Below are 95,666 nucleotides of genomic sequence, written 5' to 3'. Positions count from 1 at the left end.
GAAGGCCGCCTTGGGTGCGTTGAACGCAACCAAGGCCACATTGGGGCGCTCGGGGACCGGGCTGCTGTCACTGAACTTCGGACGCGCGACACTAGCGGACCGCGCGGGGCCCGCGCCGCCATCGCGTTGAACGAACACCGGCCCGCTGCGAGCGCGCAGAACTAACACCAGCCCGCCGCGAGCGCGCAGAACGAACACCAGCCCGCGGGGGCGCCCCCCCCCGTCTTCCACATTACCGGCGACCACCGACAGTTTCGGACCGCCGACCTACGAACACACCGCCGCGTCCACAACCGCGAGCAGGTGGCCGCTTGTCTCCGCCGGGGTCGGGTTCTCGTTCAGCACCACCGCCGCCCGGCGGCCGTCCGGGCCTACCCCGGCGAAGTTCGTGAAGCCGGGGATTCCTCCTTCGTGGCCCCACACCACTCCGCACGACAACGGGACGCTGCCCAGTCCGAGGCCGTAGCCGGCGCCCGGGATGCCGAGGTCGGCCGGCACCGTCCGGCGCATCTCCGCCAGCTCCGCCGGGCGCAGCAGCCGGCCGCTCAGGAGGGCGCCGTAGAAGCGGTCGAGGTCGGCCGGGGTCGAGACCAAGCCGCCCGCCGCGCCCGCGATCGTTGCGTCGAGGTCGCTGAAGTCCACCAGCTTGCCGCCGACCGGAATGTAGCCGACCGCGTGGGGTGCGGGCAGCCGCTCGTCGCCGCGGCGGGGGAGGTACGTGTCGCGCAGGCCGAGCGGGCCGGTGATCCGGCGGGCGATCTCGTCCGCCAGCGCGTGCCCGGTGACCTGCTCCACGAGCATCCCCGCCACGATGTAGTTCGTGTTCGAGTACGACCAGCTCGTGCCGGGCGGGAACAGCGCCGGGTGCTTCAGCGCCATCGCCACCAGCTCGGCCGGCTCGGCGCCGCGGTGCCGCAACGCCTCCGGGTCCGTCAGTTCGAGGTCGTCCGTGTAGCTGTAGAGCCCGCTCGTGTGCTGCAGCACCTGCCGGACGGTGATCCGCCGGTCGGGCAGGAGCCCCGGCAGGTAGCGCGAAACCGGCGCGTCCAGCCGCACCCGGCCCTCCGCGACCAGCTGCAGCACGACCGTCGCCACGAACGTCTTGGTGACGCTGCCCGCGCGGAACGAACCGTTGCGCGGGAACGGCTTCCCGGTGGCGACGTCGCCCGTGCCGCTGCGGGTGACCTGCGTCCGCCGGCCGTCCTGGACGACCGCCACCGCCCCCGGTACGCCGTCCTGGGCGGTCAGCACGTCCAGGCTCGCCTGGAGCGGGCTCGTGCCGGTGGCCGCCAGTGCCGGTGCCGCCGTGGTGGCGGCGAGCAGCACGACGAGCGTGCCGGCGGTGATGGCCCGCAATGACTTCCGCATGAGAAAACCCCCTGGTGTCTCGGTTTTCCCCACGCTAGGGGGACCGGACACCAGGGGGTATCGGGGAGGCCACCGGAAAAACCCGGGGGCCTGCCCCACCACTCAGCGCAGCTTCAGGGCGCGCTTCAGGGTGCCGAACAGGTCGGTCTGGTTGGTCAGGCCGACGATGTTGGCCGCCTGCGGGCCGAGGCCCGCGATGCGCACCTGCGTGCCCGTGTGCGACTGCGAGCCGCCCGCTTCCGCGGTGCCGTAGGCCAGCGTCATGTTCGCGCCCTCGTTGGTGATCAGGGTCGCGGTCAGGCCCGGCGTGGCGGTGGGCTCGACGATCTGGCTGCTGTGGCCGTGGTCGGCGGTCACCAGCACCAGGGTGTCGGGGTGGCTGCGGGCGAACGCCGTGCCCGCCGCGATCGCCGCGTCGAAGTCGATCGTCTCGCCGATCTGGCCGCACGGGTCGGCCGCGTGGTCCTGCTTGTCGATGCTCGCGCCTTCGACCTGCAGGAAGAAGCCCTTGTCGCTGCGGCGGTCGTCCAGCAGTTCCAGCGCCTTGCGGGTCTGGTCGGCCAGCTTCGGCTGGGTGGCGGGCACCTTCGCGTTCGGCGTGCAGCGGGACGGCGGGGTGCCGCCGTGCACGGCCGCCGGGCCGGTCCAGTTCACCGGCATGTTGCCGTCGGCGAACAGGCCGAGGACCGGCTTGCCCTTCTTCGCCGCGGCCAGGTCCGCCGCGGTGTTGACGACGTTGTAGCCGGCCGCCTTGGCCTGGTCCAGCACGGTCTTGCCCTGGAACTTGCCCGCCGTCACCTGCTGGTTGAAGTACTTCGCGCCGCCGCCCAGCAGGACGTCGGGGCGGGTCTGCACCAGCTGCTCGGCGATCGAGCCGAGGCCGCCGTTCTCCTTGGCGTTCTTCGCGCACTTGGCGGTCGTCTCGACCGGGCCCTTGCAGTCGCGGTTGACGACGTGCGCGCCGAGCACGGCCGGGGTCGCGTCCTGCACCTCGGCGGTGGTGACGTCGCCGGTGCGCAGGCCGTTGCGCTTGGCGATCTCCAGGATCGTCGGGACGTCGTTGCCGTAGGCGTCGACGGAGATGGCGCCGTTGTAGGTCTTGGTGCCGGTGGCCCAGCCGGTGCCGGACGCGGCCGAGTCGGTCACGTAGTTCGGCTTGCCCGGGTTGTTCTGCTCGACCGCGTAGGTCGTGTAGTCACCGGTCAGCGGCAGCTCGTCCATGGCGAGCCGGCCCGCGGCGCCGCGCTCGTAGTTGCGGGCGGAGGTGATCTCCGACTGGCCCATGCCGTCGCCGAGGAACAGGATGACGTTGCGGGCGTGGCCGCCCTGGATCGCGGCACGGACGTCGGCGGTGCGGTCACCGGTGCCGGCCGACGAGCGCGCGTCGGCGTTGTCGGAGCCGTTGGTGGCCAGGGCGACCGGGGCGGCGGCGATCAGCGCGGCGCCGAGCGCGCCCGCGACCAGCCACCGGCGGCGGCCGGCGAACAGCGAAGCCATGTTTCTCCTCGTTCGGGAACTTCGGGGAATTCGGGAGGTACGGCCCGGATATCGGACACGGGCTATTAGTCCTCCCGCATGTGTGCCGCGAAGGGACTGAAGGTGACCGGAGAGTGGCCGCTGGCCGAACTCATGACTTCGGGTGGGTGACCGGGAGCACGTCGGTTATTGACCGGCGAGGTGCCCCGGCTTGACGACCCCGGCTTCGTACGCGATCACCACGGCCTGGCTGCGGTTGCCGGCGCCGAGCTTGGCGAAGATGTTCCCCACGTGGGTCTTGACCGTCTCCAGGCTGATCACCAGCGCCGCCGCGATGTCCTGATTGGACAATCCGGTGGCGATGAGCCGGAGCACCTCGGCTTCGCGGCGGGTGAGCGTCTTCGCCGCCCGCGCGTGCTTCCCGCCCGCGGGCCGGTCGCGCACCAGCCGCCGGATCGCCTCCGGGAACAGCAGCGACTCGCCGGCGGCGACCGTCCGCACGGCGTGCGCGATGTCCTCCTTGCGCGCCCGCTTCAGCAGGAACCCGCTGGCCCCGGCCAGCAGCGCCTCGTGCACGTAGTCGTCGTTGTCGAACGTCGTGACGACCAGGATCTTCGGGGGTTCGGCGAGTGCCGCGAGCACCTGCCGGGTCGCCTCGATGCCGTCCGTGCCGGGCATCCGGACGTCCATCAGCACGACGTCCGGCCGGGTCCGCCGCACCGCGGCCAGGACCTCGCCGCCGTCGGCCGCCTCGCCGACCACCGGCAGGCCCTGCTGCTCCAGCAGGGCCCGCAGCCCGGTGCGGACCAGCGGCTCGTCGTCGGCGAGCAGCACCGACGGCGTCACGCGCCCACCCGCAGCGGGATGGACGCGGTCAGCCGCCACCGCGGCCCGTCCGGACCGGCGTCGAGCTCGCCGCGCAGGGCCTCGACGCGCTCGGCGAGCCCGGCCAGCCCGCGGCGCCCGGTCCGCGGCCCCTCGCCGGGCAGCGCGTTCACGACCGCGATGCCGAGGCGGTCCGGGCCGACCTCGACCCGGACGTCGACCGCGCCGGGGCCGGCGTGGCGCAGCGCGTTGGTCAGGCCCTCCTGGACGATCCGGTAGCCCTCGCGGGACACCGTGGCCGGCAGCGCCGCGACCGGCCCGGTGACGGCCAGCCGGACGTCGAGCCCGGCTTCGCGGGCACGCACGGTGAGGACGTCCACCTCGGTCAGCGTGCGCGTCGGCTCCTTCGCCGCCGGCTCCTCGCGAAGCAGGCCCAGGACGTGGTCGAGGTCTTCGAGCGCGCTGCGGGAGGCTTCTTCGATCGTGCCGAGTGCCCGCCGGACCTGGGCCGGGTCCGCCTCCACCAGATCGGCCACGGCCGCCGCCTGGATGGTCGACGTCGTCAGCGTGTGCCCGATCGAGTCGTGCAGCTCGCGGGCCAGCCGGTTGCGCTGGGCGAGCACGGCCGAGCGGCGTTCGGCCAGCGCCGCGCGCTCGGCCGCGGACGGGCCCAGCAGGGCCGTGGCGCCGGCCCGGAACACCGGGGTCGCCGCCGCCGCGAGCAGCAGCGCGAGCGCCAGCATGCCGAGCGCGACCGGCACGGTCCACGCGCCCGCGACGGCGGTCGCACCGAAGAACGAGAAGCGCGCCCCGTCGCCGAGCAGCCATAGCACCGGGGTCAGCATGCCGAGCGCCAGGACGCCGCCGATCGCGAGCAGCAGCCCGCTCAGCCCGGCGTGCAGCACCAGCCAGGCGGCCGAGCGCAGCCGGTCCGGCCACGCGGGCCGCGCCCGGCCGGGCGACGGCAGGTCGGTGCCGAGCACCGCGTTGGCGACGGCGACGCCGAAGCGCCGCATGGGACCGCCCAGCCCGGCCATCGCCAGCACCGTGGCGACCACCATCAGCGCCAGGGCGAACAGCAGCCGGGGCGTCCCGGGGAACACCGCGGCGACGAGGGCGAACGGCATCGCGGGCAGCGTCAGCGCCAGCCCGAGCAGGGCGTAGGGCACGCTGCGATAGCCGCCGGGGCGGACCAGGGAACGCAGGAAACCGGACATGACGGCGAGGTTATGGCCACGGCGGGCCGCGGGGCTTCCCCCTGGGGAGCCAGATCGCGCGGCGAGACCCGTCACAACCGGTTAGCAGGCGTTAGCGCCCTCCTCCTACACTCGGGACGTGGCAGACCGACCTTTGATCGCACCCAGCATCCTCGCGGCGGACTTCGCCCGGCTCGGCGAAGAGATCGCCGCCGTGGCCGGCACCGGGGAGAACCGCGCCGACTGGGTCCACGTCGACGTCATGGACGCGCACTTCGTGCCCAACCTGACCCTCGGCCTGCCCGTGGCCAAAGCCCTGATCGACAGCACCGACCTGCCGATCGACTGCCACCTGATGATCGACGACCCGGACCGCTGGGCGATCGGGTACGCCGAGGCCGGCGCCTACAACGTCACCGTGCACGCCGAGGCCGCGAAGGACCCGGTCGCGCTGGCGAAGAACCTGCGCGCCGCGGGCGCGAAGGCCGGCCTGTCGATCAAGCCGGGCACCGCGCTCGAGCCGTGGCTCGACGCGCTCGAGCACTACGACACGCTGCTGGTCATGTCGGTCGAGCCGGGCTTCGGCGGGCAGTCGTTCATCGCCGACGTCCTGGAGAAGGTCCGCACCGCGCGGCGGCTGGTCGACACCGGGCACCTGAAGCTGCTCGTCGAGATCGACGGTGGGATCAACGCCGACACCATCGAGCAGGCCGCCGAGGCCGGTGTCGACTGCTTCGTCGCCGGCTCCGCCGTCTACGGCGCCACCGACCCGGGCAAGGCGGTCGCCGCGCTGCGCGAACAGGCGGCCCGCGGCCGGGCCGGCTGAACTCCGCACCGGCACCGGAGAAGCCACCGGGCCGCGGCGGGTGTTGGATGGAAGGACCGGCGCACAGACCGGCTCACGAGGAGGCAGCGCACGTGTTCACCGGCATAGTCGAGGAGATCGGCGAAGTCACCGCGGTCGAGCAGCTGACCAACGCGGCCCGGCTGCGCGTCCGCGGCCCGCTGGTCACCAGCGACGCCGGGCACGGCGACTCGATCGCGGTCAGCGGGGTCTGCCTGACCGTCGTCGAGGTGGCGGGCGGTGAGTTCACCGTCGACGTCGTCAACGAGACGCTGCAGCGGTCGAGCCTGGCCAAGGTCGCGGTCGGTGACCGGGTCAACCTCGAACGCGCCACCCCGGCCGGCGGCCGGCTCGGCGGGCACATCATGCAGGGCCACGTCGACGGGACCGGGGTGTTCCTCGGCCGCGACGAGAACGGCGTGACGACGTTCGCGCTGCCGGCGCACCTGTCCCGGTACGTGGTCGAGAAGGGCTCGATCGCGGTCGACGGCGTCTCGCTGACGGTCGCGGCGATCACCGCCGACCAGTTCGCGGTGGCCCTGATCCCGACCACCCTCGAAGTGACCACCCTCGGCCGCCGGGAGGCCGGCGACCTGGTCAACCTCGAGGTCGACGTGGTCGCGAAGTACGTGGAAAAGCTGGCCGAGGCCCACATCCGCGACCAGGCGCACAATCGGGACGGCGGCACGGAGGAGCGGTCATGAGTGAGACGAGTGCACCCACGCCCGAAGCGGGCTGGACCCCGTGCGGCAGCGGAGCGGTCTTCGACGCCGACGCCATCGAGCGGGCGATCGCGGCCATCGCGGCGGGCCGCCCGGTCGTCGTGGTCGACGACGAAGACCGCGAGAACGAGGGCGACCTCATCTTCGCCGCCGAGAAGGCGACGCCGGAGCTGCTGGCCTTCATGGTCCGCTACACCTCGGGGTACGTCTGCGTGGCGCTGACCGAGGCCGAAGCGGACCGGCTGGACCTGCCCCCGATGTACCACACGAACCAGGACGCGCGCGGGACCGCGTACAGCGTCACGGTGGACGCGGCCGAGGGCATCAGCACCGGCATCTCCGCCGCCGACCGCGCGCACACGATCCGGCTGCTGGCCGACCCGGCGTCCACGGCGAAGGACTTCCGCCGCCCCGGCCACGTCGTGCCGCTGCGGGCCAAGGAAGGCGGCGTGCTGCGCCGGCCCGGGCACACCGAGGCGTCGGTCGATCTGGCCCGGATGGCCGGGCTCGCGCCCGCCGGCGTGCTCTGCGAGATCGTGTCCCAGAAGGACGAAGGCGACATGGCGCGCCGCGACGAGCTCGAGGTGTTCGCCGCCGACCACGACCTGCCGATCATCACCATCGCCGACCTGATCGCCTACCGCCGTCGCACCGAGAAGCAGGTCGAACGGGTCGCCGAAGCCCGGATCCCGCTGGCCGCGGGCACGTTCCGGGCGGTCGGCTACGACAGCCTCCTGGACGGCATCGAGCACGTCGCGTTCGTCTACGGCGAGATCGGCGACGGCCAGGACATCCTGGTCCGCGTCCACTCCGAGTGCCTGACCGGCGACGTCTTCGGCTCGCTGCGCTGCGACTGCGGCCCGCAGCTGGAGGCGGCCCTGGAAGCGGTGGCCGCCGAAGGCCGCGGCGTCGTGCTCTACATCCGCGGCCACGAGGGCCGCGGCATCGGCCTGCTGCACAAGCTGCAGGCCTACCAGCTGCAGGACGACGGCGCGGACACCGTCGACGCGAACCTCGCGCTCGGCGTCCCGGCCGACGCCCGCGACTACGGCACCGGCGCACAGATCCTGTGCGACCTCGGCGTCCGCACCATGCGGCTGCTGTCCAACAACCCGGCCAAGCGGATCGGGCTCGAGGGCTACGGCCTGCGCGTCACCGGGCGGGTGCCGCTGCCGATCTCGCCCAACCCGGAGAACCTGCGCTACCTGCGGACCAAGCGCGACCGGATGGGCCACGACCTGGCCCAGCTGGAGCACTACGACCAGGTCGGCGCGAGCCCCGAGCACGCCGATGGAGGAACACTGTGAGCGGCGAAGGCCGTCCGGACGATTCGCTGGACCTGACCGGCTGCAAGTCCCTGAAGCTCGGCATCGTGGCGACGCGGTGGAACGCGGACATCACCGACGTCCTGCTCGAGCGCGCGCTCGCCGCCGCTCGCGAAGCGGAGTTGGAGGAGGAGCCGACGGTGGTCCACGTCGCGGGCGCGATCGAGCTCCCGGTCGTGGTGCAGGCGCTGGCCCGCAACCACGACGCGGTGGTCGCGCTCGGCGTGGTCATCCGCGGCGGCACCCCGCACTTCGAGTACGTGTGCGACGCGGTGACGGCGGGCCTGACCCGGGTGGCGCTCGACGAGAGCACCCCGGTGGGCAACGGCGTCCTGACGTGCGACACGCACGAGCAGGCCGTCGACCGGTCGGGCCGTCCGGGCGCCAAGGAGGACAAGGGCTACGAGGCGACGGTGGCGGCCCTGGATTCCGCGCACGTGCTGCGGAGCCTGCGCCAGCCGTGGACCGAGCGGGGTTTCGTGTGACCGTGAAGACTCTCCTGGTGATCCGCCCGCGGCGCGCGATGATCATGTGCAGCGTGCTGGCGGTGGCGCTGCTGGCGGTGTTCGTGGTGGTGGCGGTCCTGCTGCGCAACGGCGACACGGGGGTCCGCTTCCAGCGCTCCGACCAGGCGGCGATGGTGGGCATCGGGATCCTGCTGTCGTGCGGCGTGATGCTGTTCGCGATCGCCAGGGTCCGGGCCGATGCCGAGGGCATCGAGGTCCGGAACGTGCTGGTCACCCGCCGCTTCGCGTGGAGCGACGTGCTGTCGGTGAGCTTCCCGGACGGGGCGTCGTGGGCCCGGCTGGAGCTGCCGGACGACGAGTACCACGCGGTGATGGCGGTCCAGGCCGTGGACCGGGACCGCGCGGTGGAAGCGGTGCGCGCGCTGCGCAAACTGCACCGCGCGGCGACCGGCGGCTGATCGCTTCACCACAGCCGACGCCCCGCCGCGGCGAGCGCAGGGCCCGGGCGCGCTCCTGTCAGTCCAGGACGCGCTGGACCCCGGGATCGAGGTCCGGCAGGAGCCCGCTCATCGCTTCGCCCGCCCCGGCGCGGCCGGTGGCTCACGCGAAATCGTGACGCGACCTCACCCGACCGGTTCGGCGGGGTGGGTCAGAGGTCCAGGTCGACCACGATCGGTGCGTGGTCCGAAGGGCCCTTCCCCTTGCGTGCGTTGCGGTCCACATAGGAATCCGTCACCGCGCCGGTGAACGCGGCGTTCCCGTACACCAGGTCGATCCGCATGCCCTTGTTGTTCGGGAAGTTCCCGGCCCGGTAGTCCCAGTACGTGAACGGGTGGTCGTACTTCAGCGGCCGCGGGAAGACGTCCGACAGGCCGAGGTCGCGCAGCCGGGCCAGGGCGTCGCGCTCCGGCTTCGTCACGTGGGTCGATTCCGCGAACAGCGCGATGTCCCAGACGTCCGCGTCCGTCGGGGCCACGTTGAAGTCGCCCAGCACCGCGAAGGGCCCCTCGGACACCTCCGAAGCCACCAGCGAATGCAGCGACGAAAGCCACTCCAGCTTGTACGCGTAGTGCGGGTTGTCCGGCTCGCGCCCGTTCGGCACGTACACCGACCACACCCGCACGCCCCCACACGTGGCACCGATCGCGCGGGCCTCCGACGCGCCGTCGAACTGCGGCTCGCCCGGCAGCCCGCGCACGACGTCCGACAAGCCCACCCGCGACACGATGCCGACGCCGTTCCAACGCCCGAGCCCGTACGCGGCCACTTCGTAGCCCAGCGCTTCGATCTCCGCCGCCGGGAACGCCTCCGTCGTGTTCTTCAGCTCCTGCAGGCACAGCACGTCCGGCGCCGTCTCCTCCAGGAAACCCAGCACGCGCGGCAGGCGGGGGACGATGGAGTTCACGTTCCAGGTGGCGATCCGCATGCCCGCGAGCATCCCACACACCACCGACAGAACCGGGGCGGCGCCGGAGCGCCGCCCCGGCGGAGATCAGACCCCGGCCGTCGTCCGGATCCAGGACCGGCTCGCCGCCACGCTGGCGTAGTTGTTCGTGCCGCGCGTGTTCGACCCGCTCTGGTTCTGCACCGTCGATGCCACGCCGACCTGGACGCCGTTCGCGACCTCGGGGCCACCCGAGTCGCCCTTCCACGCCGAGCCGTTGACGCCGACGCTCTGGATCGCGCGGCCGCCGTAGGCGTCCGTGGACCGGCCGGTCACCTGGACGTTCGCCGTCTTCAGCGCCGTCGCCGGCGGGCCGGTCGGGGTGGTGCGGCCCCAGCCGTAGATCTGGTTGGTGCTGCCGGTGGCCGGGTCCGCGCTGCCCAGCGAGATCGGCGCGGTGCTCGTCGCCGACGCCAGGTGCAGCAGCGCGATGTCACCGTTCGGTGACTGGTACTCGTTGTCGACGGCGATCTTCGTGCCCGAGAGCAGCGTGTTGCTGCCGACCCGGACGTACATGCCCGAGCCGTCCTGGTCGAGGCAGTGCACCGCGGTCAGCACCCAGCGGCTCGCGATGACCGTGCCCGAGCAGTTGAAGCCCTGGTAGTCGCGCCCGGGCGTGTTGACGTACACCTGGGCGCCCCAGGAGACGGTGGGCGCGGTGCTGCCGCCGACGATGTTCGGCTGGACGCCCGCGGTGGCGACCGCGCCGCCCGCGAGGGTGAGGGCGACGACGGCCGCGGAGACGGCGCCGAGGGAGCGGAGGAAGCTCACGACGGTGATCCTTTCGGTGGGGGACCGGATCGCCGTCGGAAAGTAACCACCGGGTCACAGGTGCGGACACCGACGAAGGTCGGAAGCGGACGAACACCCTACTTCCGGCGGGGCAACCGGTCGTGAGTGTTCAGGGCGGTTCTAACCCCCCAAAACACTCACGACCGGCCGCGGCAGACCCGGGGGCGTGCGAGAACTGTCGGTGTCGCCAAATAGGCTGGGGGAGTGGCTGACCCGACCACCTACCGTCCCTCGCCGGGGAGCATCCCGGATGCCCCTGGCGTGTACAAATTCCGTGACGCGACCAAGCGGGTCATCTACGTCGGCAAGGCGAAAAGCCTCCGGAGCCGGCTGAACTCCTACTTCGCCGACCTCTCCGGCCTGCACCCGCGCACCCGGCAGATGGTCACCACGGCCGCGAGCGTCGAATGGACCGTCGTCACCACCGAGGTCGAGGCGCTCCAGCTCGAGTACAACTGGATCAAGGAGTTCGATCCGCGGTTCAACGTCCGCTACCGCGACGACAAGAGCTACCCGATGCTCGCGGTGACGCTGAACGAGGAGTTCCCGCGCCTGCACGTCTACCGCGGCGCGCGCAAGAAGGGCGTCCGGTACTTCGGCCCGTACGCGCACGCGTGGGCCATCCGCGAGACGCTCGACCTGCTGCTGCGCGTCTTCCCGGCCCGCACCTGCTCGGCCGGGGTGTTCCGGCGCCACGGCCAGATCGGCCGGCCCTGCCTGCTCGGCTACATCGACAAGTGCTCCGCGCCGTGCGTGGGCCGCGTCTCCGCCGACGAGCACCGCGACATCGTCGAGGACTTCTGCGACTTCCTGGCGGGCAAGACCGACGTCATGATCAAGCGTCTCGAAGCGGAGATGGCCGCCGCGTCCCAGGAGCTCGAGTTCGAGCGCGCCGCCCGGCTGCGCGACGACCTCGGCGCGCTGCGCCGCGCCATGGAGAAGCAGGCCGTGGTGCTCGGCGACGGCACGGACGCCGACGTCGTGGCGTTCGCCCACGACGATCTCGAGGCCGCGGTCCAGGTCTTCCACGTGCGCGGCGGGCGCGTCCGCGGCCAGCGCGGCTGGGTGATCGACAAGGCCGAGGAGATGGACGTCCCGGCGCTGGTCGACCACTTCCTCACCCAGTTCTACGGCGACGAGGCCGAACTCGACGCCCGCGACGACGTCGACGCGGGGCCGGTGGTCCCGCGCGAGGTGCTGGTCCCGGAGCTGCCCGCGGACGCCGAGGCGGTCGCGGAGTGGCTCACCGGGCTGCGCGGCTCGCGGGTCCAGCTGCGGGTGCCCCAGCGCGGCGACAAGAAGGCGCTGGCCGAGACCGTGCAGCGCAACGCGGGGGAGGCGTTCACCCAGCACAAGCTGCGCCGCGCCGGCGACCTCACGGCCCGCTCGGCGGCGCTCACCGAGCTGCAGGAGTTCCTCGCCCTCGACACCGCGCCGCTGCGCATCGAGTGCATCGACATCAGCCACATCCAGGGCAGTGACGTCGTCGCGTCGCTCGTCGTGTTCGAGGACGGGCTCGCGCGCAAGTCCGAGTACCGGCGCTTCGCGCTGCGGGAGGCGGCCACGGAGGGTGACGTCGCCTCGATCGCCGAGGTCGTCCGGCGCCGGTTCTACCGCTACCTCAAGGAAACCGCCGAAGAGTCGAGCACCCCCGGCCTCGACCCGGAGACCGGGCGGCCGAAGAAGTTCGCGTACCCGCCGAACCTGCTGGTCGTCGACGGCGCGGGCCCGCAGGCCACCGCGGCCGCCGACGTGCTGGCCGAGCTCGGCATCACCGACATCGCCGTGATCGGGCTGGCCAAGCGGCTCGAAGAGGTCTGGCTGCCCGCCGACCCCGATCCGGTGATCCTGCCCCGGACGTCGGAGGGGCTGTACCTGCTGCAGCGGCTGCGTGACGAAGCCCACCGCTTCGCCATCGCCTACCACCGCGAGAAGCGGTCCAAGCGGCTCGTGACGTCCGAATTGGACAGTGTGCCCGGGCTGGGGCAGGCTCGCCGCACCGCGCTGATCAAGCACTTCGGCTCGGTGAAGAAGCTCAAGCAGGCCAGGATCGAAGAGATCGAGGCGGTGCCCGGCTTCGGCAGGCGCACCGCGGAAGCCGTGGTCGCCGCGCTGGCCGGGGAGTCCGGCGCCGGCCACGGCACAGAAGCAGGGAGTAGGGAAACACAGTGAGTGCGCAAGAGGAGATCCGCGGCTCCGGCATGGAGGTCGCGGTCGTGTCCGGGTTGTCGGGGGCGGGCCGCAGCACGGCGGCCAAGTGCCTGGAGGACCTGGGCTGGTTCGTCGTCGACAACCTGCCACCGGAGCTGATCGCCACCATGGTCGAGCTGGGCGCGCAGGCGCGCGGCGCGATCACCAAGGTGGCGGTGGTGATGGACGTGCGCTCGCGCGCGTTCACCGACGACCTGGCCTCGGTGATCAAGGACCTCGACGCCCGGGGCTACAAGCCGCGGGTGCTGTTCCTGGAGGCGACCGACGCGGTGCTGGTGCGGCGGTTCGAGGCCGTCCGCCGGGGCCACCCGATGCAGGGTGACGGCCGCCTCGCCGACGGCATCACGGCGGAGCGGACGCTGCTGGAGCCGCTGCGCGAAGAAGCCGACCTGGTGCTCGACACGTCGTCGCTGTCGGTGCACGACCTGCGCGCCAAGATCGAAGACGCGTTCGGCTCCGAGGCGAGCACCCAGACCCGGGTCACTGTGCTGTCCTTCGGCTACAAGTACGGCCTGCCGATGGACGCCGATCTGGTGATGGACGTCCGGTTCCTGCCGAACCCGTTCTGGATCCCGGAGCTGCGCGAACACACGGGCCTCGACGGCGAGGTCCGCAACTACGTCCTCTCGCAGGAGGGCGCCGAGGAGTTCCTCGACCGCTACCACCAGCTGCTGCGGCTGATCGGCGCCGGCTACAAGCGCGAGGGCAAGCGGTACCTGACGCTGGCCGTCGGCTGTACCGGCGGCAAGCACCGCAGCGTGGCGCTGTCCGTCGAACTCGCCGAGCGTCTGTCCAAAGAGGATGGTATGGCCGTGAAGGTGGTGCACCGCGACCTTGGTCGTGAATAACGTGCGCGCGGTCGCCCTCGGTGGTGGCCACGGACTGCACGCCACCCTGTCCGCGGTGCGGCGGGTGACCCCCGACGTCACCGCGGTCGTGACGGTGGCCGACGACGGCGGATCGTCCGGCCGGCTGCGGCGCGAACTCGGCCTGCTGCCGCCGGGCGACCTGCGGCAGGCGTTCGCCGCCTTCGCCGCCGAAGACGGCGGCACGCTGTGGGCCGAGGTCTTCCAGCACCGCTTCGGCGGTGACGGCGCACTGGCCGGGCACGCGGTGGGGAACCTGCTGCTGGCCGGGCTGTTCGAGGTGCTCGGCGATCCGGTCGCCGCGCTCGACGAGGCCTGCCGGCTGATGGGCGTCTCCGGCCGGGTGCTGCCGATGTCGCCGGAGCCGCTGGAAATCGAGGGGCAGGTCAGCGGCCTCGACAGCGAGGACCCGGCCGCGGTGCGCACCATCCGCGGCCAGGTCGCGGTGGCCTCGACGCCGGGGCAGGTGCAGCGCGTCAGCCTGCACACGCCGGGCCGGTCGGGGCGGCCGCCGCAGGCGTGCGCGGAGGCCGTCGAGGCCGTGCTCGCCGCCGACGTCGTGTTCCTCGGGCCGGGCTCGTGGTTCACGAGCGTTCTCCCGCACCTGCTCGTGCCGGGGCTGCACGACGCGCTCGTGCAGACGGCCGCGACGAAGGTGCTCGTGCTCAACCTTGTCCCCCAGCCGGGGGAAACCGCGGGATTCTCGCCGGAGCGTCACCTCGACGTACTCTTCGAACACGCCCCCGATCTGCGGGTCGACGCGGTGATCGCGGACCGCGATTCCGTCCCCGACCCGGCGAATCTCCGCCGCGCGGCGGAACGGCTGGGCGGCCGGGCGCACCTGGGGGCGGTGGCCGACCCCGGAGTGCCGGGACGGCATGATCCTGATGCGCTCGCGCGAACGATGCGGGAGGCTCTCGGTCTCGTCAGGGACGGGGAGCACGGGGGAGGAGCGAAAGGCAGGGAGGGGCAGTAATGGCGATGACCGCCGCGGTGAAGGACGAGCTGAGCCGGCTGGAGATCACGAAGATCGGGCCGCGCCGGGCGGAGGTCGCGTCGCTGCTTCGCTTCGCCGGCGGGCTGCACATCGTGGCCGGCCGGGTGGTCGTCGAGGCGGAGCTGGACACGGGCTCGGTCGCGCGACGGCTGCGCAAGGAGATCCACGAGCTGTACGGCCACCATTCGGACGTCCACGTCATCACCGCCAGCGGCGGGCTGCGCAAGGGCACCCGGTACGTCGTGCGCGTGGTGAAGGACGGCGAGGGCCTGGCCCGGCAGACCGGGCTGATCGACCAGCGCGGCCGCCCGGTGCGCGGGCTGCCCGCGGCCGTGGTGTCCGGGGGAGTGGCCGACGCGGAAGCGGCGTGGCGGGGCGCGTTCCTCGCCCACGGGTCGCTGACCGAACCGGGCCGCTCCTCGTCGCTCGAGGTGACCTGCCCGGGCCCGGAGGCGGCGCTCGCCCTGGTGGGCGCGGCGCGCCGGATGGGCATCCAGGCGAAGTCCCGCGAGGTCCGCGGAGCCGACCGCGTGGTGGTCCGTGACGGCGACGCGATCGGCGCGCTGCTGACGCGCCTGGGCGCGCACGCGAGCGTCCTGCAGTGGGAAGAGCGGCGGATGCGCCGCGAGGTCCGCGCGACGGCGAACCGCCTGGCCAACTTCGACGACGCGAACCTGCGGCGCTCGGCCCGCGCGGCGGTGGCGGCGGCGGCCAGGGTGGAGCGGGCGCTGGAGATCCTCGGGGAGACGGCCCCGGACCACCTGCTGGCGGCCGGCCGGCTCCGGCTGTCCAACCGCCAGGCGTCCCTGGAGGAGCTGGGCCAGCTGTCGGACCCGCAGATGACGAAGGACGCGGTGGCGGGCCGGATCCGGCGGCTGCTGGCGATGGCGGACAAGCGGGCCAAGGACCTCAACATCCCGGACACCGAGTCCGCGGTCACGCCGGAGATGCTCGAAGAGGAAGAAGCCTGAGAGCTCAGCTGTCGGGGCCGTGGTTCGGGCATTCGGCTTCGTGCTTCGCCTGCCAGGCGGCCTGCATCACCGCTTGCTGCCGCTCGAACTTGGCGTCGCGGCGCACCTGCCAGGGCGAGCGGGCCAGGCGGCGGGTGACCAGCAGCTGGTCGGGTGCGTAGTCGTTGCCGCTGTCGGCGACCTCGAGCCCGGCCGCGGTGAGGATCTTCCGCATCGCCTCGGCCATCGCCTCGCCGACGGCGACCGCCAGTGCCCCGAACGCCGCGGTCTCCGCCCGTTCCTGGAGCGGGTCCTCGGCCAAGGCCTCCTGGCTGGCGTCCCAGAAGAGGCTGTGCGCCTGCCAGTCGACCGTCACGCCGCGAAGCTCCGGCACATCGGCGTGCACGACGGCGCCGACCGAGCCGATCGGATCGTTGCCGGACAGCACCGGCAGCCCGGCCGCCATCAGCTCCTCCTGCACGGTGGTCGCGAGGACGTCCAGGCGGAACCGCCGGTCCTTGTCGTCGTCCGCAATTGTCATGAGCCCCCCTTGGCCGCGAGACGCATGACGATATCCCGCAGCCACGGTTCGGCGATCGCGGGTTCGCGCTCGAGCACCCGGACCAGCTTTGCGCGAACGGCCGGGGTGCGCCCGGCCTCGGCGATCCTCACCGCTTCGGCGAGCGCCCGGCGGGTCCGGTCGTCGCGGCCGGGCCGGCGGACTCGCCGGTCCGCCCACCGGTAGCGGCCGAACGACGGCGTCAGCTTGTGCTGGTGGTCGGCGAGGTAGCTGAACAGCGCGGACTCGACGGAGACGTTCCGGATGGGCACGTCTCGAGCCCAGTTCGCGTGCTGCTGCCACCGGTGAGTGTTCGGGCTGGTGTGCTTGCGCCGCGTCAGGCCGACGATCCGGACCCGGCGCAGGATCGCCGGCCAGTCCGCCCGTTCGTCGGCGGCCCAGTCCCGCAGGATGCCCAGCAGCTGCTCGAGCGTCCGGCCCGTCGACACGACGTCGGCGAAGACGAGGGGCCGGGAACCGCGGGCGAGCCCGGCCGGGGCCAGGCCGTGCGCGGCCAGGTTGGCCCGCAGCTGGGCCACTTCGGCCGGGTGGAGCCGGCCGCCGGGCCGGCTGTCCATCCACGTGGTGGACAGCGGCAGCAGGTGCAGCCGGCCCGGGTCGGGCAGGGTGCCGCCGAGGAGGTCGAAGACGGAGTCCGCGGACCGGCCGACGAAGTAGAGCTCGCCGTCCTCCGACCGCGCGAGCACTTTCGCGGCGCAGTCGATCAGGTCGTCGAGAAACCACAGGTCCGGCTCGGGAAGGCCGTCGAGCAGGGAACCGAGGTGATCGGGCCGCACCAGGTCCCAGCGGAACGGCCGGATCGCCTCGCGCACTCGTGGTTCCCCTCGGTTCATCGTGAGCCTAGGCGCGGTCACCTGCGGCCGTCAGCCGGTTTAACGCGGCGCGCCATCTCGTAACACCGCGGTAGCGCGGGGGAGCCGTGCCCGAAACGCGGGGCACCGAACCTCGGAGGCGAACGAGGGAAGGGGAAACGCATGCTGCAGGTTTCGCCGGAAATCGGCACCTGGATCACCCGGCGCAGCAGCAAGGCCGGGGACTGGACCACTGCGGAGCTCGTCGCGGCCAAACGCGGCACCACGGTGTCCGTGGTCATCCCGGCCCGGAACGAGGAAGCGACCGTCGGCGCGATCGTCACGGCGATCCGCGACGAGCTGCAGGGCGTGCTCGTCGACGAGATCCTCGTCGTCGACAGCCACTCCACCGACGCCACGGCCGAGGTCGCCGCGGCCGCGGGGGCGGACGTCGTCGCGCAGGACGCCGTCTTCCCCGGGCTGGACGGCCTGGCCGGCAAGGGCGAAGCCCTCTGGAAGGGCGTCGCGGCGACGAGCGGCGACCTGGTCGTCTTCGTCGACGGCGACCTGTACGACTTCACCACCGACTACGTCACCGGGCTGCTCGGCCCGCTGCTCACCGACCCGTCGGTCGCCTACGTCAAGGGCTTCTACCACCGCCCGCTCGGCACCGAGGCGGACGGCGGCGGCCGGGTCACCGAACTCGTCGCCCGCCCGCTGCTCAACATGTTCTGGCCGGAGCTGGCCGGGTTCGTCCAGCCCCTCGCCGGTGAATACGCGGGCCGTCGCGAAGTGCTGGAGAGCATCCCGTTCGTCGCGAACTACGGCGTCGAGGTCGGACACCTCATCGACCTGCTGGAACTGCGCGGCCTGGACGCCCTCGCCCAGGTCGACCTCGGCCACCGCGCCCACCGCCACCAGAGCACCCAGGCGCTGGGCCGGATGTCCGGCCAGATCATGCAGACGCTCTTCGACCGGCTGGAGCGCCACGGCCGGATGGTGACCGCGGCGCCGCCGGCCACGCTGCTCGCGCAGTTCCGGCGCGGGACGTCGCCCGGTGTCGAGCGCGAGATCGTGCTGACCGACCTGACCTCCCCGCAGCGCCCGCCGCTGAACAGCCTCGCGCTGCGGGACATCGCGTGATCACGCGGGCACGTGTTCGGGCTGCCAGCCGGGCGGCCCGAGCACGTAGCCCGCGCGCTCGCGCCACGTCCGGGCCGTGCGGAGGTCGCGCAGGATCGAGCCGTACTCGTGGAAGCCGACGCTGAGCAGGTTGTCCGTCTCGATGTTCTTCGTCAGCCCGTACGTCGGCCGCCGGCCCTCGGGGACGAAGCTGCCGAACATCCGGTCCCAGATGATCAAGATGCCGCCGTAGTTGGCGTCGAGGTATTCGGCGTCGCTGCCGTGGTGGACGCGGTGGTGGGACGGGGTGTTGAAGACGTACTCGAACCAGCGCGGCAGCTTGCCGATCTTCTCGGTGTGCACGAAGAACTGGTAGACGAGGTCGATCGACAGGCCGGTCAGGATCATCCACGGCGGGATGCCGGCCAGCGCCAGCACCGACCAGAACGGCAGCTGGAAGTACGGGGTCCACTTCTGGCGCAGCGCGGTCGAGAAGTTGTAGTGCTCGCTGGAGTGGTGCACCTGGTGCCCGGCCCAGAGCAGCCGCACGCGGTGGCTGGCCCGGTGGTAGGCGTAGAACACGAGTTCCTGGCCGAGCAGCATGAGCACCCACGTCCACCAGTCGCGCGGGTCGAACTTCACCGGCGCCAGCTCGAACAGCGCCGCGAACACGACCAGCATCACCAGCCGGAACAGGGCGTTGACGCCGACGGCGACCGTGCCCATCAGCATGCTCGTCCGGGTGTCGGCGAGGCTGTAGCCGATGACGCCGTCGTCGTGGCCGAGCACGTGCACCGCGACGATTTCGATCGTGACGAACAGCAGGAACACCGGAATCGCGAACAACACGGGGTCGCGCAGGTGCGCCAGGAACTCGGCCACGTCGCCTCCTCTGATCTGACCATACGGTAACTTACCCTCGGGTCACTTTACGCACGGTAGGCTCTGGCCTGTGACGGAGTCAAGGGCGGTCGGGACCAAGGGGATGCCCCGCGAAGAGCGCGAGGCCCAGCTCGTCGTGGCCGGCACCGAAGAGTTCGGCCGGGCGGGGTACGCGGGCGCGTCGATGGTCGAGATCGCGCGCCGGGTCGGGGTCACGAAACCGTTGCTGTACCAGTACTTCGGCTCGAAGGACGGGCTGTACCTGGCCTGCCTGCACCGCGCGGGCGGCCGCCTCACCGACGGTGTGGCGACCACCATGGCGGCCGGCGGCGAGCCCGACCAGATGCCGCTCAAGGTGCTCGCGGCGATCTTCACGACGTTCGACCACGACCGGTACGCGTGGCGCCTCCTGCGCGACGCGACGGTGCCGTCGACGGGCGACATCGCCGCGGCGGCCGCGGACTACCGCCGCCGGCTCGACGCGTTCGCCGTGCTCGGCGCCACGCAGCTGCTGACCTCCCGCGGCTTGGCCGACCCGGCGGACATCGAGGCCGTCGCCCAGGTGTGGACCGGCGTGGTCGACTCGCTGATCAGCTGGTGGATCGACCGGCCGGAGGAAGACGCCGACGCGATGACCGCCCGCTGCGCCCGGATCATGGGCGGCCTGTTCGGCTGGTGAGGTCCGGCCGGGGCCAGGGCGCTGGGCCGGGTCGGTTCGGCTATTGCTGTGCGGGCCGTGGCCGTGGTTGGTTGCCGGGTCTGGGGTGGGTCGGCCGGCCATTGCCGCGCGGACCGCAGCCGCCGCCGGGTCAGCCGCTCCCGCTCCCGCTCGGCTCGGGTATTGCCGCGCGGGCTGCGGCTGTGGTTGGTTGCCGGGCGTGGGGTGGGTCGGCCGTTCCCGCTCGGCTCGGGTATTGCCGCGCGGGCTGCGGCTGTGGTTGGTTGCCGGGCGTGGGGTGGGTCGGCCGTTCCCGCTCGGCTCGGCTATTGCCGCGCGGGCTGCGGCCGTGGTTGGTTGCCGGGCCTGGGGCGGGTCGGCCGCTCCCGCTCAGTCCGACCGATGCCGCGCGGACCGCAGCCGCCGCCGGGTCAGCCGCTCCCGCTCCCGCTCAGCTCGGCCAAGGCGGCGCGCACCTCCACCAAGAACCGCGGCCGGTCGTCGCCGTATGTGTGGTCCGCCGCCGACAGCGCCTGACCCAAGGCCTCCGAGGCGTCCTCGTGGGCCGCGGCGAAGATCGCCGGGAACGCCATGGCCCGCTGCAACGCGTTGTCGTGCCGTCCGTCCGGCGTGCGCACGAGCGTGTGCGGAACCTCCGGGTCCGACAGGAGGCGATCCCACGCCGCGGTCCAGTCGTCGAACGGCGCGGGCAGCGGAATCCCCTCGTCGAGGGCGCGCAGTCCGTCGGCGATCCAGCCGACGCCGTCGAGCCGGGCGCGCTCGAACGCGAAGTGGGCCACCCGCCGAGCGAGCGCGCGGCAGCGCTCCGGCCCCGCGGCGACCGCCGCCCCCACCAGGTCGCGGTCGAGCTTGGCGAACTCCCGCAACGAACCCGGCGGCAGCTCGAGGACCGGCGAGGCCGGGAGCACCCCACCCCACTCGCGAAGCAGCTGCTCGTGCCGGGCCTTCGTGCTCGCCTCTTCTTCGGCCCGGCACCGCGCCGCCCATCGGGCGGCAAGCTCCTCCTCGGTCGGCGGCGGGGGCAGATCTCGCACGAACCCGTGCGAGTAAGCCGCGATCGCGCTCGATTCGCGGACGACGACGTCCGGAGCCGCCGGCGCGGGCCAGAACTGCAGCAGGTAGCTGTCCAGCCGGGGCTCGCCGTCGAGGCGGGTGTCACGCTTGCTGCCCGCGTCCATCGCCGTGCCGCCGTAGCGGACGCGGTAGTCGCCGGGCGGCAGCTCGAGGTCCCACCAGGCCGAGCCACCCCAGGTGACCAGCACGGTCCGGCCCTCGGCGTGGAAGGAGGCCTCGACGACGTCTTCCGCGCCGCTGTCCGGTGGCTCGGACGAGTGCACCTCGGCGGTGAAGCCGACGTCGCCGGTGTGCAGCCCGGTGATGAGGAACAGGTGGCCGGGCAAGGCGGCGCCGCACAGCCCGTTGCGCTGCCCGGCGAAGCACGCCGCCAGGTCACCCTCGAACGGCTCCGCCTCGTCGTCGTGGACGTAGATCTGTCCATAGTGGACGTGAACGTCGCCGTGGACCACGGTTCGCATGCCGGCCAGCATGGCAGAGACCACCGACAGGTTTTCGGGGGTTCGGGTGGCGGAGCCCCCGACCTGGGGGCGAAGCCCCAGAAGATACCGACAGTTTCGGTTTGCCGCTTTTGCCCGCTTCTGTCGACACGGAGAGTGCTCTTCGCGAATTCGTTGCTCGAATGGCGTAGCGAAACCGCTCCGGTTCGCGATTAATCTGGGAAGCCGTCCCGTCGAGAGGTTGCCCCATGCCCGAACCAGCCGCATCCATCCCGGCCGATCCCCGGCTCGCCGCGCGGTTCACCGAGGACCTGCTCGACGGCTGCCGGGTCCTGGCCAAGGATTACGGCTACCGGCCCGCCCAGTTCGAACGCATGGTGCGCGAGCACGGCGGCGTCGAAGCGGCCCGGCTGCTGCTGCGCGGGGCCGGCACCGCGGGCGGGTTCACCGTGCTCTGGGAGAAGAACCAGCTCGGCCGCAGCTCCGAGGCGGTCATGCTCCGCGAGGAGTACGCCGAGCTGTTCACCCCCGACGAGCTCCTGCTGGCCCGCCGCCGGCTGGAGGAACACGGCTTCGACGTCGACGCCCACCTGCGCCGGATTTCCGAGCCGGGCTGAGCGGGCGCGGCAGGGGTGACCGGCGCCGCTCCGGTCACCCCTGCCGCGGCTTCTAGGCGGCGGCGCTGGACTTGCCGCGCAGCACCACGTTCGCCGTCGACGCGCCCTTGATCGCCGTTTCGATCTGGGCCATCGTCGAGGACGACGTCAGGCCGGGGACCGTGGCGGTGTTCAGGGCGTAGAGCGTGAACGTGTACGGGTGGCTCGAGCCGCCCGGGCAGGGGCCGAAGAACTTCTGCGCGTTCGCCCCGCTGCCCATCGCCTTCTGTTTCGCGCCGCCCTGGTCCGGCACGGTGTAGCCCGCGCCGAGGCCTTCGGGCAGCGACTTCGTGGCCGCCGGGACGTCCCAGATCGCCCAGTGCAGCTTGTTGCCGCTGTTGGCGACGTCGGCGAACACGACGGCGTAGCCCTTCGCGCCGTCGGCGGCACCCCACGCGAGCGGCGGCGACGGGTCCTGACCCGCCGTGCCGTCCCCGGCGCAGGTGTACTTGTCCGGGATGGTGGCGTTGTCGGCGAAGGCCGAGCTGGTCAGCTTGAAGCCGCCGGGCGTGCTGCCGCCCGGGAACTTCAGCCGCACGATCACGTTGTCCAGCACCGACGGCGTGCCGCCGTTCTTGTCGTTGTTCGTCGAGGTCAGCCAGAGCCCGCCGTCCGGGGTCTTGGTGACCGAGCGCAGCCGGCCCCAGCGGCCCGAGAACAACGTCGACACCGTGCCGACGCCGGTGCCCGCGGCGTTGATCTGCGTGGCGAACAGCTGCTCACCGGTGACGCCGGCGATGTAGATCCAGTCGTTGACGATCTCCACGCCGCTCGGCCCGGCCTGCGACGTCGACCAGGTCTTCTTCGGAGCGATGTAGCCGCTGCAGCTGCCCTGCGTGCCTTCGCAGCTGGGCCAGCCGAAGTTGCCGCCCTTCTGGATCAGGTTGAGCTCGTCCTGGCTGCTCTCGCCGAACTCCGCCGCCCACAGCTGGCCGCGGGAGTCCCAGGCCAGGCCCTGCGGGTTGCGGTGGCCGTAGCTCCAGACGTAGCGGGCGTTGCCGCCGGTGGCGTAGAACGGGTTGTCGCTCGGGGCCGAGCCGTCGGGGTTGAGCCGCAGGATCTTCCCGTTGAGCGAGCTCTTGTTCTGCGCGTTGTCGCTGTTCTTGGCGTCGCCGACGGTGGCGTACAGCTTGCCGTCCGGACCGAACTTGATCCGGCCGCCGTTGTGGTAGCGGTTCTTCGCGATCCCGGTCAGCACCGGCGTCGACGTCGACGACAGCGTGCTGCCGTCGTAGGTCATCTTCACGATCCGGTTGTCGCCGGACGCGGTGTGGTAGAGGTAGATCGCGTGGTCGGACGCCCAGTTCGGCGAGATCGCCAGGCCGAGGAGGCCGCCTTCGCCGTTGGTGCCCACCGCGCCCGGCACCTTGCCCAGGGTGGTCTTCTGGCCGGACGGCGTCACCAGCAGGACCTCGAAGCGGTCCCGCTCGGTCACCAGCGCGTTGCCGTTCGGGAGGAAGTCCACCGACCAGCCGAGGTCGACCTTCGCGATGTCCTTGTCGTACTCCGGGATGCCCCCGGCGCCGCCCGGAGCGCTGGTCTTCGCCGTGACGGCGTTGCTGGCGGCCGAGGTGTTGCCGTCGGGGTCACGGGCCTTGACGGTGAAGGTGTAGGACGTGCTCGGGTTCAGGTTCGTGATCGTCGTGCTCAGCGACGTCGTCGTCGCCACCTTGGTGGCGCCCTGGTAGACGTCGTAGCCCGAGATGGTGCCGCTGTTGTCCGTGGAAGCGTTCCACGCCAGGGAGACGCTGTTCGCGGTGACGCCGGTCGAGCGCAGGTTGCCCGGCACGCTGGGCGGGGTCGTGTCGTTGCTCGGCGGCGTGGTGAAGGTGACCACGTTGCTCTGCTGCGACGGGTTGCCGGCCGCGTCGTACGCGCCGACGGAGATGTCGTAGGCCGTGTTCGGGGTCAGGTTGTCCACGGTCGCGCTCGTGGTGTTCCCGTCGACGGTCTTGAGGATGTTGCCGCCGCGGTTGATCTCGTAGCGGACGACGCCGACGTTGTCCGTCGCGGCGGTCCAGGAGAAGGTCGCGGCCGTCGGCAGGATGTTGCTCGCCTTGAGGTTCGTCGGCGGCGTCGGCGGTTCGGGGTCGACCGGCGCGGTGAAGGTGTCGGTGAGCTTGTCGGCGTTCGGGCCGCCGGTGGCGGTGGTGGCGGTGGTCCGGACCTTGTTCACGCCCGCGGTGAGCTGCACGCTCGTGGTGACGGTCTTCCAGGTCGTCCACGCGCCGGTGGCGGGGAAGTCGACGGTGCCCTTGTCGCCGCCGTCGACGGTCAGCTTGACCGGCCGGTTGTCGGCGGTTCCGTTGGCGTAGCGGAAGGTCAGCGTGTGCGTGCCCGCCTGGGCCGCGTTCACGGAGTATTCGACGTAGCTGCCGGCGACGTTGTCGAAGTTGACGAACCCGGTGCCTGAGTAGCCGGCGTGGTTCGATTCGACCGCGCCCTGGACGATGGTGGCGTTCTCGGACTCGTACTCGGTGTCCGCGGCGAAAGCGTTTACCGGGGTGAGCGCGGTGAGGCCGAGCGCCGCGACCGCGGTACCGGCCAGTACCGCACGCCACGGTGGACGGGGTGCCACTGGGAGCCTCCTGCGTTGTCGGGGGACAGGGGGTGACCGGGGCGGAATGGTCGGCGGACCACCGGCGGCAATAGTTAGGAAAGTTTCCTATCTATGGGTCAGATCACACACCCTCCGAGCGGGCCCTGTCAATACTCGACACGATGGGTTACCCACCGTGCCAATGGTTTCCCGCTCAGCGGGGCGCCCAACCGCCGGCGGTCACCGGCGCTTGAAAGTCACCCGGCCGTCACCGGGGTTTCCGCCGCCCAGTCGCGGGGAACCAGGAACGACGCCAGCTCCGCCTCCGCGCTCCCCGGTTCGGGCGTGAACTCCGCCTCCCACCGCGCCAGCGGCGGCAGTGCCGAGAGGATCGCCTCGGCGTCGGCCTGCACCGCGGTCGCCGCGTCGTGGACCAGCGTGAACTCCACGTAGCGGCCGCGGCGGTAGAGCTGCCACTGCCGCTCGCGCTCGCCGTGCGGCAGGTCCTTGCGCCGTCGCACGATGGGGACGTACGCCGGGACGATCGCGGCGATGCCCGCCGCCGTGAACGCCGCCGAGCGCCGCCAGCCGTCCGGGCCCGGCAGGTGCAGGTGGTCGAAGAGGATGCCGCCGATGCCGCGGGCTTCGTCGCGGTGCGGGAGCCGGAAGCGGTCGTCGCACGCCCGCTTCGCCTGCGCGTGGAACGCCGGGTCGAGCGTGTCGCAGTGGTTCTTCAGGACGCGGTGGAAGTGCGTCGCGTCTGAAGCGAAGCCGTAACAGGGGAGCAAGTCGACGCTGCCGCCGAACCACCACGCGTCCGCGGTTTCGCGGTAGCGGAAGTGGGCCTGGAACGCCGGGACGTACGGGTTGCGCGGGTGGAGCACCACCGACAGCCCGGCCGCGAAGAACTCGTCCGAGAAGGCCGCGCTGACGACGGCCCGTTCGAAGACGTCACCGTTCTCCAGCCGCCGCGTGCGGCCCGAGCGGCCGAAGCGGCCACCGCCGTCGAGGCGTTCCAGCTCGGCCACCAGCTCCCGCTGGCCCGCGTTGACGATCGCCTGGACGGCGTCGCGTCTGTCCCCTGAAGGCATACCCCCCACCCCCGGAGGCAGATTACCAGCGAACCGGGGTCAGCCGGCGATGTCGGCCCGCGCGATCACCCTGGTGATCTTCGCCCGGACGAGGGATTCCTCCGGGACGGCGTTGCGCTTGCCGTAGGCCTCGGCCTGCTCGTCGCCCATGTACCGGCCGCCCAGCTTCGTCGCCCACTCGAGCATGTCGTCGTAGTCGTGGGTCAGCCGCGCCTCGGCGGTGAACTGGACGTAGGAGAACGGCGGCTTCTGGTCGTCGACGGCGAGCGAGATCCGCCCGTCGCGGGCGATGGCCTTGCCCTTGAGCGTCTCGGTGCCGGTGGTGAAGATCAACTCGTCACCGTCCGGGCCCTCGTTCAGCAGGAACCAGATCGGGGTGACGATCGGGGAGCCGTCCTTCCTGACCAGGCCCAACATGCCGGTCCGGGTGCCTTCGGACGCGAACTTCCACCACTCGTCACGGCTCATCTCACGCATAGGGGGGACGTTAATGCAAACACTGCGACGCGTCAGCGTCACCGTTGAGGGTGGTGGTGGGGGCATGGATGGAGTCACCCGCGCGTGCGCAGAGGGTGGCCGACTAGCCTGGCCTGCTGTGCGAGACGACGACAGGGCCGCGATGGGACTGGCCGACGAGGGGCTGACGCGCCGCCTCAAGGCGCTGGCCTGCACGGCGCCGCTGCACGACCTGGACGCGCGCAAGGCGAAGCTCGACTGGGCCGACGCCACGATCTACCAGATGGCCGAGATCGCGCTGCACACGATCGACCAGGTCACCATCGCGATGGACTTCGACACCGGCGCCGGCCACGACGAGGTCATCGACCGGCTGCTGCCGTTCATCGCCCAGCAGGCGCCGTCGCGGATGCCCGAGGAACACGTCCGGGTGGCCAAGTGGGTCCTGGACAACCTGATCAACGTCGGCACGACCGAGCGCGGCTTCCGGCGCGTCTACGGCTCCGTGGGGCCGGGCGGCTACCAGCGCCGCCAGTTCGACTTCAAGCTGCTCGTCGAGCTGGCCGCCCGCGACGGCGAGGTCTACCTGCGTGCCACCGACGAGGCCATCAACGTCCTGGTCGGCGCCCTCGACACCGACGTCGAATCGGCGCAGATCGCCGCCGAGGTCAAGCTGGAGAACCTGATTGCGCGGGGTCGTTTGGCCGACGCGAAGCTGGCCGCCGAGCAGGCCCGCTACCGGACCGTCCAGTACGGCGAAACCCTGCGCGCGAAGCTCGACGCGACCCGCCGCGACGTCCGCTCGGTCGACTGGGAACGCGAGGTCCCGGAGCTGCTCGACAGCGCGCTCAGCCACATCGAGGCCCGGTTCCGCGCCGAGAACGCCATCCTCAAGAACATCACCACGGCCCGCGACGAGACCGAAGACCTCGACCGCAAGCGCCGCGCCGCGGAGCTCGTCGACATCGTCGGCGACTGCATCCGGCGGCACACGCGCCTGCAGTCCCGGCTCGCCGACGCGGGCGCGGTCTTCCGCGCCGAGCAGGACCGCCAGCAGTTCTCCGGCCCGCCCCAGCGCGCGACCCTGGATCTCTTCGGCCAGCTCCTCGTGCCCACCCTGGGCCTGCCGCTGGCCGACGCCGTCGCGCCGGCCGAGCACTTCTTCCACGCCGTCGCGGGCATCTCCGCCCCGGTCGTGCCGTCCCTGTCGTCGCTCGTCTCGCTGCTGCTGCGGCCGGCCCCGGAACGCGACCAGCTGGTCGGGGAGATTCCCGAACCCGAGCTCATGCCCGCCGAGGTCACCGACAAGTTCGGCGACGACGTCTGGCGCGCCGCCGACGAACTCCTCGACCTGCCGGAGGTGCCGCGGCGGCTGTCGGGCCTGCTCGAAGAAGCCCGCCGCAGCCGCCAGCCCGGCCTCCCGGCCCTGGTCGCGCTGCGCGCGGTCCACGCCTACAGTCCCGGGGTCGGCGCCGCGCGGCGCCAGGGCGACCGGCAGGTGCTGGTGGCCGTCGACGACGGCACGCTCCTGGACGACCCGGACTTCGGCGGCGCCGACCTGCTGCTGTCCACCGCCGCCGTCGAGCGCGCCGACGAAGAAGAGAACGAGGAGGTCGCGTAATGGCGCTGTCCCACAGCAGCGTGGACGCCGAGGCCGCGGCCCGGCTGGTCGCCTTCGGCATGCGGCCGAAGCAGCTGCCCGCGCGTGACGTCGTCTACGGCGACCTCGTCCGCCGCTACGGCGAGGACAACGCGTTCAAGGCGCTCACCCACGCCGTCGCCGCCGGGCTCGGCCTGATGGTCCTCGAGGTCAACCAGCAGGCCGGCGCGGTCCTCGCGGCCACCGACGAATCCGTCTTCGAGATCAAGATGGACTCCTACGCCCGCCAGGCCAAGATCCGCGAGCGCCGCGAGACCGAGAAGGTGCTGCACGGCCTGATCCACCTGGCCACCGCGGCGCTCGGCTACCCGCGCCCGGACGACCTCGCGAACGACACCTACATCGGCCGCGTCAGCGTCGAGCAGGTCGACGCGATGGTCCGCGAAGCCGCCCGGATGCTCGACGAACGCGCGGCGGCGGCCGAGGCCAACAACGACCCGCTGGCCGACGCGCCCGAGCTCGAACAGGCCTGGCGCGCCTACACCCGGCGTCCCGCGGCCGCGGCCACCAAGGACGGCCGCCTCGCCGCCGACACCACCCGCGGCATGGTCTCCCGCGCCCTGCGGTTCCTCGCCGACCAGGGCTTCCTGGTCCCGGTGAGCGACGAGCAGGGCGGCACCTACCGGACCACGCCGCGCTACCAGATCCAGGTCCGCGAACTCGCCGCCGACGCCGCCTTCGACGACCTGCTCGCGCTCGACGTCGTGGCCGTCGCGACCGCCGGGGGCACGCTGCGCGCAGCGGCGTCCGACACGCTGTAGAGACACGCTGTAGAGGGGAATCGATGTACGAGCTTTCGCGGGTCCGCCTGCATTCGGTGGGCCCGGCGGGTGCCCGCTACCAGGACGTCGTGCTCGACTTCAGCGGCGTCGGCGCCAAGATCACCGCGCCCCAGCAGGACGCGCTGTTCAGCGCGGGCATCCACGCGACCGGCCCGGCCGAGCTGCGCCGCCCGTCCCCGGCGAGCGTGCTGTTCCTCGAGAACGGCGGCGGCAAGTCCGTGCTCATCAAGCTGATCTTCTCGGTGATGCTGCCCGGGCGACGCCAGGTCGTGGGCACGACCAGCACCAAGGTGCTGGAGAAGTTCGTCGCCGCCAAGGACGTCTCGCACGTCGTGCTGGAGTGGCTGCACGTCGAGAGCGGGCACCGGATCATCACCGGCAAGGTCTCCGAATGGCGCGGGCACGTCGTGTCCGCCGACTCCGAGAACCTCGTCGACTCCTGGTACTGCTTCCGCCCGACCGCGGCGCTGGGGCTCGATGCCCTGCCGATGACCCAGGACGGCCGGCTGCTGACGATGTCCGGCTTCCACGACAAGCTCACCGCGGCCCAGCTGGCCGAGCCCGAGCTGGAGCTGTCCTGGACCCGCCGTCACCACGAGTGGACCGGCCGGCTCGACTCCCTCGGCCTCGACACCGAGCTGTTCCGCTACCAGCGCGCGATGAACGCGGGCGAAGGCGAAGCGGCGGACGCGTTCGCCTTCGGCACCGACGACGCGTTCGTCGAGTTCCTGTTGAAGGCGGTGATCTCCGAGGACGAGCCGAAGGACCTCGCCGAGGTCGTTTCGACGTACGCGCACAACCTCGCGCAGCGCGGGGACCTGCTGTCGGAACGCGACTTCGTCGCCGGTGCGCTCGACCTGCTGGGGCCGCTGGCCGCCGAAGAGGGCGTCGCCGCGGAGTCGCGGAAGATCGCGGAGTCGGCCAAGGCCGACATGGCCGAGCTGGCCGGCCGCGTCGTCGCGCGCAACGAACTCGAGAACGCGCGGCTGTCCGGGCTCGAGGACCACGTCACCGAGGTCAAGTCCGCGGAGAAGCTCGCCGAGGGCGACCACCGGCGGCTCGCCGCGGCCGTCACGGAACTGCGCCGCCTGGTCGCGGTGCTGCGCCTGGACGAGGCCCAGGAGGCCCGCAAGCGCGTCGACGCCGAGCTGGCCGAGGCGAAAACCGAGGCCGAGGCCTGGCGGGAGACGGCGACGGTCCTCAACCAGCTGAACGCCGCGCGCAAGGCGAAGGACCTGCGCGAACTCGTCGGCAGCCGGGAGGAAAAGGCGCGGCCGGCCCTGAAGGCGCGCAACGACGCCGCTTCGGCGCTCGCCCGCGGGTTGCACGCGCTGGCGCAGGACGCCCAGCGCCAGGCCGACAAGGCCGAAGCGCACGCGGGCGCGTTGCGTGCCGAAGCCGAGAAGGCGCAGACCGAGCGCGACGAAGCCGCCAACCTCGCGGCCGCGCGCCGGGCCGAGGCGCGCGGGCTGGCCACGCGGATCACCGAGCTGCGCGAAGAAGTCCAGGCCGCCGTCCGCGCGGGGTTGCTGCCTTCGGGCGCCGACGTCGCCGAAGCTTCGCGGGCCGCGCGTGCGGCCGCCGAGCAGGCCGCTGCGGAGCTGACCCGCCGCGAACAGGAACTCGACCGCGTCGGCGCGGAGCTCCAGGCGGCGCAACGGGCCGTGAACGAGGCGCACCAGCTCGCGGGCACGACGCAGGACCGCCTGGAACGCGCCGCCGAGGACCTCGACCGCGCGCACCGCCGGACCGACGCCCTCGCCGCCGAAAGCCGGCTGGTCGAGCTGCTCGGCGCCGACGACGTCACCCTGGAGAGCGACCTCCCGGTGCTGCTGGAACGGCTGCGCGAGGCGAGCGCGGCCGTCGAGAAGGAGCAGACCGCGCTGCGGATGGAGGAGTCCGCCGACGAGCGGGCGCTGGCCGCGCTGGGGTCCGGCGGGCTGCTGCCGCCCCCCGAGGACGTCCAGGCCGCGCTGGACGCCCTGGAGGAGGCCGGGATCACCGCGTGGTCCGGCTGGCGCTATCTGTCCAAACTGGACGCTTCCCGGCGCGCCGAAGTGCTGGAAAGCCTGCCGCAGCTGGTGTCCGGGGTCCTGCTGAACGACGCCGCGCACGCCGAGCGCGCCCGTGAGGTGCTGACGACGCGGCGGCTGCTGCCGAGCGCGATCATCGCCGTCGGCACGACCGAGGCACTGCAGGCGCCGGCGCCCACCGCGCCCGGTGTCGAGTTCCTCGTGCCGCCGAACCCGGCGATGTACGACGAAGAAGCCGCCGACGCCGAGCGGGAAGCCGTGGCGCGGCGGCACACCGAGCGGCAACGGCGCCTCGAAGCGTTGTCCGCCAAGCTGGCCGCGGACGGCGCGTTGACGTGGAAGCTCACGACGTGGCGTGAGGACTACCCGGCCGGGGCCGTCGCCACCCTGGCCGAGCAGGCCCAGGCGGCCCGGACCGCGCGGGAGACCGCGCGGACCGCGCTGGCGCAGGCCGACGCGGAATTCGCGCGGCTGAGCGAAAAGGCGGTCTCGCTGCGCGAACGCGTCCCCGAGCTGCGGGCGGCCGCCGCCGAGGCGGAGGAGAAGGCGCGGCGGCTCGGCGAGCTGGGCGTCCGCAGCGCCCGGATCGCGGAGTGGACCGAAGAGGCCGAGCGCGCCACCGAGATCGCCGAGCGCGCCGACCTCCAGGCGTCCGACGCGGCGGGCAAGGCCGCGCGGCTGCGCGAGCAGGCGGGGGAGGAGCAGCGCACCGCCGACGGGCACCGCCGGACCGCGAGCACGGCGCGCGCCGAACTGGCCGAGGTGCCCGGGGCGGCCGACGCCGCGGACGGCCCGGCGCCGTCGGAGCCGGTGGACGCGCTGCGGCGGGCCTACCTGTCGGCGTCCGAGTCGTACGCGAAGGTCGAGGTCGGCAGCGACCTGCGCGGCGAGCTGGAGCAGGCGGAGTCCGCCGAAGCCGCCGCGGGCTCGGCGGTCGAGTCCATGGACGAAGCCGTCCGCGCCCGCGCGGCCGAGCTCCTGGAGACCCCCGACGGTTCCGACGCGTCGGCGCGGGCGGCCGCGCTGGCCCGCGCCCGCCGGGTCGTCGACGGCCTCGAAGACGAGCGCACGGAAGCGATCGGGCTCGTCTCGACGCGGCGCGCCGAGCTGGACGCGCTGCCGCTGCAGAACGGCGTCAACGGCGAGAAACCGCGGGACATCGAGCACGGCCTGGAGCTGATCGACGCGGCCGGGCTGGAGGCGTCGGCCGCCGCGCGCAAGTGGGAAGAGCTGCAGGAACGCCGGGCGGCGGCGGAAGCGACGCTGGACTCGGCGCGCACTTCGGCCTCGGGCTTCGCGCTGCTCGCCGAGTCGATGGGCCACCTGGTGACCGACACCGACGCTGCCGCCTACGACGGCGACGTCGACACCGCGCGCGCCCAGCACGCGCGGCTGAACGCCACCTTCAACCAGGCCCAGGACGCCGCCGACGCCGGCGACCGGCGGGTGCGCGCGGCCGCGGACCAGCTCGCGCAGTACGCGACGGAGAAGCGCTTCGAGAAGCTGAGCACCCCGGTGCGGCAGCAGGTCATCTCGGTCAAGCGCGACCAGCTCCCGGCGCATGCCGCCGAGTGGGCCGAAGCGCTGCGGCCGCGGCTGCGGTCGCTCACCGACGACCTCGCCCAGATCGACCGGCACCGCGGCGGCATCATCACCCGCCTGCAGGGCATGGTCGACGGCGCGCTGCGGACGCTGCGCTCGGCGCAGCGCGTTTCCCGGCTGCCGGACGGCCTCGGCGACTGGTCGGGGCAGGAGTTCCTCCGCATCCGCTTCACCGAGCTGGAGGACAACGCGCTCACCGAGAAGCTCGGCGAGGTCGTCGACGAGGCCGCCGTCGGCAAGACGGCCGACGGCCGGGACGTCAAGCGCGACGGGCTTTCCCTGGTGTTGCGCGGAGTCCGGGCCGCGGCGCCCAAGGGGTTCCGCGTCGACATGCTGAAGCCGGACTCGGTGCTGCGGACCGAACGCCAGCGCGTCTCGGAGATCCGCGACGTGTTTTCGGGCGGCCAGCAGCTGACCGCGGCGATCATCCTGTACTGCACCCTGGCGGCGCTGCGGGCCAACAACCGCGGCAAGGTCCGCAACCGGCACTCGGGCGTGCTGTTCCTGGACAACCCGATCGGCCGCGCGTCGGCCGGGTACCTGCTGGAGCTGCAGCGGGCGGTGGCCGAAGCGCTCGGCGTGCAGCTGATCTACACGACGGGCCTGTTCGACGCGGGCGCGCTGTCGGAGTTCCCGCTCATCGTGCGGCTGCGCAACGACGCCGACCTGCGGGCGGGCCGCAAGTACCTGTCGGTGGACTCGACGATCCGCAACTCCCTGGACGACCTGGGCGAGCCGGACGGCGTCGCACGGCTCTCGGCGACCCGGATGTTCACCCGGGCCGCCGAGGATCCCGCCGATTCCGCTGAGGACGAACAGACGGCCTGACGGGGAACAACTCCCGGCCTTCCGGGGTTCCCCCGCGCATGACGAAGCTGGGGCCGCTGGGGGCCACGCACAGCGCACTGGACACCGATGCCGCCGTGGCGACCGCGGCCGAACTCGAGGAGCTCGGCTACGCCACGCTGTGGCTGGCCGGCGGCCAGGGCGATAACCTGCCGCGCATCGCCGAGGTGGTCCGCGGGACGTCCCGGATCCAGGTGGCGAGCGGGATCCTGTCGGTGGACCGGGTGCCGTCCGCTTCGGTGGCTTCGGCGTACGCGGACCTGCCGGCCGGCCGGTTCGTCGTCGGGCTGGGCGGAGCGCACGGCCCGCGCCCCTTGGCGGCGCTGAACGACTACCTCGACGAGATCGAGGAGGCCGTCCCGCCGTCCGCGCGGATCCTGTCGGCGCTCGGGCCGCGAATGCTCGAACTGGCACGCGACCGCGCGTCGGGCGCCTACCCGTACTTGGTGACGACGGACTACATCGCTTCGGCGCGGGAAATCCTCGGGGCCGGCAAACAGCTCGCCGTGCTGCTCAACGTCGTCGCCGAGACCGACGCGGCCGCGGCGCGGGAGGCGATCCGCGGCAGCGGCTTGAGCTTCCTGACCGGGATGCCGGCCTACGCGGCCAACCTGCGCCGCATGGGCTTCACCGATCCGGACATCACGGACCTGTCGGACCGGCTCGTCGACGCCGTCGCGGTGTGGGGCGGCTTCGACACCGTGGTAGCGCGGCTGCGGGAGTACCTCGCCGCGGGCGCGGACCAGGTCGTCGTCCGGCTGGACGGCGTGCCGCGCGAGTGGTGGCCGGAGCTGGTGAAGGCACTGGCTTAGCCGCGGATCGCCCGCTGGTAGGCGGCGAGCGCGCCGGCGTCGTCGATGCTGCCGTGGTGGTGGACCTGCACCCAGCGACCGGCTTCGTAGGCGAAGAACCGCGTCGTGCGGATGCTCAAGGGGACGGTTTCGGTCACGCGGTACTCGCCGGTCTCGCGGCCGGCGAACACCGCGTGACCGGCACCGGAGTATTCGACGATGTCGCCGAAGGTGACGGTGACGCGGGCCGGGCCGTGGAAGACGCGCTCGTACAGCTCGGTGATCGCTTCGCCGCCGCGGAGGATGCCGCCGAGCGGGTTGTTCAGCTGGGCCAGCGGATCACTCGTCCAGACCCGGCGGAACGCGTCGAGATCGCGCTGGTTGAAGGCGTAGTAGAACGATTCGAGCGCGGCCAGCGCGCCCTCGCGGCCGGGCGTGGCTGCTTCGTCGAGCCGGTTGCGCGCGTCGGGGCCGAAGGTGGCGTCGAGGTGTCGCGGCACATTTGCTCCTAGAGTGTTCGACGGAGGTCCACCGGATGAGTGTACGACAATCATCGAACACTGCGCGGGCGCGCGGGCTCACGCACGCGCTCCCGGCGGCGGTTTCGCTGCAGGACGCCCTGGCCGCGGTCGCCGATCCGGTGCGCCGCAGCATCCTGCGCGAGCTGGCCGCCGTGCCGGAGTGGACGAAGGCGTGCGGCACGTTCGACCTGCCGGTGGCCAAGGCGACCCGCAGCCACCACTTCGCCGTGCTGCGCGCGGCGGGCCTGATCGAACAGCGCGACGAAGGCCCGCGACGGCTGAACCGCTTGCGGCGCCCCGAATTCGACGCGGCTTTCCCGGGCCTGCTCGACCTGGTGCTCAGTCACCCCGGCCCGTGAAGGCGAGGGTGGCGCCCAGGCCGATCATGACGAGGCCGCCGGTGCCGCCGACCAGCTCCAGGCGCTTCGGCGAGCGGGCGAACCACGCGCGGGCGGTGCCCGCGACCAGCGCCCACGCGCTGTCGGTGGCCAGCGCGATCGCCGGCAGGCACAGCCCGAGGACCAGCATCTGCCCCGGCACCGACCCCGCGCCGGGGTCGACGAACTGGGGCAGCAGGGCCGCCAGGAACACGATCGACTTCGGGTTCGCGAAACCGACGACGAAGCCGTCGCGCAGCACGGTCCCGACCCGGCCGGGTGCGGCACGCACCTTCGCGGCCATCGCGTCGGTCAGCCTCCGGCGGTGGCGCACGGCCTGGATCCCCAGGTACACCAGGTAGCACGCGCCGGCGACCTTGATCACGGTGAACACGGTCGCGGACGTCGTCACCAGCGCGCCGAGGCCGAACGCGACCGCGACCACCTGCGTGTACACGCCCACGGAGTTGCCCACGACGGTGAGCAGCGCGTCACGCCGCCCGACGGTGAGCGCGCGGCTGATCGTGAACAGCACGCTCGGCCCGGGGACCACGACCATGAGGAACGTCAGCGCGGCGAAGGCCGCGAAATGCGTGCCGGAGACCATTCCGCGAGGCTAGCGCCTGGTCGCCGGGCACGACCAGGAGTTTTTGTCGGTGCCGGGTGGTAGGAAAACCGGGTGCCTCCGAAGATCAGCACCCAGCAGCGCCGGGCCCGCCTCGCCGTCCGCCACCACCTCGCCGCGCCCGCGGCCTCGGTGGCGGACGCCGTCGCCGGGGTCGTCGCGCTGCACGCCACCGACCCGGCGACCGTCCACCTGTCCGCGTCCGCCCGCCTCGCGGCACCGGCGGTCGCCGAGGTCGAGCGGGCGCTCTACGAAGACCGGACGTTGCTGAGGCTGCTGGGCATGCGGCGCACGGTGTTCGTGACGGACCTGGACACGGCGGCGCTCGTGCAGGCGGGCTGCTCGGCGGACATCCTCGTGAAGCAGCGGAAACTCCTCGAGCAGCACCTCGGGCAGCAGGGGCACCCGGAGAACGTGCCGGAGCCGGCGAAGTGGCTGGCCGCCGTCGAGGCGTCGGTCGAGGCGGCCCTGCGCGCCCGCGGCTCGGCGACGGCGCAGCAGCTGAGCGAGGACGAACCCCGGCTGCGCCAGCAGCTGCTGATGGCGGCGGGCAAGCCGTACGAGGCGATCGGCAACGTGACGAGCCGGGTGCTGTTCCTGCTGGCGGCGGGTGGCCGGATCGTCCGCGGCCGGCCGCGCGGCAGCTGGCTCAGCACCCAGTACGTCTGGCACCCGCTGGACGAGTGGGTCCCGGGCGGGCTGCGGCCGTGGAGCGCGGACGAGGCCCGGGCGGAGCTGGCCCGGAGGTGGCTGCGCGCGTACGGCCCGGCCCCGGTGGCCGACCTGAGGTGGTGGACGGGCTGGACGGCGGGCCAGGCGAAGAAGGCGCTGGCGGCGGTGTCCCCGGTGGAGGTGGACCTCGGCGGCGTGCCCGGGGTGGTGCTGGCGGACGACGTGGCCCCGGTGCCGGAGCCGCCCCCGTGGGTGGCGTTCCTGCCGGCGCTGGACCCGACCCCGATGGGCTGGCAGGACCGCGACTGGTTCCTCGGTCCGCACCGCGCGGCCCTGTTCGACCGCAGCGGCAACGTCGGCCCGACGGTGTGGGCGTCCGGGCGGGTGGTCGGGGGCTGGGCCCAGCGAGCGTCGGGGGAGGTGGTGGTCAGGCTGCTGGAGGACGTGGGCGCGGAGACGCGCGCGACGGTGGAAGCGGAGGCGGCGAAGTGCGCGGAGTGGTTCGGCGAGGTTCGTGCGGTGCCGCGGTTCCGGACTCCGCTGGAACGGGAGCTGACGGGTTGAGGGCGCGGCCGCAGGTGGCCGCTGAACCTCCGGCCGGAGGTTCCCGCCGTCCTCGTGGCGGCGATCCCCGCGGCCGGAGGGCCCGCAGGGCGTCGCTGGATCGGTCGAGTCATCGACCTCACGTGCCGTCTCGCGGACCGCTGCCGCGCCCGGCGGGGGCCCACTTCGGGCTGAATCGGTCAAGCCGCGGTCGTCGGCTTGGCGCCGGCGTTCAGCCCGGCTGTCGCACACCCGGCGCGATCAGCCGGAACCGGTCCCGGCGCCCGGATTTCCCGCCGTTGGTGGTCTGCCGTGGTCCGCTCCGGAACACCCGCGGTGACGCCCTCGCTTCTTAATCGATTCTTGACCCGTTCGCCAAGTGGTGGAAGTCTCGTCAGGGCAGTCAGGGACGCGCATGCCCGCACGCTAGGGTGGCCGCGAGCCCGCAAGTCACGGCCGGGGGTCCCGGCCGATCCTCAGAGGAGTGGCAGCAGTGACCGTTCGCGTAGGTGTCAACGGCTTCGGCCGCATCGGCCGCAACTTCTTCCGCGCCGTGCAGGCCAGCGGCCACGACATCGAGGTCGTCGCCTTCAACGACCTCGGCGACGTCGCCACCATGGCCCACCTGCTGAAGTACGACTCCATCCTGGGCCGGTTCCCGGGTGAGGTCAGCGTCAGCGACGAGGGCATCGTCGTCGACGGCAAGACCATCAAGGCCCTCGCCGAGCGCGATCCGGCCAACCTGCCCTGGGGCGACCTGGGCGTGGACGTCGTGGTCGAGTCGACCGGCTTCTTCACCAACGCCGACGCCGCCAAGGCGCACATCGCCGGCGGTGCCAAGAAGGTCATCATCTCCGCGCCCGCCAAGGGCGAGGACCTGACCATCGTGCTGGGCGTCAACGACGACAAGTACGACGGCTCGCAGAACATCATCTCGAACGCCTCCTGCACCACCAACTGCCTCGGCCCGCTGGCCAAAGTCCTGCAGGACGCCTTCGGCATCGAGCAGGGCCTGATGACCACGATCCACGCGTACACGCAGGACCAGAACCTGCAGGACGCGCCGCACAAGGACATGCGCCGCGCCCGCGCCGCCGCGCTGAACATCGTGCCGACCTCGACCGGCGCCGCGAAGGCCATCGGCCTGGTCCTGCCGGAGCTGCAGGGCAAGCTGGACGGCTACGCGCTGCGCGTCCCGGTGCCGACAGGCTCGGCCACCGACCTCACGGTCACCCTGACCAAGGCCGCGACCCTCGAAGAGGTCAACGCCGCGTACAAGGCCGCCGCCGAGGGCGCGCTGTCGGGCTACCTGCGCTACAACGAGGACCCGATCGTCTCCTCGGACATCGTCACCGACCCGGCGTCCTGCATCTACGACGCGCCGCTGACCAAGGTCATCGGCAACCAGGTCAAGGTCGTCGGCTGGTACGACAACGAGTGGGGCTACTCCAACCGCCTCGCCGACCTGGTCAAGCTCGTCGGTTCGAAGCTGTCCTGAACCCGATGAGCGTCAAGAACCTCGAAGACCTGCTGGGCGAGGGCGTTCAGAGCCGGTACGTACTCGTGCGGTCCGACCTGAACGTCCCGCTCGACGGGGATCGCATCACCGACGACGGCCGGGTCCGCGCCGCGCTGCCGACGATCAAGAAGCTCGCCGACGCGGGCGCGAAGGTCGTCGTCACCGCGCACCTCGGCCGCCCGAAGGGCGAGCCGGACCCGAAGTACACCCTCGCGCCCGTCGCCAAGCGGCTCTCCGAGCTGCTCGGCGCCGAAGTCGCGCTGGCCGGTGACCTGGTCGGCGAGTCCGCGAAGGCGCTGACCGGCGGCCTGGCCGACGGTGGCGTCGTCCTGCTGGAGAACGTGCGCTTCGACGCGCGCGAGACCAGCAAGGACGCCGTGGATCGCTCCGAGCTGGCCGCCGAGCTGGCCGCCCTCGTGCCGGGCGGTGCGTTCGTCTCCGACGGCTTCGGCGTCGTCCACCGCAAGCAGGCCTCGGTCTACGAGATCGCGTCGGTGCTCCCGGCGTACGCGGGCGGCCTGGTGCTGGCCGAGCTGGACGTGCTGAAGAAGCTGACCGACGACGTGAAGCGGCCGTACGTGGTCGTGCTCGGCGGCGCGAAGGTGTCCGACAAGCTCGGCGTCATCGCGAACCTGCTGACCAAGGTCGACCGGCTGCTCATCGGCGGCGGCATGGCGTACACCTTCCTCAAGGCCCAGGGCCACGAGGTCGGCAACTCGCTGCTGCAGGCCGACCAGCTCGACCAGGTGAGGGGCTTCCTCGCCGAGGCCGAGAAGCGCGGCGTCGAACTGGTGCTGCCGGTGGACGTCCTCGCCGCGACGGGCTTCGCGGCCGACGCCGAGCACGAGGTCGTCGCCGCGACCGCGATCCCGGCCGACCGCGAAGGCCTCGACATCGGCCCGGAGACCCGTGAACTCTTCGCGGGCAAGCTGGCCGACGCCGCGACCGTGTTCTGGAACGGCCCGATGGGCGTGTTCGAGTTCGAGGCGTTCTCGGGCGGCACGCGTGCCGTGGCCGAGGCGCTCGTGAAGAGCGACGCGTTCACCGTGGTCGGCGGCGGCGACTCGGCGGCCGCGGTGCGGCAGCTGGGCCTGCCCGAAGACGGCTTCTCGCACATCTCCACCGGCGGCGGTGCCTCCCTGGAGTACCTCGAAGGCAAGGAACTGCCGGGCGTGACCGCTCTGGAGGAGAAGAACTAGTGGCACGCAAGCCGTTCATCGCCGGCAACTGGAAGATGAACCAGAACCACCTCGAGGCGATCGCGCTGGTGCAGAAGATCGCCTTCGCGCTGCCGGAGAAGTACTACGCGAAGGTCGACGTGGCGGTGCTGCCGCCGTTCACCGACATCCGCAGCGTGCAGACCCTGGTCGACGGCGACAAGCTGTCGCTCACCTACGGCGCGCAGGACATCGCGCCGCAGGACTCCGGGGCCTACACCGGTGACATTTCCGGCCTGATGCTGGCCAAGCTGGGCTGCAAGTTCGTCGCCGTCGGGCACTCGGAGCGGCGCGAATACCACGCCGAGTCCGACGAGCTGGTCAACAAGAAGGTCAAGGCCGCGCTCAAGCACGGCATCACGCCGATCCTCTGCATCGGGGAGAAGCTCGAGGTCCGCGAGGCCGGCGAACACATCCACCACACCACGACGCAGCTGATCGAGGGCCTGAAGGGCCTCAAGGCCGAGCAGGTCTCCGGCGTGGTGGTCGCGTACGAGCCGGTCTGGGCGATCGGCACCGGCAAGGTCGCGTCGTCCGCGGACGCCGAAGAGGTCTGCAAGGCCATCCGGGCGACCCTCCAGGAGAAGTACGGCGACGAGGTCGCTTCGTCCGTCCGGGTGCTCTACGGGGGATCGGTCAAGTCGGGCAACATCGGCGAACTGGTGGCCTGCGAGAACATCGACGGTGCCCTGGTCGGCGGAGCGAGCCTCGATGGTGAGGAGTTCACGAAACTCTGCGCACTCGCTGCGGGCGGGCCGCTGCCCTGATCGAGGCCACGACCGGGTAGCCTGTGTATCCGGTCCGTCACACAGCAGTGGACGAGTCCAGGGGTACGGTGGTGGTCGGAAACGACCATGCCGTACCCCTGCATTCTCCTAGAGCCCAGAGGATGACATGAAGCTGTTCCTGCAAATCCTGTTGATCGTCACCAGCGTCTTCCTGGTGGTCGCGGTGCTGCTGCACCGGGGCCGGGGCGGTGGCCTGTCGTCGCTGTTCGGCGGTGGGATGCAGTCGAGCCTGGCCGGGTCGAGCGTGGCCGAGAAGAACCTCGACCGGATCACCCTGGGGCTGGGCGCGGTTTGGCTGATCAGCATCGTGGGCCTGGGTCTGCTGCTCAAGGTGTGAGGCGTCCGGCGTTCCGTCGTCGGCCGCGACCGGGTCCGGATGGCGGTGCGCAGCGATTCGGCGTGCCTATTGGGGGGCGCGCCGCCGATTCCTAGGTGTGAGGATTCATGGTTGGCGGTAACGCGATTCGAGGCACCCGGGTGGGTGCCGGTCCTACGGGCGAATCGGAACGGGGTGAGTCGGCGCCGCGACGCCGTATTTCCTACTGGTGTGCCAACGGGCACGAAGCCCGACCATCGTTCGCGCTCGACGCGGAAATCCCCGACGAGTGGGACTGCCCCCGCTGCGGGCTCCCGGGCGGGCAGGACGAAAAGAACCCACCGGCCGCGCCGCGGACCGAGCCCTACAAGACGCACCTGGCCTACGTGAAGGAGCGGCGCAGCGACGCCGACGGCGAGGCCATCCTGGCGGAGGCGCTCGACCGCCTGCGCAAGCGCCGGGAAATCATCTAGCGTCTGCAGTCGATAGCCACCCCGAGGGAAAGGTGGACCCCTCGAGGTGGCTTTTCGCGCGCTCAACCAGCCATCCCCCCCGTGTCTCCCAAGCCATCACGTGTGATTGGCGGGTCATCACCCGTGTCTAGCGGGTCATCACGCGTGATTGGCGGGTCATCATCGTGATGGCTGCCCAATCACGCGAGTTGGCCGCCCAATCACGCGCGATGCCCCTCGGGACACGCGAGATGCCCCGCCGATCATGCCCACCCGCCTTCAGACGCGCCCCGGCGATGTCGAGAAACCGGACTTTTCGGGTACGCGCCCCACCGCATGTCGACTCCGGCGAGGGCATTCCGCGCGTTCCGGTGCTGAGCAGCCCCCGATTTCCACGCTACCGGCGGCCACCGACAGTTCGCGGGGCGGAACAGCCGCGAGCGGCGGATTCCGGACCGAAACAGCCCGGAATCCGCCGCTCGCGGCGTCGTGCGCTCCGGAAACGTCGGTATCCGCCGCTAAGCTGGATACCGGGGGCCGGGGGGCCGCAGGTCAGCGGTCCAGGGGATACCGGGCCCGGACGCGGAAGCCGCCGTCCTCCGTTCCCGATGTCTCGAAGCTTCCGCCCAGCAGGCGGGCTCGCTCGGCCAGGCCCGTCAGGCCGTGGCCGCCCGAGGGCAAGCCCTCCGTGGGGCGGCTTGCCCGCTCGTTGCGGACCTCGATCTTGAGCGCGCCGTGCTCACCCTGGATGCGGATGGTCGCCGTCGCGCCGGGGGCGTGCTTGTGGACGTTGGTCAAGCACTCCTGCACCGTCCGGTAGGCCGCCGCCGACACCTGGTTGGGCAGGGCCTCCGGGAGGTGCTCCACCGTCAGGTGCACCGGGACGTCGGACGTGCGGATCAGCCGGTCGAGCTCGTTGATGCCCGCCCGCGGGCCGTCGTCGTCCGAGCCGGCTCGCAGGACGCTGACCAGTGACCGCAGCTCCTCCAGCGTCCGCTTGGACAACGTGCGGATGACCTGCGCCGTCTCCAGCGCGCGGTCGTCGGTGGTCTGGGCCTGCAGCGCGCCGGCCTGCATGGCGATCAGGGTGATCTGGTGGGAGACGACGTCGTGCATCTCGCGGGCCAGCCGGGCGCGTTCCTCGGCGCGGACGGCGTCGGCGTGGAAGCGGCGCTCGCGGTCGCGGCTCGTGGCCAGCTCGGCGAGCTTGTTCGAAATCTCGGTGCGGGCGCCGATGAGCAGGCCGATCGCGATCGGCATGCCGGCGACGAGGACGCCGTAGATGCCGTCGAGGATGTGCTCGCGCCAGCTGAGCTCGGCGAAGTCCTCCAGCGGCCACTGCACGAACCGGCACATCCACACCAGCGCGGCGCCGACCCAGGTCTGCCAGTGCAGCTGACGGCGGGTGGCGAGCATGCCGAGGGTGATCATCGACGCGAGCTGCGCCCAGCCGGCCAGGAAGCCGGGGACCGCGACGAGCACGGCGAGGAACGGGAACTTCCGCCGGAACACCACCGCGAGGCAGGCGGCGCCGGACAGGTAGATCGAGTACGGCTGGGCCTTCTCCGGAATGACCAGCCAGACGTCGAGCACGGCCAGGATGACCGCGGCCGCCTCGATGGCGAACGTGACCACAGCGGGGCGTGGCACCGAGCCGAACAGGCTCAGTCCGCGTTTGCGCACCCGCTCGGCGGCCGATGGCCCCGAGCCGGCGATCGAGATGCCTGGAATCGAGAGTCCCTCTGTACTCATCGCTGGCGACCCCATTCGTCTTGTGGACTTGATGGTGAGAGGCGCTCAGGGCCCGATCGGGACGCGCAGGGGCAGACAAATGTGCGGATGCTAACGAGGTCACGTACGGAGACGGTTAGTTTCACCCGCGGTCGATGCTCCGGCGTCCGGATTCCGTAATCGGCTGGGCCGTCCGGGGGAGAACCGGCGACGGGTGCTACCCAGGGTGGAAGTTCTGTTTCCCACCGTGCGCCAAGACGACCACATCGTGGGATTCATGTTACCCAGGTGGGGTCGCCCGGCGGAAGTTCGCCGGCCGGAAACCTCCGGCAACCTGCCGACGAGCGAAGGCCCCCTGCCGAAGCAGGGGGCCTTCACCGAAACACTCAAGCCGGAACACGCGAGCCGACAGGCTCAAACCGACACGCTCAAGCCGTGGGCGGCTGGTACACCTTTGTCAGCTTGCCCGCCGCGGCCCGGTCCAGCAGCCACAACGTCCGCCGGTGCCCGCGAGCCCCGGCCACCGGCAGCTGGACTTCGCCGGCGCCCGCCAGCGCCAGCGCCACCGCGTCCGCCTTCGCCTCGCCGGCCGTCAGCAGCCACACGTCCTGCGCCCGCCGGATGGCCGGCAGCGTCAACGACACCCGGGTCGGCGGCGGCTTGGGGCAGTTGCGCACCGCCACCACCGAACGTTCGGTCTCGTACACCGCCGGGGACTCCGGGAACACCGAGGCGGTGTGCCCCTCCCCGCCGAGGCCCAGCAGCATGATGTCGAACGACGGCACGTCGCCGTGGTCCTCCGGGCCCGCCTGGGACGCCAGGACCTCCGCGTACGCCGCGGCCGCCGCGTCCACGTCGTCCCCGAACTCGCCGTCCGAGGGCGCGATGGCGTGGACCCGCTTCGGATCCAGCGGAACGTGGTCCAGCAGAGCCTCGCGGGCCTGCTTTTCGTTCCGCTCGTCCGAATCCGCCGGGACGAACCGCTCGTCACCCCAGTAGATGTCCAGGCGGGACCAGTCGATCGCGTCACGGGCCGACGAAGCCTGCAGCTCCGACAGCACCGCGATGCCGGTGCCCCCGCCCGTCAGCACCAGCGACGCCGACCCCTTGGCCGCCTGGACGTCCACCAGCCGGGTGACCAGGCGAGCCGCCGCGGCCGCCGCCAGGATGTCCTGGTTCGCGTAGACGACGACTTCCGTCTTGCTCATTTTTTGGCACCCGAAGCGGCACCCGAAGCAGCGGCCGAACCGGCGGCCGCGGCCGGGGACGTCACGTCCGCCTTGGCCGGCGCGCCCGTCTTGCCGTTCGTGCCCGACGTGATCTTGCCCAGGCCGTGCAGAGCCGCTTCGTAGACCTCGTCCGGGTCGAGCCGGCGGAGCTCCTCGATCAGGCAGTCCTGCGTGCTGCGCCGCTGCAGCGCGATCCGGCGGGTCGGCTGGCCCGGCTGGGTCAGCGTGCCCACGCGGCCGTCCGGGCGGTGCAGCTCCACCGGGCCCGACTTGCGGTCGAGCCGCACCGAGATGATCCCGGCCGCGCCGGAGCTCTTGACCCGCTTGACCGGCACCTTCAGGTACTCGGCCAGCCACGCGGCCAGCAGCTCGGTCGACGGCGAGTCGGCCTCGCCGGTCACCGTCGCCGCGGTGATCTTCTCGTACGGCGGCAGGTCCAGCGCGGAGACGAGCTGGGCGCGCCAGTGCGTCAGGCGCGTCCAGGCCAGGTCGGTGTCGCCCTCGGTGTACGCCTTAGCCCGCGTGGTCAGGGCCTTGACCGGGTTCTTCTCCGCGGCCGAGTCGGTGATCCGGCGCTGGGCCAGCTCGCCGAGCGGGTCCTTGTCCGGGTCCTTCGGACCGGCGCTGGGCCACCAGCACACGATCGGCGCGTCCGGCAGCAGCAGCGGCACCACCGCGCTCTGGCCCTGCCCGGCCAGCTGGCCGTACAGCCGCAGCACGATGACCTCGCTCGCGCCGGCGTCGCCGCCGACCCGGATCTGGCCGTCGATGCGCGGGGAGGCCGTGCGGGCGCCCTTGGCCACCACGATCACCCGCGACGGGTGCTCGCGGCTCGCGCCGTTGGCCGCCTCGATGGCCTCTTCGAGCTTGGAGTCGTCATCGGCCACGATCACCAGCGTCAGGACGCGCCCCAGCGCGACCTGACCGCCCTGTTCGCGGATCTCCACCAGCTTCTTGTTGAGTGCCGAAGTCGTGGTCGACGGCAGGTCGATGATCACGGGCGCCTCCATTTCCGGCCGGTGCGCGCCAGCATTTCGTCGGCGGACTGCGGACCCCACGTGCCCGGCGGGTACTGCTCGGGCGCGCCTTCCTTCGCCCAGTTCTCGAGGATCGGGTCGAGGATCTTCCAGGAGAGCTCGACCTCTTCGTTCACCGGGAACAGCGACGGCTCGCCCAGCAGGACGTCCAGGATCAGCCGCTCGTAGGCCTCGGGGGAGGACTCGGTGAACGCGTGGCCGTAGCCGAAGTCCATCGTGACGTCGCGGACCTCCATCGTGGTCCCCGGCACCTTCGAGCCGAACCGCAGCGTGATGCCCTCGTCCGGCTGGACCCGGATGACCAGGGCGTTCTGCCCCAGCTCCTCGGTCGACGTCGAATCGAACGGCAGGTGCGGCGCCCGCTTGAACACGACGGCGATCTCGGTGACGCGGCGGCCGAGCCGCTTGCCGGTGCGCAGGTAGAACGGCACCCCCGCCCAGCGGCGGCTCTGCACCTCGAGGGTCACCGCGGCGTAGGTCTCGGTCTTCGAGTCCTTCGCGAAGCCCTCTTCCTCCAGCAGGCCGGGCACCTTCGTGCCGCCCTGCCAGCCGCCCGCGTACTGGCCGCGCGCGGTGGTCTTGCTCAGCGGCCCGAGCGGCTTGGTGCCCGAGAGCACCTTGATCTTCTCCGCGCGCAGGGCCCGCGGGTCGAACGACAGCGGCTCCTCCATCGCGGTGAAGGCCAGCAGCTGCAGCAGGTGGTTCTGGATGACGTCCCGGGCGGCGCCGATGCCGTCGTAGTACCCCGCGCGCCCGCCGAGGCCGATGTCCTCGGCCATGGTGATTTGCACGTGGTCGACGTAGTTGGCGTTCCAGATCGGCTCGAACAGCTGGTTCGCGAAGCGCAGCGCCAGGATGTTCTGCACCGTCTCCTTGCCGAGGTAGTGGTCGATGCGGAACACCGACTCCTCGGGGAAGACGTCGTTGACGATCGCGTTGAGCTCTTCGGCGCTCTTCAGGTCGTGTCCGAAGGGCTTCTCGATGACGACGCGCCGCCAGGTGTTCTCGTCGGCGTTGGCCAGCCCGGACCGGGCCAGCTGCTTGGTCACCACCGGGAACGCGCCGGGCGGGATCGACAGGTAGAACGCGGTGTTGCCGCCGGTACCGCGTTCCTCGTCGAGGTCCTTGATCGTCTGCGCGAGCCGGTCGAAGGCGTCGTCGTCGTCGAAGGTGCCCTGGACGAACCGGATGCCTTCGGCGAGCCGGTTCCACACCGACTCCTTGAACGGCGTCCGCGCGTGCTCCTTGACCGAGTCGTGCACGAGCTCGCCGAAGTCCTGGTGCTCCCAGTCGCGGCGGGCGAACCCGACGAGCGAGAAGCCCGCGGGCAGGAGCCCGCGGTTGGCCAGGTCGTAGATGGCGGGCATCAGCTTCTTGCGGGCCAGGTCGCCGGTCACCCCGAAGATCACCAGGCTGGACGGCCCGGCGATCCGCGGGAGCCGCTTGTCCCGCGGATCGCGCAGCGGGTTGCTCCAGGTCATGCGGCCCCCTCCTGTACCGCGCGGACGACGGCCGCGAGGCCCGCGGCCCGGTCGGTCAGGTGCAGGCGCAGCACGGGGCGGCCGTGCTCGGCGAGCACCTGCCCGTCACCCAGGGCCTGGGCGTGCTGCAGCTGTCCCAGCGTGTACGGCCGGTCCGGCACGTCGAGGTCCTGCTCGACGGCGCCGGTCAGCTGCAGGAAGACGCCGTTCTGGTGCCCGCCCTTGTGGTACTGGCCGGTGGAGTGCAGGAACCGCGGGCCCCAGCCGAACGTCGTCTGCTTCCCGGTGCGCTTGGCGATCTCGCCGCGCAGCACCGCCGTCGAGGCGTCGTCGAGCCGGTCGAGGTAGGCCTGCACCGCGATGTAGCCCGTGTCCGGCGCCGAAGCGAAGAACGCGCGCAGCACGTCGGTGAGGCTGCCCTCGGTGGAAACCCCGTCGCTGCCGAAGATCTCGACCGGGCCGTCCACATTGGACGGCTCCTCGCCGCCCTTCAGCTTCTCCGGGTCGTCCAGCAGCGCGCGGGCCGCCTTCTTGGCCGTTTCCACGTCGGGCTGGTCGAACGGGTTGATCCCGAGCAGCCGGCCGGCGAGCGCCGTGGCGAACTCCCAGAGCAGGAACTGCGCGCCCAGCGAGCCGGTGACGGCGAGCTTCGCCGCACCCTGCGGGCTGCCGACCGCGGTGGGCGTGGCGTCGGACTTGGCGTCGGCGAAGCCGGGCGCCTCCGGGCCCTCGACCGCGACCGGCAGCAGGCCGGTGCCCTGCTTGCCGGTGGACTCGGCGATCAGCTGCTCGGCCCAGTCCGGGAAACCCTTGATGCCCGAACCGCTGTCGGCCAGGACGACCTTCTCGGCGCCCGCTTCGTGCGCGGCGGCCCACGCGGCGGCCAGCTTGACCGCCGGGTTGTCCGCCGAGTCCGCGGCCAGCTCGTCGGCCACCGAAGCGGCCTGGTCGAGCAGCCGGGCGACGTCCGCGCCGGCGAGCCCGGACGGGACGAGCCCGAACGCGGTCAGCGCCGAGTAGCGGCCGCCGACGTGCGGGTCGGCGAGGAACACCTTGCGGTATCCCTCCTTTTCGGACAGTTCCTGGAAGGGCGAGCCGGGGTCGGTGACGACCACGATCCGCCGCGCCGCGTCGATCCCCGCGTCAGCGAACGCTTTCGCGAAGATCCGCCGGTGGCTGTCGGTCTCGACGGTGCCGCCCGACTTCGACGACACCACGATCACCGTGCGCTCGAGATCGCCGGCGAGGGCGTCCGCGACCTGGCCCGGGTCGGTGGTGTCGAGGACGGTCAGCGCGACGCCGTCGGTCGCGGTGATCACCTCCGGCGCCAGCGACGAGCCGCCCATGCCGGCCAGCACGACGCGGTCGACGCCCTCGGACCGCAGTTCGGTGCGCAGCGCCTCGATCTCGCCGATCAGCGGCCGCGACGACTTGTGCAGCGTCGTCCACGACAGCCGGATCGACGCCTCGGGTTCGGCGTCCGGCCCCCACAGCGTGGCGTCCTTGGCCGCCAGCTTCGACGCGGCCTGGTCGGCGACCAGCCGCTCGGCCAGCGGCGCGGCGCGCTCCGCCAGTTCGGCGTCCACGATCTCGACGCCGGTCTTTTCGCCTGTCGTCATGTCGTGCTTCAGCCCTTCGCCTTTTCGAGCTGGCCGTTGACGGTCTCGAGCAGCTCCGTCCAGGACTTCTCGAACTTCTCGACGCCCTCGTTCTCCAGCACCAGGAACACGTCGGTGATGTCGATGCCGACGGCCTCGAGCTGGTCGAAGACCTCCTGCGCCTCGGCGGCGCGGCCGGTCACCTGGTCACCCTTGAGCTCGGAGGACTCCGCGACGGCGTCGAGGGTCTTCTCCGGCATGGTGTTGACGGTGTCCTTGACCACCAGGTCGTCGACGTAGAGCGTCGGGGAGTAGTCCGGGTTCTTCACGCCGGTCGAGGCCCACAGCGGGCGCTGCGCGTTCGCGCCGTCGGCCGCGAGGGCCTTCCAGCGGTCCGTCGACAAGCGCTCCTCGAAGGCCGCGTAGGCGAGCCGGGCGTTGGCGACGGCCGCCTTGCCGCGCAGGGCCTTGGCCTCGTCGGTGCCGATCGCGTCGAGCCGCTTGTCGATCTCGGTGTCCACGCGGGACACGAAGAACGACGCGACCGAGTGGATGCCGCGCAGGTCGTGACCGTTGGCCTTCGCCTGCTCGAGACCGGCGAAGAAGGCGTCGATGACCGCCTTGTACCGCTCGACGGAGAAGATCAGCGTGACGTTGACGCTGATGCCCTCGGCCAGGGTCTTGGTGATGGCGGGCAGGCCCTCTTCGGTGGCCGGGATCTTGATCAGCACGTTCGGCCGGTCGACGGTCTTCCACAGGTCCTTCGCCTCGGCCACCGTCTTGTCGGTGTCCTTGGCCAGGCGCGGGTCGACCTCGATGGAGACGCGGCCGTCGACGCCGTTGGTCGCGGTGTAGACGTCGCGGAACAGGTCGGCGGCGTTGCGCACGTCGGTCGTGGTCAGGTCGCGGATGGTCGCCTCGACGTCGGCGCCCTGGGCGGCGAGCTCTCGCGTCCGCTCGTCGTAGGCGTCGCCCTTCGACATCGCGTTCGCGAAGATCGTCGGGTTCGTCGTCACGCCGACGACGTGCTTGTCGCGGACGAGCGCGGCGAGGTTGCCGGTGTTCAGGCGTTCACGCGAAAGGTCGTCGAGCCAGATGGACACACCGGCCTCGGACAGTGCCGCGAGCTTGTCGTTGCTCATTACTGTCATCCCCTTCAGGAATTCTTGGTGTTCTGGATCGAGCGGCGGGCGGCCTCGACGACTGCTTCCGCGGTGAACCCGAACTCACGGAACAGTGTGGCGGCATCGGCGGAGGCGCCGAAGTGCTCGATCGAAACGTTCACCCCGGCGTCACCCGTGAAGCGGTGCCACGACTGGGCGATGCCCGCCTCGACGGACACGCGGGCCTTCACGGCGGCCGGGATGACGGATTCGCGGTAGGCCGCGTCCTGCGCGTCGAACCACTCGACGCACGGCATCGAGACGACACGCGCCTTCACGCCGTCGGCCTCGAGGGTCTTCTTCGCCTCGACGGCGAGCTGGACCTCGGAGCCGGTGCCGATCAGCACGACGTCCGGCGTTCCTTCGGAGTCAGCCAAGACGTACCCGCCCTTGGCCACGCCTTCGGCACTGGTGCCCTCGAGCACCGGCACGTTCTGGCGGGTCAGCGCCAGGCCGGACGGGTGGTGGATGTCCTCCAGCACGGCCTTCCACGCGTACGCGGTCTCGTTGGCGTCCGCCGGGCGGACGACGTTGAGGCCCGGGATCGCGCGCAGCGCGGAGAGCTGCTCGATCGGCTGGTGCGTCGGGCCGTCCTCGCCGAGGCCGATCGAGTCGTGCGTCCACACGTAGGTGACCGGCGCCTTCATCAGCGCGGCCAGCCGGACCGGCGGGCGCATGTAGTCGGAGAAGATGAGGAACGTCGCGCCGTACGGGCGGGTGCCGCCGTGCAGCGCGATCCCGTTGAGGATCGAGCCCATGGCGTGCTCGCGGACGCCGAAGTGCAGCGTCCGGCCGTACGGGTTGGCCTGCCACATGTCGGTGGCGGCCTTCTCGGGACCGAACGAGTCGGCGCCCTTCATCGTCGTGTTGTTGCTCTCGGCCAGGTCGGCCGAGCCGCCCCACAGCTCCGGCAGCGGTTCGGCCAGCGCGCTGAGGACCTCACCGGAGGCCTTGCGGGTGGCGATGCCCTTGGCGTCCGGCTCCCACTTCGGCAGGTGGTCGGCGAAGCCTTCGGGCAGCGTGCGGGTGGCCATCCGGTCGCCCAGCTTCTTGCGCTCCGGGTTGGCGGCGGCCCAGGCCTCGTACTTCTCCTGCCACTCGGCGTGGGCGGCCTTGCCGCGCTCGAGCGCCTGGCGGGTGTGCTTGAGCACGTCGTCGTCGACCTGGAAGGACTGCTCCGGGTCGAAGCCGAGGATCTTCTTGACCGCGGCGACCTCGTCGGCGCCCAGCGCGGCGCCGTGCGCCTTGCCGGTGCCCATCTTCTTCGGTGCCGGGTAGCCGATCACCGTGCGCACCGCGATGAACGACGGCCGCTGCGTCTCGGCCTTGGCGGCCTTGATCGCCTCCTCGATCGCGACGACGTCCTCGCCGCCCTCGACGACCTGGGTGTGCCACCCGTAGGCCTCGTAGCGCTTCACGGTGTCCTCGGACAGCGCGATGTTCGTGTCGTCCTCGATCGAGATCTTGTTGTCGTCGTAGAAGACGATCAGGTTGCCCAGCTCCTGGCGGCCCGCGATGGACGAGGCCTCGGAGGTGACGCCCTCTTCGATGTCGCCGTCGGAGGCGATCACGAAGATGTGGTGGTCGAAGATGCTCTCGCCGGGCGCCGCGTCCGGGTCCAGCAGGCCGCGCTCGCGGCGGGCCGCCATCGCCATGCCCACGCCGTTGGCCAGGCCCTGGCCGAGCGGGCCGGTGGTGGTCTCGACGCCGTCGGTGTGGCGGTACTCCGGGTGACCCGGGGTCTTGGAACCCCACTTGCGCAGCTGCTTGAGGTCCTCGAGCTCGAGGCCGTAGCCGGCGAGGAACAGCTGGATGTAGAGGGTGAGGCTCGAGTGGCCGGCCGAGAGGATGAACCGGTCGCGGCCCGGCCAGTGCTGGTCGTTCGGGTCGTGGCGCATGACCCGCTGGAACAGCGTGTAGGCCAGCGGCGCCAGGCTCATCGCGGTGCCGGGGTGGCCGCTGCCACAGTTCTCCACCGCGTCCGCGGCGAGCACCCGCACGGTGTCCACGGCGCGGGTGTCGGTGTCGGTCCAGTCGGCGGGCGTGTTGCGCCGGAGGAGTGGGTTGTTCTCGCTGGTAGTGGCGGTTTCGGACACTGAACTCCAACTCCCGGTCATGATGGTTGCGGCTGGTCTTCCTCGTTCCGGTTACCCGTACACGCGGCTGCTTATCTCAATCGATCCCGAAGGGACGATATTCCTGCTCGCGGCCATGCGCAGGGGCAATCGCGGCCCGTCGCGGCCAGCCTAGTGCTTGGGCCGGTCGAGGACCCGCGATCACCCACGGGATTCACCACGTCTAACATCGTTCGAGGGTTCAGACCGGCGTTCCACCACGGCCTTCCGGACGGACCCGCCCGAACCTGACGCAGGGAGTGAAATGTCGCCGGTGAACGCTGCGCACGGACGCAGTGAAGACACCAGCGCCGTGCACCCGACCGGTGATCGACCGCACGGTGACCGGCGAAGCATCCGCCGGGTCGTCGGTGCCTACGCCGCGCTGGCGAAGCCGCGGGTGATCGAGCTCCTGCTGGTGACCACCATCCCGGCGATGTTCCTCGCCGGCCGTCAGATCCCCTCGCCGTGGCTGGTCCTGGCCACGCTGGTCGGCGGGACGATGGCCGCGGGCAGCGCGAACGCGCTCAACTGCGTGATCGACGCGGACATCGACAAGGTGATGAACCGCACGAAACGCCGTCCGCTGGTCAAGGACTCGGTGCCCCGCCGCGGCGCGCTGATCTTCGGCTTGGTCATGGGCGTCGCCTCGGCGGTCGTGCTCTACCTCACGGTGAACCTGCTCTCGGCGACCCTGGCGATCGCGACGATCCTCTTCTACATCTTCGTCTACACGCTCGGCCTCAAGCGGCGCACGTCACAGAACGTGGTCTGGGGCGGCGCGGCGGGCTGCATGCCGGTGGTGATCGGCTGGGCCGCCGTCACCGGCACGGTCCAGTGGCCGGCGTTCGTGATGTTCGGCGTGATCTTCTTCTGGACCCCGCCGCACACGTGGGCGCTGGGCATGAAGTACCGCGACGACTACGAGCGCGCGGGCGTCCCGATGCTGCCGGTGGTCGCCACCGCCCAGCACGTCGCCCGCCAGATCGTCATCTACTCGTGGGTGATGGTGGCGTGGACGCTGCTGCTGCTCCCGGTGACGTCCTGGCTGTACGGCACGTTCGCGATCCTGGCGGGCGGCTGGTTCCTCTTCTACGCGCACAGCCTGCAGGCGGCGGTGCGGCGGGGTGAAGAGACGAAGCCGATGGCGCTGTTCCACCGGTCGAACACGTACCTGATGATCGTGTTCGTGGCCCTGGCCGTCGACTCGGCGATCGGCCTGCCGACCCTCGGCCTGCCGTTCTGAGCCCGGCGGCGTTCTTCGCGGACGTCGTCGAGACCGGCACCGTCCTCGGCGCCGATTCCACGTGGTCGCCCGAGCAGGTGGCAGAGCTGTTCGGCGGCCCCTACGGCGACAACCCTTCGAAGCGGTTCCTGTGGCGTGACCACGGCCTGGTCGAGTTCTTCTGGGAGCGGGCCGGCCGGCGCTGGGTGGGGACCCACTTCTCGGTGCAGGCGCACCGGCTCCGGCTCGGCGATCCCGAGACGGTCAACCGGGTGATCCGCGACCGCTACGGCCCCTTTCCCGGTGCGGTGACCTTCGACGAGGTCAGCGCGCTGCTGACGGCGCGCGGCGTGGCACTGGCGGAGGTGCCCTACCCGGCCGAGCCGGACGAGCTGCGCACCTTCCGGCAGCCGGATGCGGGGATCCTGGTTCACGTGGTCGCCGGGACGTCCTACGGGCACGCCGGCGACCTCTACCGCGTGGCCAGCTCGACCACCGGAATCCCGTGATGTCCCCGCTGCTCAGGAAGATGGGCCTCGCCGTGGTCGCGATCGCCGTCTTCGGGTTGCTGGCGCTGCTCGGCCGGGGGAAGGTCCCCGCGCTGGACGAGAGCCTGCTCACCGGCGGCTGCGCCATCCCGGCCCGGATCACCGCGGTCCCCGGCCCGGCCCCCGACGGCGGTGCCGTCCGCGTCGCCGAGCAGGGGCCCGGGGCCGCGGTGCTGGAGAACACCAGCGCGCTGGCCGCCTACCGGATTCCCGTGACCTCCGGCTCCCGGACCGTCGAAGTGCCGGTGCTCACACCGGGCCAGCGGATCGGCGTCGTCCTCGACCGGCCCGTGGTCGGCCCGGCGAGCTGGCTCGCGCCCGAGGCACTCGGCGGCCTCACCCCGGTGACCGCCACCGTCGTGCCGGGCGGGGTCCGCTACCGCTCGGAGAACTGCCGGGCGCTGACCAGCCGCGGAGCCGCCGCGCTGGTCCGCGACGCCGGCGGGCGGATCACCGGCGGCGAGCAGCTGCCCCCGGCGAGCGTCTCGTGCGCCCCCGGCGAGCGGGTCCTTCCCGGCGGCGCCGCGCACACCGAGGTCTACCCGTACTGCGCCCTCGGCGCGGAATGATCGCGCGGCGGCCGCCGTTACACTTCACTGGCTCTTTTTCCCTTGAGGCGAAAGCAGGATGCTCTTGTCCGTCTCCTCGGACGACTTCTCCGCCGAGCTCGCCCGCGAGCAGGCGTACGTCACCACCCTCTACTCGAAGCTCGACGCCGAGCGCCTCGAAGCCCAGCGCCGCCTCGACCAGACGCTGCGACAGACCGGCGGCACCCCGCAGGCACGCACCGAACGCGACGTCGCCACCACCCTCTACACCGACCGGCTCGCCCAGCTCGGCTCCGTCGAGCAGGGCCTCGCCTTCGGCCGGCTCGACTTCGTCCCCGAGAGCGCCGAGGAGACGACCTACGTCGGCCGCCTCGGGCTGTTCGACGAAGACGACGACTACCGGCCGCTGCTGGTCGACTGGCGCGCTCCGGTCGCGCGGCCGTTCTACCTCGCCACCGCCGCGTCACCCGAAGGGGTGCGGCGACGGCGGCACCTGCGGTCGCTGAGCCGCAAGGTCACCGGCTTCGACGACGAGATCCTCGACCTCACCGCCGCCGACCAGGGCCAGGACCTCGGGCTGGCCGGGGAAGCCGCGCTGCTGGCCGCGCTGGAGCAGCGGCGCACCGGCGAGATGAGCGACATCGTCGCGACCATCCAGGCCGAGCAGGACCGCATCATCCGCGCCCCGCTCGGCGGCGTCATGGTCGTGCAGGGCGGCCCGGGCACCGGCAAGACCGCCGTCGCGCTGCACCGCGCGGCCTACCTGCTCTACACGCACCGCCAGCAGCTCACCACCCGCGGCGTGCTCGTCGTCGGCCCGAACAGCACGTTCCTGCGCTACATCGGCCAGGTGCTGCCCTCGCTCGGCGAGACCGGCGTGCTGCTCGCCACCGTCGGCCAGCTCTACCCCGGCCTGACCGCCGACGGCGTCGAGCCGCGCGAAGCGACCGAGGTCAAGGGCCGGCTGGTGATGGCCGAGGTGCTGGCCAACGCCGTCCGCGACCGCCAGCGCGTGCCCGAGCCCGTCCTGGAGATCGAGTACGAGCACGACGTGCTGCGGCTGGACCGCAAGACCTGCACCGACGCCCGCACCCGGGCCCGCCGCTCGCGGCGCCCGCACAACCCGGCCCGGCGCCTGTTCGTCTCCGACGTCCTCGACGCGCTGACCCGCCAGGCCGCCCGCAAGCTGGGGGAGGACCTCCTCGACGGGCAGGACCTGGCCGACATCCGCGCCGAGCTGGCCGCGGACGAGCGGGTCGCCGCCGCCATCGACTCGCTGTGGCCGGTGCTGAGCCCGGAAGGGGTGCTCGACGACCTGTTCGCCGACCGCGAACGGCTCGGCAGCGCCGCTCGCAAGCTGCTGCCGGAGGCGGATCTCGCGCTCCTGGAGAGCGGCCGCGACGCCCGCTGGACGCCGGCCGACGTGCCGCTGCTCGACGAGCTCGCCGAGCTGATCGGCGTCGACGACACCGAGGCCCGCGTCGAGCGCAAGCGCCGTGAACGCGAGGATCGCGCGTACGCCGAGGGTGTGCTCGACATCCTGGAGCAGGACGAAGAGATCATCGACGAGGAGCTGCTGCGCGTCTCCGACGTCCTCGACGCCGAGCTGTTCGCCGAACGCCAGCAGGAGCGCAGCGAGCTGACCGCCGCGCAGCGGGCCGCGCAGGACCGGACCTGGACGTTCGGGCACGTGATCGTCGATGAGGCCCAGGAGCTGTCGGCGATGGACTGGCGGCTGCTGATGCGGCGCACGCCGAACCGGTCGATGACCCTGGTCGGGGACGTGGCCCAGACCGGTGCGGCGGGCGGGGCGCGGTCGTGGGGCGAGGTGCTCTCGCCGTACGTCGAGGACCGCTGGCGGCTGGAGCAGCTGACGGTGAACTACCGCACGCCCGCCGAGATCATGGCCGTCGCCGCGCGGATCCTCGCCGAGGTGGATCCCGCCCTCTCGGCGCCGTCTTCGGTGCGGGAGACCGGGCTCCCGCCGTGGTCGGTGCGGACCGGGGACCTGGCCGCGGAGCTGCCCGGGCTGGCCGCCCGCGAACTGTCCGAAGTGGATGGTGGCACGGTGGCGGTCCTGGTGCCCGCGGCCCGCTTCGACGCGGTGTCGGCGCTGCTCGCCGGCCACGACGAGCGGCTGAGCGTCCTGACGGTCGAGCGGTCGAAGGGCCTGGAGTTCGACTCGGTGGTGCTGGTCGCGCCGGACGAGGTCGTCGCGGGCTCGCCGAGGGGCCTCAACGACCTGTACGTGGCCCTGACGCGCGCGACCCGGCGGCTCGGGGTGGTCGCCACCGGTGACGACGTCCCGGCACTCTCCGTGCTTGGCTAGGGTGCCCGGCATGCAGAACATCGGGAAGATCGTGGTCGCCGCCGCGGCGGCGCTGTCGCTGGCCGCGTGCGGCCAGGCCCCCAAGACCCAGACGGCGGCGCCGCCCTCGTCGGCCGCGCCGTCGCCGAGCGCCGCGCCGGCCACCCAGAGCAAGGGCCGCGAGTGCACCGCGGACGACATCAAGACGACGGGGAAGTTCGGCGAGAAGCCCGAAATCACCATCCCGGACGACTGCGACCCGCCGAAGAAGCTGATCACCAAGGACCTGTCCGAGGGCACCGGCGAGGGCGCGAAGGCCGGCCAGCAGCTGCAGATGAACTACCACCTGGTGACCTGGTCGGACAAGCAGGTGCTCGACAGCTCGTTCGGCCAAAAGCCGTTCGACCTCGTCCTCGGCGCCGGCAAGGTCATCCCGGGCTGGGACCAGGGCCTGGTGGGCATCAAGCAGGGCGGCCGCCGGCTGCTGATCATCCCGCCGGACCTGGCCTACGGCGAAGGCGGCAACGGCATGAAGCCGAACGAGACGCTGGTGTTCGTCACCGACGCCGTCTCGGTCGCCGCCGCCTGACGTGCGTGAAGGCCGCCGCGGGGGTTCCCCGTGGCGGCCTTTCGGCGCGTCAGGGGATGAGCAGGAGCTTGCCGGTGGTGCGGCGGGCCTGCAGGTCCTCGTGGGCCTGGCGGGCGTCGGCCAGGGCGTACTTGCCGCCGATGCGGACGTTCAGCTGCCCCGCGAGGATGGCGTCGAACAGCTCCTTCGACCGCCAGTCGATCTCCTCGCGCGTGCGCGTGTAGTGCACGGACGTCGGGCGGGTCAGGTAGAGCGAGCCGCCGGAGTTGAGGCGCTGCGGGTCCAGGGGCGGCACCGGGCCGCTGGAGGCGCCGAACAGCGCGAGCAGGCCGCGGACCTTCAGGCTGGCCAGGCTGCCGTCGACGGTGTCCTTGCCGACGCCGTCGTAGACGACGTCGACGCCCTCGCCGCCGGTCAGCTCCCGGGTGAGCTTCGCGAAGTCGTCGCGGTCGTAGCGGATGACCTCGTCGGCGCCGGCTTCGCGGGCGAGCTTCGCCTTCTCTTCGGTCGACACCGTGCCGATGACGCGGGCGCCGCGCGCCTTGGCCAGCTGCACCAGGAGCAGGCCGACACCGCCGGCGGCCGCGTGGACGAGCACGTCGTGGCCCGGCTTGACCTCGAAGGTGGAGGCGACCAGGTAGTGCGCGGTCATGCCCTGCAGCATGGTCGCGGCCGCGGTCTCCAGCGAGACGCCTTCGGGGACCCGCACCGCGACCGACGCCGGGACGAGCTTGCGGGCCGCGTAGCTGCCGATCGACCCCTGCCAGGCGACGCGGTCGCCGGGCGCGAAGCCGGTGTCGGCGCCCGCCTCCACGACCGTGCCGGCACCCTCGAGGCCGAGCACGACCGGCAGCTCCATGGGGTAGATGCCCTGGCGCTGGTAGGTGTCGATGTAGTTGACCCCGGCCGCGGCGACGTCGACCAGGAGCTCGCCGGCCTGCGGGGCGCGGACGTCCACTTCGGCCGGTTCGAGCACTTCCGGGCCGCCGGTCTTCGTCACCTGCACTGCGGTGGGCATGGGTCCTCCTCGGATCGGGTTCTCCCGGTGCAACTATGGCCGAGGCCACGCTGTTCCGCGTTCCGGCGGGTTGTTGGTTATCGTTCGGAGCGTGGCTGATTCCGAAGAGACCGTCGTTTCGCCGACCAGCGCGCAGCTGGGCGCGGCCCGCAAGTTCGTGAAGGCGCACGGCAAGCCGTCCCGCGCGGTGGTGGAGAACATCGGCCGGGCGGGCGCCCGCGTGGTTCTGGTCGGCGCGGACGGCGCGCTCGGCGACGTCGTCGTGCCGTCGGTGGCGACCGGCGAGGCCCTGATCGAGGCGGTCGAGGACCTCGCGCCGGCGACGTGGGACGCGGAGACGGTCAACCAGGCGAAGATCGGCCCGGAGCACCGCCGCAAGATGGCGGGCAAGTGAGCCCCACGGCGATCCTGGCCGGCTGCGCGGAACTCCCTTCGGGTGACGGCGACGACGACGCCATCGGGCCCGCGCTGACCGCGCTGGGCTTTTCGGTCTCGTGGGCGCCCTGGGACTCGCCGGCCGACTTTTCCTCGGCGGACGCGGTGGTCCTGCGCGCGACCTGGGACTACGCGGCCCGGCGGACGGAGTTCCTGGCGTGGTGCGAGTCGGTGCCGTCGCTGTTCAACGCCGCGGAGGTGGTGCGGTGGAACACGGACAAGTCGTACCTGGTGGAGCTGCTGGACGCGGGTGTCCCGGTGGTCCGGACTTCGCTGGTTTCCCCCGGCTCACCGGCGTCCTTCCCGTCGTCGGACTTCGTGGTGAAGCCAGCGGTGGGCGCGGGTTCCCGCGGAGTGGCCCGGTTCGCCGGCGGCGCTGACGCTTCGGAGCACGTCGCGGCGTTGCACGCGGAGGGGCACGCGGCACTGATCCAGCCGTATCAGTCCAGTGTGGATACTTCGGGCGAGCTCGCGCTGGTGTACCTGGGCGGGATTTACTCCCACGCGTTCACCAAGGCAGCGATGCTCGAGTCCACAATGGATGAGTCGGGGCTGTACCGGTCGGAGAAACTGGCGCCGGCCACGCCGCCTCTCGACGCGGTGGCGCTGGCGGAGGACGTCTTGGATGCGGCTTCGGCGTTGCTGGGGATCCTGCGGGCGGAGTTGCTGTACGCGCGGGTGGATCTGGTGCGCGGGGCGGACGGGAAGCCGTTGCTGCTGGAGCTGGAGCTGACGGAGCCATCGCTGGGGTTCCGCCAGACGGACGGGGCCGCGGCGCTGCGATTCGCCTCGGCGGTGCGGCAGCAGCTGGCGTAACTTCACCGGGCCACCTGCACGGCCGCCAGGACGAGCGCGACGACCGCTCCGATCACCGTCACGGCGCTGGAGCCGGTGACCAGGTAGAGCCCGCCGATCCCGGCCAAGCCGGCTTTGATCGATTTTCGGAGCGCCCGGGAATTGTCCTTTTCTTTGCCCACCGTACTACCCCTCTCTATGGTGTACTAGTACGCCGTCGTTCCAGGGTGCCTCGTGAGAGCCGGGACCGGAAATGATCTTTGGTGGTGCGGAGGTGTTTCTTCGTGTCGGACTTTGCCGCGGATTGTCGATCTTTGCCGGGGGTTCTCGAGGAGTCGCCCGCGAAGGCCGCGCTGGGGTCACTGGCCAGGCGCCGGGACGGAGATCTGTTCGGGGCTCTTCGCCGCGCGGCCGAATCTTCGTCGAGCGGCTCCGGCACTTCGCTCGGCTGCCTGGTCGATCCGACCGCCTCGTTGCCGGGGGCGACGCCGGAGCTGCGCGCCTGGGCGAGCTGGGGGCTGATCGTCGACGAGATCGCCAAGCTGGGGTCGGTGGTGGAACCGCGGGAGCAGTTCGTCCTGCTGGCCGCATTCCGGCTCCCGCCGATTCCGGACGGGAGTACGAGCTGGGCCGCGAACCTCGGTGATCGATTCGGCCAATTGGCCGAAGTCCGTGGTCTTTTCGGAGAACGGAAGCCGCTTTCGAACACCCCGATGAACAAAGCCTGGGCCGGCGCCCTCGAAATGCTCGCCGCCGCCGTGACGGGGCAGCTGGGGCACCTCGAAGGCGAAGATTGGCGGCCCTACGTCGAGATCGGCCGAAAAGCGGCGGAGCAGTCACCCCGCCGTCTCTCCTCGGATCGGCGAAGCGGTGCCGGATCGCCCTTCCGAGCACCGTCGCCCGGCGCGCAACCGGTCTTCGTGGAACGCATGCTCGTCAGCGTGGTCATGCGTCGCCGGTTGGTCTCTCGGCGCATCACGGAACGCGACATCGTCGCCTGCGAGGACGGTGTCGACGGGTTCGACGTCCTGGCGTCGGCCGGCCGGACGGCCGACCTGTCCGAATTGCCGGTGAAGGCGATCTGGGCTTGCCGTCTCTCGACGCCGCGTGCCAAGCCGCCGGCCCCGGCGCGACTTCGATTCCCGAAGGTGCTTCGCCGAGGAGACCGGCATCACTTCGTTTCCGAGACCTGGGACGAGGACGCTGAAGGCTGGCAGCGGCGGATCGGTGTGGTGGTGGATCACCACGGCGTCGCGCCAGGAGCTTTCGACGACCACGGCCGCCCCATCGCCGGACTGACGGTGCGGGTGAACTGCGATCCGCAGTGCCTGCCCGATGCCTGCTGGTGGTACGCGGAGGAGACCGAACCCGGACGGTTGCGACGACCACCGGACGGCGATCGCCGTCTCCTCGAGGTTGGCGACGGCTTCGTGGAGCACACTTTCGAAGGACCGTGCCAACCGCGTGAGGGCTACGGGATCGTCTTCAGGTGGCCGCACGAGTGACTTGCCCCGGTCGGCCGGATCCCTACGGAGTCGTGACCCTCTTGGCGGCCAGCCGATCGGCCCTCGGCCACCGAACATCGGTCGCCCACCCGAACTTTTCGAACGCCCAGATCACCCGCGCCGAGACATCCACCTGCCCTCGCAGCACTCCGTGCCGCGCACAAGTCGGGTCCGCGTGGTGGGAGTTGTGCCAGGACTCGCCCATCGACAGCAGCGCCAGCGGCCAGAAGTTCGCCGCCTTGTCGCGGCTGGCGAAGGGCCTCTCGCCGATCAGGTGGCAGACCGAGTTCACCGACCACGTCACGTGGTGCAGGAACGCGATGCGCACCAGTCCCGCCCAGAAGAACGCCGTCACGACGCCCCACCAGGACCAGGAGATCAGGCCGCCGAGGATCGCCGGCAGGGTCAGGCTCAACGTGATCCACAGCCAGAAGTAGCGGTTCACCCAGCGCAGGTCCGCGTCCGCCACCAGGTCCGGGGCGAAGCGGTCGGCGTTGGTCACCTCGCGGCCGAACATCCAGCCCATGTGCGCGTGCCAGAAGCCGCGCAGCAGGGCCGACGGGGAGGTGCCGAACAGCCACGGCGAATGGGGGTCGCCCTCGCGGTCGGCGAACGCGTGGTGGCGGCGGTGACTGGCCACCCAGAAGATCACCGAGCCCTGCACCGCCATGCTGCCCGCGATGGCCAGGAGCACCCGCAGGGGCCGCGATGCCTTGAACGCGCCGTGGGTGAAGTACCGGTGGAAGCCGACCGTCACGCCGAGCGTCGCGAACGTGTAGAACGCGGCCGCGAGGATGAGGTCGATCCAGCTCATGCCCCAGCCCCACACCAGCGGGACCGCGATGAGCAGTGCCGCGAACGGCACCAGCAGGAAGGTCTTGAGCACGATCATCTCGCCGGTGCCGCGGCGGTGGGAGATCAGCGGCTTGGGCGCGGTGCGCGACGTCATGGCGCGAACATTAATACACGGCCGGGGCGCGCACGCCGACGCGGAGTTAAGCCCGCGTTGACGTCAGGCGGCTGCGAGCTCCCGGGGCGCCGCCACCAGCGATGTCACCGGGCCGCGATCGCGGCTGCCGGTCCACAGGGACGCCGTCGCGATGATGACCGCCATCGCGCCCAGGACGTGGAACGACACCATCGCCTCCGGCACGCCCAGCGCGTACTGCAGCGAGCCGAGACCCCCCTGCGCGACGGCGACCACCCACACCACCGTGTAGCGCCGCCAGAGGCTCTTCGGGGCGCCGACACGCAGCAGCTGGAGGCCGAACACCGCGAGCAGCAGCAGGTAGAGCACCAGCAGTCCGCCGTGGACCTGGGCGAGCGCCTCCACCGGGGCGTCGAGGCGGTGGGTGTTGATGTCACCGCTGTGCGGGCCGGCGCCGGTCACCGTGGTGCCCGCCGCCAGCACGAGCCACATCACGGCGGCGAGCAGGACCAGGATCGTGCGGCCGGCCGCCGGGACCAGCGGGCGGGCGGGTTCGTCGCCTTCGCGGAACGCGCGCAGCAGCAGGACGGCCAGCCAGACGAGCGGGGTCGTCGCGAGGAAGTGGATCGCGACGGTCCACCACTCCAGCTTCGCGAGCACGGTGAGCCCGCCGACGACGGCCTGCAGCACGACGCCGCCGGGCATCGTCCAGGCCAGCTTGACCAGGCGCTTGCGGCCCGGGTGGTCGATCTGCACGCGCCACGCCGTGACGACCGCGACGGCGGCGACCAGGATGACGACGCCGGTGAGCAGCCGGTTGCCGAACTCGATCCACTGGTTGAGCGCGTCGATCCCGGAGTCGTGCTTCGGCACGAGGCTGCCGGCGACGCACTGGGGCCAGGTCGGGCAGCCGAGCCCGGACCCGGTGACGCGCACGATGGACCCGGTGACGCCGATCAGCGCCTGCGCGAGGACCGCGGCGATCCCGACGGCCCGCTGCACGGCGGCGGAGGGGTACGGCAGGCGGGCGACGAGGCTGGTGAACGGCACGGCATCGATGGTAGAGCGCGCGGAAAACGCGCTTTCGGCAGGTCCGGGCGCCCAGAACGGCGAGGCGGGCGCAAGGGACCAAGGTCACTCGGTTTTCTTCTGCTTCTTCTGGAAGAAGCCCATCGACTGCGCGAAGACCGCACCGAACCCCACCACGGCCAGGGGAACCGTCCGGAGCCAGAACGTTCCCGCGTCCACCTTGATCAGCAGGACGAGCACCCCGATCGCCACCGCGAGCAGGAGCAGCATGATCAGGAAGACGCGGGTTTTCGAGACCATGTGAACTGCCCCCTCGGGTCCGGCTGTGGTCCGGCCGACCTTCTCAGAGGTGGGGCGTGGTTCGTGAGGTCACTTCTACCCGGGAGTTCAGGTGAGCTTCGTCGTCCGGGAAGCCACCGCTCCCGCGACCACCGCCCAGACCGCCAGCACCGCGAGCGGCCCGGGCGCGAACGACCCGTCCACCAGCGCCGCGCGCATCCCCTCCGCCAGCGCGCCCGACGGCAGCAGCTCCACCACCCGCGCCAGCCCCGAGGGCAGGGAAGCCGGCGCCAGCAGGATCCCGCCCGCGAGCAGGAGCGCGAACCACACGATGTTCGCCAGCGCCAGCACGGCTTCCGCGCGCAACGCGCCACCCAAGAGCACGCCGAGCGCCCCGAACGCCAACGTCCCGAGCACCAGCAGCAGCACCGCCGACACCAGCCCGGACAGCGACGGCGACCAGCCCAGGAACGCCGCCACCACGCCGATGATCACCGACTGCAGGGCCACGACCACCAGCGCCGCCGCCAGCCGGCCCGCGACCAGCAGCCAGCGCGGCAACGCCGTGGCCGAGAGGCGCTTCAGCACGCCGTAGCGCCGGTCGAAGCCGAGGGCGATCGCCTGGCCGGTGAACGCCGACGACATCACCGCCAGCGCCAGGATCCGAGGGGTGATCCAGTCCACTTTGGACGTCGAGCCGAGCGCGGACGCCGGCAGGATGTCCAGCAGGGACAGCCCGATCAGCAGCGCCAGCGGGATCAGCAGCGTCAGCAGCACCTGCTCGCCGTGGCGCAACGTCAGGCTCACCTCGACGCGCGCGTGCGTCCGCAGCATCCGGCCCAGGGATCCCCGGCCGGGTGCCGGGGTGAAGACGCCGGGCTCGAAAACGCTCATGCCCGCAGCTCCCGTCCGGTCAGCTCCAGGAAGACCTCTTCCAGGGTCCGCTTGCCGACCTGCAGTTCTTCCGGCAGCACGCCCTGCTGCGCGCACCACGCCGTCACCGTCGACACCACCTGCGGGTCGACCGAGCCCACCACGGTGTACGTCCCCGGCGCCGACTCGCGCACCGCGTAGCCCTCCGGCAGCGCCGCGGTCAGCAGGGCCGTGTCGAGCCGCGTGCGGGCCTTGAAGCGCAGCCCCGCGTTGCCCGTCTCGTCCGTCGTCAGCGACTGCGGTGCGCCGGACACGACGACCTTGCCGTGGTCCACGATCACCACCGTGTCGGCCAGCGCCTCGGCCTCCTCCATCAGGTGCGTGGTCAGCAGCACCGAGACGCCGTCGGCGCGCAGCGCACCCAGCAGGTCCCACACCAGGTGCCGGGCCTGCGGGTCCATGCCCGCCGTCGGTTCGTCGAGGAACACCAGCTCCGGGCGCCCGACCAGGGCGCACGCCAGCGAAAGCCGCTGCTGCTGGCCGCCGGAGAGGCGCTTGAACGGCGTCCGCCGCACCGCGGCAAGCCCGAGGATGTCCAGCAGCCACGCCGGGTCCAGCGGGGTCGCGGCGCAGGACGCCACCAGGCGCAGCATCTCGTCGGCGCGGACGCCGGGGTACGCGCCGCCGCCCTGGGGCATGATGCCGACGCGGGGACGCAGCGCCGAAGACTCGCGGACCGGGTCGAGGCCGAGCACGCGCACCGTGCCCGCGTCAGGCTTGAGGAAGCCTTCGCAGATCTCGACGGTGGTGGTCTTGCCGGCCCCGTTCGGGCCGAGCAGGGCGAGCAGGCTGCCGCGCTCCATCCGCAGGTCGAGGCCGTCGACCGCGCGGGTGGAGCCGTAGCTTTTGACCAGCCCGGTGATCTCGACGGCAGGGACGCTCACATCGGGTCACGATACGGCGTCGACCGGCTCGGGCACCCGCGGGGACGGCTTGGCGAGCAACACGGGAGCGAGCCGCCGCACGATCAGCATCCCGCCGCCGCAGACGACGATCGCCGCGACGTAGGCGAACGGCAGCACGTACGGGCGGCCGTCGAAGGTGCTGCCGGTGGGCGGGAGGAGGAACGGCAGCGCGGCCGAGAGCACCGCCGCCGCCACCCGGAACCGCGACGTCCCGGCCGCGGCGGCGAGCGGGATCACCGCCCAGAGCACGTACCAGGGCTGGAGATTGATCTGCAGGATCATCACCGCGCCCATCGAGACGCCGAGCCCGATGATCGGCCGGTAGCGCCACTTGAAGCTGTCCCACAGGAACTTGAAGGTGATCCCGACGGCGACGAGGTAGCCGAGCACGCCGAGGATCGGCACCAGCGCGTCGGTGTGGTTGCCGAGCCCGAGCGCGATGCCGAGGACGCCGGAGAGGTTGGCCAGCTCGGCGGTGGGGGAGATCCAGGAGCGGACCAGGCCGGGGGTGCTGAACGTCGCCCCGAACCAGCCGAAGCCGAGCCCGGTGCCGAAGCAGACGGCCACCAGGACCACGCCGAACCACAGCGCCATCGGCACGCCGGCCACGAACAGGTCCTTGAGCCGGCCGTGCCACCGCCGGGCCACCATTACGGCGAAGAACGGCAGCGCGAACACCGCGGGCAGCTTCACCGCGACGCCGAGGGTGATGATCGCGACGCCGAGCCCGATGTACAGCAGCTCCCCGCGCGCGAGCGGGGGCGGGGTGTCGCCCTTCACCCGGATCGGCAGCCGCCGGATGCCCACCTCCAGCCCGGCGAGCATCAGGCCGACGGCGAGCGCGTCGTTGTGGGCGCCGGCCACGAAGTGGAAGATCAGCAGCGGGTTCAGGGCGCCGAGCCACAGCGCGGTCGCGGGCTGGACGCCGAACCGCCGCGCCAGCCGCGGCAGCGCCCAGACGATGAGGACCACGCCGGCCAGTGCGAGCACGCGCTGCAGCAGCACGCCGACCGCGATGCTGTTGCCGGCCAGCGGGGCGAGCCAGCCGCCGAGGCGCAGCACGAGCGGCCCGTACGGCGCCGGCGTCTCCCGCCACATGTTCGACACGCCCGCGGTGAACTTGTCCGCGACGCCGAGGGCCTGCGCCGGGCCGAGGGTGTAGGGGTCCATCCCGCGGTGCACGATCTCGCTCTGCGCCAGGTAGCTGTAGACGTCGCGGGAGAACAGCGGCGGGATGACCAGCAGCGGCAGCACCCACAACGCGATGGTGCGCGCGAGCTGGCCCTGTGACGCCAGGCGCGTGCGGCTGGGCTGGGCGAACCGGCCGAGCATCAGCCAGCTCAGCACCAGGATGCCCATCCCGGAGATGGCGATGGCCAGCGACACCGTCGGGATCCGGGTGAACAGCCGCAGCACCGGGATCTCCTGCACCGGGTTGATCACCGGGGCGGCGCCGGCGCCGAGGGACCCGAGCGCCAGGAAGAGCGACCCGACCGTGCCGAAGCGGCGGACGACGTTCAGGCCCCGCTGCTCACCGGCCTCCAGGGGGAGCGGTTCCCGGGGGTGGACCGGGGAGAGCGTCACCGGGTGGGCACTCCCGGCTTCGAGCCGTGCCACTTGCTGCTCCTGTTCGCCCACTGCCACGCGTGCAGGGTATCGGTCCGCCCCCGAGTGAGTCGGGTCACTGCCGGACACCCCGCCTTTGCCGACCGGCGGGAAATAAGACACACTTGTGTTGTGAAAAAGACGGCGACGGGCGACCAGGCGGGCGGCGATCTGCCGCGTGCCGTGCACCCGCACGTTCCGTCGCAGGTCAGCGCCGAGGGCAAGACCCGCCAGGAGGTTGCCCGGCTGCTGCTGGAACAGGGTCCCATGACCGCCGTCGTGGTCGCCGAGCAGCTCGGGATCAGCCCCACCGCCGTCCGCCGGCACCTGGACGCACTTCTCGCGGATGGCGAAGCCGAGACGCGGGACGCGCCGCGGCGAGGACCCCGGGGCCGGGGCCGCCCGGCGAAGCTCTTCCTGCTGACCGAGCCCGGCCGCGCCCGCTTCGGGCACGCCTACGACGACCTGGCCGTCTCCGCCATCCGCTTCCTGGCCGAGCACGCCGGCGAAGACGCCGTCCGCGCGTTCGCCGAGCAGCGCATCGAGAAGCTGGTCGGCCCGCACCGCTCCGCGATCACCGGACCGGGTGATCCGGCGGCCCGCGCGGAGGCCCTCGCGACCGCGCTGAGCAGGGAAGGCTACGCTGCGTCGACCCGCCAGATCGGCGCTGGTGGCCGCGAAAAGCCGGCGCCCGGCCAGAACACCGGCGCCCAGCTCTGCCAGCACCACTGTCCGGTCGCCCACGTGGCCGCGGAGTTCCCGCAGCTGTGCGAGGCCGAGACGGAGGCGTTCGCCAAGCTGCTGGGCACCCACGTCCAGCGGCTGGCGACCATCGCACGCGGTGACTCCGCGTGCACCACCCACGTACCCGTCACGGCGGGTCAGCCGGCCCATCCCGAGCCGGTAAGCACAGAGCCTCCGAGGGCGGCCCAGCTGCGGTCCCCGGAGGAAGCACGGATCCCGAATGGAGGGAAACCCGCATGACTGCCGCTGCCGAGCAGCGCACTCCCACCACCGCGCCACTGAGCCAGGAAGAGACCATCGAGTCCCTTGGCAAGTACGCGTTCGGCTGGGCCGACTCCGACGAGGCGGGCGCCAGCGCCCGTCGCGGGCTGAACGAGGACGTCGTCACCGACATCTCCTCGAAGAAGTCCGAGCCGGAGTGGATGCGCGAAGCGCGACTGAAGGCGCTCAAGCTCTTCGAGAAGAAGCCCATGCCCAACTGGGGGGCCGACCTCTCCGGGATCGACTTCGACAACATCAAGTACTTCGTCCGCTCCAGCGAGAAGCAGGCTGCGAGCTGGGAAGACCTTCCCGAGGACATCAAGAACACGTACGACCGGCTGGGCATCCCCGAGGCGGAGAAGCAGCGCCTCGTCGCCGGGGTCGCCGCGCAGTACGAGTCCGAGGTCGTCTACCACTCGATCCGCGAGGACCTCGAGGCCCAGGGCGTGCTCTTCCTGGACACCGACACCGCGCTCAAGACGCACCCGGAGCTGTTCGAGGAGTACTTCGGCTCGGTCATCCCGGCCGGCGACAACAAGTTCTCCGCGCTGAACACGGCGGTCTGGTCCGGCGGCTCGTTCATCTACGTGCCCAAGGGCGTCAAGGTGGACATCCCGCTGCAGGCCTACTTCCGGATCAACACCGAGAACATGGGCCAGTTCGAGCGCACCCTGATCATCGTCGACGAAGACGCCTACGTGCACTACGTCGAGGGTTGCACGGCGCCGATCTACCAGTCCGACTCGCTGCACTCGGCGGTCGTGGAGATCATCGTCAAGAAGGGCGCCCGCTGCCGCTACACGACCATCCAGAACTGGTCGAACAACGTCTACAACCTGGTCACCAAGCGCGCCAAGTGCGAAGCGGGCGCGACCATGGAATGGATCGACGGCAACATCGGTTCCAAGGTGACGATGAAGTACCCGTCGGTCTTCCTCATGGGCGAGCACGCCAAGGGTGAGGTCCTCTCGGTCGCGTTCGCGGGCGAGGGCCAGCACCAGGACGCGGGCGCCAAGATGGAGCACCTCGCGCCGTACACCTCCTCGACGATCGTGTCGAAGTCGGTGGCGCGCGGCGGTGGCCGCACCTCGTACCGCGGCCTGGTCCGCGTCGCGAAGCGCGCGCACCACTCGCGCTCCAGCGTCGTCTGCGACGCGCTGCTGGTGGACACGATCTCGCGCTCGGACACGTACCCGTACGTGGACATCCGCAACGACGAGGTGTCCATGGGCCACGAGGCCACCGTGTCGAAGGTCAGCGAAGAGCAGCTGTTCTACCTGATGTCGCGCGGTCTCGACGAGGCCGAGGCCATGGCGATGATCGTGCGCGGGTTCGTCGAGCCGATCGCGCGTGAGCTGCCGATGGAGTACGCGCTCGAGCTGAACCGCCTGATCGAGCTCCAGATGGAAGGGTCCGTCGGCTAGTCATGTCGGTTACCGAGAACAACGTTTCGGAGTCGCTCCGCGAGGGGGCCGTCATTCCGGCGGCCTCCCGCGCGGAGCGCTTCACCTCCTACGACGTCGAGGCCTTCGAGGTCCCGAGCGGCCGTGAGGAGAACTGGCGCTTCACGCCGATGAAGCGGCTGCGCGGCCTGCACGACGGCAGCGCGGTCGCCACCGGCGAGATCACCCTCGAAGCCGACGCCGCGCCCGAGCTGGGCGTCGTGACCGTCGGCCGCGACGACCCGCGGCTGGGCCAGGCCGGCGTCCCGAGCGACCGGATCGCCGCCCAGGCGTACTCCTCGTTCACCAAGGCCACCATCGTGACGGTGCCCAAGGAGACGAAGGCGTCCAAGCCGTCGGTGCTGCGCATCCACGGCCCGGGCGAGGGCCAGGTCGCCTACGGGCACCTGCAGGTCCGCGCCGAGCCGTTCGCCGAGGCCGTCATCGTGCTCGACCACGTCGGCTCCGGCACCTACGCCGACAACGTCGAGTTCGTCATCGGCGACGGCGCCAAGGTCACCGTGGTCAGCGTCCAGGACTGGGCCGACGACGCGGTGCACGTCTCCGAGCAGCACCTGAAGCTGGGCCGTGACGCCGCGCTGCGGCACACCGTGATCACCCTGGGCGGTGACCTGGTCCGCGTCTCGCCGACGGCGACCTTCACCGACAAGGGCGGCGACGTCGACATGCTCGGCGTCTACTTCGCCGACGGCGGCCAGCACCAGGAGCACCGTCTCTTCGTCGACCACGCGGTGCCGAACTGCAAGTCCCGCGTGGGCTACAAGGGCGCGCTGCAGGGCGAGGGCGCGCACACGGTCTGGATCGGCGACGTGCTGATCCGCGCCGCGGCCGAGGCCACCGACACCTACGAGTTCAACCGCAACCTGGTGCTCACGCCCGGGGCCCGCGCGGACTCGGTGCCGAACCTCGAGATCGAGACCGGCGAGATCGAAGGCGCCGGCCACGCGAGCGCGACGGGAAGGTTCGACGACGAGCAGTTGTTCTACCTGCAGTCGCGCGGGATCGCCGAAGAAGCCGCCCGCCGGCTGGTCGTGCGCGGGTTCTTCCACGAGATCCTGGTGAAGATCGACGTCCCCGAGGTGCGCGAGCGCCTCGAAGCCGCGATCGAGGCCGAGCTCGAAGCCGTTGGCGCCTGACGCCGTCCACCGCAGACTTTAGGAAACGAAGAATGGCTACCCTGGAAATCAAGGACCTGCACGCCTCGGTCGACACCGACGAAGGCGCCAAGGAGATCCTCAAGGGCGTGAACCTGACGATCAAGTCGGGCGAAACCCACGCGATCATGGGCCCCAACGGCTCCGGCAAGTCCACCCTGTCCTACGCGATCGCCGGTCACCCCAAGTACCAGGTGACCTCCGGCGAGGTGCTGCTCGACGGCGAGAACGTGCTCGAGATGAGCGTCGACGAGCGCGCCCGCGCCGGCCTCTTCCTGGCCATGCAGTACCCGGTCGAGGTGCCCGGCGTGTCCATGTCCAACTTCCTCCGCACCGCGGCCACCGCGGTGCGTGGCGAGGCCCCCAAGCTGCGCCACTGGGTCAAGGAGGTCAAGGAGGAGATGGGCAAGCTCGAGATCTCGCAGGAGTTCGCCGAGCGTTCGGTCAACGAGGGCTTCTCCGGCGGCGAGAAGAAGCGCCACGAGATCCTGCAGCTGGCGCTGCTCAAGCCGAAGTTCGCCATCCTCGACGAGACCGACTCCGGTCTCGACGTCGACGCCCTGCGCGTCGTGTCCGAGGGTGTCAACGCCTACAAGGCTTCGAGCGAGGTCGGCGTCATGCTGATCACGCACTACACCCGGATCCTGCGGCACATCACGCCGGACTTCGTGCACGTCTTCGCCGGCGGCAAGATCGTCGAGTCGGGCGGCAAGGAGCTGGCGGACGAGCTGGAGGAGAACGGCTACGTCAAGTACGTCGGCAAGCCCGAGCCGGCCGCGCTCTGACTTTCGCCAGTACACACCGAGAATGAGAGGAGTCGGCCCGATGACCACCACCTCGGCCAGCTCTGTGCCACTCGACGTGGCGGCCCTGAGGGCCGACTTCCCCATCCTGTCGCGCACGGTCCGTGACGGGAAACCCTTGGTGTACCTGGACTCCGGGGCGACGTCCCAACGCCCGACCGCGGTGTTCGAGGCCGAACGCGAGTACGTGTTCACGTCGAACGCCGCCGTCCACCGCGGTGCCCACCAGCTCTCCGAAGAGGCCACTGACGCCTACGAGTCCGCGCGCGCGAAGATCGCGGAGTTCGTCGGTGCGGACCCCGAAGAGCTGGTGTTCACCAAGAACGCGACCGAGGGCATCAACCTCGTCGCGTACTCGATGAGCAACGCCGCCACGGCCGGTCCCGAAGCTTCGCGTTTCGTGGTCGGCCCGGGCGACGAGATCGTCATCACCGAGATGGAGCACCACGCGAACCTCGTGCCGTGGCAGCAGCTGTGCCAGCGCACCGGGGCGACGCTGAAGTGGTTCAAGGTGACCGCGGACGGCCGGCTCGACCTGTCCGATGTGGACGAAATGATCACCGAGCGCACCAAGGTGGTCGCGTTCGCGCACCAGTCGAACGTGCTCGGCACGGTCAACCCGGTCTCGCTGCTGGTCGAGAAGGCCAAGGCCGTCGGCGCGCTCACCGTGCTCGACGCCTGTCAGTCGGTGCCCCACTTCCCGGTCGACTTCCACGCCCTCGGCGTCGACTTCGCCGTCTTCTCCGGGCACAAGATGCTCGGCCCGTCCGGCATCGGCGTCCTCTACGGCCGCACCGAGCTGCTCGAAGCGATGCCGCCGTTCCTCACCGGCGGGTCGATGATCGAGATGGTCCGCATGGAGGGCTCGACCTTCGCGCCGCCGCCGCAGCGGTTCGAGGCCGGCGTTCCGATGACGTCGCAGGCCATCGGCCTCGGCGCGGCCGTCGACTACCTCTCCGCCATCGGCATGGACCGCATCGCGGCCCACGAGCACGAGCTCGCCGCGGCGGCCATCGAGGGCATCGGCGCCATCCCGGGCGTCCGGATCATCGGGCCGACGGACCTGGCGGACCGCGGCGCGACCGTGTCGTTCGTGATCGACGGCGTGCACCCGCACGACGCCGGCCAGGTGCTCGACAGCCTCGGCATCGCGGTCCGCGTCGGCCACCACTGCGCGTGGCCGCTGCACCGGGCCTGCAACGCGCAGGCGACCGTGCGCGCGTCGTTCTACCTCTACAACGACCTGTCCGAAGTGGATGCCCTGGTGGCCGGGGTCCGCGAGGCGCAGAAGTTCTTCGGGGTTGCCCAGTGAACTTGGAGAGCATGTACCAGGAGATCATCCTGGACCACTACAAACACCCGCACGGGCGCGGCCTGCGCGACCCGTTCGACGCCGAATCGTTCCAGGTCAACCCGACCTGCGGCGACGAGGTGACCCTGCGGGTGAAGATCGACGACGGGAAGGTCGCCGACGTCTCCTACGATGGCCAGGGCTGCTCGATCAGCCAGGCCTCGACGTCGGTCTTGACGGATCTCGTCGTCGGCCACACGCTTGAGGAGGCGTTCACCACCATGGACGCCTTCGTGGAACTGATGCAGGGCAAGGGAAAGATCGAGCCGGACGAGGACGTGCTGGAGGACGGGATCGCCTTCGCGGGCGTCGCCAAGTACCCGGCCCGCGTGAAGTGCGCCCTCCTCGGCTGGATGGCTTTCAAGGACGCCGTCGCCCGGACGACCAGTGGAGATGGACAGGCATGACCGAAGACACCGCCACCGACGCTCGCGAGGGCCGGACCGCCGCTGACCTGGACGCGGAAACCACCGCGACGCAGGATCTCGACCTCGCCAAGCTCGAAGACGTCGAAGAAGCCATGCGCGACGTCGTCGACCCGGAACTCGGCATCAACGTCGTCGACCTCGGCCTGGTCTACGACATCCGCGTCGAGCCGGACAACACCGCGACCATCGACATGACGCTGACGTCCGCGGCCTGCCCGCTGACCGACGTCATCGAGGACCAGACGTCGGCGGCGCTGACCTCCGGCGGCCTGGTCAAGGACTTCCGGATCAACTGGGTCTGGATGCCGCCGTGGGGCCCGGAGAAGATCACCGACGACGGCCGCGAGCAGCTGCGCGCGCTCGGCTTCACCGTCTGAGTTCGTTCGCGTCGAGCGGGTCACCTTCCGAGGTGGCCCGCTTTGCGTATAACGCCCTATACCGCGCGTGCCAGGCCAGCGCGTACAGCCCGAGCGTGGCGAAGAACCCGCTGCAGGCACCGGTGACCAGCAGGTAGGTCGCGTTGCCGACCACCCCGGCGCGGGTCATCGGGTCGTGGTGGGCCAGGAACGGCAGCGCTTGGACGAGCCCGCCGATGAGCGTGCCGGCCGCCAGGAACGCGGCGACGCTCTTGCGGTGGCGGGTGCCCGGCGGCGCCGGCGCGACCGGCGCGGTGCGGTACCAGCGCCACAGCCACCAGGCGAGGACGGCGGCACCGGCGATGGTGCTGACCAGCTGGATCAGCCGGCCGACGTCGACGCCGGTGACGAGCGGGGTCCGCAGGAACGCCGGGCCGCCGCTTTCGTGGGTGAAGGCGTCCCAGCCGACGTGCGTGGCGGCGCCGAGGACCAGCGAGAGGGCGATCCAGCCCGGTCGCCGCCAGCTGAAACCCCCGTGGATCCGCCCGGCGAGCGGTGCGGGCGCCAGCGCCAGCAGCGGCCGCTTCAGCAACGCGTGGAACAGGGCCAGCAGGACGAGCGCGATGAGCGGGTCCAGCCAGAGGACCGCGGTGAATTCGTGGGTCTCCGTCAGGCCCACGCTGTGGAGCCGCGGCACGAACCAGAAGAGGTCCGGCGCGACCGACCCGGCGACGAGGGCCGAGGGCACCAGCGGGCGTCGCACCAGGGGGAGCACGGCGGCAGGATGACTCAGCGTGAACGGCACCGGGTTAGTATCCCGGGGTGGTCCTGCGGTCGATCGTCCTGTTCCTGGCCGCGGCCGTGTGCGAGATCGGCGGCGCCTGGCTGATCTGGCAAGGCATCCGCGAACACCGGGGTCTGCTGTGGATCGGCGGCGGAGTGGTGGCGCTGGGGGTGTACGGCTTCGTGGCGACCCTCCAGCCGGACGCCCACTTCGGCCGCATCCTCGCCGCGTACGGCGGGGTGTTCGTGGCGGGGTCGCTGGCCTGGGGCGTGGTCGCGGACGGCTACCGCCCGGACCGCTACGACGTCATCGGCGCCTTGCTGTGCCTGGCCGGGGTCGCGGTGATCATGTACGCGCCGCGGACCGGGTAACGCCGCAGGTGGGCGGGCGATAGATCGTCGTGACCGACCTCGCGTTCCCGCCCGCGCCGCCCGAACTGCCGAAGCCGCGCCGGATCTCGCCCGCCCTCGTGGTGGGCGTCGTCGTCGCCCTGCTGGGCCTCGGTGTGACGGTGGCCGGGGTGGGCACAGGGTTCTTGAGCTACCGGGCCTACCGGGTTCCGGGTCCGGCGATGAGCCCGGCGCTCAAGCCCGGCGGCGAGGTCGTGGTGCGCGCCCGCGGTGGCGAAGAGGTCCACCGCGGGGACGTGGTCATGTTCGATCGTGGGGCGTTCGCCCACCCGGACAGTTCCGGGCCGAGTGTCTTCCGGGTCGTCGCGGTCGCCGGGGACGTCGTCGCCTGCTGCACCGAGGGGCGGCTGTCGGTGGACGGCCGGCCGATCACCGAGACCTACCTCAGCCAGGACGAGTACGCGCACGACGCGGCGGCCGCCCTGCCGTACCTCGTGCGCATGCACGACGGCCAGGTGTTCCTGCTCGGGGACGAGCGGGGCAGGGCCCGCGATTCGCGCTTCCTCGGCGTCGTGCCGCTTTCCGCGGTCACCGGCTTCGTGGTCGGCACCGGCAGTGCCTTCCGCCCGGCGCCACTGCCGCGCACCACCGCCTTCACCGACGCGGGCCTGCCGGGCGCGCCGTTCGAAGACCGGATGTACCCCGCGCTGCGCTGGTGGCTGCTCGGCGGCGCCGTCCTGTTCTTCGCCGGTTTCATCGGGCTGATCGTGACGCTCGTCCGGACCGCCGGAAGACGACGAAGAGCAGCCGCAGGCCCACCAGGGCACTGATCACCAGCAGGTTGTAGCCGAACACCTGGTGCAGCGTCAGGTCCGCGGCGATGCGCGGCCCGCCCGAACCGGTCAGCAGGAACACCGCCATCAGACCGGTGGCCGCGCCGACGAAGGCCAGCAGGGCTTCGTGGACCAGGCCGGTGACGACGTCGCGGTCGCGTTCGTCGGAGAACAGCCGGACGTTCACCGACAGCCGGCCCTCCTCCACGGCCGCGCCGATCCGGTCGATGCGGCGGGGGATGCGTCGCAGCACCGGCAGCAGCGCCGTCAGCTCGCCGACCGCAGTGCGGCCGAGCGAGCCCGGCCGCAGCCCGGCGCCGACCTGCTCGACGGCGAACGCGCGGGACTCGGCGACGACGTCGAAGCCGGGATCCAGCGCGGCCAGCGTGCCCTCGACCGTGGCCAGCGCGCGGAACACCGCGGCCACCGGCGGCGGCACGCTGAGCCGGAAGTCCGCGACCACGCGGAACAGGCCGGTGAACAGGTCGAGGTCCGGCGTGCGGCCGGGGCCGAAGTGCCGGGCGACCAGGGCGCCGAGGGCGCGTTCGAGGCGCTGTTCGTCGATTTCGCCGGTGCGGTCGACGATTTCGAGGAGCCCGTCGCGCAGGCCCGCCGGGTCGCCGCGGTCCAGGGCGAGCAGGAGGTTCTGCAGGCCGCCGCGCAGCCCGCTGTCGAGCAGGCCGACCGAGCCGAAGTCGAGCAGGCCGAGGCGGCCGTCACCCAGCAGCATGAGGTTGCCCGGGTGGGGGTCGGCGTGGAAGACGCCGCCGATCATCACCTGGTCGAGCAGGCAGCGAAGGAGCGAGCGCGCCAGCCGCTTGCGCTCGGCCGCGGGCAGCGTGTCCTTCGCCGCGGTGAGCGGCCGGCCGGTCAGCCGGGACATGACCAGCACGCGATCGGTGGAGAGTCCCTTGTGGACCTTCGGCAGCCCGACGTCCGGGGAGCCGGTGGCCGCGATGGCGCTGATGTTGCGGGCTTCGATGGTGAAGTCGAGCTCCTCGGCCAGCGCGGCGGCGAACCCGTCGGCCAGTTCGGCGACGCCGAGCGACCGCGCCCAGTCCGCGCGGTCCTCCAAGGCCGCGGCGACGCGCCGGACGATGGCGATGTCGCGTTCGGCCTGCTCCCGCACCCCCGGCCGCTGCACCTTGACCACGACGTCCTCGCCGCTGCGCAGCTTCGCGCGGTAGACCTGCGCGACCGACGCGGCGGCCAGCGGTTCGGGGTCGAACTCGGCGAAGACGTCGTCGGGGGAGCCGCCGAGTTCGTCGGCCAGCAGGGCCCACACGGCGTCGGCGCGGGCGGGTGCGACCTGGTCCTGGAGCTTGGCGAGCTCGTCGGCGAACACCGGGGGCAGCAGGTCCGCGCGGGTGGAGAGCAGCTGGCCGAGCTTCACGAACGTCACCCCGCCCTCCTCCAGCGCGCGGCGCAGGGAGCGCGCGAGCTTGGCGTGCCGCCCCCGCGCGAGGCCGGGTTCGCGCCGGCCGGTGAGGTAGCGGCCGAGGCCGTGCTTGACCGCGATCCGGCTGATCTGGGCGTACCGGCGGGCGCGAGAAAACCGGCCGCGCAGCCGGCCGAGCCCGACGCCGTGCGGCAGCGCCATCTCCACGACGAACAGGAAGATCAGGGTCGCGAGGAAAGCGCTGCCCGCCAACGGGATCAGCAGGCCGATCGCCGCGCCGCCGTGGCGCAGCAGCGAACCGGGGAACGCCTGCGCGATGCCGCCGGCGACGAGCCACCCGAACGCGGCGGCGCACAGGGCGCGCACGGCACCGATCCGGACGCCGAGCACGCGCCGGGCCGCGGCGACGAGCGGCCACAGCAGGAGCACGTACAGGGGGAGGGTCAGCAGGCCCAGCAGGATGTCCATCGGTTCCCTTTCGCCGGGACCGAGCAGACCACGGCGGCCGCCACCGGCGGCTCACGCGGCGGCGGGAGGGCTCTCCCTCCCGTGGGGGAACGACTTTCGGCCGTGGCCCCGGCGATGGTTGCCTTCTAACCTGATCGCGCGAACCACGGTGAAGTGCTTCCTGAACCGGACGAAGGAGACACGATGAACGGACGCGTGATCGGCCGGGTCGTGGCGTTGGCCACGGCCCTCGCGGCCCCGCTCGGCCTGGGCCTGGCCACCGCCCCGGCCGCCTCGGCGGCCGCGGTCACGACGCTGTACTACAGCTCGTCGGGCGCCCCGGACTACCTCGCCCAGATCGACCAGGGCGCGGCCAACTGGAATGCCGCCGTCACCGACGTGAAGCTGGTCAAGCGGAACACGAGCGCCACGATCGTATTTCACGAGATCCACAGCGGCGGCTCGTACACGAACACCAACGGCCACGGCCGCGGCCAGATCTACCTGGACACGAGCCAGGTGGCGGAGGGCTTCGACCCGACCCGCATCGCGGCGCACGAGCTGGGGCACAACCTGGGCCTGCCGGACCACTACAGCGGCCCGTGCACGGAGCTGATGTCGGGCCACGGCCCGGGCACGGCGTGCAAGAACGCCAAGCCGTCGGCGGCCGAGGCGGCGAAGGTGCAGTCGTTGTGGGTGAACGGGCTGGTGGCCGCGGCCGAGAGCCGCGCGGTCGCTTACTGAGCCGGTTCGTGGTGGCCTCCGGTGCGCCGGAGGCCACCGCTTGCCGTGTAACAGCGGATCACGCCGGAGCGACCTACCGTCATCAAAGCGTGAGCCCGGTCGAGGGGGAGGGACATGAACTTATCCGTACTCTTGTCCCCGGTAGTTCCCGTGGCGGCGACACTTCTCGTATTCGTGACATCTTACTTCGTCGCACGGACTCGGAGCCGCGACAGCGACCTGCAGAGTCAGGTCGGCATCGAACTCCGCGAGCAAGCCGCGAGCAAGGTCTCGGAAGCGAAGGAAAATGCGCAGCTCTGGACGTCGAAGCGCCTTTCCGCCGCCGATGAGCGAGACCGGCCGGTTTCCGATGATCTCGGAGAATCGCCCGGCACGCCGGGGGCCGAGCGGGTTCGCCTGAAGAGCGTGGCGGCGGAAATCGTCGCGAATGCCGTTGATTCAGCGTCCCGTGACGTCAACCGGTACACCCGTTATGCCGATGAGGCGCTGAGTCGGTCGAAGATCGCCTTCTGGTTCAGCCTCGTGCTGGGCGCGATGGGCTTCGCGACCATTCTGACCGGTGCGGTCATGGCGTACTTCGCCAGTTTGGACGCGTCGATCGTCTCCGGTGTGGCCGGCGTGGTGAACACGTCGATCGCGGCGCTCCTGTATCAGCGCTCCGATGTCGCGGACCAGCGCGCCAGTACCTGGTTCGAGAAGGCGGGTGACAATCTCAAAGAGAGCGACAACCTCCAGCGAGCACTCGAAGTTCTCGACTTGCTCGACGACGCCGAGACGCGCAACCGGCTCATCGCGATCGCCGGGATCAAGCAGTTGTTCCCCGGAGAGAACGCCGAAGCTCTTTCGGATGTGATGGAGCTCAAGCGATAGCGCTTCACATCGCCGGTTTCCGGCGCAGGCCCAGGGTGACGCCGGCGATGACGACCGCGCCGCCGAGCACCTGGGTGATCGTGAGCGTCTCCCCGGCCAGCACGACCGCCCAGACCAGGCCCGCCACCGGCACGACGTTCAGCAGGTTCACCGCGACACTCGGTTCGAGGCCCCGGAGCCCGTGGTTGTACAGCAGGAACGCCGCCACCGAGCACAATCCGGCCAGGAACCCGATCCGCAGCACGGTTCCCCCGCTGGGCACGCTCCACCGGTCCACTTCGGACAGTGACAGCAGTACGAACCCGCCCGCGCCCGCGAGGGTCTGGTAGTACGTCACCACGATCGGCGAAGCGCCGGAGCCGTCCCGCCGCGCCAGGATGTTGTAGGCCGCCCAGACCACTCCGCCCGCGATGAGGAACAGGTCGCCCCACAGGGAGTGGGAGCCGCCCGGCTGCCCCCGGACCACCAGCCACACGCCCGCGACCGCCACCAGCATGCCCGTCAGCCGGGCGGGGGAGAAGGCCGCGCGGCCGGACAGGACCAGCGTCAAAATCGGGTACGAAGCGACGATCAGCGTCGCGTCGGACGCCGTCGCCAGGTCGACGCCGACGTTCTCCAGCGCGAAGTACGCCGTGATCCCCAGCAGACCCGCGGCGCCGATGGTCAGCCGCTGCCGGGGGGAGGGCAGCCGACGGCGGTCGGGGCCCGTGTGCACCGCCACGCCCAGGACCGCCGCCGCCAGCACGAACCGCAGGGAGCCCAGCGTCATCGGCGGGATCTCCGCCAGCGCCACCTTGGTGACCGCGAACGAACTGCTCCAGATCAGCGCCGCGCCCAGGACGGCGGACACGGACAAGCCCACACGAGGTGAATCGGTGATCATGGCGCCGACGGTAAACAACAGTCAGCGCCAAGACGACGAACGCCGTGTAAGATTCGGTAGCACCGCGAAATGTCGAATCTAACGATGAGAAACCGAGAGCAAGAGCTCGATGGACGAACTTGACACGGCCCTGCTGACCCTCCTCCAGGAGGACGCCAAGCAGACCAACAAGGAGCTCGCCCGCCGCCTGCACATCGCGCAGTCCACCTGCCTCGAACGGGTGCGGGACCTCACCCGGCGCGGGATTGTGCGCGGGCACACCGTCGACGTCGACCTGAAGAAGATCGGCCGGCCCGTGCAGGCGATGGTCGCCGTGCGGCTGCGGCCGCCCGACCGGGCCGTGATCGAGTCCTTCCGCGCCTTCGTGACCGGCCTGCCCGAGGTGCTCTCGGTGTTCGTCATGTCCGGCAGTGACGACTTCCTGCTGCACATCGCGGTCGCCGACAACGACCAGCTGAGCGGGTTCGTCCTCGACCGGCTGACCCAGCGCCGGGAGATCGTCGACGTCCGGACCTCCGTCATCTTCAACCACTTCCGCCGCACCGTGGTGACGCCGTCCGACGGCGAGGGGTGAGGCGGTTCCACCGCGAGAGGGAGGCGCGCCCGGGTGCCGGGCTGCGAAGATCGGCCGGTGCGCATCTTCGGGCCCCTGACGAGCAAGGCGACCTACCGCCGGTGGGTCTACCTCGTCCTCGGCGGCGCCATCAGCGTGCCCTACCTGTTGTTCTCCGCGGTCGCCGTGCCGTCGCTGCTGCCGTTCGTCACCACGCCGGACCGGGCCATTCTCGTCGGCGGCCTGCTCACCCTGGCCGTCCTGGCCGGGACGGCGTTCCTGCCCGCCGTCCACGTCCTGGAGTCCACCGCGGTCCGCGAGCTGCTCGACGACCCGGTGCCGGACGCGCCCGCGAAACCGCACACCCGCCGGGGCCGGCTGCGCGCCGCGGCGATGTTCGTCCTGCACGTGGGCGCCGGGTTCGTCGTCAGCTTCTTCAGCCTCGCCGCCCCCGTCGCGCTCGGGCTGTCGATCAGCGCCGTGTTCACCGGGCAGCTCTTCCAGACCGGCGAGGGCGACGCCGTCACCGTGCCGGTGGGCTAGGCCTCGGTCTGGCTGCCGGTGGTCCTCCTGCTCGGCCTGGTCCTGCTGATCTACGCCGTCAGCGTGGCCGGCGGGCTGCTGCGCCGGGCCGCGACCGGGCTGCTCGGGGCCACCGCCGCCGACCGGATCGCCCGGCTCGAACGGCGGACCGAGCAGCTCGCCGAACGCAACCGCCTGGCCAGGGAGCTGCACGACTCGGTCGGGCACGCGCTGAGCGTCGTCACCGTCCAGGCGGGCGCCGCCCGGCGGACGCTGCGCACCGACCCGGACTTCACCGAGCGGGCGCTCGGCGCCATCGAGGAGGCCGCCCGCACCGCGCTCGATGACCTCGACCACGTCCTCGGCCTGCTGCGGGAGGAGGCGGCCGGCCGGACGCCGCTGCCGACGCTCGCCGCGCTGCCCGCCCTGCTCGAAACGACCCGGCTCGCCGGCACCGACGTCACCGCCGACCTCGGCGGCGACTTGGCCGCCGTGCCGCCGGTGGTGTCCCGCGAGGTGTACCGGATCCTGCAGGAATGCCTGACCAACGCGGTGCGCCACGCCGGTAGGGTCCCGGTGACGGTGGTCGTCGGTGTCGCGGCGCACGAGCTCCGCGCGCGGGTCGCGAACCCGCTGGGGAGCGCTCCGCGCCGGGCCGGGGGCGGCCGGGGCCTGCGCGGGATGGCCGAGCGGGTGGCGGTGCTCGGCGGTGAGCTGTCGGCCGGGCCGGTGGACGGGCAGTGGGAGGTCGTGGTGCGGGTGCCGTGGGGGAACGGGCGATGAGCGTGCGCGTGCTGCTGGTCGACGACGAACCGCTGATCCGGGCCGGGCTCCGGGCGATCATCGACAGCGAGGCCGGCCTGAGCGTGGCCGGCGAGGCAGCCGACGGCGCCGAGGTGCCCGGGCTGGTGGCCCGGCTGCGTCCCGACGTCGTGCTGATGGACGTGCGGATGCCCGCGGTGGACGGCATCCGCGCCACCACCCACCTGATGTCCACTGTGGACGAGCCGCCGAAGGTGATCGTGGTGACCACCTTCGAAAACGACGACTACGTCTACGACGCCCTCGTCGCGGGAGCCAGCGGCTTCCTGCTCAAGCGCGCCCGGCCGGAGGAGATCGTCGCGGCGATCCGGACCGTCGTGGCCGGTGAATCGCTGCTGTTCCCGGCGGCGATCCGCCGGCTGGCCGCCCAGCGCGCCCCCGGCCCGGCCGGTGACGGCCTGGCCTCGGCCGGGCTGACCGAACGCGAGCGGGACGTGCTGCGGCTGGTGGCCGCCGGACTGTCCAATGTGGAGATCGCGGGCGAGCTGTACGTGGGGGTGCAGACGGTGAAGACCCACGTGGGCAACGTGCTGGCGAAGCTCGGCGCGCGGGATCGCACCCAGGCGGTGATCCGGGCGTACGACTCGGGCTTCGTGACGCCGTCGCGCTGATTCGGGCACTATGGGCCGCATGACTGCCGCATACGACGACTTCGCCGAGGCGTACACGGCCGAGAACGAACACAGCCTGATGAACGCCTATTACGAACGGCCCGCGACCCTGGCGCTCGTCGGCGACGCGACCGGACGGCGGATCCTCGACGCCGGCTGTGGCTCCGGCCCGCTGTTCGCGGCGCTGCGGGAGCAGGGCGCGGTCGTGACCGGGATCGACCAGAGCGCCGAAATGCTGGCGCACGCCCGGCGGCTGCTCGGCGACGGCGCGGACCTGCGGGTCGCCGACCTGGCCGGCCCGCTGCCCTTTGCCGACGGCGAGTTCGACGACGTCGTGGCGTCCCTGGTGCTGCACTACCTGCGGGACTGGGACCCGGTGCTCGCCGAGCTGCGGCGCGTCCTGAAGCCCGGTGGCCGGCTCATCGCCTCGGTCAACCACCCGATGATGGTCAACCTGACGCACCGCCACGAGGGTCCCCGGCCCGACTACTTCGAGGCCTACACCTGGACCGACGAGTTCGAGCTCCACGGCGAGAAAGCCCGGATGACCTTCTGGAACAAGCCGCTGCACGCGATGACCGACGCGTTCACCGCGGCGGGCTTCCGGATCGCCGTCGTCAGCGAACCGCACCCGGTGCCGGCCGCGCGCGAGCTGTTCCCCGGCGACTTCGAAATCCTGGACACTTTCCCGAGCTTCCTCTTCTTCGTCCTGGAAGCCGGGTAGGGCTCAGTCCGGTAAGTCATCGGCGCCAGAAGACGATGGTGGTGATGGCGAATTCGGCCTGGCCCGATCCGGGCGACGCTGATGCCGTCCAGCAGTGGAACTAGCTGCGGGTCGTCTCGCGGCTTGGCCCGGGTGGGCAGGAATCGCATCGGCAGACAGCGTCCGTCGACAGCGAAGTGTCGGTCCGCCCAGGGACCGGCCGGGTCGCGCCCGGACCGCGCTGGAGTCGACCCGCCACAGGCTCAGTCCAAGCAGAACTCGTTGCCCTCGACGTCCTGCATGTTGAGGCACGATTCGTTGTCCTCGTCGGCGAGCAGGAGCTGCCCGCGGACCGCGCCGAGCGGGACCAGCCGTGCGCACTCGGCCTCGAGCGCGGCGAGGCGCTCTTCACCGACGAGCCCGGTGCCGACCCGGACGTCGAGGTGCACCCGGTTCTTGGCGACCTTGCCTTCCGGAACGCGCTGGAAGTACAGGCGCGGGCCCACGCCCGTGGGATCACTGCAAGCGAGGCCCGAGCTGTGCAGCTCGTACCCGAGCACCTCGCACCAGAACCGGGCGACGCGCTCGGGTTCCGCGCAGTCGAAGGTGATCTGGACCTGCCTGACCGACGTCATGCAGCCCACCCTAAGGGTGTGGGCAACGGAATTTCAGCCGAGGTCGTCCAGGAGGGCCTGGATCGCCGCCGCCATCGCGGCCGGGTCGCCGTCTCCCGGGCGCAGCACCAGGTCCGGCGACGCGGGGCGCTCGTAGGGGGCGTCGATGCCGGTGAACCCGGTGATCTCCCCGGCGCGCGCCTTCGCGTACATGCCCTTCGGGTCGCGGGCTTCGCAGACCTCCAGGGGCGTGTCGACGAAGACCTCCACGAACGGCAGCCCGTCGTGGATCGTCCGGGCCCGGGCCCGGTCCTCCGAGTACGGGCTGATCAGCGACGCGATCGCGACCACGCCCGCGTCCGCGAACAGGCGGGCCACCTCCGCCACGCGCCGGACGTTCTCCGCCCGGTCTTCGGGGCTGAATCCCAGCCCGGCATTGAGCCCGTGGCGCAGGTTGTCGCCGTCGAGCAGGTAGGCCGGGCGGCCCGCCGCGACCAGGCGGCGTTCCAGCTCGACCGCCACCGAGGACTTGCCCGACGCCGAAAGCCCGGTGAGCCACACGGTCGCGCCGCGGGTCGGGCGGTCTTCGCGCCGCACCGCCGCGGTGTGCCAGACGACCGGGGACACCGGTGCGCCGGTGATCATGCCCGCCGCGACCGTGTCGCCGGTGTGCTCGTCGACTAGCAGGAAGCCGCCGGTGGCCCGGTTGCGGCGGTACGGGTCGAACAGCAGCGGCGAACGCGTGCGCAGCCGGATGCGGCCGATGTCGTTCAAGGACAGCGCTTCCGCCGTCTCGTCGCGGTGCAGGGTGGTGACGTCGAGGCGGTATTCCAGCCGCTCCACCGTGCCCCGCGTTTCGGTGGTCGTGTGCCGCACCGCGTACGTCGCGCCCGGCGTCAGCGCGGCGCGCTCGGAGAACCAGCAGACCAGGGCGTCGACCTCGCGGGCCGACTCCGCGCGGTTGCCCGGGCGGCACAGCATGGCCCCGCGGCCGAGATCGAGGTCGTCGGCCAGCTCCACGGCCACCGCCTGGCCGGTGAACGCCTCATCGAGGGGCTGTCCGCCGGGTCCCCAGACCGCGCGCACCTTCGACGTGAACCCCGACGGCAGGGCCACGACCTCGTCACCCGGCTTGAACACCCCGCCCGCGATGGTGCCCGCGTAGCCGCGGAAGTCGGACCGGCGGATCACGTACTGCACCGGGAACCGCGCGTCGATGAGGTTGCGGTCGGAGGCGACGTGCACCTCCTCGAGCTGGTGCAGCAGCGAAGTACCTTCGTACCAGGGCATGCTCGCGCTGCGGTGGACGACGTTGTCGCCGTGCAGCGCCGAGACCGGCACGAACGTCAGGTCGGCGACGTCGAGTTTCATCGCGAACCGGCGGAAGTCTTCGCGGATCTCGTCGAACCGCTCCTGCGACCACCCGACGAGGTCCATCTTGTTCACGCACACCACGAGGTGCCCGATCCCGAGCAGTGACGCCAGGAACGCGTGCCGCCGCGACTGCTCCAGCACGCCCTTGCGCGCGTCGACGAGGACTAGCGCCAGGTCGGCAGTCGAGGCACCGGTCACCATGTTCCGCGTGTACTGCAGGTGCCCCGGCGTGTCCGCGATGATGAACTTCCGTCGTGGTGTGGCGAAGTAGCGGTGGGCGACGTCGATGGTGATGCCCTGCTCGCGCTCGGCCCGCAGCCCGTCGGTGAGCAGGGCGAGGTCCGGGTAGTCCTCGCCGCGATCGCGGCTGGCGCGTTCGACGGCGGCGAGCTGGTCGGTGAAGATCGCCTTCGAGTCGAACAGCAGCCGGCCGATCAGCGTGGACTTCCCGTCGTCCACGCTTCCCGCCGTGGCGATCCTCAGCAGCTGCATCAGAAGTAGCCTTCCCGCTTGCGGTCTTCCATGCCTGCTTCGGAAATCCGGTCATCGGCCCGAGTCGCCCCGCGTTCGGTGACGCGGGTGGCGGCCACCTCGGCGACCACTTCGGACGGTGTCGCCGCCGAGGACTCGACGCAGCCGGTGCACGTGGCGTCGCCGACGGTCCGGAAGCGCACGGTCGCCTCGTAGGGCGTCTCACCGTCCAAAAGGGACAGGAACCGGGTGGCCGCCAGCAGCATGCCGTCGCGCTGGACCACGGACCGCTTGTGCGCGTAGTACAGCGGCGGCAGCGCGATCCGCTCGTCCCGGACGTACTGCCAGATGTCCAGCTCGGTCCAGTTCGACAGCGGGAAGACGCGGATGTGCTCGCCGCGCCGGTGTCGCCCGTTGTAGAGGTTCCACAGCTCCGGGCGCTGCGCCCGCGGGTCCCACTGGCCGTGCTCGTCGCGGAAGCTGAACACGCGCTCCTTGGCGCGGGCTTTCTCCTCGTCGCGGCGGGCGCCGCCGAACACGGCGTCGAAGCCGCCCTCGCGGATCGCCCGCAGCAGCGTCACCGTCTGCAGCCGGTTGCGGCTGGCCCGCGGCCCGGTCTCCTCGACGACGCGGCCGGCGTCGAGGTCGTCCTGCACGCTCGCCACCTCCAGGCGCAGGCCGAGAGCGGCGACGGTCTCGTCGCGGAACCGCAGCACCTCGTCGAAGTTGTGGCCGGTGTCGACGTGCAACACGGGGAACGGCAGGGGCGCGGGCCAGAACGCCTTCGCGGCGGCGTGCAGCATCACCACCGAGTCCTTGCCGCCGGAGAACAACAGGACGGGGCGCTCGAAGGTCGCCGCGACTTCGCGGAAGACGTGCACGGCCTCCGCTTCGAGCGCGGCCAGGTGCGAGAGCTCGTACGAGGTCACGGACACCGGAAAAAAGTAGAACATGTTCTTGTCATCGGTCAAGCGGTGGGGGACCCTGGGGGCATGGACCTGGTCGTACTCGAAGAGATCAAGCGGCTGAAGTACCGGTACCTGCGCGGAGTGGACCTGAAACTGTGGGACGAGGTGGCGGACACGTTCACCGCCGACGCCACGGCGAACTACGGGACGCACGCCGTGGGCGGGGACGGGAAGCAGTTCGAAGGCCGCGACGCCATCGTCGGATTCCTCACTCAGAGCCTCGGTAACGGCATCATCACCGTGCACCACGCGGCTCAGCCGGAAATCGACGTCGACGGCGACACCGCGACCGGGCGGTGGTCGTTCACCGACCGGGTGATCGTGCCCGAGCACAAGGTGATCATCGAAGGCGCCGCGTTCTACGAAGACACCTACCGCCGCGAGAGCGACGGCGTCTGGCGGATGTCGCACATCGGGTACGTCCGGACCTACGAGTCGATGACGTCGTTCGACGCCATCCCGGGCTTCAAGCTGATCGCCAACCGCTGGGCCGTCCCGGCATGATCGAGAACGAGTTCTCGTTGACCCGGTCGTTCGCCGACGCCATCGTCGAGGCCGAAAAGCTGATCGCCGAAGCCCCGCCGGCGCAGACCGAGCAGGGCCTGCTCGAGGGCTACGACTACCTCGCGGGCAGCATCCGGGCGTCGCTGCAGATGGCCTGGGCCTACCAGCGCGACTTCCCGTACTTCACCGCGTCCACCGGGCCCTACACGAAGATGGGCCTGGACAACCCGGACACGCTGTACTTCAACGCGAACATCCGCGCCGACCGCGAGTACCTGGTCACCGGGGTCCGCGGCACCACCGCCGACCTGAGCTTCCAGGTCCTCAACGGCGACTACTCGCCGGTGGAGGTGCCCGACAGCCTCGCCGCGTTCGACGACCGGGCGATCGAGATCGGCCCGGACGGCCGCTTCGAGCTGCGGTTCGGCCCGGCTCGCGAGAACCCGGGGCCGAACTACTTCGTCCTCGGCGAGGGCTCGTCGATGCTCGTGGTCCGCGAGGTCCACAGCGACTGGGCCACCGAACGCCGTGGCGAGATCCGCATCCAGTGCGTCGACACCGCGGGTCAGGCGCCGCCGGTGCCGGACCGTTCCGCGCTGGCCAAGCGCTTCGGCGTCACCGGCAAGATCCTGCTGAGCCGGCTCAAGACGTTCCTGGCCTTCCCGAAGTGGTTCTACGACAACCTGCCGGTGAACACGATGACCGAGCCGCGCTCGACGCCGGGCGGGCTCACCACCCAGTTCTCCTCGGCCGGGCACTACGAGCTCGGCGCCGAAGAGGCGATGATCGTCACCGTGCCGCGCTGCGCGGACGTGCCGTACCAGGGCATCCAGCTCGGCAGCCTCTGGTACGTCTCGCTCGACTACATCAACCACCAGACGAGCCTCACCGCCGACCAGGCCCGCGTCGACCCGGACGGCAAGATCCGGTTCGTGCTCGCCGAGCGCGACCCCGGCCTGGCGAACTGGCTCGAGCTGACCGGGCACGAGCGCGGGTACGTGCAGATCCGCTGGCAGCGGCTCGCCCGCGACCTCGGCCCGGACGACGGCCCGGTCGTGGAGGTGGTCAAGACCGACGAACTGCCCGACCGGCTGCCCTACCACGCCGAAGCGCGCGTGACGCCGGAGCAGTGGACGGCGAGGATCGCGGCCCGGCAGGACGCCGTCGCCGCCCGGATGCTGGGGTGAACGTGGAGAACGTGCTGCAGGGCAAGGTGGTCGTCGTCTCGGGGATCGGGCCCGGGCTCGGCCGGTCGATCGCCGTGCGCAGCGCGCAGGCGGGCGCGGACGTCGTGCTCGCCGCGCGCACCGAGTCACGGCTCGGCGAGGTCGCGAAGGAGGTGACCGACCTCGGCCGCCGGGCGGTCGCGGTCCGCACCGACATCGACGACGCGGACTCCGCCGCGAACCTGGTGAGCGAGGCCGTCGAGGCGTTCGGCCGGGTGGACACGGTGGTGCACAACGCCTTCGCCGTCCCGCCGCTGACCGACCTGGCCGAGGTGGAGTTCGACGCCGTCCGCGCGGGCTTCGAGACCGCGGCCATCTCCGTGCTCCGGCTGACCCGGCTGTTCCTGCCCGCGCTCAAGGAGAGCAAGGGCTCGCTGGTGATGATCAACTCCGCCGTGCTGCGGCACTCGCGGCGCACGTTCGGCGCCTACAAGATGGCGAAGTCGGCGCTGCTTTCGCTGTCCCAGAGCCTGGCCAGCGAGCTGGGGCCGGACGGCGTGCGCGTCAACACCGTGGCGCCCGGGTACATCTGGGGACCGAACCTCCAGTGGTACTTCGCCTACCTGGCGAAGCAACGCGGCATCACGCCCGAAGAAGTCTACGCCGAGACCGCGTCCACAACAGACCTGCGCAAGCTGCCGGAGCCCGACGAGATCGCCGATGCGGTGGTCTTCCTCGCCTCGCCGATGGCGCGCGCGATCACCGGGCAGTGCCTCGACGTCAACGGCGGCGAGTACCACCACTAGGAGGATCGATGCTTCCCGGCCGCGAAGACGTGGGCACCGCCGAGGACCTGCACGCCTCGGCGTCGAAGCTCACCGGGCTCGACGACTTCGGCGCCGACGAGTACCTCGAGGGCCTGCGCGTGCTGCTGGAGTCGTACGAGGCGGACGAAGAACTGACGCCGTACGGCAACAAGGTGCACCGGGCGATGCTGCGCGGCGCGCTCGTGGCGCGGCTGCTCAGCGAGGCGTCGTGGAAGCAGCACCCGGAGTACGCGGACGTCCGCCTGGAGCGGCCGATCTTCGTCACCGGGCTGCCGCGCACCGGCACGACCGCGCTGCACCGGCTGCTCGCCGAGGACCCCGCGCACCAGGGCCTCGAAGTGTGGCTCGCCGAGGTCCCGCAGCCGCGGCCGCCGCGGTCGTCGTGGGCGGGCAACCCGATCTTCCGGGGGATCCAGGCCGGCTACGAACGCCACCACGTCGAGCACCCGGAGTTCATGGGCGTGCACCACATGTCCGCCGACCAGGTGGAGGAGTGCTGGCAGCTGCTGCGCCAGTCGATGCGGTCGGTGTCCTTCGAATGCCTCGCGCACCTGCCGCGGTACTCGCGCTGGCTGGCCAAGCAGGACTGGACCGACGCCTACGCCCGCCACAAGCGCAACCTGCAGCTGATCGGGCTGCCGGACGCGGGCAAGCGCTGGGTGCTCAAGAACCCCAGCCACCTCTTCGCGCTGGACGCGCTGATGGCGAACTACCCGGACGCGCTGGTGATCCAGACGCACCGGGCGCCGAGCACGATCATGGCGTCGATGTGCAGCCTGGCCGAGAAGGCCGCGGACGGCTGGTCCGCGAAGTTCCGGGGCGAAGTGATCGGGCGCGGCCAGCTCGACCTGTGGGCACGCGGAGCCGACGAGTTCGGCTGGGCCCGCGCGCGCCACGACCCGGCACAGTTCTGCGACGTCCGCTACGAGGACTTCGTCGCGGACCCGATCGGCACGGTGTCCACTGTGTACGACCACTTCGGACTGGAGTTCACCCCGGAGGCGCGGGCGGCGATGACGGCGGTGCACGGGGCGAGCCGGACGGGGGAGCGGAAACCGGTGCACCGGTACAGCCTCGCGGACTTCGGCTTGACGGCCGAGGAGGTCGACGAGCGGTTCGCGAGTTACCTGTCGGCGCACGGCTCGTGAGTGGTAAGGCGGGTTAGAACCCGCCTTACCACTCACGACAAGCCGCGGCAGGGGCGGTGATGAGCTGCACCACTTCGTCCATCGTCGGCCCGGCGGCCATCTCCGCGGCCAGTTCCCGGGCCCGCTCGCGGTAGCGCGGGTCGTCGAGGACGGTGCGGACGGCCCGCCGCAGCGTCCGCGGCGAGGCCGAGGGGCGGGCGCGGCCGATGCCGGCCCCGGACCAGGTGACCCGGGCGGCGACTTCGCGCTTGTCCTCGCTCGCCCCGACCACGACCAGCGGCACGCCGTAGCGGAGGGCGTGGTTGACGCCGCCGTACCCGCCGTTGCTGACCACGGCGGCGCAGCGGGGGAGCAGTTCGTCGTAGGGCAGGAACCCGGCCACCCGGACGTTGCCCGGCAGCGGGCCGGGCCGCAGGGGCGCGCCGCACGTCGTCGCGACGACCAGGACGTCCTCATCGGCCAGCGCCTCGATGGTGGGCTCGACGAGCCGGCCGAGGTCGTCGTTCGCGACCGTACCCTGGGTCACGTGCACCACCGGCCGGCCGGCGTCCAGGTCGGCCCACCACGGCGGCCGCGGGTGCTCGCTCGCCGCGCTGACCGTCGTCGGCCCGATGAAGTGCAGCGGCACCCCGGGGCGCGGGTACTCGAAGCCCGGGCAGGTCATCTGGAGCACGCCGTCGCTGTGCAGGGGCCAGTCCGTGAAGAGCATGCCCAGGTCGCCGCCGAGCAGGTCTCCCGCCAGTTTCTGCGCGGGCCCGGTCACCCACGGCACGAGCGTCTTGAGGAGCGCGCCGCGCAGGGGGTGCCCGGGCGGGCCGGTCGGCACCGGCGGCATGAACGGCAGGAACCCCAGCGTCAGCAGGCGTGGCCGCCGGTCGCGCCGGACCAGGGCCAGCCCGGCCATCATCAGCGGGTCGCACAACACGACGTCGGCATCGTGGGCGTCGATGACGCTCAGCTGGTGGGGCATCGCGCGGACGAAGTGGGTCAGTTCGAACCGCGCGAGTTTCAGCCCGCGCAGCCCGGCGCGGCCGGGGATCGTGCCGTCGAGGTCGGTCTCGTCGAAGTCGGCCGGTCCGGGCAGGAGTGCGACGGCGGCGCCCAGCTTCTCGAACGTCTCCCGGTAGCGCGCGCCGGTGACGACGGTGACCTCGTGCCCGGCGGCGACCAGCGCCTCGACGATCGGCTTGGTCGGCCCGACGTGCCCGCGGGCGGGCTGCACACAGACGAGTACCCGGGTCATGGCCCCTCCCTCCGACATTGGGCGATACGCTGTACCATCCAATAGCGATGACGATACCGGATTCCGGAGGCCCGCGGCGCCGTTACGCCTCGCCGGTGCGCGAGGCCCGCGCCCGGCGCACCCGGGCGCACGTGGTGGCGACCGCGGGGAAGTTGTTCGCCTCGCGCGGCTACGCGGGCACGAGCATGCGGCAGATCGCGGCCGAGGCCGGAGTGAGCCTGGAGACGGTGACGCAGGCGGGCCGCAAGCCGCAGCTGCTGCTGGCCGCGTTCCGCGCCGGCTTCGCGGGCGACCCGGACGCGATGAACCTGGACGCCTTAGCGGGCCCGGCCGGACCGGCGGACCTGCCGGCGGTGGTGTCGCGGGTGGCGGCGGGCGTGCGCGGGTCGTTGCCGATCTGGCGCGCGTTCACGACCGCGGCCGCGGCGGACGCGGAGGTGGCGGCGGTCCGTGCGCAGCTGGCGGTGGTGCGCCGCACGGAGATCGCCGGCCGGCTCTCGGCGGCGGGGCTGGCGCCGGGAGGCGAGGCGGTCGGCCGTCTGGCCGACGCGATCGGGCTGATCATGTCCCACGAGGCCTACGACCACCTGACGGAGGTGTGCGGCTGGCCGCACGAGGAGTACGTGACCTGGGCCGCCGTCGCGATCCAGGCGCAGCTGACGCTCGACTGGCAGTGAGAGCGCCCCAGGCCCCGAGCGCCCCAGGCCCCGCTTGGGTCAGCCCGCGGCAGCCTGCAGGCCGCGGGTTCCGATGCCGCGCAGCACTTCCACCCGCTCCGCGCCCGGGCGGCTGAGCACCCAGCTCGACCCCGGCACCGCCTTCGCGCGCTTCTTCAGCGGCGCCAGCAACCGCGAAACCTCGTGGTACGACCCGATCGCCCCGCTCGCGCAGACCAGTGTCGCCAGCGACACCGTCACCGGCCGCCCCTCCGCCGACCACGCGCGGTCCAGCAACGCCCCCGCCACCGTGGCGATCTCGTCGACGTCGCACACCACCAGGAAGTCGTCACCGCCCACGTGGCTCACGCGCATCCGCCGCAGGCCGCCGGCCAGCTCGGTCAGTGCCGCGCCCAACTCGCGGATCAGGTTGTCGCCCGCCGCGAAACCCGCCGTGTCGTTGATCGCCTTGAAGCTGTCGATGTCCAGCCAGGCCGCGACGAACGGCTCGCCGATCGTGATGCGGCGGGCGACGTCACGGGCGATCGTGTCGCTGCCCGGCAAGCGCGTCAGCGGGTTCAGCGCCGCGGCCGCCTCGACCTTCGCCTCGGCCACGCCGCGGACCACCTCGGTCACCAGCACCACGCCGAGGCAGCGGCCGAGCTCGTCGACCACGACCACGTCGTCGCCCGTGCGGCCCCAGTCGGCGTCGGTGACGAGCTCGAGGAACTCCATCGCGCCGGCGCGGGCTTCGATCGTGTGCGGGGTGTCCGCGAGCCGGGCCGCCGGGCGCTTCGCGTGCAGCGCGTGCCCGTACGGGCCGGTGACCGCCACGAGGAACCGGGTCCGGTCGACCGACCAGCGCGGCCGGTGCAGCTCGTCCACCCCGACCACGCCCGAAGGCGCGTCCGCCGCCGCGAGCACCGCGCGGACTTCGTCGCACGTCGCCGTTTCCGGCAGGGTCGTCGCCGGGCGGAGGAAGTCGCCGACGCACGGTGCCGGCGCCCCGGCCGAGGGACGGCCGCGCGTGAGGAGGGCCGGCGCGGGCCCGGCGGCGGTCGGCGGCGCGAGCAGGTGTCCCTGCGCGATCCGGACGCCCAGGCCGCGCACGGCGTCGAGCTGCGCGTCGGTCTCCACGCCGGTCGCGACGAGCCGCGTGCCGGTGCGGTTCGTGTAGTGCAGCAGCGCCTCGACGACCGCGGCCGACGCCGGGTCGTCCGGCAGCCCGCGCAGCACGGTCCGGTCGAGCTTCACCAGGTCGACCGGCGCTTCGACCAGCAGGCCCAGCGGCAGGTCGCCGCGGCCGAGACCGTCGAGCGCGAGCCGGAAGCCGAGTTCGGTGAGCTCGCGCATGCCGGCGAGCGCGCGGCCGGCCGGCAGCGCCGCGAACGGCGGCCCGATCTCCAGGACGACGTCGCGGGTGCGGCGGCCCGCGTCGCCGAGCTCTTCGAGGAGGTCGTCGTACATCGCCGGCGGCGCGGCGAGGGTGCGGGCGGAGAGGTTCAGGTGCAGGGAGAGCGACGTCGGGTTTTCGGCGTCCTGCCGGACGGCGGCCACCGCGAGCCCGAGATCGGCCTCGGCGAGCCGGCCGTCGCGGCGCGCCTGCGCGAGCAGTTCGGGGACGGTGCCGCGGCCGGGCCTGGCCAGCGCTTCGTGCGCCACGACACCTCCCGTGTGGAGGCTGTACAGCGGCTGGAAGGCGAAGCGGACCGCGCGTGGCGACTTCACGGCCCCGATCGTCGCGGGTCGCGCGGCGCAGCGGAACCGATGTCGGCTGATGTTCACCGGGGATTACCCACATCGGCGTAGCTGTTTCAGTGTTGACTTATATAAGTCGAAGCTTGTAGCTTGGCCGGGTGCACGCGTTCGACGTCCTCGGCGACCCGGTCCGCCGCCGGATCCTCGAGTTGCTGGCCGACGGCGAGCGGGCCGCCGGCGCGGTGACCGAGGTGATCCAGGCCGAGTTCGGCATCTCGCAGCCGGCCGTCTCCCAGCACCTGAAGGTGTTGCGGGACAACGGCTTCGCGGTCGTCCGCCAGGACGGCACGAGGCGGCTGTACGCGGTCGGCCACGCCCCGCTGCGGGACGTCGACGACTGGCTCGGCCGGTTCCGCCGGTACTGGACGCCACCGCTGGACGCGCTGGCCACCGAAATCGCCCGGGGCAAGCGGGCCCGGCGCCACACCGAAGAAGGAGAAGGCTCGTGATCGACGTCAGCCACCAGATCAGCGCCGTCCGCCGGACGCTCGGCGACCGGGTGCTCGAGGGGAAGGAGGCCCGCGTCCTCACGATCAGCCAGGTCTACGACACCGATGTCGACGACCTGTGGGACGCCTGCACGAACCCCGAGCGCATCCCGCGCTGGTTCCTGCCGGTCAGCGGGGAGCTGAAGGTCGGCGGGAAGTACCAGCTGGAGGGCAACGCGGGCGGCACGGTCGAGCGCTGCGACCCGCCGAAGAGCTTCGCCGCGACGTGGGAGTTCGGCGGCAACGTCAGCTGGATCGAGGTCCGCCTGACGCCGGAGGGTGCGGGCACGCGGTTCGAGCTGGAGCACGTGGCGCACGTCGACGAGCGCTGGGACGAGTTCGGCCCGGGCGCGGTCGGCATCGGCTGGGACGGGGCGCTGGTCGGCCTGGTCCTGCACCTGTCCGCGCCGGGCACGGCCGTCGACCCGGAGGCGGCGATGGCCTGGATGATGTCGGCCGACGGCATCCGCTTCATGACGGCTTCGAACGAGGCCTGGTACGAGGCCGACGTCGCGGCGGGCGCGGACCCGGCCCAGGCCCGCGCGGCGGCCGATCGCACGCTGAAGGCGTACACGACTCCGCCGGAGGGTTAACGGTCGTCGTACTTGACCGCGGTCAGGGTGATCACCGCGTCGGCGGGGACCTCCGTGCCGGGCGCCGGGTCCTGGCCGGTCTGGCGCCAGTTGCGGTCGATCACCAGGGCCCGGCCCTGGCCGGTGCCGTCGACCTCGCGCAGGTTGTAGAGGCCGGCGCGCTGCATCGCGTTCTGGGCGTCCTGGTGGTTCATGCCGGAGACGTCCGGGACCTTGATCAGCTTCGCCGTCGCCGAGGCCGAGGTCGTCGCTGTCGAGGTCGAGGTCGAGGTCGTCGTGCCGGGTGCGCCGGGCGGGGTGCCGCACGCGGCCGTGGTGAAAGCGAGCGCCGTCAGTGTCGTGACCATCCGTCGGGACATGCCTCCGGGGTACCCACGCGCCTGCCCGCCGTTCAGGTGAACCTGCGGATAAGGTCGGGCGCATGGATCAGGAGACCGACCCGCGGACGGCCCGGCGCGATCCCGTGGCGAACGTCGGCGGGTTCACCGACCTGGCGACCAGCCCGTTCCGGATCGACCGCGACCGGATCGCCGCGTCGCCGTTCTTCGCGCGGCTGGGCGGGGTGACGCAGGTCGTCAGCGCCGCCGGCGCCGGGCTGCTGCACAACCGGCTCACCCACAGCCTCAAGGTCGCGCAGGTCGCGCGGGCCATCGCCGAGCGCGTCACCAGCGGGCCGGACGCCGGGCTGGCCGACAAGCTCGGCGGCTGCGACCCCGACGTCGCCGAGGCCGCCGCGCTCGCCCACGACCTCGGGCACCCGCCGTTCGGGCACCTCGGGGAGCAGACGCTCGACCGGATCGCCCGCCACCGCTTCGGCCTCGCCGACGGCTTCGAGGGCAACGCGCAGACGTTCCGGATCATCACCACGACCGACGTGCGCGGGCCGTCGGCGATCGGGCTGGACCTGACCGCCGCGGTGCGCGCCGCCGTCCTCAAGTACCCGTGGCTGCGGCTGCACCACCCCGCGCCGCACCCGTCCGAGCTGGCGGTGCCCCCGCGCGGGGCGGCCGAGCCGGGCGACCTGCCGGGCACCGGCGCGGCCAAGTTCTCCGCCTACGCCACCGAACTCGACGACTTCGAGCAGGCGCGCGCGGCCTTCGCGGGCCGCGTCGAAAGCTGGCAGCAGACGGTCGAAGCGTCCGTGATGGACACCGCCGACGACATCGCCTACGCCATCCACGACCTGCAGGACTTCCACCGCATCGGCGTCCTGCAGCACGCGCCGGTCGCCGCGGAGCTGGGGGAGTGGCTCGAGCACGCGGGGGAGCTGGCGTCGCTGGACGACGAGACGCTGCACGCGGACCTGCGCCGCCCGGGCCGCTCGCTCGAACGCCTCCGCCGCCGCATGCACGCGAAGGACGCCTGGATAGTCGACGACGAGGCGTTCGCCGCGGCGGTCGCGCGGGTGCGCGCGGAGCTGGTCGACGGGCTCCTGGCCGGCGAGTTCGACGGCTCGATCGAGGCGGAGCAGGCCACGGCGGCGTTTTCCGCGAATTGGACGGCCCGCCTGGTCGACGGCGTGTTCCTGCTGGCCGCGCCGTCCACCCGCACCGGGCACGTCTCGCTGCGGCCCGCCCAGTGGCACGAGGTCCAGGTGCTGAAGTTCGTGCACCGCCGGTTCGTGCTGCTGCGCCCCGACCTCGCACTGCACCAGCGCGGCCAGGCGGGGGTGGTGTCGAGCCTGGTCGACGCGCTCGACGCGTGGCTGCTCGACCGCGACGAGGTGTCCCGGTTGCCGCGCCGGCTGCACGACCTGGTCGAGCTGGCCCGGGCGGAGTACGCCGGGCTGGCACGCTCGGCGCCGGAGCTGCTGGTGGGGGCGACGGGCGAGCCGGTGACGGGAGCGGACGCGGTGCGCGGGCTCGCGCGCGGGCGGGCGGTGGTCGACTTTGTGGCGTCGTTGACGGACAAGCAGGCGGTGACGCTGCTGGACGCGCTGTCCGGGCGGGCTTCGCAGCCGTGGTCGGATTCGTTCGTGCTCTGAGCGGGGTGGTCAGGCGGCGGAGCTGAGACCGGATTCGGATTCGCTTGGGCACCGCGCTGCTGCGCACCGCACCGCATCGCCGCGCACCGGCCGCGCTGCCGCGCACCGCACCGCCGCGCCGCCGCGCGCCGCCTCGCCGCCCGCCGGTGGCGGTGCCGTCAGCCGCACTGCTGCCGCGCCCCGCCCCGCGCGCTGCACCGCCCCGGGCCGCGCCCGCCTCGGGTCCCCGCGCGCAGCACCGCCGGGCCGCT

At 71.7% G+C, this 95,666-nt stretch carries 92 protein-coding genes and 1 pseudogene; 54 read left to right on the top strand and 39 right to left on the bottom strand.

Annotated features, from left to right (window positions below; all coding sequences use genetic code 11):
- Nucleotides 1-267: 267 nt before the first annotated feature.
- The 4 genes from AB0M30_RS39315 to AB0M30_RS39300 form a co-directional block, all read right to left on the bottom strand.
- Complete coding sequence (locus AB0M30_RS39315) at nt 268-1,368, bottom strand: serine hydrolase domain-containing protein (protein ID WP_364595137.1); 1,101 nt, start codon at nt 1,366-1,368, stop codon at nt 268-270.
- 102 nt (nt 1,369-1,470) lie between these two features.
- On the bottom strand, nt 1,471-2,865 hold the full coding sequence (gene phoA, locus AB0M30_RS39310; RefSeq protein ID WP_364595134.1) for an alkaline phosphatase: 1,395 nt from the start codon (nt 2,863-2,865) through the stop codon (nt 1,471-1,473).
- 165 nt (nt 2,866-3,030) lie between these two features.
- Nucleotides 3,031-3,690, bottom strand: coding sequence for a response regulator transcription factor (locus AB0M30_RS39305; protein ID WP_364595132.1), 660 nt, complete (start codon nt 3,688-3,690; stop codon nt 3,031-3,033).
- Nucleotides 3,687-4,886: a histidine kinase gene (locus AB0M30_RS39300; RefSeq protein WP_364595129.1), complete on the bottom strand. Its 1,200-nt coding sequence runs from the start codon at nt 4,884-4,886 to the stop codon at nt 3,687-3,689. The genes AB0M30_RS39305 and AB0M30_RS39300 overlap by 4 nt, the downstream gene beginning before the upstream one ends.
- Nucleotides 4,887-5,019: 133 nt before the next feature.
- On the opposite strand from AB0M30_RS39300, the gene rpe reads away from it, so the two are divergent.
- The 5 genes from rpe to AB0M30_RS39275 all read left to right on the top strand — a co-directional run bounded on the left by rpe (nt 5,020) and on the right by AB0M30_RS39275 (nt 8,681).
- Nucleotides 5,020-5,691, top strand: coding sequence for a ribulose-phosphate 3-epimerase (gene rpe, locus AB0M30_RS39295; protein ID WP_364595153.1), 672 nt, complete (start codon nt 5,020-5,022; stop codon nt 5,689-5,691).
- A 92-nt stretch (nt 5,692-5,783) separates the two neighbouring features.
- The gene (locus AB0M30_RS39290; protein ID WP_103336063.1) at nt 5,784-6,413 is read left to right on the top strand and encodes a riboflavin synthase; all 630 of its coding nucleotides are present in this window, start codon (nt 5,784-5,786) and stop codon (nt 6,411-6,413) included.
- Nucleotides 6,410-7,738: a bifunctional 3,4-dihydroxy-2-butanone-4-phosphate synthase/GTP cyclohydrolase II gene (locus AB0M30_RS39285; protein WP_364595126.1), complete on the top strand. Its 1,329-nt coding sequence runs from the start codon at nt 6,410-6,412 to the stop codon at nt 7,736-7,738. The genes AB0M30_RS39290 and AB0M30_RS39285 overlap by 4 nt, the downstream gene beginning before the upstream one ends.
- Nucleotides 7,735-8,241, top strand: a complete 507-nt coding sequence (ribH, locus tag AB0M30_RS39280; protein WP_364595123.1) for a 6,7-dimethyl-8-ribityllumazine synthase — start codon at nt 7,735-7,737, stop codon at nt 8,239-8,241. The genes AB0M30_RS39285 and ribH overlap by 4 nt, the downstream gene beginning before the upstream one ends.
- Nucleotides 8,238-8,681 carry a PH domain-containing protein gene (locus AB0M30_RS39275; protein WP_364595121.1) on the top strand — a complete coding sequence of 148 codons (444 nt, stop codon included), beginning with the start codon at nt 8,238-8,240 and terminating at the stop codon, nt 8,679-8,681. Before ribH ends, AB0M30_RS39275 begins: the two co-directional genes overlap by 4 nt.
- 191 nt (nt 8,682-8,872) lie before the next feature.
- Here AB0M30_RS39275 and AB0M30_RS39270 read toward each other — a convergent pair whose 3' ends face one another.
- Both AB0M30_RS39270 and AB0M30_RS39265 read right to left on the bottom strand, forming a co-directional pair.
- Nucleotides 8,873-9,649, bottom strand: coding sequence for an exodeoxyribonuclease III (locus AB0M30_RS39270; protein WP_364595118.1), 777 nt, complete (start codon nt 9,647-9,649; stop codon nt 8,873-8,875).
- 66 nt (nt 9,650-9,715) lie between these two features.
- Nucleotides 9,716-10,438, bottom strand: coding sequence for a trypsin-like serine protease (locus AB0M30_RS39265; protein WP_364595115.1), 723 nt, complete (start codon nt 10,436-10,438; stop codon nt 9,716-9,718).
- 225 nt (nt 10,439-10,663) lie between these two features.
- On the opposite strand from AB0M30_RS39265, the gene uvrC reads away from it, so the two are divergent.
- The 4 genes from uvrC to whiA are packed head-to-tail and all read left to right on the top strand — an operon-like array spanning nt 10,664 to nt 15,504.
- Nucleotides 10,664-12,631, top strand: a complete 1,968-nt coding sequence (gene uvrC / locus AB0M30_RS39260; RefSeq protein ID WP_364595112.1) for an excinuclease ABC subunit UvrC — start codon at nt 10,664-10,666, stop codon at nt 12,629-12,631.
- 29 nt (nt 12,632-12,660) lie between these two features.
- Nucleotides 12,661-13,518 carry an RNase adapter RapZ gene (gene rapZ / locus AB0M30_RS39255; RefSeq protein ID WP_014466867.1) on the top strand — a complete coding sequence of 286 codons (858 nt, stop codon included), beginning with the start codon at nt 12,661-12,663 and terminating at the stop codon, nt 13,516-13,518.
- Nucleotide 13,519: 1 nt separating this feature from the next.
- Nucleotides 13,520-14,512, top strand: coding sequence for a uridine diphosphate-N-acetylglucosamine-binding protein YvcK (gene yvcK / locus AB0M30_RS39250; RefSeq protein ID WP_364595151.1), 993 nt, complete (start codon nt 13,520-13,522; stop codon nt 14,510-14,512).
- Nucleotides 14,512-15,504 carry a DNA-binding protein WhiA gene (gene whiA / locus AB0M30_RS39245; RefSeq protein WP_285990027.1) on the top strand — a complete coding sequence of 331 codons (993 nt, stop codon included), beginning with the start codon at nt 14,512-14,514 and terminating at the stop codon, nt 15,502-15,504. The genes yvcK and whiA overlap by 1 nt, the downstream gene beginning before the upstream one ends.
- A 4-nt stretch (nt 15,505-15,508) precedes the next feature.
- Here the strand turns inward: whiA and AB0M30_RS39240 are convergent, their stop codons facing one another.
- The gene (locus AB0M30_RS39240; protein ID WP_364595109.1) at nt 15,509-16,024 is read right to left on the bottom strand and encodes a hypothetical protein; all 516 of its coding nucleotides are present in this window, start codon (nt 16,022-16,024) and stop codon (nt 15,509-15,511) included.
- The gene (locus AB0M30_RS39235) at nt 16,021-16,875 is read right to left on the bottom strand and encodes a hypothetical protein (protein WP_364595107.1); all 855 of its coding nucleotides are present in this window, start codon (nt 16,873-16,875) and stop codon (nt 16,021-16,023) included. Before AB0M30_RS39235 ends, AB0M30_RS39240 begins: the two co-directional genes overlap by 4 nt.
- A 162-nt stretch (nt 16,876-17,037) precedes the next feature.
- Between AB0M30_RS39235 and AB0M30_RS39230 the strand changes: the two genes are divergently transcribed.
- Nucleotides 17,038-17,997, top strand: coding sequence for a glucosyl-3-phosphoglycerate synthase (locus tag AB0M30_RS39230; protein WP_364595104.1), 960 nt, complete (start codon nt 17,038-17,040; stop codon nt 17,995-17,997).
- Here AB0M30_RS39230 and AB0M30_RS39225 read toward each other — a convergent pair whose 3' ends face one another.
- Nucleotides 17,998-18,858: a sterol desaturase family protein gene (locus AB0M30_RS39225; RefSeq protein WP_364595101.1), complete on the bottom strand. Its 861-nt coding sequence runs from the start codon at nt 18,856-18,858 to the stop codon at nt 17,998-18,000. It lies immediately after the preceding gene.
- A gap of 70 nt (nt 18,859-18,928) precedes the next feature.
- Here AB0M30_RS39225 and AB0M30_RS39220 point away from each other — a divergent pair, with 70 nt between their 5' ends.
- The gene (locus AB0M30_RS39220) at nt 18,929-19,537 is read left to right on the top strand and encodes a TetR/AcrR family transcriptional regulator (RefSeq protein ID WP_364595099.1); all 609 of its coding nucleotides are present in this window, start codon (nt 18,929-18,931) and stop codon (nt 19,535-19,537) included.
- Between the two features lie 410 nt (nt 19,538-19,947).
- Here AB0M30_RS39220 and AB0M30_RS39215 read toward each other — a convergent pair whose 3' ends face one another.
- Nucleotides 19,948-21,072 carry a hypothetical protein gene (locus tag AB0M30_RS39215; RefSeq protein WP_364595096.1) on the bottom strand — a complete coding sequence of 375 codons (1,125 nt, stop codon included), beginning with the start codon at nt 21,070-21,072 and terminating at the stop codon, nt 19,948-19,950.
- A gap of 227 nt (nt 21,073-21,299) precedes the next feature.
- On the opposite strand from AB0M30_RS39215, the gene AB0M30_RS39210 reads away from it, so the two are divergent.
- Nucleotides 21,300-21,668, top strand: coding sequence for a hypothetical protein (locus tag AB0M30_RS39210; protein WP_013224654.1), 369 nt, complete (start codon nt 21,300-21,302; stop codon nt 21,666-21,668).
- A 52-nt stretch (nt 21,669-21,720) separates the two neighbouring features.
- Here AB0M30_RS39210 and AB0M30_RS39205 read toward each other — a convergent pair whose 3' ends face one another.
- The 3 genes from AB0M30_RS39205 to AB0M30_RS39195 form a co-directional block, all read right to left on the bottom strand.
- Nucleotides 21,721-24,285: a PQQ-dependent sugar dehydrogenase gene (locus AB0M30_RS39205; RefSeq protein ID WP_364595093.1), complete on the bottom strand. Its 2,565-nt coding sequence runs from the start codon at nt 24,283-24,285 to the stop codon at nt 21,721-21,723.
- A gap of 218 nt (nt 24,286-24,503) precedes the next feature.
- Nucleotides 24,504-25,337: a coproporphyrinogen III oxidase gene (locus tag AB0M30_RS39200; RefSeq protein WP_364595090.1), complete on the bottom strand. Its 834-nt coding sequence runs from the start codon at nt 25,335-25,337 to the stop codon at nt 24,504-24,506.
- A gap of 39 nt (nt 25,338-25,376) precedes the next feature.
- A complete protein-coding gene (locus AB0M30_RS39195; protein ID WP_364595087.1) occupies nt 25,377-25,814 on the bottom strand; it encodes a PPOX class F420-dependent oxidoreductase in 438 nt (145 codons plus the stop codon).
- A gap of 142 nt (nt 25,815-25,956) precedes the next feature.
- Here AB0M30_RS39195 and AB0M30_RS39190 point away from each other — a divergent pair, with 142 nt between their 5' ends.
- Genes AB0M30_RS39190 through AB0M30_RS39175 form a run of 4 tightly spaced genes read left to right on the top strand, consistent with a single transcriptional unit; the run spans nt 25,957 to nt 33,528 of the window.
- Nucleotides 25,957-27,414 carry a hypothetical protein gene (locus AB0M30_RS39190; protein ID WP_364595148.1) on the top strand — a complete coding sequence of 486 codons (1,458 nt, stop codon included), beginning with the start codon at nt 25,957-25,959 and terminating at the stop codon, nt 27,412-27,414.
- Nucleotides 27,414-28,214 (top strand): hypothetical protein, encoded by an 801-nt coding sequence (locus AB0M30_RS39185; protein WP_043788290.1) that lies wholly within the window; start codon nt 27,414-27,416, stop codon nt 28,212-28,214. The genes AB0M30_RS39190 and AB0M30_RS39185 overlap by 1 nt, the downstream gene beginning before the upstream one ends.
- 23 nt (nt 28,215-28,237) lie before the next feature.
- Nucleotides 28,238-32,698, top strand: coding sequence for a hypothetical protein (locus AB0M30_RS39180; RefSeq protein WP_364595084.1), 4,461 nt, complete (start codon nt 28,238-28,240; stop codon nt 32,696-32,698).
- A gap of 38 nt (nt 32,699-32,736) precedes the next feature.
- Nucleotides 32,737-33,528: a TIGR03620 family F420-dependent LLM class oxidoreductase gene (locus AB0M30_RS39175; RefSeq protein WP_364595081.1), complete on the top strand. Its 792-nt coding sequence runs from the start codon at nt 32,737-32,739 to the stop codon at nt 33,526-33,528.
- On the opposite strand, the gene AB0M30_RS39170 is transcribed toward AB0M30_RS39175, so the two are convergent.
- Nucleotides 33,525-34,007 carry a nuclear transport factor 2 family protein gene (locus AB0M30_RS39170; protein ID WP_364595078.1) on the bottom strand — a complete coding sequence of 161 codons (483 nt, stop codon included), beginning with the start codon at nt 34,005-34,007 and terminating at the stop codon, nt 33,525-33,527. The two genes, AB0M30_RS39175 and AB0M30_RS39170, sit on opposite strands and share 4 nt — an antisense overlap.
- A 35-nt stretch (nt 34,008-34,042) precedes the next feature.
- Here AB0M30_RS39170 and AB0M30_RS39165 point away from each other — a divergent pair, with 35 nt between their 5' ends.
- The gene (locus tag AB0M30_RS39165; RefSeq protein WP_103336278.1) at nt 34,043-34,387 is read left to right on the top strand and encodes a helix-turn-helix domain-containing protein; all 345 of its coding nucleotides are present in this window, start codon (nt 34,043-34,045) and stop codon (nt 34,385-34,387) included.
- On the opposite strand, the gene AB0M30_RS39160 is transcribed toward AB0M30_RS39165, so the two are convergent.
- Nucleotides 34,368-35,012, bottom strand: coding sequence for a LysE family translocator (locus AB0M30_RS39160; RefSeq protein ID WP_364595075.1), 645 nt, complete (start codon nt 35,010-35,012; stop codon nt 34,368-34,370). The genes AB0M30_RS39165 and AB0M30_RS39160 overlap by 20 nt on opposite strands.
- A gap of 72 nt (nt 35,013-35,084) precedes the next feature.
- Between AB0M30_RS39160 and AB0M30_RS39155 the strand changes: the two genes are divergently transcribed.
- The 6 genes from AB0M30_RS39155 to AB0M30_RS39130 all read left to right on the top strand — a co-directional run bounded on the left by AB0M30_RS39155 (nt 35,085) and on the right by AB0M30_RS39130 (nt 40,558).
- Nucleotides 35,085-36,266 carry a winged helix DNA-binding domain-containing protein gene (locus tag AB0M30_RS39155; protein WP_364595072.1) on the top strand — a complete coding sequence of 394 codons (1,182 nt, stop codon included), beginning with the start codon at nt 35,085-35,087 and terminating at the stop codon, nt 36,264-36,266.
- Between the two features lie 472 nt (nt 36,267-36,738).
- Entirely contained in the window at nt 36,739-37,743 is a 1,005-nt protein-coding gene (gap, locus tag AB0M30_RS39150; protein ID WP_103336099.1) for a type I glyceraldehyde-3-phosphate dehydrogenase, read from the top strand.
- A gap of 5 nt (nt 37,744-37,748) precedes the next feature.
- Nucleotides 37,749-38,963 carry a phosphoglycerate kinase gene (locus tag AB0M30_RS39145; RefSeq protein ID WP_364595069.1) on the top strand — a complete coding sequence of 405 codons (1,215 nt, stop codon included), beginning with the start codon at nt 37,749-37,751 and terminating at the stop codon, nt 38,961-38,963.
- On the top strand, nt 38,963-39,748 hold the full coding sequence (tpiA, locus tag AB0M30_RS39140) for a triose-phosphate isomerase (RefSeq protein ID WP_285990044.1): 786 nt from the start codon (nt 38,963-38,965) through the stop codon (nt 39,746-39,748). The genes AB0M30_RS39145 and tpiA overlap by 1 nt, the downstream gene beginning before the upstream one ends.
- A 127-nt stretch (nt 39,749-39,875) precedes the next feature.
- Nucleotides 39,876-40,106, top strand: a complete 231-nt coding sequence (secG, locus tag AB0M30_RS39135; protein WP_013224669.1) for a preprotein translocase subunit SecG — start codon at nt 39,876-39,878, stop codon at nt 40,104-40,106.
- A gap of 107 nt (nt 40,107-40,213) precedes the next feature.
- Nucleotides 40,214-40,558, top strand: coding sequence for an RNA polymerase-binding protein RbpA (locus AB0M30_RS39130; protein ID WP_033262808.1), 345 nt, complete (start codon nt 40,214-40,216; stop codon nt 40,556-40,558).
- A gap of 531 nt (nt 40,559-41,089) precedes the next feature.
- On the opposite strand, the gene AB0M30_RS39125 is transcribed toward AB0M30_RS39130, so the two are convergent.
- The 7 genes from AB0M30_RS39125 to tkt form a co-directional block, all read right to left on the bottom strand.
- Nucleotides 41,090-42,289, bottom strand: coding sequence for a histidine kinase (locus tag AB0M30_RS39125; RefSeq protein ID WP_233225547.1), 1,200 nt, complete (start codon nt 42,287-42,289; stop codon nt 41,090-41,092).
- Between the two features lie 407 nt (nt 42,290-42,696).
- A complete protein-coding gene (gene pgl / locus AB0M30_RS39120) occupies nt 42,697-43,476 on the bottom strand; it encodes a 6-phosphogluconolactonase (RefSeq protein ID WP_364595065.1) in 780 nt (259 codons plus the stop codon).
- On the bottom strand, nt 43,473-44,495 hold the full coding sequence (gene opcA, locus AB0M30_RS39115; protein ID WP_364595062.1) for a glucose-6-phosphate dehydrogenase assembly protein OpcA: 1,023 nt from the start codon (nt 44,493-44,495) through the stop codon (nt 43,473-43,475). The genes pgl and opcA overlap by 4 nt, the downstream gene beginning before the upstream one ends.
- Complete coding sequence (zwf, locus tag AB0M30_RS39110) at nt 44,492-46,015, bottom strand: glucose-6-phosphate dehydrogenase (protein WP_364595059.1); 1,524 nt, start codon at nt 46,013-46,015, stop codon at nt 44,492-44,494. Before zwf ends, opcA begins: the two co-directional genes overlap by 4 nt.
- The gene (locus AB0M30_RS39105) at nt 46,012-47,634 is read right to left on the bottom strand and encodes a glucose-6-phosphate isomerase (protein ID WP_364595056.1); all 1,623 of its coding nucleotides are present in this window, start codon (nt 47,632-47,634) and stop codon (nt 46,012-46,014) included. Before AB0M30_RS39105 ends, zwf begins: the two co-directional genes overlap by 4 nt.
- An 8-nt stretch (nt 47,635-47,642) precedes the next feature.
- On the bottom strand, nt 47,643-48,755 hold the full coding sequence (gene tal / locus AB0M30_RS39100) for a transaldolase (RefSeq protein WP_364595053.1): 1,113 nt from the start codon (nt 48,753-48,755) through the stop codon (nt 47,643-47,645).
- 14 nt (nt 48,756-48,769) lie between these two features.
- Nucleotides 48,770-50,872: a transketolase gene (gene tkt / locus AB0M30_RS39095; protein WP_364595051.1), complete on the bottom strand. Its 2,103-nt coding sequence runs from the start codon at nt 50,870-50,872 to the stop codon at nt 48,770-48,772.
- Between the two features lie 283 nt (nt 50,873-51,155).
- On the opposite strand from tkt, the gene AB0M30_RS39090 reads away from it, so the two are divergent.
- From AB0M30_RS39090 to AB0M30_RS39070, 5 genes are all read left to right on the top strand, one after another.
- Nucleotides 51,156-52,136 carry a heme o synthase gene (locus tag AB0M30_RS39090; protein WP_364595048.1) on the top strand — a complete coding sequence of 327 codons (981 nt, stop codon included), beginning with the start codon at nt 51,156-51,158 and terminating at the stop codon, nt 52,134-52,136.
- Nucleotides 52,137-52,213: 77 nt separating this feature from the next.
- Nucleotides 52,214-52,624: a hypothetical protein gene (locus AB0M30_RS39085; protein WP_364595045.1), complete on the top strand. Its 411-nt coding sequence runs from the start codon at nt 52,214-52,216 to the stop codon at nt 52,622-52,624.
- A complete protein-coding gene (locus AB0M30_RS39080) occupies nt 52,624-53,232 on the top strand; it encodes a hypothetical protein (RefSeq protein WP_364595042.1) in 609 nt (202 codons plus the stop codon). Before AB0M30_RS39085 ends, AB0M30_RS39080 begins: the two co-directional genes overlap by 1 nt.
- Before the next feature lie 58 nt (nt 53,233-53,290).
- Complete coding sequence (locus AB0M30_RS39075; RefSeq protein WP_364595039.1) at nt 53,291-55,540, top strand: ATP-binding domain-containing protein; 2,250 nt, start codon at nt 53,291-53,293, stop codon at nt 55,538-55,540.
- Nucleotides 55,541-55,550: 10 nt separating this feature from the next.
- Nucleotides 55,551-56,108, top strand: coding sequence for an FKBP-type peptidyl-prolyl cis-trans isomerase (locus AB0M30_RS39070; RefSeq protein WP_364595036.1), 558 nt, complete (start codon nt 55,551-55,553; stop codon nt 56,106-56,108).
- 49 nt (nt 56,109-56,157) lie between these two features.
- Here AB0M30_RS39070 and AB0M30_RS39065 read toward each other — a convergent pair whose 3' ends face one another.
- Nucleotides 56,158-57,126 carry a quinone oxidoreductase gene (locus tag AB0M30_RS39065; RefSeq protein WP_364595033.1) on the bottom strand — a complete coding sequence of 323 codons (969 nt, stop codon included), beginning with the start codon at nt 57,124-57,126 and terminating at the stop codon, nt 56,158-56,160.
- Nucleotides 57,127-57,217: 91 nt separating this feature from the next.
- On the opposite strand from AB0M30_RS39065, the gene AB0M30_RS39060 reads away from it, so the two are divergent.
- Both AB0M30_RS39060 and AB0M30_RS39055 read left to right on the top strand, forming a co-directional pair.
- On the top strand, nt 57,218-57,520 hold the full coding sequence (locus AB0M30_RS39060; RefSeq protein ID WP_364595030.1) for a hypothetical protein: 303 nt from the start codon (nt 57,218-57,220) through the stop codon (nt 57,518-57,520).
- Nucleotides 57,517-58,377, top strand: coding sequence for a hypothetical protein (locus tag AB0M30_RS39055; protein WP_364595027.1), 861 nt, complete (start codon nt 57,517-57,519; stop codon nt 58,375-58,377). Before AB0M30_RS39060 ends, AB0M30_RS39055 begins: the two co-directional genes overlap by 4 nt.
- Before the next feature lie 2 nt (nt 58,378-58,379).
- Here AB0M30_RS39055 and AB0M30_RS39050 read toward each other — a convergent pair whose 3' ends face one another.
- The gene (locus AB0M30_RS39050; protein ID WP_364595024.1) at nt 58,380-58,538 is read right to left on the bottom strand and encodes a hypothetical protein; all 159 of its coding nucleotides are present in this window, start codon (nt 58,536-58,538) and stop codon (nt 58,380-58,382) included.
- A gap of 102 nt (nt 58,539-58,640) precedes the next feature.
- Between AB0M30_RS39050 and AB0M30_RS39045 the strand changes: the two genes are divergently transcribed.
- On the top strand, nt 58,641-59,861 hold the full coding sequence (locus AB0M30_RS39045) for a hypothetical protein (RefSeq protein ID WP_364595021.1): 1,221 nt from the start codon (nt 58,641-58,643) through the stop codon (nt 59,859-59,861).
- A 22-nt stretch (nt 59,862-59,883) separates the two neighbouring features.
- On the opposite strand, the gene AB0M30_RS39040 is transcribed toward AB0M30_RS39045, so the two are convergent.
- The 6 genes from AB0M30_RS39040 to mptB all read right to left on the bottom strand — a co-directional run bounded on the left by AB0M30_RS39040 (nt 59,884) and on the right by mptB (nt 65,552).
- On the bottom strand, nt 59,884-60,810 hold the full coding sequence (locus AB0M30_RS39040) for an acyl-CoA desaturase (protein ID WP_364595018.1): 927 nt from the start codon (nt 60,808-60,810) through the stop codon (nt 59,884-59,886).
- Between the two features lie 63 nt (nt 60,811-60,873).
- On the bottom strand, nt 60,874-61,839 hold the full coding sequence (locus AB0M30_RS39035; RefSeq protein WP_364595015.1) for a COX15/CtaA family protein: 966 nt from the start codon (nt 61,837-61,839) through the stop codon (nt 60,874-60,876).
- Between the two features lie 84 nt (nt 61,840-61,923).
- Nucleotides 61,924-62,118, bottom strand: a complete 195-nt coding sequence (locus tag AB0M30_RS39030) for a hypothetical protein (RefSeq protein WP_360183349.1) — start codon at nt 62,116-62,118, stop codon at nt 61,924-61,926.
- An 87-nt stretch (nt 62,119-62,205) separates the two neighbouring features.
- Entirely contained in the window at nt 62,206-62,991 is a 786-nt protein-coding gene (locus AB0M30_RS39025; protein ID WP_364595012.1) for an ABC transporter permease, read from the bottom strand.
- The gene (locus AB0M30_RS39020) at nt 62,988-63,914 is read right to left on the bottom strand and encodes an ABC transporter ATP-binding protein (protein WP_364595009.1); all 927 of its coding nucleotides are present in this window, start codon (nt 63,912-63,914) and stop codon (nt 62,988-62,990) included. Before AB0M30_RS39020 ends, AB0M30_RS39025 begins: the two co-directional genes overlap by 4 nt.
- 6 nt (nt 63,915-63,920) lie before the next feature.
- Nucleotides 63,921-65,552, bottom strand: coding sequence for a polyprenol phosphomannose-dependent alpha 1,6 mannosyltransferase MptB (mptB, locus tag AB0M30_RS39015; RefSeq protein ID WP_364595146.1), 1,632 nt, complete (start codon nt 65,550-65,552; stop codon nt 63,921-63,923).
- A 120-nt stretch (nt 65,553-65,672) separates the two neighbouring features.
- Here mptB and AB0M30_RS39010 point away from each other — a divergent pair, with 120 nt between their 5' ends.
- From AB0M30_RS39010 to AB0M30_RS38980, 7 genes are read left to right on the top strand one after another with little or no spacing between them, the layout of a single operon-like run.
- The gene (locus AB0M30_RS39010; protein ID WP_364595006.1) at nt 65,673-66,524 is read left to right on the top strand and encodes a metalloregulator ArsR/SmtB family transcription factor; all 852 of its coding nucleotides are present in this window, start codon (nt 65,673-65,675) and stop codon (nt 66,522-66,524) included.
- Nucleotides 66,521-67,969 (top strand): Fe-S cluster assembly protein SufB, encoded by a 1,449-nt coding sequence (gene sufB, locus AB0M30_RS39005; protein WP_364595003.1) that lies wholly within the window; start codon nt 66,521-66,523, stop codon nt 67,967-67,969. Before AB0M30_RS39010 ends, sufB begins: the two co-directional genes overlap by 4 nt.
- Before the next feature lie 2 nt (nt 67,970-67,971).
- Nucleotides 67,972-69,144 (top strand): Fe-S cluster assembly protein SufD, encoded by a 1,173-nt coding sequence (gene sufD, locus AB0M30_RS39000; RefSeq protein ID WP_103336131.1) that lies wholly within the window; start codon nt 67,972-67,974, stop codon nt 69,142-69,144.
- A gap of 32 nt (nt 69,145-69,176) precedes the next feature.
- Nucleotides 69,177-69,947 (top strand): Fe-S cluster assembly ATPase SufC, encoded by a 771-nt coding sequence (gene sufC / locus AB0M30_RS38995; RefSeq protein ID WP_103336133.1) that lies wholly within the window; start codon nt 69,177-69,179, stop codon nt 69,945-69,947.
- A gap of 40 nt (nt 69,948-69,987) precedes the next feature.
- A complete protein-coding gene (locus tag AB0M30_RS38990; protein ID WP_364594999.1) occupies nt 69,988-71,277 on the top strand; it encodes a cysteine desulfurase in 1,290 nt (429 codons plus the stop codon).
- Nucleotides 71,274-71,723: a Fe-S cluster assembly sulfur transfer protein SufU gene (gene sufU / locus AB0M30_RS38985; RefSeq protein WP_360183333.1), complete on the top strand. Its 450-nt coding sequence runs from the start codon at nt 71,274-71,276 to the stop codon at nt 71,721-71,723. The genes AB0M30_RS38990 and sufU overlap by 4 nt, the downstream gene beginning before the upstream one ends.
- Entirely contained in the window at nt 71,720-72,121 is a 402-nt protein-coding gene (locus tag AB0M30_RS38980; RefSeq protein WP_103336139.1) for a metal-sulfur cluster assembly factor, read from the top strand. Before sufU ends, AB0M30_RS38980 begins: the two co-directional genes overlap by 4 nt.
- Here AB0M30_RS38980 and AB0M30_RS38975 read toward each other — a convergent pair.
- Nucleotides 72,111-72,905, bottom strand: coding sequence for a DUF4184 family protein (locus tag AB0M30_RS38975; RefSeq protein ID WP_364594995.1), 795 nt, complete (start codon nt 72,903-72,905; stop codon nt 72,111-72,113). The two genes, AB0M30_RS38980 and AB0M30_RS38975, sit on opposite strands and share 11 nt — an antisense overlap.
- A 17-nt stretch (nt 72,906-72,922) precedes the next feature.
- Here AB0M30_RS38975 and AB0M30_RS38970 point away from each other — a divergent pair, with 17 nt between their 5' ends.
- The gene (locus AB0M30_RS38970) at nt 72,923-73,255 is read left to right on the top strand and encodes a YnfA family protein (protein WP_013224704.1); all 333 of its coding nucleotides are present in this window, start codon (nt 72,923-72,925) and stop codon (nt 73,253-73,255) included.
- Between the two features lie 29 nt (nt 73,256-73,284).
- Nucleotides 73,285-74,064: a signal peptidase I gene (lepB, locus tag AB0M30_RS38965; protein WP_364594992.1), complete on the top strand. Its 780-nt coding sequence runs from the start codon at nt 73,285-73,287 to the stop codon at nt 74,062-74,064.
- Here lepB and AB0M30_RS38960 read toward each other — a convergent pair.
- On the bottom strand, nt 73,988-75,934 hold the full coding sequence (locus tag AB0M30_RS38960; protein ID WP_364594990.1) for an AarF/UbiB family protein: 1,947 nt from the start codon (nt 75,932-75,934) through the stop codon (nt 73,988-73,990). The two genes, lepB and AB0M30_RS38960, sit on opposite strands and share 77 nt — an antisense overlap.
- Nucleotides 75,935-76,117: 183 nt before the next feature.
- On the opposite strand from AB0M30_RS38960, the gene AB0M30_RS38955 reads away from it, so the two are divergent.
- Complete coding sequence (locus AB0M30_RS38955; protein WP_364594987.1) at nt 76,118-76,657, top strand: snapalysin family zinc-dependent metalloprotease; 540 nt, start codon at nt 76,118-76,120, stop codon at nt 76,655-76,657.
- A 174-nt stretch (nt 76,658-76,831) separates the two neighbouring features.
- Entirely contained in the window at nt 76,832-77,527 is a 696-nt protein-coding gene (locus AB0M30_RS38950) for a hypothetical protein (protein WP_364594984.1), read from the top strand.
- A 4-nt stretch (nt 77,528-77,531) separates the two neighbouring features.
- On the opposite strand, the gene AB0M30_RS38945 is transcribed toward AB0M30_RS38950, so the two are convergent.
- Nucleotides 77,532-78,410, bottom strand: coding sequence for a DMT family transporter (locus tag AB0M30_RS38945; RefSeq protein WP_364594981.1), 879 nt, complete (start codon nt 78,408-78,410; stop codon nt 77,532-77,534).
- 109 nt (nt 78,411-78,519) lie between these two features.
- On the opposite strand from AB0M30_RS38945, the gene AB0M30_RS38940 reads away from it, so the two are divergent.
- From AB0M30_RS38940 to AB0M30_RS38925, 4 genes and pseudogenes are all read left to right on the top strand, one after another.
- A complete protein-coding gene (locus AB0M30_RS38940) occupies nt 78,520-78,984 on the top strand; it encodes an Lrp/AsnC family transcriptional regulator (protein WP_360183319.1) in 465 nt (154 codons plus the stop codon).
- 57 nt (nt 78,985-79,041) lie between these two features.
- Nucleotides 79,042-80,268 (top strand): annotated as a pseudogene (locus tag AB0M30_RS38935) (histidine kinase).
- Nucleotides 80,265-80,918, top strand: coding sequence for a response regulator transcription factor (locus AB0M30_RS38930; protein WP_364594978.1), 654 nt, complete (start codon nt 80,265-80,267; stop codon nt 80,916-80,918). The pseudogene AB0M30_RS38935 and the gene AB0M30_RS38930 overlap by 4 nt, the downstream one beginning before the upstream one ends.
- Nucleotides 80,919-80,937: 19 nt before the next feature.
- Entirely contained in the window at nt 80,938-81,642 is a 705-nt protein-coding gene (locus AB0M30_RS38925) for a class I SAM-dependent methyltransferase (RefSeq protein ID WP_364594976.1), read from the top strand.
- Nucleotides 81,643-81,884: 242 nt separating this feature from the next.
- Here the strand turns inward: AB0M30_RS38925 and AB0M30_RS38920 are convergent, their stop codons facing one another.
- The 3 genes from AB0M30_RS38920 to cysD are packed head-to-tail and all read right to left on the bottom strand — an operon-like array spanning nt 81,885 to nt 85,033.
- Nucleotides 81,885-82,256 carry a VOC family protein gene (locus AB0M30_RS38920; protein ID WP_364594973.1) on the bottom strand — a complete coding sequence of 124 codons (372 nt, stop codon included), beginning with the start codon at nt 82,254-82,256 and terminating at the stop codon, nt 81,885-81,887.
- A gap of 33 nt (nt 82,257-82,289) precedes the next feature.
- A complete protein-coding gene (gene cysC, locus AB0M30_RS38915; RefSeq protein WP_364594970.1) occupies nt 82,290-84,101 on the bottom strand; it encodes an adenylyl-sulfate kinase in 1,812 nt (603 codons plus the stop codon).
- Nucleotides 84,101-85,033 carry a sulfate adenylyltransferase subunit CysD gene (cysD, locus tag AB0M30_RS38910; protein ID WP_364595143.1) on the bottom strand — a complete coding sequence of 311 codons (933 nt, stop codon included), beginning with the start codon at nt 85,031-85,033 and terminating at the stop codon, nt 84,101-84,103. The genes cysC and cysD overlap by 1 nt, the downstream gene beginning before the upstream one ends.
- Nucleotides 85,034-85,072: 39 nt before the next feature.
- Here cysD and AB0M30_RS38905 point away from each other — a divergent pair, with 39 nt between their 5' ends.
- Genes AB0M30_RS38905 through AB0M30_RS38890 form a run of 4 tightly spaced genes read left to right on the top strand, consistent with a single transcriptional unit; the run spans nt 85,073 to nt 88,693 of the window.
- Nucleotides 85,073-85,552, top strand: a complete 480-nt coding sequence (locus tag AB0M30_RS38905; protein ID WP_364594968.1) for a nuclear transport factor 2 family protein — start codon at nt 85,073-85,075, stop codon at nt 85,550-85,552.
- Nucleotides 85,549-86,739 (top strand): hypothetical protein, encoded by a 1,191-nt coding sequence (locus AB0M30_RS38900; RefSeq protein WP_364594965.1) that lies wholly within the window; start codon nt 85,549-85,551, stop codon nt 86,737-86,739. The genes AB0M30_RS38905 and AB0M30_RS38900 overlap by 4 nt, the downstream gene beginning before the upstream one ends.
- Nucleotides 86,736-87,524 carry an SDR family oxidoreductase gene (locus AB0M30_RS38895; protein WP_364594962.1) on the top strand — a complete coding sequence of 263 codons (789 nt, stop codon included), beginning with the start codon at nt 86,736-86,738 and terminating at the stop codon, nt 87,522-87,524. The genes AB0M30_RS38900 and AB0M30_RS38895 overlap by 4 nt, the downstream gene beginning before the upstream one ends.
- A gap of 8 nt (nt 87,525-87,532) precedes the next feature.
- On the top strand, nt 87,533-88,693 hold the full coding sequence (locus AB0M30_RS38890; RefSeq protein ID WP_364594959.1) for a sulfotransferase: 1,161 nt from the start codon (nt 87,533-87,535) through the stop codon (nt 88,691-88,693).
- A 25-nt stretch (nt 88,694-88,718) separates the two neighbouring features.
- Here AB0M30_RS38890 and AB0M30_RS38885 read toward each other — a convergent pair whose 3' ends face one another.
- Nucleotides 88,719-89,936, bottom strand: a complete 1,218-nt coding sequence (locus AB0M30_RS38885; protein ID WP_364594956.1) for a nucleotide disphospho-sugar-binding domain-containing protein — start codon at nt 89,934-89,936, stop codon at nt 88,719-88,721.
- A gap of 47 nt (nt 89,937-89,983) precedes the next feature.
- Between AB0M30_RS38885 and AB0M30_RS38880 the strand changes: the two genes are divergently transcribed.
- Nucleotides 89,984-90,613, top strand: coding sequence for a helix-turn-helix domain-containing protein (locus AB0M30_RS38880; protein WP_364594953.1), 630 nt, complete (start codon nt 89,984-89,986; stop codon nt 90,611-90,613).
- A gap of 39 nt (nt 90,614-90,652) precedes the next feature.
- Here the strand turns inward: AB0M30_RS38880 and AB0M30_RS38875 are convergent, their stop codons facing one another.
- Nucleotides 90,653-92,320: a GGDEF domain-containing protein gene (locus AB0M30_RS38875; protein ID WP_364594951.1), complete on the bottom strand. Its 1,668-nt coding sequence runs from the start codon at nt 92,318-92,320 to the stop codon at nt 90,653-90,655.
- 128 nt (nt 92,321-92,448) lie between these two features.
- Between AB0M30_RS38875 and AB0M30_RS38870 the strand changes: the two genes are divergently transcribed.
- Together AB0M30_RS38870 and AB0M30_RS38865 are read left to right on the top strand one after the other, a co-directional pair.
- The gene (locus AB0M30_RS38870; protein WP_364594949.1) at nt 92,449-92,799 is read left to right on the top strand and encodes a metalloregulator ArsR/SmtB family transcription factor; all 351 of its coding nucleotides are present in this window, start codon (nt 92,449-92,451) and stop codon (nt 92,797-92,799) included.
- Nucleotides 92,796-93,431 carry an SRPBCC family protein gene (locus AB0M30_RS38865; protein ID WP_364594947.1) on the top strand — a complete coding sequence of 212 codons (636 nt, stop codon included), beginning with the start codon at nt 92,796-92,798 and terminating at the stop codon, nt 93,429-93,431. Before AB0M30_RS38870 ends, AB0M30_RS38865 begins: the two co-directional genes overlap by 4 nt.
- On the opposite strand, the gene AB0M30_RS38860 is transcribed toward AB0M30_RS38865, so the two are convergent.
- Nucleotides 93,428-93,778: a PASTA domain-containing protein gene (locus tag AB0M30_RS38860; RefSeq protein ID WP_364595140.1), complete on the bottom strand. Its 351-nt coding sequence runs from the start codon at nt 93,776-93,778 to the stop codon at nt 93,428-93,430. The genes AB0M30_RS38865 and AB0M30_RS38860 overlap by 4 nt on opposite strands.
- Nucleotides 93,779-93,852: 74 nt before the next feature.
- On the opposite strand from AB0M30_RS38860, the gene dgt reads away from it, so the two are divergent.
- The gene (dgt, locus tag AB0M30_RS38855; protein ID WP_364594944.1) at nt 93,853-95,415 is read left to right on the top strand and encodes a dGTP triphosphohydrolase; all 1,563 of its coding nucleotides are present in this window, start codon (nt 93,853-93,855) and stop codon (nt 95,413-95,415) included.
- The last annotated feature ends 251 nt before the right edge of the window (nt 95,416-95,666 follow it).

This window comes from Amycolatopsis sp. NPDC051716, assembly GCF_040681595.1.
Classification (GTDB): Bacteria; Actinomycetota; Actinomycetes; order Mycobacteriales; family Pseudonocardiaceae; genus Amycolatopsis.
This window is presented reverse-complemented; position numbering and strand designations above follow the sequence as displayed.

Excerpts from the sequence above, each read along its gene's own strand:
- phoA (WP_364595134.1), bottom strand. The coding sequence starts at position 2,865 with ATGGCTTCGCTGTTCGCCGGCCGCCGCCGGTGGCTGGTCGCGGGCGCG.
- sufC (WP_103336133.1), top strand. The coding sequence starts at position 69,177 with ATGGCTACCCTGGAAATCAAGGACCTGCACGCCTCGGTCGACACCGAC.
- cysC (WP_364594970.1), bottom strand. The coding sequence starts at position 84,101 with ATGCAGCTGCTGAGGATCGCCACGGCGGGAAGCGTGGACGACGGGAAG.
- AB0M30_RS38945 (WP_364594981.1), bottom strand. The coding sequence starts at position 78,410 with ATGATCACCGATTCACCTCGTGTGGGCTTGTCCGTGTCCGCCGTCCTG.
- AB0M30_RS39195 (WP_364595087.1), bottom strand. The coding sequence starts at position 25,814 with ATGCGTGAGATGAGCCGTGACGAGTGGTGGAAGTTCGCGTCCGAAGGC.
- AB0M30_RS38925 (WP_364594976.1), top strand. The coding sequence starts at position 80,938 with ATGACTGCCGCATACGACGACTTCGCCGAGGCGTACACGGCCGAGAAC.
- AB0M30_RS39075 (WP_364595039.1), top strand. The coding sequence starts at position 53,291 with ATGCTCTTGTCCGTCTCCTCGGACGACTTCTCCGCCGAGCTCGCCCGC.
- pgl (WP_364595065.1), bottom strand. The coding sequence starts at position 43,476 with ATGAGCAAGACGGAAGTCGTCGTCTACGCGAACCAGGACATCCTGGCG.
- AB0M30_RS38955 (WP_364594987.1), top strand. The coding sequence starts at position 76,118 with ATGAACGGACGCGTGATCGGCCGGGTCGTGGCGTTGGCCACGGCCCTC.
- AB0M30_RS39165 (WP_103336278.1), top strand. The coding sequence starts at position 34,043 with ATGAGTGTACGACAATCATCGAACACTGCGCGGGCGCGCGGGCTCACG.
- AB0M30_RS39215 (WP_364595096.1), bottom strand. The coding sequence starts at position 21,072 with ATGCGAACCGTGGTCCACGGCGACGTTCACGTCCACTATGGACAGATC.
- sufD (WP_103336131.1), top strand. The coding sequence starts at position 67,972 with ATGTCGGTTACCGAGAACAACGTTTCGGAGTCGCTCCGCGAGGGGGCC.
- dgt (WP_364594944.1), top strand. The coding sequence starts at position 93,853 with ATGGATCAGGAGACCGACCCGCGGACGGCCCGGCGCGATCCCGTGGCG.
- AB0M30_RS38905 (WP_364594968.1), top strand. The coding sequence starts at position 85,073 with ATGGACCTGGTCGTACTCGAAGAGATCAAGCGGCTGAAGTACCGGTAC.
- AB0M30_RS39160 (WP_364595075.1), bottom strand. The coding sequence starts at position 35,012 with ATGGTCTCCGGCACGCATTTCGCGGCCTTCGCCGCGCTGACGTTCCTC.
- AB0M30_RS39180 (WP_364595084.1), top strand. The coding sequence starts at position 28,238 with ATGTACGAGCTTTCGCGGGTCCGCCTGCATTCGGTGGGCCCGGCGGGT.
- sufB (WP_364595003.1), top strand. The coding sequence starts at position 66,521 with ATGACTGCCGCTGCCGAGCAGCGCACTCCCACCACCGCGCCACTGAGC.
- AB0M30_RS39130 (WP_033262808.1), top strand. The coding sequence starts at position 40,214 with ATGGTTGGCGGTAACGCGATTCGAGGCACCCGGGTGGGTGCCGGTCCT.
- secG (WP_013224669.1), top strand. The coding sequence starts at position 39,876 with ATGAAGCTGTTCCTGCAAATCCTGTTGATCGTCACCAGCGTCTTCCTG.
- AB0M30_RS39070 (WP_364595036.1), top strand. The coding sequence starts at position 55,551 with ATGCAGAACATCGGGAAGATCGTGGTCGCCGCCGCGGCGGCGCTGTCG.
- AB0M30_RS39105 (WP_364595056.1), bottom strand. The coding sequence starts at position 47,634 with ATGACGACAGGCGAAAAGACCGGCGTCGAGATCGTGGACGCCGAACTG.
- AB0M30_RS38980 (WP_103336139.1), top strand. The coding sequence starts at position 71,720 with ATGACCGAAGACACCGCCACCGACGCTCGCGAGGGCCGGACCGCCGCT.
- zwf (WP_364595059.1), bottom strand. The coding sequence starts at position 46,015 with ATGACCTGGAGCAACCCGCTGCGCGATCCGCGGGACAAGCGGCTCCCG.
- AB0M30_RS39090 (WP_364595048.1), top strand. The coding sequence starts at position 51,156 with ATGTCGCCGGTGAACGCTGCGCACGGACGCAGTGAAGACACCAGCGCC.
- AB0M30_RS38890 (WP_364594959.1), top strand. The coding sequence starts at position 87,533 with ATGCTTCCCGGCCGCGAAGACGTGGGCACCGCCGAGGACCTGCACGCC.
- cysD (WP_364595143.1), bottom strand. The coding sequence starts at position 85,033 with ATGTTCTACTTTTTTCCGGTGTCCGTGACCTCGTACGAGCTCTCGCAC.
- AB0M30_RS39210 (WP_013224654.1), top strand. The coding sequence starts at position 21,300 with ATGCCCGAACCAGCCGCATCCATCCCGGCCGATCCCCGGCTCGCCGCG.
- AB0M30_RS39125 (WP_233225547.1), bottom strand. The coding sequence starts at position 42,289 with ATGAGTACAGAGGGACTCTCGATTCCAGGCATCTCGATCGCCGGCTCG.
- AB0M30_RS39240 (WP_364595109.1), bottom strand. The coding sequence starts at position 16,024 with ATGACAATTGCGGACGACGACAAGGACCGGCGGTTCCGCCTGGACGTC.
- AB0M30_RS38960 (WP_364594990.1), bottom strand. The coding sequence starts at position 75,934 with ATGGACATCCTGCTGGGCCTGCTGACCCTCCCCCTGTACGTGCTCCTG.
- AB0M30_RS39025 (WP_364595012.1), bottom strand. The coding sequence starts at position 62,991 with ATGAGCGTTTTCGAGCCCGGCGTCTTCACCCCGGCACCCGGCCGGGGA.
- tal (WP_364595053.1), bottom strand. The coding sequence starts at position 48,755 with ATGAGCAACGACAAGCTCGCGGCACTGTCCGAGGCCGGTGTGTCCATC.
- AB0M30_RS39080 (WP_364595042.1), top strand. The coding sequence starts at position 52,624 with ATGTCCCCGCTGCTCAGGAAGATGGGCCTCGCCGTGGTCGCGATCGCC.
- AB0M30_RS38880 (WP_364594953.1), top strand. The coding sequence starts at position 89,984 with ATGACGATACCGGATTCCGGAGGCCCGCGGCGCCGTTACGCCTCGCCG.
- AB0M30_RS39285 (WP_364595126.1), top strand. The coding sequence starts at position 6,410 with ATGAGTGAGACGAGTGCACCCACGCCCGAAGCGGGCTGGACCCCGTGC.
- AB0M30_RS39145 (WP_364595069.1), top strand. The coding sequence starts at position 37,749 with ATGAGCGTCAAGAACCTCGAAGACCTGCTGGGCGAGGGCGTTCAGAGC.
- AB0M30_RS39230 (WP_364595104.1), top strand. The coding sequence starts at position 17,038 with ATGCTGCAGGTTTCGCCGGAAATCGGCACCTGGATCACCCGGCGCAGC.
- AB0M30_RS39270 (WP_364595118.1), bottom strand. The coding sequence starts at position 9,649 with ATGCGGATCGCCACCTGGAACGTGAACTCCATCGTCCCCCGCCTGCCG.
- AB0M30_RS38930 (WP_364594978.1), top strand. The coding sequence starts at position 80,265 with ATGAGCGTGCGCGTGCTGCTGGTCGACGACGAACCGCTGATCCGGGCC.
- AB0M30_RS39300 (WP_364595129.1), bottom strand. The coding sequence starts at position 4,886 with ATGTCCGGTTTCCTGCGTTCCCTGGTCCGCCCCGGCGGCTATCGCAGC.
- AB0M30_RS38860 (WP_364595140.1), bottom strand. The coding sequence starts at position 93,778 with ATGGTCACGACACTGACGGCGCTCGCTTTCACCACGGCCGCGTGCGGC.
- AB0M30_RS39185 (WP_043788290.1), top strand. The coding sequence starts at position 27,414 with ATGGCGCTGTCCCACAGCAGCGTGGACGCCGAGGCCGCGGCCCGGCTG.
- rapZ (WP_014466867.1), top strand. The coding sequence starts at position 12,661 with ATGGAGGTCGCGGTCGTGTCCGGGTTGTCGGGGGCGGGCCGCAGCACG.
- AB0M30_RS38940 (WP_360183319.1), top strand. The coding sequence starts at position 78,520 with ATGGACGAACTTGACACGGCCCTGCTGACCCTCCTCCAGGAGGACGCC.
- AB0M30_RS39190 (WP_364595148.1), top strand. The coding sequence starts at position 25,957 with ATGGGACTGGCCGACGAGGGGCTGACGCGCCGCCTCAAGGCGCTGGCC.
- AB0M30_RS38885 (WP_364594956.1), bottom strand. The coding sequence starts at position 89,936 with ATGACCCGGGTACTCGTCTGTGTGCAGCCCGCCCGCGGGCACGTCGGG.
- AB0M30_RS39315 (WP_364595137.1), bottom strand. The coding sequence starts at position 1,368 with ATGCGGAAGTCATTGCGGGCCATCACCGCCGGCACGCTCGTCGTGCTG.
- whiA (WP_285990027.1), top strand. The coding sequence starts at position 14,512 with ATGGCGATGACCGCCGCGGTGAAGGACGAGCTGAGCCGGCTGGAGATC.
- AB0M30_RS39175 (WP_364595081.1), top strand. The coding sequence starts at position 32,737 with ATGACGAAGCTGGGGCCGCTGGGGGCCACGCACAGCGCACTGGACACC.
- AB0M30_RS38900 (WP_364594965.1), top strand. The coding sequence starts at position 85,549 with ATGATCGAGAACGAGTTCTCGTTGACCCGGTCGTTCGCCGACGCCATC.
- AB0M30_RS39030 (WP_360183349.1), bottom strand. The coding sequence starts at position 62,118 with ATGGTCTCGAAAACCCGCGTCTTCCTGATCATGCTGCTCCTGCTCGCG.
- AB0M30_RS38990 (WP_364594999.1), top strand. The coding sequence starts at position 69,988 with ATGACCACCACCTCGGCCAGCTCTGTGCCACTCGACGTGGCGGCCCTG.
- AB0M30_RS39065 (WP_364595033.1), bottom strand. The coding sequence starts at position 57,126 with ATGCCCACCGCAGTGCAGGTGACGAAGACCGGCGGCCCGGAAGTGCTC.
- AB0M30_RS39200 (WP_364595090.1), bottom strand. The coding sequence starts at position 25,337 with ATGCCTTCAGGGGACAGACGCGACGCCGTCCAGGCGATCGTCAACGCG.
- AB0M30_RS39040 (WP_364595018.1), bottom strand. The coding sequence starts at position 60,810 with ATGACGTCGCGCACCGCGCCCAAGCCGCTGATCTCCCACCGCCGCGGC.
- AB0M30_RS38920 (WP_364594973.1), bottom strand. The coding sequence starts at position 82,256 with ATGACGTCGGTCAGGCAGGTCCAGATCACCTTCGACTGCGCGGAACCC.